Here is a 115,343-nt window from a genome sequence, read left to right on the forward strand (position 1 = left end):
AGCGTCAGGCGCCGCAACCGGGGCAGAAGCAGGCGCCTCAGACGCAGCCGAACTACCCGAATCCTGCGCAAATACCGTCACAGGTGCCGCAGTGCTCAGTAAAACCGCCAGTGACGGAATAGCCAGCGAGGAAAACGGGAGGCGGCGGAATAATCTGATCATCGTATCGGTTTCCTCATAGGGCAGGAGAAGTCGCAACAACGCCTTCCCCTCAATGGCTTCAGTTATCGCTCAGAGTAAACGTAATATGGTACGTGTGGTGAAATTCCTTGACCGGCACACCATTTGCCGTCGCGGGCGCATACCGGGCCTTGCGGACATATTGCAGCGCCGCCTCGGCGAAATCCTGACCGCCGCGAACACTCATCACTGAACAATTACTGGTCTCGCCGTTGGTCTCCACGTCACACACAACCGTCACGCTGCCTTCCCGGCCTTCATCCTGCGCTTCGTCCGGATAGTTCAGCGTTACGCGGTTGAGAGGCGTGGAACCGGCGAGATGATCGGGCACCGGCGGACCCGGCGGCGCTTCCTGTCTGAGCGTTATCTTCGGAGGCGGCAGCGGCTTTGGCGGCGGCGTGTGCGTCACATGACGGATCACCGGCTTCGGCGGTGGTGGCCGCTTGATTTTGGGCGGTGGAATGTACGGCGGTGGCGGCGACGTAATCTGCGGCGGCGGTGGTGGTGGCGGAGGTGGCGGAGGTGGTTTGACCGGGTGAATGATTTCCGCCTTGAGGGGAGGACGGACGACAGGCACGGACACCTTGTCCACCCAGGTCACATAGATCACCCCGAAAACCACGGAGACAAAGGCAACACCCCCGACCCCGATCAGCTTTTGCGTCGGGTCGCGTCGTTGTTGCGCATACTCCAGCATACAGGAAACCTCCTCAGATTCGCTTACCGGACAACAGAGCCTTGAAACGGAATCCGGATGCGGACCCGCCTGAAGAAATGATCACACCATCACCACCACACGCCATCCAGCCCCGTTCCGGGTCATGCTACCGCGCTGCGTAATTGGGCAATCGACGAGAAAAGATGTCAAGCCGCCCCACCCTGCCGTGATGAGTCGATTTTCTCGCAATCTCCTCATATTACGCGCGATTTTTCATGGCAACCGGCGCCGGCAAACCCCATTCAGTTGCAGATGACCGCTATAAACACGATTGCAACGCATTCGCTGCAAGACGGGCTGAAGCGCCTCAATTCATCCCGACAGGAGGATGACAAAGCTGCACGAAATATTACTGTGTATGCTTTTGCGTTACGTGCGTGAAGACCCGCCAGAAGCGACTTTCGGCGTGGCTGGTAGCCACTTTCCCCACCAGATCAACCGCGCACATTATATATTCATTAAAAGAATATATCTTATTCGAATCACGTTATCTCTAATCTCCGGGCCTCAAGATGACCGAAGACCAGAGAGCAGGATCACTGCGCCGAAGCGCTTGCTTCCGAACGTGTCGCGCCAACGCGCGCTGCCAGAGACGCGGCCATGAAGTCGTCCAGATCACCGTCAAGCACGGCGTCCGGATTACCTTTTTCCACGCTCGTCCGCAGATCCTTGACCATCTGATACGGCGCAAGGACGTAAGAGCGGATCTGGTGACCCCACCCGATATCGGTTTTAGCTGCTTCCGTCTGGGCAGCAGCAGCCTCACGCCTCTGCAATTCCGCCTCATACATCCGGGCCCGTAGCATCCCCATGGCCGTTGCACGGTTGCGGTGCTGCGAACGGTCCGTCTGGCACGCGACAACGATGCCGGTCGGCACATGGGTGATACGGATCGCAGACTCGGTCTTGTTGACGTGCTGGCCGCCCGCGCCGGAAGCCCGGAACGTATCGACCCGCAAATCAGCCTCGTTGATCTCGATCTCGATCGTATCGTCCACCACCGGGAAGACCCAGACGGACGCAAACGATGTCTGCCGACGCGCCGCCGCATCGAAAGGCGAAATCCGCACCAGCCGGTGAACGCCTGCTTCCGTCTTCAGCCAGCCGTAAGCGTTCGGGCCTGTAATCTGAAGCGTCGCCGATTTGATGCCGGCCTGCTCGCCTTCGGAACTTTCGATCATCGTGATTTTGTAATCGTGCGCCTCGGCCCAGCGGCTGTACATCCGCAGCAGCATCTCGGCCCAGTCCTGGGCTTCCGTGCCACCCGCACCCGCATTGACTTCAAGATAGCAGTCATTGGAATCCGCCTCGCCGGACAGGAGGCTTTCCGTCTCCCGGCGCTTGGTCTCGTCAGCCAGCCGATGCAGCGTCCGCATGGCGTCGGCGACCATAGCGGCGTCGCCTTCCTCCTCGGCCATCGCAATGAGTTCGAGCGTGTCCTCGACCTCAGTCTCGATCGTCTGCACACCCTCGATCTGGTTGGCCAGCAGCGTACGCTCGCGCATCATTTTCTGCGCGGCCGCGGCATCGTTCCAGAGGTCCGGGTCTTCGGCCCGGTTGTTCAGTTCGGCAAGTCTGCCCTGTGCGACATCCCAGTCAAAGATGCCTCCTCAGCAGTGCGACCGACTGCTTGATCTGCTCGTTGAGCGCTTCCGTCTCGGCGGACATGAAGACCGTGACTCCGTTTTGTGTGGTTGGTTCAACGGGGCTGAATACAGGCAGGCGTCAAGGATGTCATCCCTTCCCTCACCCGCGAAAAAATGATTTCCACGATAAACCCTTACTAATCTTCCTGATCGATCATCCCGTCATCCAAATGACCGGAGTGATGCAATGCTAGGCTCTTTCAGGATAGGACGAAAATTTTGCCCGGATACTCAAAGGGCGACGATTCTCGTTGGGATCAGCCGGAAACACGACGAGACCGTCTCGTATGAGCAGTTTTTCGGCACGGTGATCAAAGTCGACCGGCAGGCTGGAGTGACTGTGCTACTCAAAGGGCAACAGTCGGGCGAAACCTTCACCCTGCTGCCCGTTCTTGAGCAAATTCACCCGGCTTCTTCCCGGCATCTATCGTCTGAAAGAAACCGGGGAAACCGTCGATAACCCGGACCACCTCTCGACAGGGATGTCAGCGCACCAGCGACGTAACGAGAGCACCCATCGGCACAGTCAGTACAATCCACCCATACCGATGTCGCCAGCTGGTGGCTGACTGGGAGCGGATGCCGCCGGTGCGGCCGAACCATTGCCGGAAGGTGCCGGACTGCTACCGCCACTTCCCCCTTCCGAAGACATGTCCGTCTCGGAAGCGGGTAGATTTTCAGCCCCCGTATCCGTCGCCGTCAGCTCGCCAGTGCCGGGGCTGCCTGCTGCATAGCTGGAGCTCTGTCCGGGGATCTGGTCGGGCTTGAAGGCATCAACCGTCACGCCGCGCCCGGTATCATAGCGCACAAGGGTAACGCCGTCGGGCACGCGGAAATCCAGCTTCGGACGATCCGCGAGCACCGCTTTCATGATGCGGTTCCAGATCGGCCCGGCAATCGCCCCACCCGTCTCGTTCTTGCCGATCGACTGCGGCTGATCGAAGCCAATCCACACAATCGTCACCAGATCGGCCGAATATCCGGCAAACCACGCATCGTTGAAGTCCTGACTGGTGCCGGTCTTGCCCGCGATGGGGTGGTCGATATCCTTGCCCGCCAGCGTGCCGGTGCCGCGCTTGATGACGTCCGTCAGCATCGTGGTGATCTGGAAAGCGCTTTCGGGGCTGCTGACGCTCTGGCGTGCATCGACCAGCGCAGGCGTATCATTCTGCCCCGGAGCTGGCAGGGTCACCGCAGGAGGTGTCTGCCCGGGTGTCGCGGTCGTCGTCTGCGCCGCCGGACCTTCTGCTCCGCCAGAATCAGCACCCGGGAAAATGGCGCTGGGGCTGGCAGCGTCGGAAGCGGTCTTCGTCGGATCGGCCGCTGGCACCTCCGAAGAGAGCACGAGCCCCTCCGGACGCCACAGGATATGACCGTTGCGGTCCTGCACATCGTCGATCAGGGTCGGCGTGATCTTGCGTCCGCCGTTGGCGATGGTGGCATAAGCCCCCGCCTGACGCAGGACGGTCGTCTCGACAGCGCCAAGTGCTGCCGGAAGCACATGCGGCATGTTCTGCACGAGGCCGATGTCTTCAGCCACCTTCGCCACACTCTTGATGCCTATATGGGCCGCGAGCCGGATGGTCACGAGATTGCGGGATTCCCGCAGCGCGTCGTGCAGCGTGGTCGCGCCCCAGAAATCCTTTTCATAGTTGCTCGGATGCCAACTGCCGTAGGAGACAGCGGAATCGTCGAACTTCTGGGACGGCGAAATGCCCTGTTCCATCGCCGTGAGATAGACGAACGGCTTGAAGGAAGAACCCGGCTGACGCATCGCCTGCGTGGCGCGATTGAACTGCGAGGCTTCGAACGCCCAGCCACCCGTCATGGCGAGGACGCGGCCAGTGTGAGCATCCATCGTCACGGCGGCCCCCTCGATCCGGGGGATCTGGCGAATGGCGACATGGCCTCCTTCCGCCAGAGGCTCGACCATCACCAGATCGCCAGCGCGGGAGGCGCGATACACCTGCATCCATCCGAGGTCTTTGGAGAGCAGAGTCGCCCGATGCGCTGTGCCATTCTCAAGCCAGCCGACACTGCCATTTCCGGAATCGAGCATGACGGCCAGACGCCACCGATCCAGCATGCCCGCCGGATGCGGTGCTGCGGCCAGAGCCGGGCGCCAGACCGTTTCGTCCTGCGCCGTGCTGCGTGTGACGCTGTCGAGATGCCCGATCGCGCCACGCCAGCCACCGTGAGAGCGATCATATGTCATCAGCCCCTCACGCAGGGCTGCGGTCACCACGGACTGCATGGACGGATCGAGGCTGGTGTGCACGTCGAGGCCGCCCTGCATCGTCTGCTGGACGCCGTATTTCTCGATCAGTTCGCGCCGCACTTCCTCACTGAACCATTCCGACCCCGCGGCAGGCCCCGGACGGCGGAAGCTTTTCGCTGACAGAGTTTCCTGCCGGGCCGCCTCAGCCGCCTGCGGGTCCAGCCAGCCGAGCTCCTGCATCCGGTCCAGAATCCAGTTGCGACGCCCGCGCGCGGCCTCCGGATAACGATAGGGATTGTAGTTGGTGGGCGATTTTGGAAGGGCCGCGAGAAAAGCAGCTTCGGAATCGTCAAGCTGATCGAGCGGTTTGTTGAAATAGGCCTGTGACGCCGCGCCGATGCCGTAAGCGCCACTGCCGAGATAGATTTCGTTCAGATAGATTTCGAGAATCTGCTGTTTCGACAGCACCTGCTCCACGCGCAGGGCGAGGAGCGCCTCCTTGGCCTTACGCTCCATCGACAGGGCATTTGACCCCAGCAGCATGATACGGGCGACCTGCTGCGTGATGGTCGAGGCCCCGAGCGGACGTCGTCCCTTGCCACGCATCAGATCGGTCAGGCCCGCACGCATGATGGCGACCGGGTCGATGCCCTTGTGGGTCCAGAATTTCTGATCTTCGGCGGCGAGAAAGGCGTTCTTTACCCGATCCGGAATGGCGGAATACGGCACGAAAACCCGTCGCTCCGCCGCCAGTTCCGCCATCAGCCTGTCATCGCCCGAATAGAGGCGACTCATCACCGGCGGCTGGTAGGACTGCAATCCCTGCACTGTCGGCAGATCGGACACGAGACCGGCATATTGATACCAGACGAGAATGCCTGCCATGGCCGTGCCCAGCAGAACGATCGCCGTCGTGGTCCCCAGCAGCTTGCGCCACATGCGGAAACGCGGCCTGCGTGGCGGGCCGCCCCAGCCTCCCGAAGGGCCACCGGAACCGTCATCCCCACCGAAGCCGCCACCGCCGCCGCCCTGACCACCACCATCGAAGCGATCCGTGGAGGAGGCGCGCAGGCCGGTCCCGTCCCGATCCTCGGAAAAACCGGACATGGACAGGTGTACCGGACCACGCGCATTCGGAAAACCGATCTCCACCGGAGGCGTCATCGCGCAACCGGTCACTGCCGGTACCCATGCAACCGGAAACGGGGAAAACGGGCGGAATGTCATCATGCGGCTCTCTACCACCGTCGCGAGACGTCGTCGCCCCCGACGTCACAAGAAATCGACGGATCTATGGACGGACCTCGTGGCGGTTTTATGGTCAACGGGGAATAACGGTGCCGCCCCCTGTCCCGCCCACAGCGGAACCGGCTGTCAGTGGGTCAGGACGAGGCGTGTGGCTGCGTCTTTCACCCGGCTCGAAAGTGGTGAGGCAAGGCTGGAAAACCACGTTTCCAGCTGTCCTTCCCGGTTAATGAGATATTTGAAGAAATTCCACCGGGGGCGCGCGAAAAAACCGCCCTGTTTCGCCAGCCATGTGAACAGGGGTGTCGTCTCCGGTCCGCGAACATGGCATTTCGCAGCCATCGGGAAACTGACGCCATAATTACGTGCGCAGAAGGTCGAGATCTCGGAAGCGCTTCCGGGTTCCTGCTGGCCGAAATCGTTGGATGGCACGCCAAGCACGATGAGTTCGCGATCCATTTCGGACCACAGCGCCTGAAGCCCTTCATATTGCGGCGTGAAGCCACATTTTGATGCTGTATTGACGATCAGAAGCGGCTTGCCGCGCCATGCTCCCAGATCCAGGGTCCCGTCTGTCAGCCCCGGCAGACTGAAATCGTAGGCGCTGACCATCGCTGTCTCCTATGGCTGATCAAGTTCCCTCACCTGCCTTCGTCGAGACTGTTTGTCGAGAGGGCTTCCGTGGGATCGAGGAAGGAAGCCTCTTTCGCTTCCCCTTTGTAACGCTATGAAAAAGATTGTCGCACATGCGCAACCACCGAACTGCGCGAACATTCTTGCAGGAGAAGAAAAGAGATGAAACAAGGGGTATTCCTGAAAGTGGAAGATCATGCTCCGGAACCGTTTTTCCGGCGTCCGCATCCGCAGCGATGCGCGACAGGAGCAGTCGGACGCGGCCAGAGATATGCCGTATGAGGAGTGCGACTTTGACCCGACCATTTCTGGCAGCGACCCTTGCAGTGACCGTGACCGGACTCGTCGTAGCAGCCGAAAACAGTGCTCTCGCGGCTACGACTGCACCCGACACAAGCATCACGGACGGCGGCGACCAGATCGTGTTCAGGGTTTCGCAGGCCAATCTCGGACCGGGCTACACTTGGGGAAATGGCGTTCTGCATTTCGGTGGCATTGATTACGCCATCCGTGTGGAAGGCGGCGGCGCTCCCGCCATCGGCTATTCCAGCGCCTGCGCTCAGGGCGTGGTGACCGGCCTGAGCAATCCCGATCAGCTCGACAGCACCTTCTGGGCCGTGAACACGGAAGCCACGGCGGGCAGCGGCAGGGGAGCCATGGCTCTGCAGAACAGCAAGGGTGTGGAACTGCATCTCAGCACGAAAAGCACCGGCGCGCGCCTCTCGGCCGCCGCGGAACGGCTGCGTTTCCGCATCATCGGCCCATCCCAGAAGACTTTCGCCAGCTCGAGATGCTCCTGATATTTTCAGAATTCCCCATCTGACAGATGACTGATGCTCCCCTGATCTGGCTTCTCGCGGGAGAAGCCAGTGGTGACGTGCTGGGCGCACGCCTCATGACGGCGGTGAGAAAACAGCGCCCTGACATCCGCTTCGCCGGAATCGGTGGCCCGCGCATGGCTGACGCCGGACTGACAAGCCTGTTCCCGATGAAGGAACTGGCGGTCATGGGGCTGGTCGAAATCCTGCCCCGCCTGCGCCGGCTGTCACGTCGGCTTGATGAAGCCGTGACCCAGATCGAACAGCTCAGACCCGATCTCGTGGTGACGATCGACAGCCCCGGCTTCGCCCTCCGGCTCCTCAGACGCATCGCCCCCCTTGGCATTCCGCGCGTGCATTACGTCGCCCCGCAGGTGTGGGCATGGCGCGAGCATCGCGTGAAGAAATTTCCCGGCCTGTGGGACAAGCTGCTCGTCCTGCTGCCGTTCGAGGAAGCCTTCTTCAAACGCCACGGACTCGATGCCCGTTTCGTCGGCCATCCCGTGCTGCAATCGGAAGCGGACACCGGCGACGCGGCCCGCTTTCGGGCGCGGCATGGCCTGCCCCCTGACGCCCGCATCCTGATCCTGATGCCCGGCAGCCGCCGCTCCGAAGCGCCCCGCCTCCTTCCCGTCTTTGGCGCGATGCTGGCCCGTCTGAAAACACGCCTGCCCCATCTCGTGCCCGTCATCCCGGTTTCGCCGGTCGTGGCCGATACGGTCGCGAAAGCGACAGAAGAATGGGCCGTCCGTCCTCTCATCGTGACTGAGACGGCGGACAAGCATGACGCCTTTGCCGCAGCAGGGGCCGCCCTCACGAAGTCCGGCACATCGACGCTTGAACTCGCGCTGGCGGGCGTGCCGATGGCGGTGACCTATCGCGTCAATCCGATCACGGCGGCGATCGCGCGTCGGCTGATTCGCGTGCCGCATGTCGCGATGGTCAATCTTCTGGCGAAAAAGGCTCTGGTGCCGGAACTACTGCAAGAAGACTGCCGTCCGGACAGGCTGGCGGATATCGTGGTGCGGCTGATGACGGACCCTGCGATGGGCGCTCTCCAGAAAGCAGGATTCGCGGCGCTCCTTCAGGGGCTGCGTGCGCCGGGAGGCGAAACGCCTGCAGATGCTGCCGCCACCGAGATTCTTGCGTTGCTGAATCAGCCTTTTTCCAAATCGGCGACCTAGTTCTCGCGGTATTGCGTTACATTCGGCAATGTTATTGCCTTATTCACGATACAGATGGTCTTCACAAAGGATGGACATGACCATTTAGGGGATCGTGATGAAGCGTGCCGTATTCGCCACTGTCACCCTGCTTGCACTGGGTGTCGCTGTAAAAGATGTCCGTGCCCATACGGCTCCGCAAACGCAGGTCCATCCCTCTGTGATGCCCGCGCAGACGATAAGCGGCCCAGTGGCAGGCCAGCACTGCAACGCCACATCTTCAGTCGGTGAAAAACCGAACCATTCCCCGGCTACCTCGTCCTGCATCACCCGCAAGCATGAGGCTGTGGACTGAAGGGCAGCCGAAAGCGGCAATGTCCCGACGAGTCAACGCTTTCCAAGCTGGGTATTGTTGTAGGATTGAGTCCCGAAAGGTTTCGCCTCCCGGACCGTGAACTGGACCGCCTTGCTCGACCCGCCGAGGAAGTGGAAATGCACCTCGACCACGTCCCCCACATTCACCGTTTTCCCGTCGGCAACGGTGCAGACGAGGTGATATCCGCCTGGCGGGAACACAAGGATCTGGTTTGCGGGCACTGTCAGATGCGTGAACAGGGACCGGGTGAGATGTGAAACTTCCAGATCGGAGTGATAGCCATACATCGCCGAGCAGGAGGGCGAAGACACACCATCAATCAGATGCGGCGAATCGGCCGTATTCTCGACCGCGAAATAAGCCGCCACATGGCTGTTGCCCTGTCCTACATGCTGCATCCACGCATCCCGGATGTTCACCTCATCCGCAGCCCGCTCCTGCCCCGGCAGATTGCCACTGACAGCGCTCGAACTCGGCAGGGCCGCCTCGTTGCCGACTCTCACGGACGGCGTTTCATCCGATGGCTCGGCATGGGCGGTGGCTCCGGAAATGAGCATCGCCAGCACGAACGCGCCTCCAAGATGGCGGCAGGCTGCAAGGCGCGTCCTCGCCAACGTCTGTCTGTCGGACGCTTCGCCCCGCGTTACGCACAGCTTTTTCAAACCGAACTCCTCTCCGTATGTCCGTCTCATGCCCCGTCTTTCTGCGGACGGAAGACTCTGTGGCTCTTTGCGGCTATATCACCGCACACCAGCACCGGGTTCCAGCCCTGCCTTGCATGGCAGGGTCCGCGTTCCGGGCCATCGGCAACCTCCGGCATGAGGCTAGGAAAACAAGCAAGATGCGATGCCCCTTCTGTAGCGAGGCCGAAACACAGGTAAAAGACAGCCGTCCGGTGGAAGACGGAACCTCCATTCGGCGGCGGCGCGCCTGCTCCACTTGCGGTCAGCGTTTCACAACCGTCGAACGGGTCCAGTTGCGCGAACTGACCGTGGTGAAGGTAGACGGCCGACGCGCTCCTTTCGACCGTGAAAAGCTGCTGCGGTCGGTCCGCATCGCGCTCCGCAAGCGCCCGATTTCGGAAGAACAGATTGAACAGATGGTCAGCGGCATCGTCAGACGGCTGGAAGCGTCGGGGGAAAGCGAAATTGCCACCACCCTGATCGGAAAACTGGCAATGGAGGCACTGCATACGATCGACGCGGTCGGCTATGTCCGTTTTGCCAGCGTTTATCGTGACTTCCGGGAAACGAAGGACTTCTCCGAAATCCTCACCAGCATCGACGATCAGCGCAAGAATACTCCGAAATAATCCCATCCCGCCGGGGAAGGGCTGGACCTCGGGCGGCAAAGGCGTCATGTAGCCCCGCCTCAGGATAACGATTTGGCAGGAGGGACGACCCATGGCCCATTCAGATGAGCAGTTGAGTCCGGCCCTGCGCCCGCGCACCGCAGCCCGCGTCGCCGCCGTGCAGGCGCTGTTCCAGATCGAACAGGGGAATGACAACGTCGATAGCGTGATCGTCCAATTCGTACAGCATCGCTTCGGCACCACGCTGACGGGCGAAACCTATGAGGATGGTTACATCCCCGAGGCCGACGTCACCCTGTTCACGAGGCTGACCCGACAGGCTGCCGGGAAATGTGAGCATGTCCGTGAACTTCTGACCGAAGTGCTGCCCTCGACATGGCCGGTCAATCGGCTCGATCCGGTGTTGCGCGCCCTGTTCGCCGTCGCGATCGGCGAGATGGAAGAACCCGCCGCTCCCCCCGTAAACGTCATCATCAACGAATATCTGGATGTGGCGCACGGCTTCTTTTCGGGTGACGAACCAAAGCTCGTGAACGGCATTCTGGATACCGTGGCGAAGCGGATCAAGGCGGCTAAAGCCGGAACACCTTCAGAAGAAGCGGAGGACGCCACGGCGGACAAACCTGATGACGGACAGATCTGAGAACAGCACTTTTTCGGCGCTGCCGGATGAATTTGCCTTTATCCGCCGTCATTTCCACGCATTAGCCGGAACAGGGGCACTCGACCTGACGGATGACGCTGCCGTCTTCACCCCATCCCCCGGCCGCGAACTGGTCATCGCGGCCGACGCCATGGTCGAAGGCGTCCATTTCCTTCCCGACGATCCACCCGAGACCCTCGGGCGCAAGCTGCTCCGCACCAATCTTTCCGACATGGCCGCAATGGACGCTCGCCCCTTTGGCTGGCTGCTGACGCTGGCCTGTCCGAAGGCGGACACCCGATACAACGACACATGGTTTCATGCCTTCACAGACGGGCTGGCACAGGATCAGGCGCTGTTCGGCGTCTCTCTCCTCGGCGGTGACACCACCTCCACACGCGGCCCTCTGGTGCTCTCCCTCACCATCTTGGGGGATGTCGCCCCCGGACGTGCGCTCCGACGCAACGGTGCGAAAGACGGCGACGGGCTGTGGGTGACCGGCACGATCGGCGATGGCGCGCTCGGGCTGAAAGCCCTGCTGGGGGAGATCACCGATGACAGCGGCTGGCTCGCGGAGCGCTATCGCCTTCCCTCCCCGCGCGTGGGCCTAGGCCTCGCCGGAATTGCTCATGCGGCCATGGATGTTTCGGATGGGCTGGTGCAGGACGCCGGGCATCTGGCCCGGGAAAGCGGTCTGGGTGTGCGGATCACCGTGGAGGCCGTGCCGCTCTCCGATGCTGCGCGTGCCGTTGTGCAGGACGACGCCCTGCGCGCCCTGTGTCTGACCTGTGGCGATGATTACGAGTTGCTGCTCGCTGTACCGGAAGAAGCATCCGCCGCGTTACAGGCGCGCTGTGCGGAGCATGATATTCCGGTCACACGCATAGGGCATTTTGACCGGACTCTGTCCGGTGTGTCCGTGTGCAGACAAGATGGCTCAACGTTCCCGCTGACCCGAAGCGGCTGGAGTCACTTCTGACTTTTCTTCGCTGCTGCACCTGTTTTTCCCGTGCCCGGCATAGAAAATTCCGATCTCTCGCCCTATTCCCCGCCAACACGGAGACGTCATGCCTGCCGTGCTCGCGTCGCGTTGACAGTGCGGCTCACGGGATCACAATGCCCGCAAGCAGCCCTTCAACCGACCGTAAAAAGGACCCGCCTCAATGAGTTCGACAATCTCCCTGACTGCCGCAGATGGGCACGAATTTTCAGCATGGCAGGCGGGTGCGCCTGACGCGCCGCACGCTCTGGTGGTCGTGCAGGAAATTTTCGGTGTGAACCACAATATTCGCACAGTCGCCAACGAGTTTGCTTCCGCAGGTTTTGCCGTTCTGGCCCCTGCGGTGTTCGATCGCGCCAAACGGAATGTGGAACTCGGATATTCACCTGAAGACGTGAAGGAAGGTCTGGCGCTCCGGGCTGAGATTCCTCTCGAAAGCACGCTGGCCGATCTGCAGGCGTGCGCCGCGCATTTCCGCAAACAGGCACCGCACCGAAAAGTGGGAATCATCGGTTTCTGCTGGGGAGGCGCGCTTGCATGGGATGCCGCTACGCTCACGCATGATTTCTCATCGGCAGTAAGCTGGTATGGCGGAGGTATCGCGGCTCACAAGGACGCAACGACGCACTGTCCCGTGCAACTGCATTTCGGTGGGCAGGATAGTTCCATCCCGCATCAGGACGTGAATACGATCCGTGCTGCGCATCCCGAGATCGAAATCTACGTTTACGACGATGCGGGACATGGTTTTGGAAACCGTGATCGTTCCAGCTTCAATGCGGATGCCAATCATCTCGCATGGAAACGGAGCGTGACCTTTCTCGAAGCAGGTCTCCGCACCACGGGCATCTGACATCAGACCCCACGCAACGGAGTAACAATCATGCAGGGTATGACACCGGAATTTCAGAAGCGGCAGAGACCAGCCGCAGTCCTTCTCATCGCCGCCAGCGTGGCGGCCGCAGGCGCGCTGGTGACGCTCGTCAGGAAGGTTGCGGGTTCACGCACGAAAAGCGACGCAGGCGTGAAAACTGCTGTAACGCCCACGCCTGCGACACCAGCGCCGGCACCCGCTGCAGCACACGGATGACCGGCTTCTGACTACTTCTGAACCGTTCAGTACAGTTCAGGCACGATCATTGAATCCGGCGTCGACTGCCGGACGTAGTCTTCGTTGTACTGACGGGACGGAAGGCTGATCAGCGGCTTGTCCACCGACTGATAAGGCACCTGCGACAGAAGGTGATTGATGCAGTTCAGGCGGGCTTTTTTCTTATCCACGGCCTGCACGACCCACCATGGCGCTTCCGGAATGCTGGAGCGTTCAAGCATCACTTCCTTCGCGCGGGTGTATTCCTCCCAGCGAATACGGCTCTCCAGATCCATCGGGCTCAGTTTCCACTGCTTGAGCGGATCTTCGATCCGTGCACGGAAACGGGTCTCCTGCTCTTCATCGGTGATGGAGAACCAGTATTTCACCAGTTTGATGCCGCTACGAACCAGCATCCGCTCGAACTCGGGAACGGAACGGAAAAATTCCTCGTACTGGTCATCGGTGCAGAAGCCCATCACGCGCTCGACGCCTGCACGGTTGTACCAGCTCCGATCGAACAGAACGATCTCGCCAGCCGCAGGAAGATGGCTGACATAACGCTGGAAATACCATTGCGTGCGCTCACGCTCGTTCGGCGCGGGAAGAGCCGCCACGCGACAGGTGCGTGGGTTCAGGCGTTGGGTGATCCGCTTGATGACGCCGCCCTTGCCTGCGGCGTCACGACCCTCGAACAGCACGACAACACGCTGGCCGGTTTCCTGCACCCAGTCCTGCAATTTGACGAGTTCGCCCTGCATGCGCAGCAGCTCACGGAAATAGGTCTGGCGAAAAGACAGGCTGCCAGCATTCTCTTCCCCGAAACGACGATCATCGAGTTCCAGTTCGAACTCTTCGTCGATGTCGTCGAGGATTTCCTCCCGCACGCGCAGTCTTTCCTTAACACCCGACAGAGCCTGATCGTCTTCCTGCACGGCATTTACCTTTCGAGCGTGTCCGGTCGCTTTTGCCACCACCGGATGTTTGAACCAGTTCGGGCTTTGCCAGAAAAGCACCGCATAGTCATGAAAATGCGGACCAATTTCTAAAAAATTCATATAAATTAAACAAATAACCGAGACGCAATCAGAAACTCGTGGTCATGTTAAGACCAAACGCCGCCGCATCCGAAACACGTCGCCCCGTGGCGGTATTCACAACTCCTCCGCCAACGTGATGGATATACTGGAAATCCGGCTGCAGGGAGATGCCGTTCCAGAGCGGCGCCTGCCACGTCAGCTCGAAATGATGTTCCAGCTTCATCGACGCGACACCATCCACATCGTAACGAAGCTGATCGCTGTTGAATCCCCATGACCGGTTGCTGTCGTCGCTCACGCCCCACGCCAAACCCAGAACATCCTGATCCCTTCCCGGCACGAGACCATGCAGCGTCAGGCCAGCATTTACGCCGAAGGACATGCTGTTCTGTTTGTTGCCTGCCCCCATGAAGCGGGCAAAGACCGTCGCGGCCTTAGGAGCATCGCCATCCGGGTTCCAGAATGTCTGGTCGATGATCCCGTAAACCATCCAGTTCCCGCGATGCATCAGCGGCTGACCGTTGGAAGACGGGTCCGCCAGCAGACCGCCCTGCGTATCATATCGACGGTCGGGAAACGCGCCGCTGTCGTAAAAACCACCGAGTTTCCATGTCCCCGGCAAGGCGTTGACCGCCGTGTCACTGAGAACAGCCGCATCCACGGACACGGCGATTTCGGCCATGACAAGCACGCCCGTCGAAAGGCTGAAACGCGTGCCGGACGGGTTCATGTCCAGCGCCGACCTGTCGCTGAAAAACGGTCCTCCCGTCGGATTGTCGTCCATGACGCCAAGAAGGATCGAAACGGCATAGGTGGGGATGAGGCGCGCCCGGATGCCCGGCACGGAAAAAGGCCATGACGGACCGCCGCCATACAGATTGGCTGACGGCACTCCCGGCCAGCCGAAATCGGAATTGAGAAACAGCGAAGCGTTATCGCTGACAAGAAATTCTGTATCCGGATCAATGGCACCGAGGCGAATGTCGAGCCGATTGTTCCAGAACCCCTGCCCGTACCAGAGTTCGAACAGTCGGGTTCCGCGTCCCCCCGCGTCATAACCGCTTAATGTGTTGATGGCCCCTACACGCTCGGTCGTTACGGAACGCCCCCTCAGTTCAAGGGCGCTGACATTGAACAGCCCGTCATGCCACCCGAACAGGGGAGCCGTATCCAGATTGAGCGTGACGATGGTGGCGCCGTTGTAAGTGGCGCCCCGCGACAGACCGCCAGAGGCCACGCCCCACAATTCCTCGACATCCTGAAGATGGATGCGAATGCCATGCGCACGGAGTCGGGAGCGAACACCTGCGGGATCACCCAGCAGAGTAGTGTCCCATCCCTGCGGCGTGTTGTCGGGAGCCGTGCTGGGAAAAGGCAGCGGAACACCGGATGGCAGCACATCGGTAACGGGCGGATTGTCAGCCGCGGAAAGCTGAACCGGATTGAAAAAATTGCTTCCAATAACAGTGAGGAGGGCGGCAACACAGGACCGTCCATGCCGCTTCATGGCGTTCGGAAAAAGGACGATGAAACAGATCCCCGTGCCGCTTCTGAAATGGAGGCATAAACCACTGATGCATGTGTAACCCGGAAACCCGACGACTTCACCACGGCAGGGGCTTGAACGATTTTACGGCCTCGAAACAGATCCTGTTCCATAAACAATGTTTCGACCCACGCCTGTCAGCCCGACCGATGACCGTCTCATCGACCGATATGAGGGACATCCAGCGGACCGCATAAAAAATAAAATACGGGGCCTTTGTAAACAGCCCTCCGTGAAAAGGCTGAATGATCGTTTTATGACATCGGGTGTTGTTACGATCGTGCAATTTGTGCAACGAAATACAGAATGCTGAACGTTCAGTCCCTGCATATTTATCCAGTCAAAAGCCTGCATGGGATTTCCGTGCCGCGTCTTCGGCTGGATCCGTGGGGGGGAGAAAACGATCGCCGCTGGCTGATCGTCGATCCGCAGGGCCAGTTCATCACCCAGCGCAGCGATCCGGTCATGGCGACCATACGCGTGACTGTCACACCGGATGGTCTGTTCCTGGCCTGTGACGGAAAGAACGATCTTGTCGTGCCTTCGCCTCAAGGCTCCCACTCCCCCGTAACGGTGTGGGGTGACACAGTGATGGCAGTGGATGGGGAAGAAAGCACGGCAATCTGGCTTTCCGAGGTTATCGGACGCCCCTGCCGCCTTGTTTACATGGACCAGCCACAAACCGCCCGACGCAAATCGTGGGACGAGCATGATTTTTCAAACTCTTTCTCGGACGGCTTTCCCGTTCTTGTCTGCACGACTGCATCTCTGGACGATCTGAATGGCCGACTGCCGACGGCTATTCCGATGGCGCGTTTCCGGCCCAATCTCGTCATCGACGGTGCGGAACCGTGGGACGAAGACCACTGGCTGCGGCTGCGTATCGGCACTGTCGAACTGAGCCTTGTGAAACCGTGTTCACGCTGCGTGATGACCACTGTCGATCAGGAAACGGGCATCATTCCCGACAAAAAAGAACCCCTGCGGACGCTCGCAACGTTCCGAAAACAGGAAGGCGGCGTGATGTTCGGCCAGAACGCGCTGGTGAGCCGGACCGGCACCATCACCGAAGGAGATGCTGTGGAAGTTCTGGAGACCCGCTGACTGGCCCGGTCGCATTGACCATCTTTTCAAATCCAGCCGTGTGAAAATGTGCGTGGGTATCCCCGCACCCAGCACACCGATCAAGAGCACTCGCCGGGTTGCGGCAGCATGCGCTGGTGAACCCCCTTACAGGCACCGGCCACGAATGCTCCGTCCTCACAAGCTGATGCCCCATCGGCTGGCAACGACACATCGGCCACAGGCAAGCCCCGGAGCAAATCAGGCCCGCACCTTACTCGAATGCAGGCGGGTATTTCTCATTCCGGGGCATGGGCGGAAACGGACAAAGCCGCCTCCGTTCACACGCTGTTGTTGCGTGCGTTCAACTCAACGGCTTCCTCGGCAGCACGGAACAATGCTCGCGCCTTGTGCTTCGTTTCGGCGCATTCCAAAGACGGCACACTGTCAGCCACGACACCGCATCCTGCCTGCACATGCATCATGCCATCCTTCACGACTGCCATACGCAGGCCGATGCAGGTGTCCATGTCACCCCCTGCCCCGAAATAGCCGATGCAACCGGCATAGGTGGCGCGGCGCGTGCGCTCTACCTCGTCGATGATCTCCATGGCACGGATCTTCGGTGCCCCTGTCAGCGTGCCAGCCGGAAAGGCCGCGACGAGAGCGTCCAGTGCTTCCAGCTCAGGCTTGAGAACACCCTCGACGTTCGAGGAGATATGCATGACATGGCTGAAGCGTTCGATGACGAACTTCTCCGTCACCTTTACCGAGCCGGTGATGCTGACGCGCCCGACATCGTTGCGCCCGAGGTCGATGAGCATCAGATGCTCGGCACGTTCCTTCTCATCGGCCAGCAGTTCTTCTTCCAGCCGCTTGTCCTCTGCCGCATCAGCACCACGGGGACGGGTTCCGGCCAGAGGGCGCACGGTTATCTTGCCGTCACGCAGACGCACAAGAATTTCCGGCGATGACCCGACGAGCGAAAAACCGCCTAAATCCAGATGGAACAGGAACGGCGCCGGATTGATCCGGCGTAAGGAGCGATAGAGCGCCAGCGAAGACAGGCCGAAGGGCGTGGAGAAACGCTGGCTCGGCACGACCTGAAAGGCATCTCCCGCCGAGATGTAATCCTGAATACGCCGCACGACGGCTTCGAACTCCGCCTCCGTATAGGTGGAGCAGGGCGCTTCAAGAGGACTGACGATCGGCTCGGCAGGCACTGCAAGAGGTGCGACCAGACACGCCTGCGCTTCGCCGATCAGGTTCTGGGCACGGTCGAACGCCGCATCAGGGTGATCGTCGGGACGAGGACGGACAGGCGCAGCAAGGATCAGTTCGTCTGTCACCGTATCGAAGATGGCGAACAGGCCCGGACGCATGAGGATCGCCTCCGGCAGACCAAGATCGTCCACCGGCGCATTCGGCAGGCGCTCCATCTGGCGCACCATGTCATAGCCGAGGTATCCGAAGACACCCGCCGTCATGGGAGGCAGGCCATCGGCAAGCTGTAAACGGCTTTCGTGGATCAGCCCGCGCAGGCTCTCCAATGGCGCATCGGAAACCGGCTCGAACGCATCGGCATCGGTCGCCGCATTGCGATTGATCGATGCCTTGCCATCGTGACAGCGCCACAACAGATCCGGCTTGAGGGCGATAACGGAATAACGGCCCCGGCTCGCGCCGCCCTCGACGGATTCGAGCAGCAGCGTGTTCCGTCCGCCTGCCCCGTCCATCGCGGCAAGACGCATATAGGCTGCGACAGGCGTGAGAAGATCCGCTGCGTCCACCGCGAAGACAACACTGCTTTCACCACGCGTCCAGGCGGTCTTGCAGGTCGAGCGGGAAGGAGAATCAAGTGTTGCAAGCCGCATCACGACCCGTCTCCAAAACCAGCTTCGCCCATTGCGGCATGGACGCCCGCCGGAATGATCTTTGCCTTGTAACGTGCACCGAGGCTCTGGATGAAGGCTGACGTCATGTCATTTGAAAGCGAGTCCGTCAGGCCGTCCCGCACCCGGCCCATGCCCAGCGAGTCGGACTTCGGATCAGGATGCTGGACTGCCGTGACGGTGGCGACCAGAAATCCCTTGTCGTCTCCATCCATGACCGTCCGGCCCGCAGGCATACGCAGAAGCACCGTCATCAGGTCGCGCGGCAGATCATCGACCGGCCGCGCACGGGAGACCATCAGACCTTTACGAAGGTCTGTCCCGGCGGGTGCAACGGAAGAAACGCCTCCATTCTTGCCAGCATTCACATAAAGAGCGGTGGCCGCGACATTCGCCACATGGCGGCGCGCATCGAGCTGCCAGGCCAGCAGAACCCTGTCATGGGCGGCTTCGAAGGACTGAGGCTGGCTTGGCGTGATTTCATCCACGGACACGGCATACCAGCCGAGAGAGGGTGCCGGCTGACCCTGAGCGACGGGAGCACCCTTCGCTTCGGCAAGCTGGGGTGGCGCTCCTTTATCCTGCGCAAAGATACGGTCGATAATGGCGGTGCGCAGATCCCCTGACGCTGGCAGCGGAGCGGCTTCGCCGTCCTTCGTCATGCCTTTCCCGTCGAGGAAACCGGCAGCGGCGGCCGCGCCGAGATTGGTCGGAATGGAATCAAGTCCACCGCCCGCGATCGCATCCCGCAGCTTCGGCTCATTGGTGCTGACGATAGCCGGTCCGCGCCCTTTCGTGATTTCGTCCTGCAACGTCGGTTTGGCGTCCTCGAAACTCGTGGCGTGCGGAGGGCTTACCTTCGTCACGCGGAAGACAACCCAGCCGGTATCGGTTTTTGACGGGCCCTGAATGCTGGTCGGAGCGGCCGTGAAGACCAGTTTCTGAAGTGTCGCCGATGGCAGAAGGCTGGCGCGGGCATCATTGAATTCGACCGCGGCACTCCCTTTCGCCGAAGCCTGTATCTGGTTCCACTCCGCTCCACCTTTCCACAACGTGGCTACCGCTTCCGCCGATGCCTGATCGGAAGACGTGACCAGTTGGACGCTACGCAGTTCAGGCTGGTTGAAGCGCTCTTTCTGCGCGTCATAGAGATGGTGCAGTTCGTCCTCGGACGCCGGTGTCTGCGCAGCGACTGTTTCCGGGGACAGGACCACGATACGGGCATGCCGATATTCCGGGCTACGGAACAGCCACGGATGATTTGTGTAGAACCGCTTCAGCGTCGCCTCGTCGGGAGCTGAAGGAAATGCAACAGATGCGAAGGGCACCCGCGCCACGTCGACAACCCGCGTCGCGGTTTCGTAGCCATAGGTGCGGTTCACGAGCACGTCGGGGACATGAGCGCCGGTTGAAAGCGGCTCCATGACCGCACGCGCTGCCAGATCGTTCCTGACCAGAGTGATGAGCCGCTCTTCGCTCATCCCCGCATTGGCAAGTGCCGCATTGAAGCGCTGCCGGTCAAACGCACCGTTCTTGCCCTGAAAATAAGGCATGGCGAAAATCTCGTTCCGCACCAGGCTGTCGGGAACGGAAATGCCATATTCGTGCGCGGCCTCCAGCACCTGCGACTGACTGACCAGACGCTGGAGAATCTCGTTCCCCATCTGCTGGCGCAGCGCGGGCGGAATGTGCGCAACGTCAGGCGCGCCCATCTGCTGGGCGAGGCGGGGCATTTCCGCCTGCAGGGCCGCCGCGAAGTCACGCGTGCTGATTTTCTGCGAGCCGATCGTGGCGACGACGGCGGGGTCGTCCGCCATATTGGTGAGGACGTCGCCTACTCCCCATCCGACAAAGGCGAGGAAGATGACGCCGGCGAGGATGCGTCCAATCCAGGATTCAACGACGAAGCGGCGGAGAAACGAGATCATGCAGGTAAGGGTCCGCGAATGAGGCAGAGGAGATGCCGGCCGTTACGCCGCATCCGGGCGGGGCACCATATTCATCCGGCAGCCACTTGACCAGAAGCGGCTCCCGCCTTGCGTGACATTGTCTCAATAGGGTAGCCATGCGTCACAACGTCCGGGTCTGCCCCGCATCCGCCTGCGATGACGGAAAAGACGCGGCCTCACGCCCTGACCGACTTCGCTGGTCGGCTTCACAGGAGAGACGTTCGGATGAGCACACCTATCATTGTCGGCAACTGGAAAATGAACGGCCTGAGCGCCGACTCCGCCGACCGCGTGAAGCAGATCACCGCGGATCTGGCCGCCCAGCCGGTTTCAGGTGTCGAAATCGTCGTCTGTCCGCCTTTCACGCAGCTTGCGCTGGTCGCCACCGCCCTTAAAGGGTCTCCCGTCGCCCTTGGTGCGCAGGACTGCCACAAGGACGCAAAAGGCGCCCACACAGGCGATATCGCCGCCTGCATGCTGAAGGATGTGGGCACGACTCATGTCATTCTCGGCCATTCCGAGCGACGCCGTGATCATGGCGAAGTGGACGAGACGGTGCGGGAAAAAACCGTGTCCGCCATCGCGGCTGGCCTGACCCCGATCGTCTGCATTGGCGAGACGGAAGACCAGCGGCAGGAAGGTCAGACGGAAGACACGCTCGGCTGGCAGATCAAAGGGTCCCTGCCCGACGGCTTCGATGGCATCGTGGCCTATGAGCCAGTCTGGGCCATCGGCACGGGCCTCGCCGCCACATCGGAAGACATCCAGTCCACGGTGGCCTTCATCCGCGCCGAGCTTGTCCGGCAGTTCGGCGATGCTGGCAAATCGCTGCGGATTCTGTATGGTGGCTCTGTCGATGCGACCAACGCCGCTTCGATCCTTGCCATTCCGGATGTGGCGGGTGCTCTGGTCGGAGGCGCCAGCCTGAAGCCGGACGCCTTCCTGTCCATCGTTCGAGCCGTTCCCGCCCGCTGATTAACCTCAGCGCCGTTCCCGCCCTGTAATCAGGGCTCTTCTACCGGATAGTCCATGACCACCGTCCTGATGATCCTCCATCTTCTCGTGACCATCACCCTGATTGCCGTCGTTCTGATCCAGCGCAGCGAGGGCGGCGGTCTCGGCATCGGTTCATCGCAGGGCATGGGCTCCTTCATGACCGGACGCGGCACAGCGAACCTGCTGACGCGCACCACCGCCGGACTGGCGACGGCCTTCATGCTGCTGTCACTCACGCTGGCCGTGATGAATCGCGGCGCGGTCGCGGGCGGTGGAAGTCATGACATCCTCGCCAACCCGCCCCCAGCGGCGCCTGTACCGGGAACACCTACGGCCACCCCGGCGGCTCCGGCATCTCAGCCGTAATCTTTTTCCGGAACCAACCGGTTTTAAAAAAGCGCAGGAATTTTTCCTGCGCTTTTTTGTTTGTGAGTAAGCAGGCAGAGGCAGGCCCAGCAACACCTGCACCCCCTTTCCTACCTGCACCAGCTTCCCCACAAAATTGCATCTGATCCTCTGGAAAGTGATTCGGCTCTTCCCTCCCCCTCCCTGCTCAGTGTAGGGAGACCTTCCATGACGCGGTTCGTATTTATCACCGGTGGCGTGGTCTCCTCACTCGGCAAGGGAATCGCTTCTGCGGCTCTCGCTGCCCTCCTTCAGACACGTGGATACAAGGTCCGGCTACGCAAGCTTGATCCGTATCTTAACGTCGATCCGGGCACGATGAGCCCGTATCAGCATGGCGAAGTTTTCGTCACGGACGACGGGGCCGAAACCGACCTCGATCTAGGCCACTACGAGCGGTTCACCGGCGTGAACGCTACGCGGTCCGACAACACGACAACAGGTCGCGTGTATTCCGAAGTGATCGCCCGCGAGCGCCGCGGCGACTATCTCGGCGGGACCGTGCAGGTCATTCCGCACATCACCGACGCCATCAAAGAACGTGTGGTCGCCGACACCGAAGGGCTGGATTTCTGCCTTGTCGAAATCGGCGGCACAGTGGGCGACATCGAGAGCCTGCCGTTCCTCGAATCCATCCGTCAGCTTCGCAATGACCTCGGCGTTGAAAACACCATGGTCGTGCACCTCACGCTCCTGCCGTGGATTGCGTCAGCAGGCGAGCTCAAGACCAAGCCGACACAGCATTCCGTGAAGGAGCTCCAGAACGTCGGGCTCCAGCCGCAGATCCTGCTCTGCCGTTGCGATCGTCCCATTCCGGAGAACGAGCGCCGCAAGATCGCGAATTTCTGCAATGTGCGCCCGCAGGCGGTGATTGCAGCGCGGGATGTGGACACGATTTACGAGTGCCCCCTTTCCTATCACGCTGAGGGGCTGGACACCGAAGTCCTGCATTATTTCGGCCTTCCGCACGATCAGGAGCCTGATATTTCGGGCTGGAAGCGCATCGTCAAGACGATCCACGAGCCTGATGGTGAAGTTCGGATCGCCGTGGTCGGCAAATACACCGCCATGCTGGACAGCTATAAATCCCTCAATGAAGCGCTTCTGCACGGCGGGATCGCCAATAACGTGCGCGTCAAGCTGGACTGGATGGAATCCGAAAGCTTCGAGAAGGATCCAGCATCTCTGAGCCGTCTGGACGATGTGGATGGCATCCTCGTCCCCGGCGGATTTGGTGAGCGCGGCGCAGGCGGCAAGATCGAGGCCGTGCGCTATGCCCGCGAGAAGAACATCCCCTTCCTCGGGATCTGTTTTGGCATGCAGATGGCGGTCATCGAATGTGCCCGTAATCTGGCTGGAATGCCTGACGCCTCCTCAACCGAATTCGGCCCTGCGAAGGAACCCCTGATCGGCCTGATGACCGAGTGGGCACGTGGCAACGAAATGCTGCGTCGTCGTGAAGGTGGCGAACTTGGTGGCACTATGCGGCTGGGTGGTTATCCCGCCAAGCTTGCCGAAGGCTCACGCGCGGCGGAAACTTACGGCACGACCACCATCCGCGAGCGTCACCGTCACCGTTACGAAGTGAACGTCCATTATCGTGACAAGATCGAAGCGGCCGGGCTGAAATTCTCCGGCATGTCGCCCGATGGCATCCTGCCGGAGGTCGTGGAATATCCCAATCACCCGTGGTTCATCGCCGTGCAGTATCATCCGGAACTGATCTCACGTCCTTTCGCGCCGCATCCGCTGTTTTCCGGTTTCATCGGTGCCGCGATTAAAAAGGCACGCTCATCATGAGCATCCAACAGGTTGTCGCCCTTGGCGATCTGGCAATCGGCAATGATCTGCCACTGGTTCTGATTGCAGGACCATGCCAGATCGAGTCCGCCGCCCATGCGATGGATACGGCTGCTGCGCTTGCCGAGATCTGTGGCGAGGCCGGAATCGGCCTGATCTACAAAAGCTCCTACGACAAGGCGAACCGCAGCAGCATCGGTTCCCAGCGCGGCATCGGGATGGACAAGGGGTTGCAGATCCTGTCCGACATCCGCGAGCAACTGCGTATCCCGGTGCTGACGGATGTACATAGCCCCGAACAGTGCGCTCCCGCCGCCCAAGCCGTCGATGTGCTTCAGATTCCCGCTTTCCTGTGCCGCCAGACAGACCTGCTTCTGGCTGCGGGGGAGACGGGTGCTGCGATCAATGTGAAAAAAGGCCAGTTCCTCGCGCCGTGGGACATGACCCATGTGGCGAACAAGATCGCCTCGACCGGTAACGAGCGCATCATGCTGTGTGAGCGTGGCACCAGCTTCGGCTACAACACGCTGGTCAACGACATGCGTGGCCTGCCGATCATGGGGGCCACGGGCTATCCCGTGGTTTACGACGCCACCCATTCAGTCCAGCAACCGGGCGGTCTTGGCACGGCTTCGGGTGGTCAGCGCGAGTTCGCGCCGATCCTCGCGCGTGCGGCAGTGGCCATCGGCGTGGCGGCGGTATTTCTTGAGACACATGAAGACCCGGACAAGGCCCCCAGCGATGGGCCAAACATGATTCCGCTGCGGGACATGCCGCAGGTCATCCGCACGCTTCAGGCGTTCGATGCCCTGTCGAAAAATCCACCTGCCTCATAAAATACAGACTACGGATCTTCAGAGCCATTTAGGTGGCGGGTCAACGTAACCAGAGCATTTCCCATTCAAATGGTTCCATTTGAACGGAATATGCTCTGGCATAACTGCCATCTGGATCGCTTTAGTGGTCGTATTAATCACCATTCTTACGCCATCAAGCATATCTCCATCCTGCGCGCATTAGTATTCAGAATACGCAGAAAAGCGCGTGGTGGACTTTTGCAAGAATTATAGCTTACGTATCAATATACATATGACTTCACTATCTTGCGATGCGAGGTAATATAATTTTTTCATCTTATATTTCATTTACATAAATAATATTACTCAAGTAATGTTAATATTATAACAATAAAATAAATAGATAATCATCAAAAAAAACAGACAGTCTAAGCGAATCGCAAATAAAAAGCGTAGAATATATTTATTTATAAGACTTACAGTCAATTAATACCATGCAGACGATCGCGGGCATCCCCTATCCTTATCTCATCTGCATGGAGGACAGTTCACTCAAAAAAGAAGAGATACTTTTCCAACACCAATATTCACTTTGGCTTGCCCAGCTTTGCGCCCGCAGCCTTCAGTTGGGTATTGAATTTAGTGAAATTGCCCGCAATCCGCTTCTGCACGGTAGAACTGCCTTCCTGAATATGATCCATCTTCGCCTTGGCTTCAGTGCTGATGGCGGTCTGCTGATGCGTCGCTTCCTTCGAGACGCAGCCATTATAGGCACGGGCCGCCTTCTCATAAGAAGCGACCTTGTCCACGCTCGCATTATAGTGGTCCACAGTGGACACATCGAGCGACGGAGCAGACGGTTCCGCACCGCAGCCAGAGGCGGCCCACAGGCTCTCAGCATGGGCTGGTGCCAGAACGCCGGCAATAGTCAGTGAAGCGGCAAAACAGATCGCAAACGTCGTTCTCATGGGTGTTCCTTCCGGCCGAAGCCGGATCTGTGTGGCGATTACGGCAGCAGGGAGTAATCCATCAGAGGACCGATTCGGAACCCCTTTTGCCGAAACGCCCCTATGAGGAAAACCCGCGGCTTTTTCAGGGCAGAAACCGGCTCAACTGACCGAGAGGCTCGCCAAGAATCGTGTCCTCACGCATCACGATATGACCACGCACGATGGTCGCCACAGGCCAGCCTTTCACTTCCTTGCCATCGAACGGCGACCAGCCCGCAGGCGTTGCGATCCAGTCGTTGGTGATGCGGCGTTCGGCTTTCATGTCCACCAGCGTGAAATCGGCGTCGTAACCCACCGTCAGCCGTCCCTTCGCCATCAGGCCGTACACACGGGCCGGACCCGCCGCCATGACATCGACCAGACGGGAAAGCGACAGGCGACCGGCATTCACGTGATCGAGCATGATCGGCGCCAGTGTCTGCACGCCCGTCATGCCGGACGGACATTCGGGCCAGGGCTTCGCCTTGGCTTCCCGCGAGTGGGGTGCGTGATCGGACGACACCACATCCACCATACCGTCGCGAAGAGCCTGCCAGGCGGCCTCGAAATGACGCTCTTCGCGGATCGGCGGGTTCATCACGGCAAAATTGCCGAGTGCGTCATAACATTCCGGCGCGATCTGCGTGAGGTGATTGGCCAGCACCTCCGTCGTGACAAGATGACGATAGCTCTGGAGGAATTTGAACTCCTCCTCGGTGGACGTGTGCAGGATGTGGACCGGGCGCCCCGTTTTCACCGACAGGGCCGTGATACGGCGCGTGCCGAGAAAGGCGCATTCCGGATCACGCCAGATGCTGTGATTGCAGCACGGCATACCAGTCTGGCCGAACTGGGTTTTCCGCGCCCGCAAACGGTATTCGTCCTCGGAATGGAAGGACACGCGACGATGACCCTGGCGTAACACCGCCTCGATGCCGTCATCGTCCTCGATCATCAGATTACCCGTCGAGGAACCGGCAAACACCTTAACGCCGCACACACCGTCAAAAAGCTCGAACTCCCCGAGATCCTTCGTGTTTTCCCGTGTCGCACCAATATAGAACGCAAAGTCCGTATAGGATTCACGGGAAGCGTATTCCTGCTTCCAGCGCAGCATCTCGACATCGGTAACAGCAGGATTGGTGTTCGGCATGTCGAAAACGGTGGCGATGCCACCCAGAGCCGCCGCTTTCGTGCCGGTCGGAATGCTCTCGACAGTCGGATCGCCGGGATCACGCAGATGCACATGCGCGTCGATCAGGCCCGGCAGCACATGCAGTCCCTGCGCGTCGATGACTTCCGCCGCCTCGGCGCTGCCCGGCACATCAATGCTAGCGATCCGTCCTGAGATGACACCGACATCCGTTTTCACTTCACCCCACGGAAGGATGCAGGTGCCGTTACGGATAATCAGGTCATAGCGCATGGCCGTGCCTTTCTGTTGAGGTCTACTGGGGCTCGAGGTCACCAGATGAGTTCGTTACCGTGCTTGTAAACCATCAGCGGTGCGGCCTGAACCGCAAGAGCGGCCCGCAACGGTTTTTATTCGCAGGAATGCACTGTCTGACGGGACGCCAGCACATCGAATACATCGCCATCAGGGCATACGCCGTCGATCTGCACCCGGTACCACAGCGCGTAAAACAGCAACGCCCACACGGCGTGGCGCTCCCGGCGTCCCGATGCACGGCGGAACAACGCCTCGACTTTCACGGGATGCGCGATGGCCATAATAGCGGGTTGCGCGGCCATCAGTGCCCCCAGTCTTGCGCCCTGCTCCTCGATCCATGCCCCAACCGGCACGGTAAAACCCTGCTTGGGAGCGAACGGACGGGCTTCGGGCAGTTCCCGCTCCAGCCATTGACGCAGCAGATACTTCCCCTGCCGCCCTCGCACCTTGAGATCATCCGGCAGACACCAGACGGCAGCGGCGATGACCGGATCGAGTAACGGCGTGCGGCCTTCCAGACCCTGCGCCATCAAACAGCGATCCAGCTTGAGCAGGAGATCATTGGGCAGCCATTCGGTGATATCGACAGCCTGTGCGGCGCTCAGCCGTCCCATGCCGCATGCGGTGCGTTCGGCAGCGGCAATGCCGTCGCGCCATACCCGTGACGGATGACGCAGCACATCCAGACCATCGAACGTGCCGTGACGCCGCATCCCGCGACCGCCGCGCCACCAGGGCAGCGCCGCCCGACGATATCGGCCATAGCCCGCGAACAGTTCATCGCCTCCTTCGCCGGAAAGAATGACCGTTGCACTTTTACGGGCCTCCCGCGCCAGCAACCATGTGGGAACGATGGCGTAATCCGCCGCAGGATCGTCCATGCAGGCGACAATGGCGGGAAGATGCGTCCAGAAATCGTCTTTCGTGACCCGCAGAACGGCGTGTTCCGCTCCCACGCTTTTCGCCATGGCGGCGGCATGCTCCGTCTCGTCCGCCGCGTCCCGCACGTCGAACCCGGCGGTCCATGTCAGCAGAGGGGCTTCCTGCCCGTTTTCCCGACGCACCCGGGCCATGGCGGCCAGCACGGTCACGCTGTCGATGCCGCCGGAAAGGAACAGACCGAATGGCACATCCGCCCGCTCATGGGCGCGCACACTGTCCATGAGCGCAGCGTCCAGACGGTCGAGCGCCTCGGCCTCGTCAATCCGCTCCGTCTTTCCGGTCGGGAGCGCGGCCTTCCGGGTACGGGCTACGATGCTGCCGTGAGTCACTTCCAGCATCTCGCCGGGCAACACGCGCCGAATGCCGGGGAAGATCGTTTCGCTGCCAGTCGTGAACTGAAGTTGCAGCAGTTCATCCCTTTTGCCCGCGTCCAGACCGTTTGCGACAAGCCCCGCAGCGATCAGGGCGCGTGGCTCCGAGGCAAATGCCAGACCGTCCGGAAGCAGGGTGTAATAGAGCGGCTTGATGCCGAAAGGATCGCGGACGAGAAAGAGTTTGTCCTCAGCGCTGTCATACAGCGCAATGGCATACATGCCGCGCAGATGATCGGGGAAACCACGCCCCTCACGCTCCCACAGCCGCAGGGCGGACTCGCAGTCGCTGCCTGTAGCGAAGAGCTGATTGCCGATGCTGTCCCGGATCTGGGGATCATTGTAGATCTCGCCATTGGCCACCAGTGCGGCGTGCCCGGCATGCAGCGGCTGATCCCCACCGGCGAGATCCACGATGGACAGGCGCGTGTGGACCAGATCCGCCTGCCCCAGACGCTCGATATGCACGCCGTTCGGGCCTCGGTGACCGAGCCCGTCAGCAAGACGCTGCAACGTTTCCCCGGATCTGGGCGCGACACCGGGTCGATAGACGATGCCCCCGATGCCGCACATCTATCCGCTGACCTGCCCAAAGGAATGCTCCTGAACCGCCCCAGAAGGCGATGGGACGGGCGACACCTTGCGGAGAAATGCTTCCCATGCCGTCAGAACCGGCATGGGTGCGAAATTTTTCTCGTATGTCCTGCGTCCGGCAAGCGCGAGGCGTTGTGCCAGAACGTGGTCGCCCAGCACCATGCCGATGGATGTCGCCAGAGAACGCGCATCATCGACCGGAGCCAGCATGCCGTTGCTCCCGTGGACGATGAGTTCACGCGGCCCCTGCGAGGCGGCGGCGACCACGGGTCGTATGGCAGAGAACCCCTCGATCACCACATTGCCCAGCGGTTCGTGACGGGAGGGACAGACGAACACATCGCAGGCACGGATCAGGCTGGCAGGATTGGACGCCCAGCCGGGCATGATGACGCGGTCTCCGAGGCGCTCGGTGCGAATGAGCGTTTCCAGAGCTTCGCGCTCCGGCCCCTCACCCGCGATGAGCAGCCGCACGCCGGGAAGATGCTTCATAGCGCGGATGAGAACATCGAACGCCTTGTTGGTGTGCAGCCGTCCCAGCGCGACAATGAACGGCACGTCACTGGGAATTTCCCGTGGCCGCACGGGTTCGACCTTCGAGATGTCGGCGGCGAAATTCGGTACGTAATGAACCCGCTCGGCTGGCCATCCCTGCCGGACCATCCAGCTCGCCAGCCCGCGCGTATTGCCGATGAGATGCTCGCAGCGCTTGTAATAGCCAAGATCGTAAAAGCCGCCGAGCCGTCCGGCGAGTGTCCACGGACCGGGGGGAGCGAAACGGGCTGCCCGGTTCATCCACGCCACCACCACCGAAGGATGAAAGGCTTTCAGCACACTGTTCAGCTTGGGGCGGGTCAGAAGATCGGCCTGCCCGCCAAATCGCAGTTCGCGGGGGGTAAGACCGCCCGTGCGCAAGCGCTGTAGCCTGTCTTCATCACGACGGATGACGGGCAGCACATCGACGCCGCTTTCCGCATTTTGCGCGATGCACAGACGCTCGAAGAACAGTTCCGCTCCGCCCGCTGCCGCGCCCGCCATCACATGCGCGACACGAACGGGAGGGGAAGCAAGGTCGGGACCCTCCGGCGGGAACGCGTTCCCGGGCATCAGCATGTCCGGATCAAAACCATGCGGCATTCCATCATGCCCTGCGCTCACAGTCCTGCCTCCGTTGCGTTTTCAGCCAGCATGGCAAGCGCACGCTCCGCCACCACGACGGGGGAAAGTCCCTCAATTGGAGCGTGTCCTTCCGGCCCGGGTGCTGCAATCCACTGTGCGAACGGTCCGGCAGGGGCATATTCGCTCGCCCGGGAAGGACCGAACAGCCCCAGCGTCGGAATACGGGCCGCTGCAGCGAGATGCATCAGACCGGAATCGTTACCAACGAACAGTTCGCAGCGTTGAAGCATCGCCGCGGTCTGCGCAAGGGTGAATCGACCACCCGCGTCCACGGCACCGGGAAACGCCAGGAGTGGCGCAGCCAATGCTCTCTCCGTTTCACCGGGCCCATAAAACACCGCGAGCTTCCGGTCTGGAAAAACCCCGGAAAGCGTCCGCCACAACGCGATGAAACTGTTCGCCGGCCAGACTTTGCCCACCCAGTTCGCGGTTGGCCCGAATGCGATGAATCGCCCTTCGCCAAGCATCTCGTGCGCATCCACCCGGTCTTTTTCATCAGTCCAGACGACCGGCATGGGGGGAGAAGGCAGAGAGAGCACATTCGCAACATGCGCCACGCGGGCCCCGGCGCGCCGACCGCCTCGCATGATTCGGCATGCCCTGCTCCTGAGCAGCAGGCCTGTCGCCGACCCGCGCAGATCGATCACCAGATCCCAGCGTGTCCGAACGCATTGCTTCCAGAGCACGAGCCAGTGCAGGTCATGACGCCTCTTGGTCATGACGATAAGCCGCTCCAGTTGCGGCATGCTCTGGAACAGTCCGGCAGCCACCGGACCACAGACGACGGTGAAGCGCGCGAGGGGATGCGCGTGAATCAGATAATCCAGCAGGCCCGTGGAAATGACCGCATCGCCCAGACGTGTCGCCGTGATGAAAAGAATGCGCATCGACCCGCCTTTATGGGCGCGGCCCGGCGACCGCAATGGGAAACCGGGGCAACAGCCTTTGCCTCAGGCGGAGAGGGCTTCCGCCACCTCTTCCGGAAGATCGAAGTTTGCATAGACGTTCTGCACGTCGTCGCTGTCCTCGAGAATATCGAGCAGTTTCAGAACCGTGCGTCCCTTGTCCTCGTCGAGCAGAATGGTGTTTTCCGGACGCCAGTCGAGCTTTGCACTCTCCGGCTCACCCCACTTTGTCTCCAGTGCGTCCCGCACCGCAAAGAAGGACTCGACCTCGCAGGTGACTTCATGCGCCGTCTCGGTCGACTCCACGTTGTCAGCACCTGCCTCGATCGCCGCTTCAAGCATCTCGTCCTCGGTGGCGACGCTGACCGGATAGGTGATGACCCCCATCCGGCTGAACATGAAGGACACCGAGTTCGTCTCACCCAGCGAACCGCCGTATTTTGAAAATGCGGCCCGCACCTCACCCGCCGTGCGGTTACGGTTGTCGGTCAGGGCCTCCACGATGACGGCCACTCCCGCCGGACCGTAACCCTCGTACCGGACTTCGGCGTAATCATCGCCGCCGCCCGCACCCGTCGCCTTCTTGATGGCGCGCTCGACGGTGTCCTTCGGCATGTTGACTTCACGAGCGGCGGAAATCGCGGCGCGAAGACGCGGGTTGGAAGCCGGATCAGGCAGACCCGATCGCGCCGCGACGGTGATTTCGCGGATGACCTTCGCGAACTGCTTGGCGCGCTTAGCATCCTGTGCACCCTTGCGGTGCATGATGTTCTTGAATTGCGAATGGCCTGCCATGTCGCTGTCCTCGTATAACTGATGATCTGATTACTGCCGGGCAGGACCCGGCGAAGGCGAACGATGATTCGCAGAAAAGACCTCCCCGACGGATGATACCTGCCGCCAGGAAGAAAAGCCTGATGGCCGGACTTCAGCGCCCGGGAGGATGTCCGGAACGTGCTTCAGACATGGCGACCATGGCAGTGCTTGTATTTCAGGCCCGAACCGCATGGACACATCGCGTTGCGTGGCGTCTCACCCCATGTCGTGGGATCTTCCGGCAGGATCGCCCCGCTGCTCGGCGGCTCAGCGGCGACAGCAAGAGGTGTCGCTGCGTAGTTCGCCGGTTCGGACGCATAACCTTCGACCTGTGGATCCGGATGGAACTCACCAATGCCTTCGAGGGGATGCGGCTCAGGGGGCGGCGCGACTTCGACACGAGCCAGCAGCGTGATCACGCGCTCGCGCATCTCCGAAAGCATGACGGTGAAGAGCTGGAAAGCTTCGTGCTTGTATTCGTTCAGCGGATCTTTCTGGCCATAGGCCCGCAGGCCGATGCCCTGACGCAACTGATCGAGCGCATGAAGATGCTCTTTCCAGACGGAGTCGAACGTCGTCAGCAAGATCTGTTTTTCCAGATACCGCATGATGTCGGGACCAAAATTGGTCGTCCGGACGGCCTGCGCCTGCGCAGCGGCATCCTCAATGCGAACAGCAACCTGCTCGCGGTCCATCCCGTCTTCCTTCGCCCAGTCCGCGATCGGCAGATCAAGGTTGAAGATGCGCCTGATTTCGTCCGCCAGCGCAGTACTCTGCCACTGTTCGGCAAAAGCCTTTTCAGGAATGAAGCGGTCGACGAGGGAGAGAATCAGCTCCTCCCGCATCTCGACGATGAGCTCCGCCACATCCTCCTGCATCATGAATTCGCGACGCTGGCCGTAAACTTCCTTGCGCTGGTCGTTCATGACGTCGTCATACTTGAGCGTATTCTTGCGCATGTCGAAGTTACGTCCTTCGACCTTCTTCTGTGCGCGCTCAAGCGCCTTGTTCAGCCAGGGATGAACGATGGCCTCGCCTTCCTGCATGCCCATTTTCTGGAGCATGCCGGTCATGCGGTCGGACCCGAAGATCCGCATCAGGTCATCCTGAAGCGAGACGAAGAAGCGCGAAGCGCCCGGATCGCCCTGACGACCGGCGCGACCACGAAGCTGATTGTCGATACGGCGACTTTCGTGACGCTCGGTGCCGATCACATACAAGCCGCCCGCCGCCTTCACGATAGCCTGATTTTTCGCCACCTCGTCACGGATCGCCTGCTCGGCAATGGCGTGTTCCGCCGGATCCGTGATGTGGGTCAGTTCCTGCTGGATGCGCATCTCGACGTTACCGCCGAGTTTGATGTCCGTGCCGCGGCCCGCCATGTTCGTGGCGATGGTGATGGCGCCTGGCGCACCCGCCTGTGCCACGATCACGGCTTCCATTTCATGGAACCGGGCATTGAGCACATGATGCGGAATGTCACTGCGCTTGAGCAGCGCGGAGAGCGCCTCGCTTTTCTCGACAGAAGTGGTGCCAACGAGAATCGGCTGACCACCCTTGTGAATTTCCGCAACGAGATTGACCACGGCCGCGAATTTCTGCTGCTCGTCGAGATAGATTTCGTCGTCGGTGTCTTTGCGCGCGACCGGCAGGTTGGTCGGGATCTCGACCACATCGAGTTTGTAGATTTCCGCGAACTCGTCGGCCTCGGTCATGGCCGTGCCCGTCATGCCGGACAGCTTGGGATAAAGGCGGAAATAATTCTGGAAGGTGATCGACGCCAGTGTCTGGTTTTCCTGCTGGACCTCGACATGCTCCTTGGCTTCCAGCGCCTGATGCAGACCGTCCGAATAACGTCGGCCATCCATCATGCGGCCGGTGAACTCGTCGATAATGGTGACCTTGCCGTCACGAACAATGTAGTCCACATCACGCGAGAACAGCGTGTGGGCACGGAGCGACTGCTGGACGTGATGGACGACGGCGACGTTATGCACGTCATACAGGCCGCCTTCCTTAAGGACGTCTGCGGTGCGCAGCAATTCCTCCACCTGCTCCGAACCGGATTCCGTAAGGATCACCGAGCGGAGCTTCTCGTCCTTGTCGTAAGCGGTTGGATCGCTGACCAGTTCGGCCATCACGTTATCCACCGCGCGGTAGAGGTCGGAACTGTCCTCGGCGGGACCGGAAATGATGAGGGGAGTCCGCGCCTCATCGATGAGGATGGAGTCGACCTCGTCCACGATGGCATGGCTGAAGGGCCGCTGGACCATGTCTTCCAGACGGTATTTCATGTTGTCGCGGAGATAGTCGAAACCGAACTCGTTGTTCGTGCCGTATGTGATGTCGCAGGCATACGCTTCGCGCCGCGCTTCATCGGGAAGGTTGGGCACGATCACCCCGGTCGTCAGGCCGAGGAAGCTGTACAGCCGACTCATTTCATCAGCGTCGCGCCGGGCAAGGTAGTCATTGACCGTGACAACATGGACACCCTTGCCGTTGAGTGCGTTGAGATAAACGGCCAGCGTGGCGACAAGAGTCTTACCCTCGCCTGTGCGCATCTCGGCGATCTTGCCTGCGTGCAGGACCATACCGCCGATAAGCTGGACGTCGAAGTGACGCATGCCGAGTACGCGCTTCGATGCCTCGCGGCAGACGGCGAAAGCCTCGGGCAGCAAGGCATCGAGCGTCTCGCCGCGGGCGATGCGTTCGCGGAATTCCACTGTCCTGTGCGCGAGCGCGTCGTCGTCCAGAGCGGCGACGCTGGGCTCAAGCGCGTTGATTTCAGGCACGCGGCGCTGGAACGCTTTGAGAGAGCGGTCATTGGCGGTACCGAAGAGGGCGCGAGCGAGCGAGGCGAACATGAAGACCTTTCCGGAACAGCACGCCCGGAACCGACCCTGCCAGCCTGATCAGACGTCCGAAACAGACGCTGACCGGTCACCAGAAGCCGACGGCGTGCGGTCAATGAGATAAGGCCGCCACTGTCCATGGTCAACCGATGTGCCGCAACCGGCCTGATGAAGGTGGCAATTTCTTAACAAAACAGTCGCATTGAACGCCCTTGTCGGGGGGCGGTGGGTCGGCCATGATGCGCTCCATTCTGTTCACACAGGGTTTTTTACTGATGCGGTTTTCCAACCCGGGCTCGCTGTTCGCAGCTTCTGCCCTGTTTGCCTCCACTCTCCTTCCCTCTGTCGGCTTTCATGCCGCTCATGCGGCCGATGCCGCATCGAAGCCTGCCGTGGCGGCTGCCCAGCCTGCCGACGCGCCTCCTCCGCCTCCCGTCGATCCGAACAGCGTGGTGGCGACGGTCAACGGCGAGAAGATCACTCTCAACGACATCCGTAAGTCCGCATCGAGCATGCCGCCGCAGTTCCGTCAGCTGCCGCAGAACATGATTTTCCCGATGCTGGTGAATCAGGCTGTTGACCAGAAGGCCATCCAGATCGAGGCACGCAAGGCAAATCTGCCGAACGACCCCGAAGTGAAGGCTGCAATGGAAAATGCCGCCAACACGGCGCTGCAGAATGCCTGGCTGTCCAAGCAGGTCATGCCGCAGCTGACGGATGCCGCCATCCACGATTCCTACCTCAAGAACTACGCCAACAAGACTCCCGAGAAGGAGGTGCATGCGCGCCATATTCTCGTGAAGACCGATGCCGAGGCGCAGGACATCATCAAGAAGCTCAAGGGCGGCGCCAATTTCGGCACGCTGGCCGAGAGCCTCTCAACCGACAAGGGTAGCGCCAAGAATAATGGCGGCGACCTTGGCTGGTTCAAGAAAGGTGACATGGTTCCGGCCTTCGCCGATGCCGCTTTCGCCATGAAGCCGGGCACTTACAGCACCACGCCGGTGAAGAGCCAGTTCGGCTATCACGTCATCCAGGTACTCGCCGATCGTACGGTGCCTGTGCCGAAGGAAGACGAGGTCAAGGACAAGATCCGCCAGCAGCTGATCCAGCAGGATGTCCGCGCCGCAGTGGACAAGGCGACGTCCAATGCGAAAATCGTTCGCTTCGGTCCTGATGGTAAGCCGATTCCGGACGGTGCGCAGCCCGCACTGGCAGGAAACCCGACCTCCAAGTGATTGAAACGAGGTGGTTGTAGCCTCGCTCCATCGCTTGCGATAAAGAAAGAGAGGAAGGCCGTCGCCTGACGCGCCTTCCTCTTTTTTTGCCTGAATACATCTGTCCGGATCATCCAGTTCCGGGCCATTTCGAACTCCAGGGTCCGTTGCGCATGGCCAAATCGCTCCCCGTTTCCCCCCTCGCCTCACCTTTGCCGACGCTCGGCGTGGTTCCCGGCGTCCGTCTGGGCGCTGTTGAGGCTGGCATCCGTTACAAGGGACGGACGGATCTGGTGGTCGCTGAATTTGATGCCGGGACCACTGTGGCAGGCGTTTTCACGCGCTCGAAATGCCCGGGCGCTCCGGTGGACTGGTGCCGCACGGCCCTCAAAGGCGGCGTGGCCCGGGCGCTTGTGGTCAATGCGGGTAATGCCAACGTCTTTACCGGCAAGGCAGGCATCGAGACCTGCCGGGTGACGGCGGAAGCCGAAGCGGAGCTCGCCGGTTGCCCTTCTTCTGAAGTGTTCCTCGCCTCCACGGGTGTCATTGGTGAAGTTCTGCCCACGGGTAAGATCACGGCCGCATTGCCCGGGCTGCATGCTTCGCTGACGGAAAACGGCTGGGAAGCTGCCGCGCGTGGCATCATGACCACCGACACTTTCCCCAAGGCAGCCGTGAAAAAAACCGAGATCGGCGGCGTGCCTGTGGTCATTCAGGGAATCGCCAAGGGCAGCGGCATGATCGCCCCCGACATGGCGACGATGCTGTCTTTTGTCGCGACAGATGCAGCCCTGCCCGCTTCCGTGCTTCAGGCGCTCCTTTCCGAAGGCACCGGCTCCAGTTTCAATGCCGTCACTGTCGACTCGGATACCTCGACATCCGACATGGTGCTGCTGTTCGCCACCGGAAAAGCTGAAAATCCTGCCATAAACGGCGTAGACGATCCTGCTCTCGCGTCCTTTCGGACGGCACTGAATGAATTACTGCTCGATCTCGCACTGATGGTCGTGCGCGATGGCGAAGGCGCGACCAAGCAGATCCGCATCCGGGTGACAGGAGCGACTTCCGACAAGTCGGCCCGCGTCATCGCCCGCGCCATCGCGGACTCGCCTCTGGTGAAGACGGCCGTCGCGGGTGAGGACGCCAACTGGGGGCGCGTGGTCATGGCGGTCGGCAAATGCGGCGAACCGGCGGACCGCGACCGTTTGGCAGTGAGTATTGGCGGGGTGACCATTGCCTGCGAAGGCACCGTCGTTGATGGCTATGACGAAACACCGGTCGTCGCGCACATGAAAGGTCAGGAGATCGACATCGATGTTGATCTGGGACTGGGCGAAGGAAAGGCCACCATGTGGACCTGTGACCTGACGCACGGCTACATCGACATCAACGGCTCTTACCGGAGCTGATGATTTCATGAGCAACTCTCTTCCTCCCGGCTGGGGAACCCCGGCAGAACCATCCGCACCCACAGACGGACGCATTCCGGATGGACGCGTGCTGGCTTACGCCGGCTTTTGGATTCGTGCGGCGGCGGCCATTCTGGATTTCACTCTTCTGAGCGTCACAAGCGTTCTGGTCGGCCTCTTCACGCTGCCGACGATCCGGCTGGAACAATGGCAGGGCGACACCCCCTCCTATCAGGTGGCCTTCCGCAGCACCGACTTCATGGCAGGTGGAACCATCCCCTGGCCGCACATTGATGTGCCGGATCATGGCTCTTATCTTTTAATCTTCCAGCTGGTCTATTTCATCGTGCTGGAAGCCTCCCCGCTCCGTGCAACGCTCGGAAAGCTGGTCCTCGGGCTGCGCGTGAGCGACATGCAGGGCAATTCCATCTCCCTTGTCCGTTCACTGGTGCGCACACTGGTCAAGATATTCATCTCTTTTCCGGTCGCTGGCATCGGCGTCCTGATGGTCGCTTTCACGCCACGCAAGCAGGGGCTGCATGACATGGTGGCCCGCACACTGGTCCTGCGGCGAGAGCGTGTGGTGCAGTTCGACAACACACCCTGACCTGCAGCAAAAGCAATTCCCCCAAGGGGGAAACGTTTTACAAACTCTAACAAGCGACCCTGATGCGCCCGGCTTCTCTTGATCCGGGACCGGAAGGCTCGTACCCGATACAAAAAGCCGCACATCAAAGGGAAGAAAGAATGCAGCCGAGCAAAGCGGACCTTTGTTCAGGATTGAACAAAACCGGACAGTTTTCGCCCCGACGGCTTTCTCCTTCCCTTCTTCGCCTGACAACGCTGCTGTGGTTCGTGATGCTCGGTCTGTTCCCGACCCTGAGCGCACAGGCTGCACCTGCACCCGCCAGCAGCCCCTCAGCCACACTGTCGCCGAAAGAGGCACAGGAAGTTCTGAACGTGCTGAATGACCCGCAAAAGCGGGAAAATTTCACCCACACGCTCTCCCTCATGGCCAAGGGTGTGAATGCGACGGATGCAGCTGGCGCTCCTGCCGCGGCTGCCTCCCCGCCTACAGTCGTCTCACCTAATGCCGTGGTCCTGCACAGCGACCTGATATCGGGCGTATCGTCGCTGAAAGTAAATTTTCGCGGTTATATCAATAACTTCCTTGGCCTGTTTTCTGATCTGAAGACCGTTGGCACATGGTTCCAGAAAGAAATTTCCAGGCCTGACACCCGTGCCCTGCTTCTCGACGCCTTCTGGCGGGCGGGCCTCGTCATTGCCGTCGCGCTGATGGTGGAATGGGGCACCGTTCTGCTCCTTCGCAAGCCTTTGCACATGGTGACAGACCGTGCCCGTAATCGTGAACGCGGGATGGACTCGACGCCTGACACCTCATCCAGTAACGCGGCCTCTCTCGGCAACGATGTTGCCGCAGATGAAGCCCGCAGGCAGGCAGACATTCAGGCCACGGTTATCGCTCAGGCAGACGGCGCCGGAAAAGACGAGATCGATACGCTTAAGACGCGGGCAGATGATCAGCGTCGGCAGATCGAAACGCTTCGCTTTATTGCCCGCGTTCCCTACTCGCTCGTTCATTTCGGCCTGAAGCTGATCCCCGTCGCCCTGTTTCTTGGCATTGCCTTTGCCGGCTCCGCACTGGCGACCGACACCACACAGGCCGAAACCGTTACGGAAACGCTGGCCGAAGCCTATGCGGTGGCGCGCCTGCTGTTCGTTCTCCTAGAATCGATGCTTGCTCCGCATTCACCGACCATCCGTCTCGTGCCTGTCTCAGACAGCACCGCCCGGATGCTCACCCGGTGGTGGAACGTGCTGGTGGCTGCCCCGTCGCTCGTCGTCTGCCTGTCTGTGCTGGGTGGTGAGTTCGATCTGTCCGACCGCGGCACGGAAGCCATGATCCGCGCCATCGTTCTGATCGAACACATCATGATCGCGGTTTTCATCTGGCGACTGCGCCCGATCGTGGCCCAAACCGTCATCCCGAAGAAAGCGAAGGTCAAAAGCGGCTTCTGGTCCTTCATTCTGACGCTGGCACAGGTCTGGTGGGTGCCCGCCCTGTTCCTCGACGCTGCCCTCTGGCTGGTCTGGGCCGCTCATCTGCGCGGGGGCTATGACTGGATCCTCCGGACCACCCTGCTGACGGTTCTGATCATCGCCATCTCGCGCCTGCTGGCTGTCCTCGCCTACGGCTGGCAGGATCGCCTCTTCCGACTCGATCCGGTGCTGGTGCAGAAACACCCTGAAATGCAGCAGCGCGCCGATCGCTATTATCCGTTCGTGCGCGGCACGCTGACTGCCATCATCGCTTTCGTGAGTTTTATCGGCCTGACGGAAGCATGGGGCATCAACAGCATCCATTTCTTCTTCTCAAGCCAGCCTGGTTCCCATCTTCTCAGCGCGGCCATCACGCTGGTCGTCGCCGTTTCCATTGCCGCCACGATCTGGGAAGTCGCGAATGCTCTCCTGAACCGGCAGATGGAAAAATTCGGCAAAACCGGTCAGGCAACACGGGCGACGCGTCTGAAGACAGTTCTCCCGATCATCCGGACGGTGCTGCTGGCGATCATCATCATCATCGTGCTGGTCACTTCCCTTTCACAGATCGGCATCAATGTCGCTCCGCTGCTCACCGGCGCAGGCATCATGGGCGCCGCCATCGCCTTTGGCTCACAGAGTCTCGTGAAGGATTTCATCACCGGCTTCTTCATGCTGGTGGAAGACGCCATTCAGGTGGGAGACTGGGTAACGGCGGGCGGTGTCTCGGGCAATGTGGAGAACATCTCGATCCGCACGGTTCGTGTGCGCGCCTTCGACGGCGATCTGCACATCATCCCGTTCTCGTCCGTGACCTCCATCGCGAACACTGCCCGCGACTGGAACCAGATCATCATCTACCAAACCGTCGATCTCAGCGAGGACATCCCGCGCGTGACAAAAATCCTTGCCGATACGGTCAGCGAGATGCGGCAGGAAGACGCTTACAAGGCCATCATCTATTCGGGTTACAATGACCTTGGCGTGAACAGCACCACCGAAAACGGGTCCGTGATGATCGGCACGATCCGGACAGCCGCCATGATGAAATGGAAGGTGCAGCGCGAATTCTACAAACGCATCGCCAACCGTCTGGCCGATGCAGGCGTTAAATTCTACACGCCCACATCCTACACGGCCTCCGCGCCCGGGACACAGCTCAACATTGCTGCCTCCGGTCTGCCGAAGTCGAGCGGACCGGCCAATGAAGATACGCCGCCTCAGAACAAACCCACCACGGATGCCGGGAAAAAGCCGGGTGACACACATGACAAAACATGATTCGGAAGCGTCCTCCACTATTCTGGAGAAGATCGAACGTCAGACACGCGAAGCTCACTTCGCCCGCATTTCACACTCCGAAATGAACCCCCTCCTGACATCTTTCGGGATGTCGGACTGGGATGGATTTGCCGAAAGCTGGGAACGTCTTGGCGTTGATCTCTACATGGCGGACGGGGGCCGGTATCGCCGACGCCGTTACGCGACATTTGCGCTCTGCGCCAATGGTATCCGCCGCAAGAAGCATCAGCCGCATTACCAGAGCCGGGACTACAATGCCCTGAATGGCGGCGTCGAGCGATGGTTCGATCCGATCGAGAACAGCATCGGAGATCACCCCGTTCTGAAAGCCGTTCTCTCACTGACCCAACGGGCGGCGACAGACCTGACCTCTCCTGCGGAGCGACCCGAAACATGGCACGCGGAAGTGCATCAGTTTCGGATCGAGGCGGGAAAGGACCAGACCGGCCAGCCGACACCGGAAGGCTTGCATCGCGATGGGGTGGACTGGGTGCTGGTGCTGATGGTGCATCGGGAAAACGTGGATAGTGGTGAAACCACCATTCACGATCTTCAGGGCAAGGAACTGGGAAGTTTCACCCTGTCGTCACCGATGGACGCGGCCTTCGTCAATGATAATCTGGTTTATCATGGCGTCACCCCGATCCATCCCGTGAATCCTGACCTGCCAGCCTTCCGGGATGTTCTCGTCGTCACGCTTCGCCCCCAGTAATGGAGGCGTTCAGCGGACAGGGATGATCAGTACGGCCATGCCCCGGAATAGTGCGCGGCATGCCAGCCTGCGGCTGAGAGCAGCGCGACGAACAGCATGGCACCCACCATCTGGAACAGTTCCTTGAAACTCGCCTGATCCATGTAATCATCCGACGCTGCTTTTGCAGGCGCGGCTGGCGCGACTGAAGCCGCAGCAGGACTGGGAGTAACGGGGATTACATGTTGCGGAGTGTCCTGCTCAGGAACCGTTTCCCCTGCTGTCGCCTGCGGCTGCGCCACCGGAACGGCTTCATGCTCGGCTGGCTGATAATCGTGCGTCGGTTCGTCCATCTTTTTCTCCACGCCTGACCCTAACACAGCCCTTCCGTTTTGGCTTCCCCTTAGCCTTTTCCCGCAGGCGTCTAAAAATGTATTCTCCATCCTGCTGCAAGAACTTTAACCGGACCGTAATAATCCCGTCCCCATAGTGGCACCTGTAAATGTTGCCGGATGGGTACCCCGTTGCTTTTCCCTTTTGTTCAGAGACGACTCACTCTGGGAGCCTCCATTGCTTTTCCTCGCGGTCGTCCCGGCAGGAAGATGCGGTGGCTGACTGCCTGCGCCCTGATCTCCGGAGCCCATCAGGCTCACGCGCAGAGTCTCGACTACAATGCGTTCGAACAGCTTTTCGGCGAACCGGTCACGACATCCGCAACAGGCAAGCCTCAGCGGGCAAGCGAACTGTCCAGTGATACCCAGATCATTACAGCAGAGCAGATCGAGAGTTCAGGCGCGCAAACCCTTCCCGAAGTGCTCCGTATGGTGCCCGGTCTTGATGTGCGCCAGTATTCCATGCTCGGAGCAAATGTCTCAGTGCGGGGCAATGACGCTGCGGGTGGTTCACGAACGCTGGTGCTGCTCGATGGCCGCCAGGTCTATGCTGAGGGATACAACTATACGGAATGGGGAGTCATTCCGGTCTCCCTCCGTGACATCCGACAGATCGAAGTGGTTCGCGGCCCCAACTCCGCTCTTTATGGCTTCAATGCCTCGGGCGGCGTCATCAATATCGTCACGCGGGACCCTCTGCACGAAAACAAAAGCTATGTGCATGTGGGTGGCGGTAGTCTCGATGGATTCAATGGAGAATTCGTCGCATCCCATAAATTCGCCAATGCATTCGCAGCCAAGCTCTCCCTCAATGGTCTGCGGTCGAGTGAATATGCTCAGCGCTCCTGGCCAAACATAAAGAGTCAGACCTCTACGCTAAACGCCGCCCTAGAATTACGCGGACAATTATCCCCGCGCGTGGAGTGGAGCCTGACAGGAACGATTGATCAGGAAAGAGGCCCCTTCTGGCTGGATGTCGGAACGTATGTGAACTCCCGTCCCTTCACGAAAAGCATGGAGGGCAAGATCACAGCAGATACCAGTTGGGGGCTGATAGAATTCAAATCCTATCAGAACTCCTTCAACAACAGTATTTCGAGTGATATTTCCGCTCTCGGGGGCGTTTTCCCCATCGCTTTCAGCTATAATTTGGAAACAACTGTCTCGCAGCTTTCCGATACGATAACACTGAACAGTCAGAACGACCTGCGGCTGGGGGTCGAATACCGTTATTCCAGCCTGAGCGATCATCAGGCAGGTGTCAAACTTGCCAGTGGTTACGACATGCTGGCCGCAGGTTCCGCGACGTGGGACTACCGTATCCTTCCCAAGCTCACGCTCACAAATGCAGTGCGGGTGGACGCCCTGTACGTCCCCTCTTTTCCCAGCCTCAGCATGCCGGAACTCCCTTTATCGGCACCCAAGCATTACCTCGAACCCAGCTTCAACAGCCGCATCCGCTATGACGCTGGCAAACTGGGTGTCTTCGGCCTGAATGCTGCACGCGGCATTCAGTTGCCCGCGCTCTTTGATTTTGGCGCAACGACAGTCTTCGGACCCGCCATAGCGATCAATAATCCCTCGCTCGTTCCTTCAACCACCATTAACGTCGGCTTGAATTATTCAAGAAAAATCGAGCCTATCAATGCCAACATCTCTGTGGCTCTGTTCGCTCAGCGGACACACAACATGCTCGGAACGCCATTTGCCTCGAACTACACGTTCACCCCTCCCGCAACACTGACCATGCTACCGCAGAACTACAATCGCGTGGACGACGCCGGCGGAGAAATCCGCGTTGATGGCAAAACAAACTTCGGACTCGCCTGGGATCTTGCGTATGCAATGGCAGCCGTGAGAGACACCAATCAGGCTTCAATGGTCAATTTCCAGCGCCAGACTCCCGTCAACAGTGTGATCGGAGGATTTGCCTACAAGCTCGGACAGGTCGAATTGAGCGCTCATGCCCGCTGGCAGTCGCATTATCAGGATGTCTCGGCGGACTTTTCCACCTTTCGGCTCAATAACATTGAGATCAAGGATTTCGTCACGCTCAATGCCCGCGTGGGATGGCAGTTCGACAAACATTTCCTGCTGTCGCTGAGTGGTGACCAGCTCGGCGCCTCAGCGCTTCAGGAAACATCCGGAATACACATCCAGCGACGACTGATCGGTGGCCTTACCGCCCGCTTCTGATCGCGTTCAAACGGTTGGGGTGCACCAAAAGCCCCGCTCCACACACTGCCACAACGATATTTGAATATTGAAGCTGCCTTTGCGGCTGGTCATACGCGCCTCATATCGTTACGATTATCAATCATTTTGATCGTGGACAGTGATGCACGCCATGCACCTTCATCCTTTTCCTGCTGCATGACGCTTTCACCAGACTTTGAGCCCTGGACGCGAAACCCTCTTGCCGCATCCTGATCCCCCCTCAGGCAGAAAGTGAACGTCATGCCCAGCCTGCATACGACGGCCTCCGAAGTGCAGACGAAATCCTCTGGCCTTGCCGGGATCGAAACGCGCTCCATCGATTATGTGCCCGAGAATGAGCGGCATGGGCGCGTGGCGGATCAGGGGCCTTTCTGGTTTCTGGGGAATTTCCAGTTCTTCACGATTGCCATCGGTTTTGTCGGACCGAGCATGGGGCTTTCGCTCGGCTACACAGCCGTTGCCGCCATTATCGGCATCCTGTTCGGCACATTGTTCATGGCGTTTCACGCCTCCCAGGGTGCGGAACTGGGCCTGCCCCAAATGATCCAGTCCCGCGCGCAGTTCGGTTATCGCGGCGTGACCCTCGTGCTCATCGGGACTCTTGTCACCTTCATCGGCTTCAATGTGGTGGACACCGTCCTGCTCGCTGCCGGGTTGAATGGCATCTTTGGCTGGAACATTACGCTCATCACACTCGTCATTGCCGTCATCTCGGCGCTGTTCGCCATCTACGGACATGACTGCCTGCACACGATCTTCAAAATCTGCTTCTATATTTCCCTGCCGCTCTACATCATCCTGACCGGCGCCATCCTGACCGGTCACGCCGGTGGCAGTAGCCCGACCATCATCGGTTTCAGCTGGGTCGCCTTCGTCGGCCAGATCGCTGCGAGCGCCAGCTACAACATCACATATGCACCTTACGTGTCGGATTATTCGCGCTACCTGCCACGTAATACACGCCCCATTTCCATCATCATGGCCGTGATGGTTGGCGCCTCCTCCTCCGCGATCTGGCTGATCATTCTCGGCGCATGGCTCGCAACCCGCCTCGGTGCCTCCGACGGCCTCGTGGCACTGCATGCGGCTGGCAATGCAGTCTTTCCGGGTTTTGGTTCGGTTGTTGCCCTCGCATCCGTCATCGCGCTGGTCGCAACAATGGGCCTCAACGCCTACAGCTGCATGCTGACCATCCTCACCGGCATCGACTCTTTCCGCCCGCTCAACCCGACCCGCAAGGCGCGCATCCTCACCATCATCGGCATTGCAGCGCTATGGACAGGGGTATCCCTGCAATGCCCCTCAGATGCCATCGGGCTGCTGTTCGCCACACTGACCGTGATGCTTTACCTGCTGGTCCCATGGACCGCCGTCAATCTGGTCGATTACTTCCTTGTCCGTAAAGGACATTATGCCATCACCAATCTTTTTATGCCGGGAGGTGGTATTTACGGCATGTGGCAGCCGCGCGGGCTGCTGGCCTATGCGATTGGTTTCCTCAGCACCATCCCGTTTGCCGTGCTACCCGGCATCTACACCGGCCCCATTGCGCACATGCTGGGAGATGTCGATGTCGGGTGGCTGGTAGGGCTGGTTGTCTCGGGCGGCGTCTATGCCCTGCTCAGCCGCTCGCTCGACCTGAAAGCCGAAGAAACAGCCATTACCCTCAGTGAGGCCGATCTGAAGACCATGCACGGGACAGCACCCGGGGAAGCGACTGCCGTCCCGGCGATGGACGATGTCTGGAAATGAAAAATCCTGAAGGAGCATCGCACTGCACGATGCTCCTTTGGCCGTATCATCCATGCCCACCGGCGCCGGATAATTGCGCGGCCTGCCAGTCCGCATATGTCACGTCCTCGTCTTCTTCCAGCTTCCATGCCGACGGACCATTGGTGGAGTGACCAAACACCACGGAAGCGGCGGCACTTGGGCTGTGAAAAGCATAGTCCCGCGTAAAAACGCAGAGGGGACCTTGAGGAACCAGCACCCCTGAACGACGAAGTTCTTCATAAAGCAGCTTGTAATTGCCGCCTTTCCCATCTTCGTTCAGCCACCGGTCACTGGCCTCGGAGCCCGCCTCGACAATGAATTCTCCGTCATGAAGAACAGCGCGCGCTAACAGTGCGCGGCGAGTTTTTCTAGCCAGAAAATGTATCCCGTCCGATGCTGCCACAGCAGGTTCGGCCGGACTGTTTCCTGCCGCCGGAGCGGGAATGGACCGGGTTGAGCCTGCCGGACGGCTGCGCTGGATGAACATGTCAACACGCACGGCAGGCAGCACAACCATGAGATTGGCAAGGAAGGCTTCCATCTTGGCAATGTCCGCTTCCGTGAGGGAGGGCAGAGGCGGACTGGTGCCATTCTGCAGCAGCGTATGGCCAACCTCCCGCGCCATGCCGATCAGGCGTGCTTCCAGATAGCGCACATGCGCTTTGTTCAGCCGGTTGCCTGTAGCGGACACCATCACCGCAGTTTCCCACCACTCCTTATCCTCTGACCGGGCATGAGTGCGGAGACGGCTGCTGAGCTCCTCAGCTTCGCCGATATAAGCCGCATTCTCCCCTTCTTTTTCACCCAGCAGGAGATAGACTCCCGAACACGCCGTTTCACGACGGCTCAGAGCTTCAGCAAGCCGTATACGCGGTGCAACAAGGACATGCCCAGTCCAGTTGAACAACTCGGCGGTGATCATCCCGTCCGGACGACCGTCAATATAGAAAAGTTCGAGAGAACGCCCACTGGCTTCGGTCATATGACTGACTCCGATAAAGGATCTTGCAGACAGCTTCTCCAGAAGAAGCGGCCCTTCATCAAAAGCTGTCAGTTTTCAACATTCCTTTAAAATCCGAAACAGTTTCTCACAGGGCAGCCATGTTCCTTCCCTCATCACGGCTCCTCAGAGACATGCGTCCCACCTTTCTCATATCGGCTGCGTCAATAACCGGGTGTCCGAACGGGCTGCATGCGACTACGCTCCGCTTCTTTCCCTGAGACGTTTCCCGAACAGGAGTTGATCATGCAGCCGACAGTTCTCTTTTCTCCCGATGAAGTCTGCACGCTGGCGGTTGGAGGCGGAACTGTCCTGATCGATGTTCGCGACCCGAAGGATTTTGCGGAGGGCCATATCCCCGGCGCAGTGAACATGCCTGATATTTTCACGTATCTTGCCGAAACGACTGCGGACGGCCTCAAGACACTGCAAGAGACCTTCTCTCACCTGTTTGCCGATTACGGGCTGGACGGCAAAAAGACGGCCATCGTGTATGAAGATGCGCTGCACACTCGTTACGGCGCTTCCTGCCGTGGGTATTGGATCCTGCGTTACCTCGGTTATCCGAACGTAGGGATTCTGGACGGCGGCCTCAGCGCATGGCGCCAGAACGGCGGCGTAATGACGACCGACATTCTGTCACCGGAAACGGTCGATTTTCCGCTGGCGGTCAACAGTGCCCTGATGGCGACACGGGACGAGGTGCGAGCGGCTCTCGGCTCGACAGACGTAAAGCTTCTGGATAACCGCGACAAAGTCGAATGGCTGGGTGAAAGTTCGTCCCCGTATGGCGCGGATTTTGCTCCACGCAAGGGACGCATTCCAGGTGCGGTCTGGATCGAATGGTATGACTTCATGACGATTTCAGAGGGTCATGCCGAATTCCAGACACCGGAAGCCATTCGTGCGCTGGCAGCGACACGCGGCCTGATGCCGAATGACGACATCATCATCTACTGTTTCAAAGGTGCCCGCGCAGCCAACACATACGTCGCACTGGCGAGTGCCGGCTTCAGCCGTCTGAGACTTTATATGGGGTCATGGAATGAGTGGTCGCGCGATCTGGCGCTGCCGATCGAGGATGGTCTGCCGAAAGCAGCGGCTCCCTGGTGCGGCTAAGGTCAGCCCCTGCCGACTCAACTGCCCGTGCAAGCGTGATCTGCTTCACTGCCAGCCTGACTGCCCTATCTGACAGCGGCCCCGTTGTCAGTCATCTGCGCGCACTTTCCGATTCTTTTTGACGCCGGAACGGTGCGCCTTCCCGTCCAGCCTGCGCTGCCGGGCTGCTCTTCCCGGTCGGGTCGCAACCCGAAAAGCCGGGCGGTGGGCAGCCTCGCGCAGCAGTTCGGCGAGACGCTCGATGACATCCTCCCGATTGCGCTGCTGGCTGCGAAACCGCCGCCCCGTGATGACGATCTCTCCGTCGCGTGTGGCGCGGGTTCCGGCCAACTCCAGCACCCGCACGCGGATACGCTCCGACAACGCGGGCGAACCGGCAGCATTGAAACGAAGCTGGGCCGCCGTAGCGACCTTGTTGACGTTCTGGCCGCCCGGCCCGGAAGCAAGGATATAAGTGATTTCCAGTTCGTCCTCGTCGAGGGACAGACCGGGCAGAATGGCCAGTTTCATGCGGGAACGCTTCTCCTGCGGGAGGGGACAAGGAAGTCGGCTACACGCCCGGTCTTCCAACGGCAAATGGTTTTCGAAAAACCTGCCTCATTCCCGGTGTGTCCCTGATCCCGTTAAGGCCGTCAGCTGAACCAGTCTCTGCCGTGCCATGTCCATCGCGAGATGCAAGGCATCCAGCAGATGATCCTCTCCGATGAGGTCGATCAGCCGGTGACGGGCCATATCATTCCGTAAGTCGGAACTGACCCTCCCGAAAAACAGCTCGACCTTCCGATCCCGCAAACGTGTCACCAGATCACGCATCATGGCGGCCGCTGAATAATCAATGTCCGTAATCGCGCCGGCATCGATCACCATGCAGGACACGGGATGCGGCGCAGTCCGGACAAGCTCCATCACGTCATCGGCGAACCGTGTGCAGTTGGCGTAAAAAAGATCGGCCGCGAACCGGTAGATGATCAGCCCCGGCTCGGTTTCTTCCCCTGAATGGCAGCGCGTGGCCTCGAAAAGACCGGACCGAACAGGCTGGAGAACGCTGGTATGGGGCTCGTAACTGTGCCGCACATGGCGCAGCAGCGACAGCACGATGGCCAGAAAGATCCCCTGCTCCACCCCGACCGCCACCACGGTAGCGGTCGTGATCAGTGCCAGCCGGAACTCACCAGGACTCTCCCGCCGAATGGCGAGCAGGCCGGACACGTTGATCATATCGACGCCGATGACGAAAACGATGCTGGCGAGCACGCATTGCGGCAGATACTGCAAGGGACCGGTGGCGCAGAACAGGATCAGCCCCGTGACAAGCGCGACGACGACCTGCGCGCGCTGGCTTCTCGCCCCGAACTGCACGGCCAGCGTGGTCTGCGTCGGGCTGCCGTTAACAACGAACGCACCGCTAAGCGCGGCGGCCATGTTGGCGCCCGCAAGCCCGAGAATATCGGCGTTTTCATCCACGGCTTCACCATATTGCACGGCAAAGGCCCGCGACGTCGCAGCACTCTGGGCGATGATGACGAACATGCAGGACAGAGCCGTCGGGACGACCACGGCCACTTCATCGAACCCGAAACGTGGGATGCCAAGATGAGGAAGACCGCCGCTGACCGGCCCCAGAGTGGCAATCCCCATGTGCGAGAAACCAAACCACGCGCTGGCGGCAATGCTTCCAACGACCGCCAGCAGAGCACCGGGAATACGCGGCGTCAGATGCCGGGTCGCCACGATGCACCCCGCGACAAGCAGTGAAAGGGCTATGGTCGGCAGGCTTGCGTCATGAAAATGGCTTACATCCCGCCACAACTGAAGCAGTGAGTTTTCACTCCTTTGCGGGATACCCACCATGTCATGCAGCATGGAGATGGCGACCTGACATCCAACGCCGGTCAGAAATCCGACCAGAACCGTTCGCGAGAGAAAGTCAGCAAGAAATCCCAGCCGGAACAGCCGGGCAATCAGCAACAGTCCGGCTGTGAAAAGTGCCACGACCGGAACCAGCGCAATATAGGCGGCGCTTCCGGGCGGCGCGAAGGACTTGAGGCCACCGGACAGAATCGCCGCCGTCGCTGAATCTGCAGCCACCACCAGATGACGGGATGAGCCCAGAGCGGCAAAGACAAGCGGTGGCAGAAGCGCCGTATACAGCCCCATCACCGCCGGAACACCAGCAATCCGCGCATAACCCATGACCTGCGGAACGCTCAGAGCCGCTTCGGACAGTCCCGCGATATAGTCCCGCCACCCGGTCGTTCTTCCCTTTGCGCTGGCCATCACTCTTTATTTTCCATCCTCCCCTGATCAGGAGCATCATCGACCTGCCCTTGAAAAATGAAAACCCATACCGGCTTCCAACCACCCATGTCCGGAGCGGACCATCCGGCCTGTCCCTGTTCCACGCTGCGTTCCGGTGTTGCGTTCCGGCGCGTGAAAAGGCATCCACGCGGAACGATTTCCGGTTCCCACTCGCGTTCGGTAAACATGAGCGGGAAAAAGCCCGTCCGGAGATCGCGCATTCTTCCGGGCGTTTCGGCAGCATCAGGACGACAGAGACTCTTCGAGATGACCCAACTTCTGCTCCATGACAGCCAGCGGCGGACGACCGTACCGTTCGAGCCGCTCGATCCGGAGCATGTGAAGGTCTATTACTGCGGTCCGACGGTCTATGACCTCCCGCATCTCGGCAACCTGCGCGCCATGCTGACGGCCGACATCCTGACGCGCCTGCTCCGCGTGCTGTATCCGCGCGTGACGTTCGTGCGCAACATCACCGACGTGGACGACAAGATCACGGCGCGAGCTGCCGCGAACAACGAGGACATCGCCTCCCTGACGGCCCGGACGACGGCCGAGTTTCACGCCGATCTGACGGCGATGAACATGGTGCCGCCAGACATTGAGCCTCGCGCCACACATAATATCGAAGAGATGGTGGCGATGATCGCCCACCTGATCGAACTCGGCCATGCCTATGAGGCCGAGGGGCATGTGCTGTTCGCCGTGGCCTCTTTCCCCTCTTACGGTGCCCTGTCCGGCCGTGACCCGGACGATCTGGTGGCGGGTGCCCGCGTCGAGGTCGCGCCCTACAAGCGTGATCCGGGTGACTTCGTGCTGTGGAAGCCATCCACGCCCACGCAACCCGGCTGGGCCTCTCCGTGGGGACGAGGACGACCGGGCTGGCATATCGAATGCTCCGCCATGTCGCATCGTTATCTGGGCGAGAGTTTCGACATCCACGGCGGCGGCAGCGATCTGCTGTTCCCTCACCATGAAAACGAACGCGCCCAGAGCCTGTGCTGCTTCCCCGGCAGCAGGTTCGCCGATTACTGGGTCCATAACGCCATGCTGCTGGTCGATGGCGAGAAGATGTCCAAATCGCTGGGCAACTTCCTGACCATCCGCGATGTGCTGGGGCGTGGTCCTGTCGAGGCGCTGCGTCTGCTGCTTCTGGGCGCGCAGTATCGCTCCGTCCTGAACTTCACATGGGCTGGACTGGACGAGGCACGCCGCACACTCGACCGGTTCTATCGGGCGCTGGAAGGATTCTGGCCGCTGGATGTAGTGGATCGCAAGGTTCCCGCAGCGTTCCTTGAAGCGCTGTGCGATGACCTGAACACCCCGAAGGCCATTGCCGAGCTTCACGTAATGGCAACCGCCGCTCTGGCCGGAGACCATGAAGCAGCGGCTGATCTTCTGGTGTCTGGTCGCATGATCGGCCTTCTGGCGGAGGTTCCGTCCGACTGGTTCCGGGGCGAGGTCGGCGAGGGGCCGACGGAAGCAGAGATCGACACTTTGATTGCCGAACGTCTGACTGCCCGCAAGGCAAAGAATTTTGCCCGCGCCGATGCAATCCGCAACGAACTGGCCGAAAAGGGCATCGTGCTGGAAGACGGAGCGGGCGGCACCACATGGAGGCGCACATGACCGGTCGTGAAGGCGGAGCCGATATCGGTCCGATCGGCAACAGCCCGGTCGTGATCCTCGTCCGCCCGCAAATGGCGGAAAATATCGGCACGACAGCCCGGGCGATGGCCAATGGCGGGCTGTTTCACATGCGGATCGTTGCGCCGCGCGATGGCTGGCCGCAGGAACGGGCATGGCGCACGGCTTCCGGTGCGGATCGTATTCTTGACGCGGCACAGGTGTTCGAGACGGTGGATGACGCCGTGGCGGACCTGCACCATGTCTATGCGACCTGCCCACGCCCCCGTCACATCGTCAAACCGGTGCTGACAGCACGGGGTGGTGCGGCAGAACTGCGTGAGGCCACGACACGCGGGCTCAAGGTCGGGCTGATGTTCGGGCCTGAACGTGCCGGTCTGGACAACGAGGACATGGCGCGCGCCGATGCGCTGATCCGCTATCCGCTCAATCCGGCCTTCATGTCGCTCAATCTGGCGCAGGCCGTAATGATCATGGCCTATGAGTGGTGGATGGCCGTGGACGGCACCCCGCCGCGCGAGTTGATGACCAACGAGACGCATGTCGCCACCAAGGGCGAACTGGAAAACTTCATGGGCCATCTCTTCCGGGAACTGGATGAGTGTGGCTTTCTGCGTAACGAACAGAAGCGTGCCGGCATGGTACGCAATCTTCGTCATTTCTTCACACGGGGCGAGGTAACGGAGCAGGAACTCCGTACATTGCATGGTGTTGTGACCGAACTGGCGAACCAACGCCGAAATCGCTGAAACCGGAAACGACTGAAACATACCGTGTTCGTTCAATACACTGGACAGCACCTGTTCCGCGTCCAACATTCAAGAGACAAAAACGGTGGGAACCAGCCATTCCCTGCGTGGGAAACTTCTCTTGGACAACCTCAGAAAATTCAGCATTGTGGACGGCGGCGGTCTGATACAATGACAGGAAAAAAAGGATGCAGTTTTATGACATCGTCAAAGACTTCACTCCGGGGCATGGCTCTCCTGAACGATGGGGAAGTCAATCACGGCACCGGATTTTCTCTGGAGCAGCGCCGGGAGCTGGGGCTTGAAGGGCTGATTCCACCGCATGTGGAAACACTGGACCGGCAGGTTGAGCGCTCGCTCCATCATATCGAGATCAAGCCCGACGATCTTGAGCGCTATATCTATCTGAATTCGCTGGTCGACCGGAACGAGACCCTTTTCTACAAGGTGCTGCGTTCCGATCCCGCGCGTTTCGTGCCGATCATCTACGCGCCGACACTGGCACGCGCCTGCAAGCTGTTCAGCCATATCTACCGCCGGCCACGCGGCATGTACATCACGCTGGACATGAAGGGCCGCGTGGCGGAAGTGCTGCGGAACTGGCCGGAAGAGGATGTCCGCACCATCTGCGTGACCACTGGCGGTCGTATCCTCGGCCTCGGGGATATCGGGGTGAACGGCATGGGCATCCCCATCGGCAAGCTTCAGCTCTATACGGTTTGTGGGTCCGTTCCCCCTCATTCCCTGCTTCCCATCCAACTCGACATCGGCACCACCAACGCCGCCCTGCGCGCTGATCCTCTCTATCTGGGGCTACGCCGCGAGCCGCCTCCACTGGAAGAGCTGGACGAGTTTGTCGAGGAATTCGTACAGGCCGTGCAGGAAGTCTTCCCCGGCTGCTGTCTGCATTTCGAAGACTGGAAAGGCACGGACGCGCTTCGCTATCTGGCGAAATATCGGGACCGCGTGTTGTGCTATAACGATGACATTCAGGGGACTGGGGCGGTTACGCTCGCTGGCCTGATCACGGCGCTGCGCACCAAGAAAGAAAAGCTCTCCGACCAGACCTATCTGTTCCTCGGGGCCGGTTCCTCCGGGCTTGGCACGGCTGAAATACTGGTCTCCGCCATGAAGATCGAAGGCCTGAGCGATCAGGAAGCCTGCGATCGCATCACCTTGATGGACGTGAACGGGTTGCTCGAAACATCCCGCACCGATCTGCTGTCTGAACAGAAGCGGTTTGCGAAAACGGCCGCACCGACCAAGGATCTTCTCGCGACCATCAAGCGCGTCAAGCCTACGGTCCTGCTCGGGGTTTCCACATGCGGTGGCGCGTTCAATGAAACGGTGATCCGCGAGATGGCGGCGCTGAATGAACGACCGATCATCTTCTCACTGTCCCTGCCGCAGACGAATGCCGAGTGCACGGCGGAGCAGGCCTATAAATGGTCGGACGGACGCGCCCTGTTCGCTGGTGGCATCCAGTTCCCCAACACCGAACTCGACGGAAAGACTTTCTACCCGGGACAGGCAAACAATTTCTATATCTTCCCCGGCCTGGGTCTGGCGGTATACGCGACACGACCGCACCTGATCACGGATGAGCTGATCATTGAGTCCGCAAAGGCTCTTGCCGATCAGGTCGATGAAGTCGCTCTGGAACGTGGCCGACTGTTTCCGCCGCAAACGGACATCATCGACGTCTCCATGACATCGGCCGTGCGCCTTGCAGAGTTTATCTTCGACAAAGGCATGGGACAGGTTGATCGACCGAAGGACATTCGGGCGTGGATCGAAAGCATCGCTTACGAACCGCACTACTGAGGCGGTTACTGCTGGTATGAAAACGGCCCGATCCTGAAGCAGGACCGGGCCGTTTTCGTTTCTATACTCAGAACGTTCCGCTCTTACGCATCCACCAGAGTCGTGAACGCAAAAGCCGACGGCGTTCCGATCGGGGTGAAGTTCCAGGTGAAATCCAACGCCCCCGTGCCTGTGTCAACGCGCCATGAAGTGATCGAGTCACTGCGCTGGTTGGCCACGAAGAAGAACCGGCCCGACGGATCAAAGGCGAAAGAACGACCGTAATTGGCATGTTCCCAAGTCTCGTCAAACAGTTCGATGGAGCCGTCATCCTTTACACGGAAACACGCGATGGAATCGCCAAGACGGTTGGTGACGTAAAGGAATTTTCCGCTCGGATGTAACCCGATTTCAGCTGCCAGCGTGCTGCCGCGAAATTTTGCTGTCACGGTTGTTGCTGTCTGACGGACTGAAAACTCTCCCGTTTTCCGATCGTAATCAGCAATAACAACACGAGAATCCTGCTCGCCCAGAATATAGATGATCTTTCCGTCGAGACTGAAACAGAAATGCCGGGGCGCCGAACCCGGCTCCATTGCTATCCAGGGTTTTTCGGCCGGAATGAGGACGCCCTTTTCCAGATCGAGTTTCCAGATATAGATGCGATCCAGACCGGCATCGGCTCCGATCACGAAATGCCCGGCCATATCCGTCTGCACCATGTGCATATGGGAACTGGCGTGGTCGCTGACGGCATAATTGCCCGGCGGGTTGTCTTTTGCCCGTTCCGGCATTTTCGGACCTGTGTTGTGGACCAGGTCCGTCCGGTCACCCAGACTGCCGTCGGGCTGGATGCGGATCACCGCTACGCTGCCACCTGTGTAATTTGCAACCAGCAGATATTGCCCCGAAGGATGCACGCTCAGATAAGCAGGATCAGCGCCACCCGTTGATACCGCATTGAGCTTTGTCAGGACACCGGTGCGCGGATCGACGGAAAAAGCGGTCGCCGACCCACTTTTTTCTGCCTCGAAATCATTGATTTCATTGACTGTATAAAGAAACCGATGGTCAGGGGAAAAAGCCAGGAAAGAGGGGTTATCCACCGCCGTCACCTGCCCCAGTTGCGTTAGTATCCCGGTGTCGTTGTTCATTTCGAACAACGTAATGCCTCTGGCGTTTGTCTCGGCCGGACCGGGCCGCGTATAGCCGCCCACATAGCACAGCGTACGGGGACCGCTTTTTCTGGCGGCGGCTTCCGGTGTTGATTTCGGCAATGCCGCTTTCGGAATGGGGGCCGGTGGAGGCGCTTTTCCCGGCGGCTCTTCTGCGAATGCCTTTCCGGCAAGAGTGCTGACCCCGGCACCGATCATGGTCAAACTGAACAGACGACGCCCGAAATCTTTTTTATCACTCATTCTCGATTAACGCTTCCCCGACAAACAAAGCGCCCGGAAGGCGCCTCTCACCCCACAGCATTATGGGTCCATATGTTATTATTATGACGATCCCCATAACGAACGGAAATGCCGAATCAAGGAGGCACCTCCCCTGTCGGCCCCCAAGCGGCCACAGAGATTATTCTGCCGATAATAAAAGCGCTTATCTCAGGACGTGAGTCAGAACGTGGGAGAGCGGCGTATGGGACAGGACAATCATGATCAGACCGCAGAAAATACCTGCTCGCCCCCCTATGAACATGCCAACGTCGAGCAGATCATGCCGGGTCGCCATGTTGACGAAGGGATCAAGCGGAGCATCCTGTGCATCCGTCCGCGACAGCGCGCGGACCGCTCGCCGGTTTGCCTCTTCGACAGGCAAATGAGCTTTCAGGAACAGTTCGCTTCGGTAGACATCCAGCGCATCGGTTCGGTAACGTCCTGGTGACAGCGGCACGGGTCCGCAGCGCCCAATTTCCAGAAGTCTGAGCCGCAGCGGTGTAATCCCCAGATAACGGGCGGCTTCCTGCCGATCCAGAAGGGAACGCCCCGGAAACGTGTACACCGTTTTTCCGGAATCCTGCTGACCGGCTGTGTGGGGAACATCAACCATACCGTAAAAGGTCGACGAAACAGCCAGCACCTGTCAACGAGAGATCACAACGACTCTGATATGCCGGAGTTCATTTCCCCGAGCGAAGGGATCTTTACCCGTTTCACCATGCGACCGAAAACATCTCTAACGGCCTATGGTTTTCGAGAATACCCTCTTTCCTGCGATCACCTTTGCGCCTTTCCACCGCATAAGACGGATAGGCAGCTCGCATGAGTGAATCGGGATAGAGCGCCACTTCGGGCCGCATCTCACCCCTTCAAACAGCCAGAAACATCATCTCCGCAAACGTGCCTTCACGCGCCTGACAACCGAGATAAAGGCGTTTCTTTCCCCGTGGTTGAGGCAGGCAAACCAGATCACCCCGTAGAACACCCCTGACAGTACGAAGAGTGCCCCCCATGCGAGCGGCATCGACATGGGAAGCATTGCTACCGACAGGATGGCACCGCCGACAAGTGTCGCAGGCAGAACACGCAGGACCGCCGGTCGCAGAGGCTTATAAAGGCGCACACTGATAACGGACCGAAGACCATAATCCGCACAGATACGGATTGCCCACGCGCAGGCGGCACCGGGCACCCCGAAAAAGATCAGGGAAAGATAGAGGAGCGGCAGATAGAAAAAGATTTCACAGATGGAGAACTTGGCATTCGCATCAGCGCGTCCGATCGCGTCCACCAGTCCGGAGGCGATTGTATCAACGCCTCCCAGAAAGACGCCGACGCAGAGGAACTTCATGATCGTGCTGCTCTGGTCCGCAAATCCCGGATCAATCCAGAGCGCGAGTAACGGGTGACTGAAAAGACCAGCGACAAGACAGGGCGGAAACAGCAGCGCACAGACGACGAGAACACTTGTGCTGTAAATCTCCGCCGTCCGCTGGGGATCACGCCTCCATGAAGAGGACAGTGCCGGGAACGAAGATCCACTGACAGACGTGGTCAGCATGTTGAAGCGGTTCACCACGTCGGCTGGCGTCGAATAATAACTGGTGGCTGCCGCGGACACGACACTCGCGATCATGAAGCGGTCGAGATAGTTCAGGATCGGAAAAGCGACATTGGACACGGTCATCCAGCCGCCGACGCGGAGGAGCGGCTTGAGCAGGGCCGGGCGGAAACGGGCCTGCCACAGTTCCGGCACCAGTCGCATCAGAGGCGGGAAATAGGCGATGGTCAGGACAATCCGGCAGGCCATCACGACCAGCATCACGGCGATCAGGCTGTCCCAGACATAGAGCGCCAGCACAGGCACGATATAATAGGCAATCGAAATGGGGATATTGATGAGGTTGGCGGTCCGAAAGGCGTGATAGCTGGTATAGACGCTCCAGTACGCCGCATTCAGCATCAGAAACGGGCCTGTGGCACAGAAAATCCACAACGCCCACAGCACTTCCGAATGCAGGGCGGGCGGAATCTTGAGGCCGTGATCCACCCACAATCCGACACCGGCGGCGGCGACCACCGCTCCGACCACGCCCATCAGAGTAAGTACGACGCTTCCCGTAAAAATGAGATCAGCCGTTTCCGGCGTTGTCTTGCCATCGGGCCGGTCGGCAATGGCGCGGGTCATAGCCCGGCCCAGTCCCATGTCAAAAATACCGAGCGTTCCCACGAGGCTGAGTGCGATCGTGAAAATGCCCCATCGGGACAACCCGAGCATATGAATGAGTTTGGGAGTGACGAGGAGGGCGACGAACACCGGGGATATCCGGCCGATGATGTTCCAGGCCGTATTGGATAGAATGTGGTGCGCCTGTGGCAGACCAGGCGCGTCAGACATTTCCATGCGACGTCACGCTCCTGTTATCCGCACATCGTGGCTGAAGGCGGCAAAAAAATACCCACAACTTGTCTGGCATTGTCGAGCCGCCCCTATGTAAGGATTCGATACACTAAAATAAGGCGGCTGTCTTTTAACGTCTAAACTATTATCGTCCGATTACCATGCAGGACATGGAGCTATGCACGGAAAGGGGTTGCTCACCCCTTTCCGTAAAAACAGCGCCGAATGCCTGACTCGGAAAACAGAGATCAGGGCAGGATTTCGGTTTCGGCGAAGAAAAAGCGAATTTCGTTCGCTGCATTCTCGGCGCTGTCCGAACCATGCACGGAGTTGGCTTCGATGCTCTCGGCGAACTGCGCGCGGATGGTGCTTGCTTCGGCCTTCTTCGGGTCCGTCGCGCCCATCACTTCACGGTTCTTCGCAACAGCGTTCTCGCCTTCGAGAACCTGCAGGACAACCGGACCGGACGTCATGAAGGAAACCAGATCGCCATAAAAAGGACGCTCCATGTGCACGGCATAGAATGCACCGGCCTGAGCGGGGGTCAGCTGGGCGCGCTTCTGGGCGACGATACGCAGGCCGTTATCCTCGAACACGGCATTGATCTTGCCGGTCAGGTTACGGCGCGTCGCGTCGGGCTTGATGATGGAGAGGGTGCGTTCAACGGCCATGTGTGGCTCCTGATGGTCTTTAGGCTCCCATCAGGCGAGACGGGAGCGGTTCGCGGACGATCCCGCGCGTGGATGGCATCTAGAGCATTCTCAGCATCTCGGGTAGGGCTTTGCTGCATTGGATGCTATGGCGGAGCACGTCTTTCCGCCCTTTCTACATATTAAGAGAGTCCCGTGAGCCTCCTTGTCATCAACGACCTGACCCTTCGCATCGCCGGCCGTACCTTACTGGATCAGGCAAACCTCTCGATCGAACCGGGGCGCAAGGTGGGACTCGTCGGGCGCAACGGAGCCGGCAAGTCGACTCTGCTGGCAGCCATCGCGGGCGATATCCCCCCTGATGGCGGCACCATCCGCCTCTCCTCGCGGGCCCGTCTCGGTCGCGTAAAGCAGGAAGCCCCCTCCGGCCCGACGTCACTGGTCGAAACCGTACTGGCCGGCGATCTCGAACGCGCCTCGCTTCTCGCCGAAGCGGAGACGGCGATGGACCCGCAGCGCATTGCCGAGATCCACGAACGGCTGATGGCGATCAACGCGGACACTGCCCCGGCCCGCGCCGCCAGCATCCTCTCGGGCCTCGGGTTCAATGCGGAGGCGCAGGCTCGTCCGGTCTCCGACTTCTCCGGCGGCTGGCGGATGCGCGTCTCACTGGCGACCGCTTTGTTCCTTGAACCCGACCTGCTGCTGCTCGATGAACCGACCAACCATCTCGACCTTGAAGCCACGCTCTGGCTCGAAGGCTGGCTTACCCGTTTCGGGGGCGCGGCGCTGATCGTCAGCCATGATCGCGGCTTGCTGGACTCCTGTGTGGATGCCATCGCCCATCTGGACCGGGGCAGGCTGTCTCTCACTCCGGGCGGCTATGAAGAATTCGTCCGCATCCGCACCGAGCAGGCGCTCCAGCAGAACCGTGCCGCCGAGAAAGTCGCCGCACACCGGGCGCACATGCAATCCTTCGTGGACCGGTTCCGTGCCAAGGCGACCAAAGCGAAGCAGGCTCAGGCCCGACTGAAGGCGCTGGAAAAGCTGCCCGTCATCGACAGTGTGGTGGAGGATACCCCCACCCGCTTCGAGTTTCCGGAGCCGGCTCCCCTCCCCCCACCGATGCTGACGATGGATCACGTCACCATCGGTTATGACGGCAAACCGATCCTCTCCGATCTGTCGCTTCGGCTGGACATGGAAGACCGCATCGCCCTGCTCGGCGCGAACGGCAACGGCAAATCCACCTTTGCCAAGCTGGTTGCAGGACGGCTTGCGCCGATGTCCGGCACCATGAACCACAGTCCCCGGCTGCGGGTTGGTTACTTTGCCCAGCATCAGGCAGAAGAACTGGTGATGAGCGAGACGCCGATTGCGCACATGCAGCGCGCGCTGCCGAAAGCCCCGCCGACCGTGGTAAGGTCCCAGCTTGCCCGGTTCGGACTGGATGCAGGCAAGGCGGAGACGAAGGTTTCCGAACTGTCAGGCGGCGAGAAAGCCCGCCTCCTGCTCGCGCTGGCAACCCGCGATGCTCCGCAACTGCTGATCCTTGATGAACCGACCAACCACCTTGATCTGGATGCCAAGGATGCGCTGGTGCGGGCACTCTCCGCCTTTGAGGGAGCCGTCCTGCTGATCAGCCATGATCCGCATCTTGTGGAAATGGTCGCCGATCGGCTCTGGCTCGTGGGGGACGGCAAGGTGACGCCGTTCGAGGGCGATATGGCGGAATATCGCGTCTGGCTGCTTGAACGGTCACGGGCAGCGGCCCGCGCCGGGTCCGCCCGGGACACCGAAACTACTCCCGCAGGGAGAAAGGAAGAGCGTCGTGAACGGGCTGAGGCCCGAAAGGCTCTGGCTCCGTTGCGCAAAAAGGTGAAGGACGCCGAAACGAAGGTGCTGAAGCTGACCACAGCGCGCGCGACGATCGAGGCAAGGCTTGCGGACCCGGCGCTGTATGGGGCGTCATCAAAGGATGACGTAACAAAGCTCACCACGCAGTTGGCGACACTGAAGAAAGATGAAGCGCAGGCTGAGGAAGACTGGTTTGCAGCTCAGGGAGAACTGGAGCAGGCCGCTGCGGAGGGGTGAGAGGGTTCCGAAAGCATGCATCCCGTTCAGTCCGCAGAGTAATACGGGATGCCTCAAGCGCTGGAACGTCCTCTACCCTAACCCGTGAGCCAACCGCCCTCTCACGCCTTCACTCCGGTCAGGATCACTGAGAGATGCCGAGGCGCATCTCTCATCCGGCTACTGCCCTTTTTCAAACAGGAGTTGAGGGTTTCAGCTTGTAAGCCTTCTCCACCAGTTCAGCCCGTTTGCCGATACCTTCCACGCTTTTGCGGGTCCACTCCCTGTCCATCATATCACGCTGCTGGGGAATGATTTCCTTGGGCTCGACATTGCGATATGTGCCGATCTTTCCAGTCAGAACACCAATAGCCGTCTGGATGACAGGCTCCGGATCATATTGCTCGTGCGGGAACGCAATCCGGCTATAATCGAACACCCTCTCATCCGGCTCATCACGCCAACCCTTCCAGGTTTCGAACATCCGGTCGTTGAAGCCAGTCAGGAAGGGACCTGGATTGATGGTGGCCACTTCGATTCCAAATTCCTGCATTTCCTGACGCAGAGCCGCAGCGATCGCCTCAATCGCGTGCTTAGATGACGCATAGGCACCAGCAAAGGGATCCGTTGTCAGTCCCGCCACGGACGACATGAACACGACTTTCCCCTGCCCCCTCTGAATCATGCCGCGAATCACGATCTGTGTCAGCAGAACGGGACCGATGATGTTGACTTCGTACTGACGGCGCAAATTCTCGGCGGGAATATCCGCAACGGATCCGCCTTCCGAGATACCCGCATTGTTCAGAAGCACATTGATGTCCCACCTTGCGGCTTTCTGGCGATCTCCTTCATTTGTCACATCCAGTTTTTCGATCCTCAGCCTTATTCCCCTTTTCCCGGCTTCCGTGGCCAGTGCATGCTCCTGAGCAGGAATCTCCACTGCGGCGATGACATCCTGCCCCTCGTCGGCAAGACGCAGGGCAATTTCCGCACCAAAGCCCGATCCCGCTCCCGTCACCAGAATTGTATTCATCTCATCACCTTTTCCTGAAAATCATGCCTAAACACCACCTACCGACAAACGCAGACACGGCAGGCTGCATGTTTCCAGAACGTTCAAGAACGAAAAGGGTTTTTTGAAAGTGATCGATACTCCCATGGAAATCAGCACCTTGAGCAAAACCTTCGTGTCCTGACGGAGCATCATGGCAGATAATCTGAAAATTTTTCTCTCTGCAGAGCAACTTTCCTATCCGCAGAGTCCTTTACTCCATACCGGTCAGGAAATCATGATTTACCGAAAACATATGAAAAACAGATAATGTTTTCCAAACCGGAACAAAAAAACGGAGCTTTCAAATGTTTTATAGCTACGAAAATCGTAACGCCTTCTACGCAGCCGATCGATCAGAGGGCGGTTCGACAGGACACAATCCTGGGAACTTCGCGGAAAATCGCGAGAAAGCATCAGAAGCCGGCCGCAAAGGCGGACAGGCAAGCCACGGCGAGCATCACACCGAGGCGACTCACGACGCCGGACGTCATACGTCGGGCAGTTTCGCAGGGGACCACGAAAAAGCCGCTGACGCGGGACGCAAGGGGGGCCACGCCAGCCATGAAGAGCATGGGGCAGCCTCTTCCCACAAGGAAGGGGAGCACAAATCCGGCAATTTTGCCGATGATCCGGAAAAAGCAGCCGCAGCCGGACGCAAAGGTGGTCACACCACCCATAAATCCTGAGGATCAGCGTTCGAACGGAAGCATGCATCTGCGTGCTTCCGTTTTTCCTCAGTGGCCGACTGCTTTCCCCACACCATCGACCCACTTGCGCCCGTTCCAGGTCACAAGCATTCCCCGGTCGGAAGATCCTGCCAGCGTGGAATAACAGTCGGAGCAATATGCAATAGTCCCGGCTCCGTGATCCGCATCCAGATGCGCGAAGACGACGGGAGCAAGCTGGGCGGACTTTATGCCGTACACTCCATGTTTCCCATCCGATCTGTAATCGACGTGAGCGAAGATGCCATCAGCGTGCAGTCCGATCACAGGTGCTCCTTCAACCGTGGCTGTCAGGACACCGGGTTTTGACATTTCCAACCGTGCTGATGAAGCCCCACCAGCCTTCTGCATGGCGAACTGCACGAAGGGTGAAGCCGACGACACACCGGATCCAATATTGATCGCCAGTGTTGCGTTCAGGAAGGAAGTGAGAATGGACGGGCTTGTAAGACTGCCTTTTTCATCGACATTCAGACCCTCCGACGGGATTGCATCGCCAATGGCTTTCCCCCCGCCCACATGTAGCGTATCAAAAAAACCAAGTCCCGATGAATAGATTGCCCAGTCAGTCTGATGCTGAGCCGCGAGAGACAGGCCATCTTTCCCCGGTATGGCGGGGGTCAACTGCCCGAGCACCATGTTGGAGACAAGTCCGTGCCGGAAGACGAAGCCATTCGTCAAACCCGGTCGACCGCCTGGAGTTCTTCCCTGAAAAAAGTGGGCGTACAAACACTCGGATTTACAATCGTAGATTTCGTCGTAACCACCAATCGTATTGATGCCGTCAAAATCACCGCCGCCGGTCGTGCGATCATTGACGATCTGCGCCTCTCCGATCACCGATGAACCGTTCGATCCCTCCTTGAGATTCAATACATGATTCCAGACCCAGGAATTTCCGTTCGTATTGGTCGGAGCCTGTGACATAGCGAGATACTGCCCCACGGCATCATGAGTGTAATAGCCCAGAGACCCATCTGGGCGAGTGTAGGTCAGATATGGATCGTTATTCCACCCCACCACGGACTGAATATTGTGCTGATATGAGTTCTTCTTTCCGCTTTCGCTGAAAATGGCGCTCAGATACTGCACATTTTCAGTCTGCCCGTCAGACTGCTGCCCTCCGACAATCTGCGCCGAACGCGTCATCGCCTGAGACTGATCGGCGATACCCGGCAGACCAGCCGATTGCCAGGCAATGGAAGCCCGATCGAGTTGCACCGCGATATCCGTGCAAGGAAGAGAGAGTGAGGAAAAGTAAAACCGGCCATTCCTGAACAGCAGACGCCCATGACTCTCGCAGGCATGGTTCACCGCCGCCTGCACTGCCGATGCGTCATCGGTGCCGCCAATATCAAGCCGCAGCCCGGCTGGAACATCATGAGCGAAGGGGCTGGACAGCGTCAGGACAGTGCCGGAAATATGCGTGATCGTCGTGCCTCTGGGCAACGCCAGCGCCCCGACCGCGCTCCCGACTGTTGCATCGCCGATATCGGACACGCTGACCTGGGTGGCTCCCGCACCCACAGTAGATGCAACAACCACCTGCGAGACATCGCCTCTTGCGCCGAAATCCCTGACATTGATCTCATCTGCAAAATGCTCTTCCTGAGTTCGACCCACCGTGCCACCATCAGCTACGATGGGAGGGCCTGCGAAGGCCGAAGACACCGCAAGCAGGCCACTGCCGCAGAACAGGAAAAATCGGAGATAAAAACGCTTCATTACAGAATCATAACACGATCCCTTACGAGTGACCGTGGCGATTCTTTCTGAATATGCAAAGAAACAGAACCACCACACTCGCACCCATCCAATCTTCCCAAGCCTCGATCAGGCCGGTGAATGGTTCGGCAGGCAGAGCAAAGCCTGACGGGGGCTTCAGCTTTGCTGGATAGCCTGTCCGGGGCGCCGTGGCTTACGGCCGATCGGGGGACATGGTGCCGACTGGCTCAGCGACGCCTTGGAAGAAAAAGGCATCAAACCCTGCATCCCGAAACGCAAATCGCGGACAAAACTCATCAGATACGACAAACGGCGTTGCAAACGCCCCAACCGCATCGAGATCATGTCCGGCTGCCTCCAGAACTGGCAGCGTGTCGCAACACACGACGACAGATACCCCACACAGTCTTCTTCTCCGCCATCTACCTCGCAGCTACCTTACTATTCTGGTTATGAGGCCTGAACCTAACGCCGCGCCCTTCTATTCTTTTCCTGCTGCGCATGTATGATCCTCCTTTCGGAAGACGCCTCCCATGCTTCGCAAAGCCGCCGGAAAGCTCTCTGTGCGACAGGGACCGCAAGACAACCCAGTCCACGACCGAGAATTACCGGGCATAATTCCCTTTAATATTGCAGCATGAGCAGAGCTTTTGCCGCAACCCGCGCGCACCTGAGGGCGAACGATGCCTGCAGCCGTTCCTGTTCCGCATGCAAAGAAGAATGATCTTCTGCAGTCCCCGCTCCTGCAAAGACATGGCCGTCCGGAGCACACGGCCCCTACCTTCCCGCTGTCACACCGGCTAAAGAGCCATCCCCAAAACCGGTATCAAACGCGGAACGGGAGATCTTGCCGATGGTTGTAACATGGGGTGACTTTCAGGCGGTCGTGCAGCTTTCCGCTGGCCTCAACGTCGCCATCCTGAGCTTCGTCGATATCAGCCTTCCGGCCATCCAGGAGCGTCGGCGTGTCTTTGCCAAGGCGCGTCAGGAACTGGAGATCCACCGGAAGAACCCGCACAAGCGCACCCCTGCGGAAAAGGAACAGCACGCCGAGGCCGTGGATGAACTGGATCGTCGCCTCTTCGACCTCTGGCGTGAGACATCCGCCTTTGAAAGCATCGAGGACTCACTGATGCGCTCGACGGGTGTGTTCGGCATCTTCGGAGCGATTCTAAGCCTCGGCCTGCTCTGGTATTCCGCTCTCCATTACGACGAAGACATCAACCTGACCGGACAGGTGCTCATCATTCTGTCCTTCTGCTCACTGGTCGGTGCATTTCTGATCAATTTCTTCACGGCATCGAAAGCCTCCAGCTACGCGAAACGCTGCAACGAAATCCGTGAACATATGCGCGTGCATCTCTGAGACTCTGGAGGCCCTGTCAGGACGATTGTTTCCTGAAAACCTTGCGCAACGCCCGACCGCTCTTCCACAGAACCCGCCGTCCCTTTCTCATGAGAGGATAGAACTGCAGAAATCCGTGCAGAGTACCCGACATGCAGACGTATGTGACCACGTTGCCCGCTGCTTTGAGAGCCTCGGCATACTGCGCGGCCTCATCCCGCAGTGGATCACATTCAGCCGTCATGATCCACGCTGGTGGCAGGCCGGAGAGCTCCGTCTGCAGACCGGGTGCAAAACGCGGATCAGCCGCATCCGCTTCGGAGACGGCGTACTGATGACCGTACCAATCCATCATGGCGCGCGTCAGAAAGTAGCCGTGTGCGAATATCTTGCGTGAGGGCGTTTCTTCGAGACCGAGCGTCGCCGGGTAGAAGAGGATCTGCATCACCGGTTGCGGCACTCCGCTGTCCGCCAGAGTTCCGTCCTGCCGTGCGGTTCGCGCCAGTTGACACAAGACGGCGGCCAGCGTGCCTCCGGCGCTGTCACCCGCGACGGCGACCTCGCCGCCCCAGCGCCATGCTTCCGAAGCAATCCAACGGAATGCGGCCCATACATCGTCCACCGCAGCCGGGAACTTGTTCTCCGGGGCAAGGCGATAATCGTAGGACAATACGGCAGCGCCAGAAGCGCGCGCGAGGCGGCAGCAGATTCCATGATGCGAGTTGAGGCCGCAATGCACGAAGCCGCCGCCATGCATGTACAGCACCACCCCGCGTGGTCTGCCATAAGGTATATAGAGACGCGCCGGTCTCAGTTCGGTCGCACCCGGCACTCTCAGATCCAGAACGCGCCGGACCTGAAGAGCGGAGAGCCGCATGGGAAAGGACGGACGTCCCGTAATCCGGCGGATATAGGTGAGCGCGGCAGCAGAAGTGGTGAACGGCTGGTCTTCCGGTCGGGTGTGTTCCAGTCGCACGCGGCGTTTGCGTGCCTCACGATTCAACCATCCCAGCAGAAGCCGCGACGGCAGGTCAGGCCGCGCGACCTGTTCCTGTACGGTAGCTGTCGTGGCACGAGATTTTTGCAAGTCTGCTGAAATCGACATCATGGGACCAAGCCTGTTCTCTTGAGGATCGCATGTCGACCCCCAAGCGGTGAGTTCCGCCCTTGACGGAACAGGGTGGCTCGCGCAGGTTCCGCCCTGCCAGACGGTTGGACGACCGCTGTTGCGTCAAGCAAGGGAGGAAAGTCCGGGCTCCACGGGAGAACGGTGCCGGTTAACGACCGGCGAGGGTGACCTCAGGGACAGTGCCACAGAAAAGAAACCGCCTTCCTGGCCTGCTTGCAGGCTGGAGGTAAGGGTGAAACGGTGCGGTAAGAGCGCACCGCGCTTCCGGTAACGGCGGCGGCAGGGCAAACCCCACCGGGAGCAAGACCGAATAGGGACGGTAGGCAGCCTGACTGCCAAAGGTTCTCCCGCCTTCCGTCCGGGTTGGTCGCGTGAGGCGTGTTGCAAGACACGTCCCAGAGGAATGGTCGTCTCGATCCTTCGGGGTCGACAGAACCCGGCTTACAGACCGTCTGGCATTTCTATTTTTCGAACGAATTCCGTGTTGTGAGACATTCTCTCAGCATGGGATTCGCTTTTCGATACTCTTCGGCCTGCGTGAGTGGCTGATTTTAAGACACCCTCAAGAACTTCGTAAAAAGAACATAACGAGAACACGCGTTCTTGTTAACAGATACCTGCGTTCTGGAAACCTTTTAGGAACACAGTAAGACGAATTTGTCTTTTTTCGCGGAATTCTGCCAATTTTTATTAGAGATTCATTTGACGTCCCATAAAATCCCATGATATCCCAGAGTCATCCCAGACGGCCCCAACAGAACCCGGACCGCACCCTGCCCATGAAGGATTTTCAACCCGGTGAGCGTGTTTCTCGGCACACACCAGAACCGAATCGACGCCAAGGGGCGTGTTTCGATTCCAGCCGGGTTCCGAACCGTCCTGCGCAATCAGGCGGCAGAGGGTGAAGCACTGATGGTTCTTCGCCCCTCCCACACACAGCCCTGCATCGAAGCCTGGCCGTCCGCAGCCTTCTCGGCGCTGGCACAGCCGCTCGACAGGCTGGATATGTTTTCCGACGAACATGATGATCTGGCGGCGGCCCTGTATGCGGACGCCTACCCGCTCGATTCCGATCGTGAGGGGCGCATCATCATTCCCGACTTCCTGCGTGAACATGCGGGAATTACCGATACCGTGTCTTTCATGGGACTGGGACGCATCTTCCAGATCTGGGAGCCGCTGGCTGCCGAACAGCGCCGTTCCGAGGCGCGCCTCCGTTCGCGCCGGGTGACGTTGCCCGGAAATCGCGAGCCGGGAGGCGCCGCATGAACGCCATGAACCAGCCCCCTGTTACGTCTGTGCCCGATCACGATCCGGGCCATGTTCCGGTCATGCGTGACGAAGTGCTTGCCCTGCTTGCCGCGAAAGATGGCGAAACCTATGTGGACGCCACTTTCGGCGGCGGCGGCTACACCAATGCGGTTCTTGCTGCCGCAGACTGCAAGGTCTGGGGAATTGATCGTGATCCCGACGCCATCGCGCGTGGCACGCTGCTTGCCGATGTGTGGGGTGAAGATGCCAGCGGCGCACCCCGCCTGAAGATGATGCAGGGTGGCTTTGGTGGCATGGGCGACATGCTGCGCGCGGTCGGCGTGGAGAATGTGGACGGCGTCATGTTCGATTTTGGCGTTTCGTCCTTCCAGCTGGATGAGGCCGAGCGCGGCTTTTCGTTCCGCACCGAGGGACCGCTGGACATGCGGATGGGAAAGTCCGGTCGTTCCGCAGCCGATATCGTCAATGACGCGCCGGACACCGAACTGGCCGACATCTTTCATTATTATGGTGAGGAGCGGCACGCGCGGCGTGTGGCACGGACTATCGTCGAAGCGCGCAAGACGACCCCCATCACCACGACGCTCCAGCTTGCGGAAATCATCCGCTCCGTCGTTCCGGGCGACCGTTCCGGAATCGATCCGGCGACACGCAGCTTTCAGGGGCTGCGGATCGCGGTGAACGATGAACTGGGCGAAATTGAACGCGGTCTCGAACAGGCACTCGGCATCCTCGCTCCGGGCGGCCGTCTTGTCGTGGTGTCGTTTCATTCGCTTGAAGACCGTATCGTCAAGCGTGTCATGGCAGCCGCGGCTGGTCGGGAACCCGGTCTGTCACGCTACGATCCCCGTGCGATGGGACGAGAAGAAAAAACAGCGCCGTTCAGGCTGGCGTTCCGCAAGGCGATGAAGCCTTCGGACGCCGAGTGTCGGCGCAACCCTCGGGCTCGAAGCGCGAAACTACGTGCCCTTATCCGGGTCGGAACGTCGGAAGACGCATCCGGCACCTCCCGAATCACGACGGAACATGAGGCGAATGTCGGCGCCGGTTCCGTGAAACATTCCGACAGAGGAACAGCTTGATGTTCAGGCCCTTCACACTGTTTTGTGCGCTTCTGGCCGGTGGTTCGGGAATGTTCCTTTATTCCGAGAAGCACAAGACAACGGTTCTGGATCAGCAGATTTCAAAGATCGTCGCTGACACCGAGCACATCCGCCAGCAGACGGCGGTGTTGCAGACCGACTGGGCCCTCCTCAACCAGCCGGATCGCCTGAGCCATCTGGCCGGTCGTTTCGATGCCAGCCTGAAGCCTATGGAGCCACGGCAGTTCGTCCGCATGGCGGACCTCCGGCAGCATCTCCCCGCAGCCGTTTCGCCGCATGCGGAACCCGCCCGCCCATCTGCTGTTGCGTCACAGGGTGCCGATACGGGTGCAGTGGTCGTAGCGAGTCGTGCAGTGCCCGACGTTACGCCGCATGAACAGGCAGCCGAACCTGCTGTCGTAAAGCAGAGTGTTGCCTCCGCGACGCCAGTTGCGACAGTGCGGAAAGCACCGCTCGTGCTGGCGAAAGCGGAAACTGCGACCCCTGTGTTCCATGCGCCTGAAGCCCGCGTTCCTGAACAGCACCAGGTTGCAGCTCAGGACAGTGTGAAGACGCAGCTTGCTGATTCTGCTCCGGTGGAAACACGCAGAAGCATTCATCATACGGTTACCGCGAGCGATCCGCTGGCAGTTGCCCTGGGTGAAAAAACCGAGACGACGACCGTCCATCATGCCTCCCACACTCTTGTGGCTGACAGCAGTGCAACTCACCATACTGCCTCGCATGACGTCGCAAGCCTGACGGATACGGCCCACTCGACGCCTGCTCACCATGCCGTCGTCACGCATGTCGCCGTCGCGGACACCGTGGCGAGGCCGCGCATGACCACTGTCTCAACGCCGGTTACTGTGGCTGCATGGCACCCCAGCACCGCACCGCGCTATGTCGAGGCGCGCGCGACATATTCCGGATCGCTTCTCGGACATTCCTCGATCGGGGGCGGCCTGCCACCGCCAATGCCGGTTTCAAACTAAGGCCACAGTCTTCTGTTTGATAAGATTTCGTGCCGGGCTGCCCGGCACGAAATCATTCCAGCTTCCTTCCGGCATACGTTGCTCTTGATGTTTCCGGGCCTTCGAGGATACGTCGCCCCTCATGCCTCGCCAGTCTCCTCCGTCCGACAGCCCCGCTCCCGGCTCCGAACATCCCCCGCAGGACGTTCGGGTCACAAGCGAGGATCTGCGCGAGAGAGCGCAGCTTGAACGTATGCATGTGCGCCTGCTGGGCGTGGCGACCATCTTTTCCCTGCTGTTCGGCACTGTGGCGCTGAAAGCGACGTTCGCGACAATCATCTCACCGATGATCCCCGAAGCCCGCCAGATCCGTCCGCAGGTCCCGGAAATTCCGAAAATCGATCCGAAGAGCACGTTGACCAGCTCACTGGCGATGCCGCAGGTGCGGCGCGCCATGATCGTCGATCGCAACAATCAGGCGCTGGCGGTGTCGCTGCCTGTCGCACAGGTCTATGCCAACCCGCGGGAACTGATCGATCCCCGCGATGTCGCGAAAAAACTCAAGTCGGTTCTGCCTCAACTGGATGAGGAAGAGACCGTCAGGCGACTGTCGATGCCGAAACAGTTCGTGTATCTGGCACGCAACATCACGCTCCAGCAGGAACTGGCGATCAATAATTTCGGCATTCCGGGCCTTTATTTCGAAGCCGGTGAGCGCCGCCACTATCCGCAGGGCGTTGTGGCCTCGCAGATCATGGGCGGCGTGGACATCGACGATCACGGCATCGCCGGTGTCGAACGCTATTTCGACAAGCGCCTGATCAGCGACAAGAAACCGCTGAAACTCTCCCTCGACGTGCGTGTGCAGGGTGTCGCACGCGAGGAACTGGCGGCAGCGAAGGACACGTTCGAGGCTATCGGGGCGTGCGCCATCGTGATGGACGTGAATACGGGTGAAGTGATCGCCATGGTCAGCCTGCCGGACTACGACGCGAACAATTTCGCTCATGCCCCGGAGGATGCCCGCTTCAACCGTGCGGTGACCGGTGTTTACGAACCGGGTTCGACCTTCAAGTTGCAGACAGCGGCCATGGCCCTGCAACTTGGCGTGGCCCATATCTGGGATCGTTTCTCCTCCATTCCCATTCATATCGGTCGCTTCACCATCGCGGACATGAGAACGGACCATTTCTCACCCTGGCTGTCGCTGCCTGAAGTGATGGCGTTCTCCTCCAATCCGGCAGCTGCTCACATCGCTCTCGATGTCGGTGCACAGAGGCAGCAGGACTGGTTGCGCGGCATGGGATTTTTTGCGCCGGTGCCTATCGAACTGCCGGAAGCCGGTCATCCGATCATTCCAGCACGCCGCAACTGGGGCATCTCCACCGTCATGACCGTCGGCTTCGGTCACGGCGTCGCGGAACCCCCTCTGGCCATCGTGCGAGGCACCGCCGCAACCGTAAATGGCGGCATTCTGATCAAGCCGACCCTCGTTGCGCGGGACGACGACAGCGATGCCCGCAGCACAGAAAGCACCGATGCCGGGCCGTCCATCTCCGGTGGCCCCGATGCCGCGGCAGAGAGTGCAGAACCCGCGGACGAGCAGGACGTGGCAGTCACACCGCAGGGACAGCGTGTTTTTTCACCCGAGATATCGAGCACGCTCCGCAAGATCCTTCGACTGGACGTTGCATTGGGCACCGGGAAGACGGCTGAAGTTCCGGGCTATTTCGTAGGAGGAAAGACCGGGACCGCCGAAAAAATCGGGCCACACGGCGGCTATCTGAAACATGTGAACATCGCCGCATTCACCAGCATCTTCCCGATGAACGCGCCGCGTTATGCGGTCTATGTGATGCTTGACAGTCCGAAGGGAACAGCCGCCACGCATGGCTGGACCACTGCGGCATGGAACGCTGCGCCCACGGTCGCAAAAATCATTTCACGCATCGGCCCCATGCTTCAGGTCTTCCCGGATACCGCTCACACGGCACAGATCGACGCGGAACTGGCCATTCCCATGCGCCCCTCCCCACCCCGTGGCGTAAGACCGCTTGGTCCGGGCAATGATCCGGGCGATCCGCGCCGGGCGGCGGACGAGAAGCGCGCGGAAGATCAGGAAAAAAAGAAACATCGTCCTGACGAGAAGGAAGATGCCCGGCATGCGGCGATCGCTCCGCGTCCCGTCGAGCATCCGGCCTTAACGCAGCAGGACCATGGACGGGGCTAAGATCATGAAACTCTCATCTCTTCTTTCCCAGTCCGGCCTGAAACCCGCCTCCCTCAGTCTGGGCGACCCGGAGATCACCGCGATCACCGCCGACAGCCGCGCTGTCCAGCCCGGCTCGCTCTTCGTGGCACTCCCCGGAACACAGCAGGACGGGCGCGCTTTCATTCCCGGCGCGATTGCAGCCGGAGCGGCCGCCATTCTCGTGCCGGAAGGAACCGGTCCTCTAGAAAATGGCGTGCCGGTCGCCATCACGGCCACACCACGCCGATCACTCGCTCTTCTCGCTGCGACACTTGCCGGACCACAGCCGGAACACATCGTGGCGGTGACGGGCACGAACGGAAAAACCAGCACCGTCGATTTCCTCCGTCAGATCTGGCAGGGCATGGGGCGCACGGCGGCCAGTTTCGGCACGCTGGGGCTGGTTTCACCCGTGCCCCTTCCCGTCGAGGTGCCGTCCCTCACCACCCCCGACCCTGTCACGCTCGCACGCGGGCTCGCCGCCTTGCGGGAGCGCGGCGTGACGGATGTGGCAATGGAAGCCTCCTCTCACGGTCTGGACCAGAGGCGTCTGGACGGGGTGCGGATCAATGCGGCCGGGTTCACCAACCTGACCCGCGATCATCTGGATTATCACGGGTCGCTGGAAAGCTACCGGGCGGCGAAACTGCGCCTGTTCGATACGCTCCTGCCGGGCGGCGGTCTCGCCGTGGCGAACGCGGACATGGACGAGGTCACGCTGGCCGCGCTGCGTGACCTCCAGCGCCGCCGCGACCTTGAACTGCGACTGGTCGGACGCAAGGGAACCACAATCCGTCTCCTCGCACACAAGGCGCTTCCGGAAGGGCAACGGCTGCGGCTCGAAATCGGCAAGAAGGAAATGGACGTGACGCTTGCTCTGCCAGGCCGTTTTCAGGTGGACAATGCCCTGCTCGCCGCAGCGCTGGCCGGACCGGACAAGGCGGATATGGAAGCCGCGATTGCCCTGCTCCCGACGTTACACGGCGTACGCGGACGCATGGAGCGTGCGGCGATCCTGCCGAACGGTGCCGCTGTTTACGTTGACTATGCCCACACACCGGATGCGCTGGCCCGCGCCATCGACAGCCTGCGTCCGCATGTGAAGGGACGGCTGCTCGTCCTGTTCGGCGCGGGCGGTGACCGCGACAAGGGGAAACGGCCGCTCATGGCGCAGGAGGCCGCGCAACGGGCGGATATGGTGTTCGTGACCGACGATAATCCCCGCAGCGAGGATGCACAGGATATCCGGCAGGATGTCCTTGCCGGGGCTCCCGAAGCCATTGAAATTCCGGACCGGAGAACGGCGATTGCCGAAACCATGGGACGGCTTGCATCCGGTGACGTACTGCTTGTCGCGGGCAAGGGGCATGAACAGGGGCAGATCATCGGCGAGATCGTGCATCCGTTTGACGATGTGAGCGTCGTGAAAAGCTTCGCAGGGAAGGCATGAGCGTGCTCTGGACCGGAGAGGAACTGGCGCAGGCCACCAAAGGCCGTTTCGGCTCGGAAGACGGTGCTGACATTCGTGTCTCCGGTGTTTCCATTGACACAAGAACGCTTGCGACGGGCGATCTTTTCATCGCCCTCCTAGGTGAGAACGCGGACGGACACGCGCATGTGGCGATGGCGCTCGACAGGGGAGCCGCCGTCGTTCTTGTGCATCGGACCGACGAACTGGATGGCGTTGAGCCGACCGATCCCCGCCTGCTGATTGTCGGCGATACGATGGTGGGGCTGTGGGATCTCGCCCGGACAGCGCGCGCACGCTTCACGGGCGATGTCGTCGCCGTGACGGGCAGCGTCGGCAAGACCACGACCAAGGACATGCTGCGTGTTGCGCTCGGTGCGCTGGGAAAAACCCATGCCTCCGTGGCGTCCTACAACAACCACTGGGGCGTTCCGCTGACCCTCGCCCGCCTGCCCCGCGACGCCGTATTCTGCGTCAGCGAAATCGGCATGAACCATCCGGGCGAAATTACCCCGCTGGCCGAACTTGTGCGGCCGGATGTGGCCGTGATCTCCACCATCGGTTCCGCGCATCTCGGCCATATGGGCAGTCTTGAAGCCATCGCGCGGGAAAAAGCCTCGCTCATCGCAGCACTGCCCCAAGGGGCCACAGCCGTGGTGCCGGACGATGCCGAGGGGCAGACAATCTTCGCCGATATTGCCCGACAAGCGGGTGTGACGCTCTGGCATTCCGGGTTTGCCGCCCGAAGCGAAGCGCGGCTGACGGACCTCGACCTCTCGGGAGAAGGCTCCCGGTTCGTGGCCCACATTGCAGGCCATGCCGTACCGGTGGAAATCAGCGCTCCCGGTGAGCATCTGGCGCGCAATGCCCTGTCAGTGCTGGCCGTCGTAGCAGCTTTGCATGGTGACATGGCGAAACTTGCTGAAGCAGCGGAAGCCCTGGCCGATTTCGTGCCCGGTGCGGGGCGCGGTGCCGCCACACCCATCCTCCGCGGTGAGGCTCTCCTTCTGGATGAGAGCTACAACGCATCGGTCCTCTCCATTCAGGCGGCGCTTGGCGTGCTCAAACTTCTGCAAGCAAAACGCCGCATTGCCGTGTTGGGAGACATCCGCGAACTGGGTGATTTCTCCCGCGAGGAACACCTCTCCCTCGAACCTTCGGTCAGCGCTGTGGCCGATCTTGTTTTCTGTTGTGGACCGCACATGAAAGACCTGTTCGATGCCCTCCCTTCTTCCCGGCAGGGAAGCTGGAGGGAAGACTCCGCTGCTCTGGCGCCTCTCGTGCGGAAAGCCCTGCAGGCCGGTGATGCCGTGCTCATCAAGGGCAGCTTCGGCAGCCGCATGAAAATCATTGTGGACGCGCTGAAGGCGGAGGCGGCCTGATGCTCTACACGCTGGTCGCCCATCACGTGCAGGGTCACACAACAATCCTGAACCTGTTCCGCTACATCACTTTCCGGGCAGGCGGCGCGTGCCTGACCGCCCTCGCCATCGCGCTGCTGCTCGGCAACCCCGTGATCCGCGAACTCAAGCGCATCCAGCGTGAAGGCCAGCCGATCCGCGCTGTCGGACCGGAGCGCCACATTCTGGAAAAGGCCGGCACGCCGACGATGGGCGGCATCCTGATCCTGATCGCCCTGTTTACGTCCACGCTGCTCTGGGCCGATTTGCAGGATGGCTTCGTCTGGGCCGTCCTGTTCGTAACCGGCGCATTCGGGGCGGTGGGTTTCGCGGACGATTACCGCAAGTTGGCCAAGCGCAACACGGACGGCATCTCCAAGAAAGCACGCCTGAGCTGCGAGTTCGGTGCGTCGCTGATCGCGGGCTGGTGGATGCAGCACCTCATGCCCATCGAACTGGCCAATCACCTCGCCTTCCCGTTCGTGAAGGATTACATGCTGCCGCTGGGCTACGCCTTCCCGATCTTTGCGATGGTGACCATCGCGGGCTTCGGCAACGCCGTGAACCTGACCGACGGTCTTGACGGGCTGGCGACCGTGCCCGTGGTGATTGCGGCCCTCGTGTTCGCGCTGATTTCCTACCTCGTCGGCAACCACGTCTTTGCGGACTATCTCCAGCTTCATGCAGTCCCCGGAACGGGTGAACTGGCCGTGTTCTGTGCGGCGCTCGTGGGTGCGGGCCTTGGGTTCCTGTGGTTCAATGCACCACCGGCTTCCGTATTCATGGGCGACACCGGCTCGCTGTCGCTGGGTGGCGCTCTCGGCGCGGTGGCGGTGGCGACCAAGCACGAACTGGTGCTGTGCATCGTCGGTGGCCTGTTCGTCGTCGAGACGCTGTCGGTCATCATTCAGGTGTTCTGGTACAAGCGCACCAAAAAGCGCGTCTTCCTGATGGCTCCGCTGCATCATCATTTCGAAAAGAAGGGGTGGCAGGAGCCAAAGATCGTCATCCGTTTCTGGATCGTCTCCGTCGTGCTGGGGCTGGTCGGCCTTGCCACACTGAAGCTGCGCTGAGGAGCCCGTCCGATGTCCACCTTCCCCACCACTCTGTTCACCGGTCACCGCTTCGCCGTTCTGGGACTGGGCCGCAACGGTGCCCCTGCGGCAAAGGCACTGGCAGCGATGGGTGCGGATGTGCAGGCATGGGACGATGGCGAAGCCGGACGCTCTTCACTCGATGATGCAGGTTCTTTTTCCGGCACGCTGACGGTCGCACCCATCGAAACGCTCGCCGGGTTCGACGGACTGGTGATGTCGCCGGGCATCCCCCACATCCTGCCGAAAGTGCATCCCGTCGCGGCGATGGCGAAAGCGGCAGGCGTGCCGATCCTGTCTGATGCAGACCTTCTCTTTCAGGCCGTCCGCAAGGCCGGATCGAAAGCGCGGTTCGCTGGTATCACCGGCACAAACGGCAAATCCACCACCACGGCGCTTCTGGCACACCTGTTGCGCTGCGGCGGCCTGCAGGTCGCGGAAGGCGGCAATCTGGGACCGGCTTCCCTGTCCCTGCCGCTTCTGCCGGACAACGGCGTCTATGTGCTGGAAATGTCCTCCTACATGCTGGAACGGCTGGCCACGCTGCATTTCGATACGGCCTGCCTGCTGAACCTGACACCCGATCATCTCGACCGGCACGGCGACATGACGGGCTATGCCTCTGCCAAGGCCCATATCTTCGACCGGATGGACGGCGGCGATCTCGCCGTGATCGGCAATGGCGATACGTGGTGTCGCGAGATCACCGCGACGGTGAAGGCGCGCGGCATCGCGGTGGAAACGATTTCGGGCCAGGATGACGAGGCTGCGGATTTCCATCTCCACGATGGCGCCGTGGTGAGCCACGGCATGATTATCGCGCGTCCGGGCGCCACCCTTCCCGGCAACCACAACGCCGAGAACGCCTGCGCGGCGCTGGCCATGGCACTCCGTCTGGGGATCACGCCGGATGTGCTGGCCAGAGGGATCGGAGATTTCGCGGGACTGGCGCACCGTCAGAAGCATGTCGCGGATATCAACGGCGTTGCTTATGTGGACGACAGCAAGGCTACCAATGCCGACGCGGCCTCCCGCGCTCTCGGCTGTTATGAAAAGATCGTCTGGATCGCGGGCGGCACGGCCAAGGCCGGTGGGATCACGGATCTCGCGTGCTATTTCCCCCGGATCGTGAAGACTTTCCTGATCGGTAAGGACGCACCGATGCTAGCGGAAACGCTGGCGGAACATGGCGCGGCCCATGAAATCGTCGGTGATCTGGAGCACGCCGTTCCAGCCGCGAAGGAAGCGGCGGAGATGGGGGGAGCGGATGTCGTCCTCCTCTCCCCGGCCTGCGCCAGCTTCGACCAGTTTCCCGGTTTCGAGGCACGTGGTCTGCGGTTCGCTGAACTGGTGCATGGTCTGGAGGGCAAGATCTGATGGCCCGTTTTTCCCGCATCGACAACTCGGCCCTCGGACGCTGGTGGCGCAGCGTCGATCATGTGACGCTCGCCTGCGTCGGCATCCTGATCGGTTTCGGCTATATCCTGATGCTGGCCGCCAGCCCGGCCGTGGCGGTGCGTATCGGTGCATCCCGCAACATGTTCATCTTCAAGCAGGTGGTGTTTCTGACGCTTGCCGGGCTCGTGACCATCAGCGTGTCGATGCTGTCCCGCAAGGGCGTGATCCGTATGGGTTTCATCGGCAGCATGATCGCCATCGCGGCCACGGCGATGACCCTTGTCCACGGCATCGAGATCAAGGGCGCACGACGCTGGATCGCCCTGCCGATGATGTCGGTCCAGCCCTCCGAATTCCTCAAACCGTGCTTCGCCGTGCTGACCGCGTGGCTGCTCTCGAAGCGCCATGAACTGCGCCGCTTTCCGGGGATGCTGCTCGCGTTCGCCTGTTATGCCGTCATCCTGATCCTGCTGAAATCCCAGCCCGATATCGGCATGCTCACCGTCGTCACCACGGTTTTCCTCGCCCAGCTTTTCGTGGACGGTTTGAACCTCATCTTCATCGCGGGCGCGGTGGGCACGATGATCGCTGCGGGCATCGCGGCCTATTTCCTGTTTCCGCATGTTCATTCGCGTGTCGAACGCTTCCTGCATCCGGGCGTGGGCGATCACTACCAGATCGACACGGCAATGCGCGCTTTCGGCAACGGCGGGCTCTTGGGGCGTGGTCCCGGTGAAGGCCGCGTGAAAGACCTGCTGCCTGATGCCCACGCCGACTTCGTGTTCGCTGTCGCGGGCGAGGAATACGGCCTGCTGATCTGCCTGTTCATCATCGTGGTGTTTGCCACCATCGTCATCCGGGCGCTTCTGAAACTGCTGCGGGAGGATGATCCCTTTCTCATTCTGGCGACAGCGGGTCTGGCGACCGGCTTCGGGTTGCAGGCCTTCGTCAACATGGCCTCCACCCTGCATCTCATCCCGACCAAAGGCATGACGCTGCCCTTCATTTCCTATGGTGGCTCCTCCGCGCTCTCCATCGCGCTGACCATCGGGATGCTGCTGGCACTGACACGACAGCGGGTGGGACAGAGTCGCCTAAGCCGCGCGCTGACCGAAACCCGGGGCACATGGAAAGCCGCAGTATGATGACAACCACCCCACATGCCTCCTCTTCTGGTCCCATCGTCATCGCAGCAGGTGGAACGGGCGGTCATTTCTTTCCCGCCGAAGCGCTGGCGGACATTCTCGTCGGTCGGGGTTACCGCGTGGCACTGATGACGGATGCCCGCGCGGGGAAACGCACCAGCGGTGTCTTCGCCACGGCGGAGCAATTCATTCTGGCGGGCGCGGGCGTTGCAGGACGCGGACCGGTGCGGGCCGTAAAAGGCGGTCTTGCACTCCTGCGCGGAGCCCGCGAGGCCCGCTCCATCATGGCGAAACTACGCCCTGCTGCGGTGGTCGGTTTCGGCGGCTATCCTTCAGTGCCGCCTCTGCTGGGAGCGCGTCTGTTGCCCAAAGCAGCACGGCCGAAAATCATCCTGCATGAAGGCAACGCCGTGCTGGGCAAGGCCAACGCCTTCCTCGCTCGGTTCGCCGATGGCATCGCCACGTCCTTCACCAGCGTGAAGGGCCTTCCTTCGGGCTCGAACGTCACCCTCACCGGCATGCCTGTGCGACCAACCATCACGGCGCTGACGGGCGAAGGCTATGTCGCGCCGTCCTCGAACGACACGATCCGTCTGCTCGTCTGGGGCGGCTCGCTCGGCGCACGGGTTTTTTCCGATATCGTGCCGGGCGCGCTGGCGATGTTGCCGCTGCCACTACGTGAACGTGTGACGGTGACGCAGCAAGTCCGCGCGGAAGATATGGAGCGTGTGCGCACAGCTTACGAAGCAGCAGGCATCGCAGCCGAACTCGCGCCGTTCTTCTCCAATGTCGCGGAACTGATGCGTCAGGCGCATCTCGTTATCGGTCGCGCGGGCGGCTCCTCGGTGGCGGAACTGGAGGTTGCGGGACGCCCCTCGATCCTCGTGCCACTGCCGGTCGCCGCGAGCGATGAACAGACCGCGAATGCGATGGCGCTTCAGGGTGTGGGCGCGGCATGGATAGTCCGGCAGCCCGATTTCACCGAAGATGCGCTATCCGCCCTGCTGGCGATGATGTTCACCGATACAGGAATACTGACCGCCGCAGCGTCCGCTGCCGCGAGCCTCGCACGACCGGATGCCGCAGCCCGTCTGGCGGATATGGTCGAGGCGACCTTGCGCGGCCAGACAGGCGGGAGCTATTCCTCCCCGGTTTCCGCCACCCCTGCGTCCCCCCTGAACACTGCCCCGACCGTGGAGTCCAAATTATGAGAGCCCTGCCGCTGACAATCGGTACCATTCATTTCGTCGGTATCGGCGGTATCGGCATGTCGGGCATCGCCGAAGTGCTCCATCTGCTGGGCTATGTGGTCCAGGGTTCGGACATGAACGACAGTGCGAACGTCCAGCGTCTTCGGGCCGCAGGAATTTCGGTGGCCATCGGCCATGACGCCGCCAATCTGGGACAGGCGCAGGTGGTGGTGATCTCCACGGCGGTCAAGCGCGACAACCCGGAAGTGGTCGCCGCCCGCAGCCGCCTGATCCCGGTCGTGCGCCGCGCCGAAATGCTGGCCGAACTGATGCGACTGCGCTGGTCCGTGGCCATCGGCGGCACGCACGGCAAGACCACCACGACCAGTCTGGTCGCCGCCGTGCTGGAAGCGGCCAAGCTGGACCCCACCGTCATCAATGGCGGTATTATCGAGGCGTATGGCACCAACACCCGCATGGGTAAGGGCGAGTGGATGGTGGTCGAAGCCGACGAAAGCGACGGCTCCTTCCTGCGCCTGCCTTCCGTGATCTCGGTCGTCACCAACATGGACCCCGAGCATCTCGACCACTGGGGAACGGCGGAAGCGATGGAGGCGGGTTATGACCAGTTCGTTTCCAACGTGCCTTTTTACGGTTTTGCCGTGCTGTGCATCGACCACCCCGCCGTGCAGCAGATGATCCCCCGGCTGTCCGACCATCGCATCGTGACCTATGGCTTCTCGCCGCAGGCCGACGTCCGGGCCGAAAAAGTCATCACCGACAAGCTGGGCGCTACGTTCGAGGTCCAGATCACCGACCGTACGCGCCGCCGTTCGCGCAAGGCCGGACCGTTCCGCCTGCCCATGCTGGGCAATCACAACGTACAGAACGCGCTCGCCGCCATCGCTGTCGCCACCGAGATGGACATTGACGACGCCACCATCCGTTCGGGCCTCGCGTCCTTCCGGGGCGTGAAGCGTCGTTTCACGCGCTGCGGAGAAGCGAACGGCATCACGGTGATCGACGATTACGGCCATCACCCGGTGGAGATCGCCGCCGTGCTGAAGGCAGCGCGACAGGCTGGTGCACGTCAGGTGATCGCGGTCATGCAGCCGCACCGTTATTCCCGCATGCAGATGCTGTTTAACGAGTTCTGCACCTGCATGAACGATGCTGACACGGTGATCGTATCGGATGTTTACGCAGCGGGTGAGGAGCCTATCGAAGGGTTCGACCGCGACAAGCTGGTGGAAGGGCTGCGCGAGCGTGGCCACCGCTCCGTCGTGCCGCTGACCGATCCGGCTCATCTGGCTGAAATGATCAACGCAATGGCCAAGCCGGGCGACTATGTTGTCTGCCTCGGTGCGGGAACCATCACCAACTGGGCGCACGCGCTGCCGGGTGAGCTTCTGGCTCTTCAGTCGAAGCAGAAAGGGGCGGCATGACCAGCGCCGCGCCCCCGTCCGAAGCGGTCACGACAGCCGGCAACGCAATTGCCGCTTCACTCGGCGATGTGCGCGGGCGTGTCTCGGTCAGTCAGCCGCTCGGACCGCGCAGCTGGTTCCGCGTCGGTGGCCCGGCAGAATGCCTGTTCCAGCCTGCGGACGCTGAGAATCTGGCCAGTGCATTGCAGAGACTGTCTCCGGAAATCCCGGTCACCACGCTGGGTGCGTGTTCCAATATCATCATCCGTGACGGCGGTATTCCGGGACTTGTAATCCGGCTGGGCGGTGCATTCGCGGCCATCGAGAGCGACGGGAACGGCCTGATCGCTGGCGGCGCGGCTCTGGATGCGACGGTCGCCGAAACCTCCGCGAGCAAGGGGCTGGGCGATCTTGAGTTCCTCGCAGGCATCCCCGGCTCCATCGGTGGCGCGGTGCGGATGAACGCGGGCGCTTATGGCTCCGACATGGCGGCGGTGCTGGACTGGGCGGAAATCGTCTCGCGCGACGGCACCCTGATGCGTCTTGATGCCTCCAGTCTGCGATTTGGCTACCGGCGTTCTGCTCTGCCTGACGGAGCCGTGGTGGTCCGCGCCCGCCTGCGAGCACAACCGGCCGATCCGGCTGCCGTTTCAGCACGCATCGCGGAAATTCGCACGGCACGCGAAGAATCGCAGCCGGTACGCGCTCGTACGGGTGGTTCGACTTTCCGCAACCCGCCCCCGGAGCAAAGCCACATGAAAGCGTGGCAGCTCGTGGATGCTGCGGGATGCCGTGGCCTGACCATCGGCGGGGCGCAGATCAGCGAAAAGCACTGTAACTTCATGCTCAATACCGGCAACGCCACGGCGGCGGATCTGGAAGCTCTGGGCGAGGAAGTCCGTCGGCGTGTGCGGGAGAAATCCGGTGTGACGCTCGAATGGGAAATCAAGCGTATCGGTCTGAAAACGGACGGTGGGCAGGGAGAAACAGCATGAGCGCGGTGCGTCGGGTAACGGTTCTGATGGGTGGCGCCTCCGCCGAGCGTGAGGTCAGCCTCTCCTCCGGTAAAGGCGTTGTCGCGGCGCTGAGGGAAGCCGGTTATGAGACCCACGGCCTCGATGTCACCCGCGATCTGGCGGCACTTGTCGCCGGCCTGGCCGAGCAGAAGCCGGATGTAGTGTTCAACGCTCTGCATGGGCGTTTCGGCGAGGACGGTGCCGTTCAGGGTGTGCTGGAATGGCTTGGGCTGCCTTACACCCATTCCGGAATCCGTGCCTCCGCAAACGCGATGGACAAGGAAGCGTCCCGGCAGGTGTTTCTGACCGCCGGGCTGCCGGTGGCGGAAGGGCGTGTCGTCTCCATTGAGGAACTGGCGGAAGCAGACCCTCTCCCCCTGCCCTATGTGGTGAAACCGCTGGATGAGGGATCGTCAGTCGGCGTGTCCATCATCCGCGAAGGCACGAACCAGCGGGGGCGGGTGCTGGAGGAGTGGCGTTATGGCCCGGTCGCGCTGGTGGAACAGTATATTCCCGGCCGCGAGATCACCGTCGGAGTGCTGGATGGCGATGCGGAAGGACCGAGGGCGCTGACGGTGACGGACATCACGCCGAACGCCGCCTCGGGCCACGATTTCTACGATTATGCCGCGAAATACGGTGCGGGAGGCAGCCGTCACATACTGCCTGCCGACATACACCCCGACGATTTTGCCAGAGCCTGCGAACTGGCCGTTGCCGCTCACAGGGCGCTGGGCTGCACCGGCGCGTCACGGTCGGATTTCCGGTACGACGACACTGCCGGCGATGGTCACGGACGAATCGTCCTGCTGGAAGTCAATACGCAGCCGGGCATGACCCCGACCTCGCTGCTGCCGGAACAGGCGGCCTATTGCGGCATTTCCTATCCGGAACTGTGCAGCCTTCTGGTGAAGGACGCGCTTCGTCGGGCGGATACTGCCCGTCGATGACGCGATCTCCGCTCCCTCCTGAAAACCGCAAGCCAGAGGAAGGCAACCGTTTCCGGCATACGAGCCGGGCGGATCGCCCTTCGGCGATCGGGCTGTTCTGGCGACGCCACAAGGGTAAGCTGAAACCGCTGTTCGTGCTTGGTTTTCTGGGAGCTTGCGGCTGGTTCTTCCTGTCCCGCCACGAAGCGCAGTCGGTTCTGAAGCCGCTCCTGACGACAATGCAGGAGAAACTTCCTCTCAAGATCACCACCATCCGGATCGAAGGTGAGAATCTCACCAGTCTGGATGCCATTCACGAAGCCCTTGGTATTTCCGTCGGCGATCCGATGCTCGGTTTCGATGTAAAAGCAGCTCGCGACCGTCTGAACGCCCTGCCTTTCGTTGAAGATGCCAGTGTCGAGCGGCGTTTTTCCGGCGTGATTATCGTGCGTCTGACCGAACGGCCGCCTTTCGCGGTCTGGCAGCACAAAGGACAGTTCATTCTCATCGACCGTGAGGGTAATCCGGTGCCGGACAAAGGGATAACCAGCAAGGATGCGAAAGCATTCATGCAGCTTCCACTTGTTGTGGGCGAAGGAGCCGAGCACGGCGCGGCAGAACTTCTGGATGCCATGGCCAAAACGCCGGATGTGGAGGCCCACATGACGGCCGCGACACTGGTAGGGGGCCGTCGCTGGACCCTGACCCTGAAGGACGGCGCTTCCGTGTATCTGCCAGAAGCCGCCGAACCACAGGCCCTGACGCGCCTCGAAGAGCTCCAGAAGCGTTTCGGCCTGCTGGACCGCCCCGTTGAAATCATCGACCTGCGATTGCCCGACCGGCTGACCATAAGGGAAAAGCCCGCGCCTGCCGCTCCCCCGACAACCGATGCCCCGGCCCCCTCCGAAGCGACGCCCTCACCTGCTTCTCACGAAACAAAGGGTGCCCAGAAGGCCGAGCCGATGAAGAAGTCGGGAGGCACGGCGGAAGGACATGACCATGCAGCGATGCCTCATGGCGACGCACCTGTGAGCAGCCCGCGCGCTCCGTCCCAGAAGCATGAGAACGAACACGCCGACAACAACGAGGGAGTCCTTCCATCATGAACGATCTGATCGTTTCCGGGCAGTCCTCCCCGTCTTCAGGCACAGCGAAAACGGGACGGCTCCGGGGCAGTGAGCGGCAGAAGCCCCATGAACCGGGAGGCAGCCTGCTGAACGCTTCCGATGGACGACCGGAACCGCGCGCCTGGCGGAGCGGACTGGTGGGCGTGCTCGACATCGGCTCGACGAAGATCACCTGCCTGATCGGTAAGGGCGAACCGAACGGCACGCTCCGTGTGCTGGGTCATGGGTGGCTCCGCTCCAGTGGCGTGAAAAGCGGCGCGATTGTCGATCTGAAAGCAGCCGAAGCCATCATCCGGCATGTTGTCGGGAATGCGGAACGCGAAGCGGAACGGTCACTCGACAAGGTGGTGGTGAACCTGTCCTGCGGACAGCCCGAGAGTCGCCTGTTCAATGTCCACTGGCCTATCGGTGGCCGGGAAATCACGGATGCGGACATCCGTCGCATCGTCACGGAAGGACGCATGAAGGCGCAGTCCGAAGGACGGGCGGTCATTCACACACTCCCGCTCGATTTCGCCGTGGACGAGACCGACGGTGTGACCGATCCACGGGGACATCTCTGCGAACAGTTGCGCGCCCGTCTGCATGTCATCGATTCTTCGTCGACGGCCCTCCGGACTCTCGACGCGCTGCTGGGGCGGGCTGAACTGAAGCTCGACGCACTCGTTTCCGCCCCGCTGGCGTCCGGTCTGGCCGTCACCAATGCCGACCAGCGACAGGTCGGCACGACGGTGATCGAAATGGGTGGCGGCACCACGTCACTGGCCGTTTTCGCAGACGGACAGTTGCTTCACACGGCCCAGATCGGCATCGGCGGTGAACATGTTACGCGGGATATTGCGCGGGGTCTGGGGACGTCTACAGACAATGCTGAACGCCTGAAGACGATGCACGGCCACGCGGACCTGTCGGCTGACGATGACGGCGTCACCATACGGATTGAACGACAGGGCAGCGACATGCCGAGCTTCGAAGCCATTCCCCGCGCCGTTCTGGGTGACATCATCCGTCCCCGGATCGAGGAAACGTTTGAACTCGTCAGGGATCGTCTGGACAGTGCCGGACTGGGTCATCTCGCGGACGGACGGGTCATCCTCTCCGGTGGTGGCTCATTGCTGGATGGCGTCGGCTCCGTCGCAGCCCGTATCCTGAACCGTCATGTTCGCCTTGGGCGCCCGCATAATGTCAGCGGACTGCCCGAAGAATGTGCCGCAGCCAGTTTTGCAACGACCGTTGGTCTGCTGACATGGGCGGCTTCGGCTGAACGCCCTTTTGGGGACATAGAATTCACCGAGGAACGTCCGACCGGCTTTTTAAGCCGTCTTGTCTCTTTCATTCGGGATCGCGTCTGACACGGCATTATCAATATGTTTATAGTGTTGGATAAATTTTCATTCACAGCCCGAGTCGCGCGATATACCATGGCGGCTCTTCCGCGCCTGTCTCGTCCAAGGAAGCGTAAATGACTCTTAACCTCACCGTCCCGCCGCAAAACCATTCAGATTTCACACCGAAGATTACAGTGATCGGCGTCGGGGGTGGCGGCACGAACGCTGTCGACAACATGATTCTTGCCGATCTGAAGGGTGTTGAGTTCGTTGTCGCAAACACCGATGCGCAGCAGCTTTCCAGCAGCCGCGCGGATCGCCGCATCCAGCTTGGCCCGCACCTGACGCAGGGTCTGGGTGCTGGTGCAAAGCCGGAAATCGGGCGCGCGGCGGCGGAAGAGGCGGCGGACGAACTGTCACGCCAACTCGAAGGCTCGCACATGGTCTTCGTGACGGCGGGAATGGGTGGTGGAACAGGCACGGGCGCGGCTCCGATCGTTGCGCGTATGGCCCGCGAGCGCGGCATCCTGACGGTCGGCGTGGTCACGAAGCCCTTCAGCTTCGAAGGCCCCCGTCGCGCCAAGGCCGCAGAAGAGGGAATCACCGAGCTTCAGCAGTATGTCGACACGCTGATCGTCATTCCGAATCAAAATCTTTTCCGCATGGCCAATGAACGCACGACCTACAAGGACGCGTTCAAAATGGCCGACAACGTCCTTTACATGGGCGTTCGTGGTGTCACCGACCTCATGGTGGCGCCGGGCCTCGTCAACCTCGATTTCGCCGATATCCGCACGGTCATGGCCGAGATGGGCAAGGCGATGATGGGCACGGGCGAAGCCGAAGGCGAAGATCGTGCACGTCTGGCCGCAGAAGCCGCGATTTCGAACCCGCTGCTGGAAGACACGTCCATGGCTGGCGCACGCGGGCTGCTGATCAACATCACGGGCGGCGATGACCTCACCCTGTTCGAGGTCGATCAGGCCGCCAACCGCATTCGCGAGGAAGTGGCCGAGGATGCGAACATCATCTTCGGTTCGGCCATCGATCCGGACCTGAACGGCAAGATCCGCGTTTCCGTCGTGGCGACCGGCATCGACATGCCGTCCTCGAAAAACGAGGTCGTCGAGGAACCGCAAGCGCAGCCCGAAATGGCTCCCCAGCAGGCGAATGCGACGGGCGCCCAGCAACCTCCCATGTTTGGGAACGCTCAGCAGGCGCACGCTTCGGCAGCAAACCCGGCCTCTCATCCCGTTGGCCAGCCGCAGCGGCCTGCACCAAACTTCAGCCCGAACGTCACACCTGCGCAGTCTCACAACGCAACAGGCGAGGCCGCCGGTCGTGGAGCATCGCCACGGGACGGGCTGTTCACGGCCACGCATCGCCCTGCTGCGCCCCGCGCTCCCGAGCCGCCGCCGTCCCGCAGTCTTTTCGGCCTGATGACCGGCGTTCTCCGTCGTCCGAGCGAGCCGCGCCAGCAAGAGCCCGCGCCTCAGGTGACGCCTGCACCGCGTCCCGAACAGGAAGGCCCCACCGTCCGTCCGACCCAGGCCGATGACGGTGGACTGGATATTCCGGCATTCATGCGCCGCCAGTCCTGAAACAACCGCGTTACCCGGCGTTACAGAAAACCGGAGCTCTAGGGCTCCGGTTTTTCTTCGTCTGAAGAAATCCGTTCTCCGGCCAGCTGTGGCTTAAATGTCACTGGTAATAGGACGCAATAAACATTGACTGGAACCCTGAAGGTCATCGGGTATTTTAACTGACAAAATCAGGTTCAAAGAACCATCAGTCAGGTCGAGAGAATATCAATGGAAAGCTTCAGTCCTGATCCCGTCGCTCTACTCGAAAGGGAAGACGAAGGATTTTCGTCAATGCTTCAGGATATTGCTTCCTTCCCGAGATCATCAAAATCGACACCGACGGTGACAGCTCTTCAGACCACTCTGCGGTTTCCCATTACATGCGCAGGCGTTGGGCTGCACACCGGTCGCAATATCACCTTGCGGATAGAACCCGCCCCAGCCAGCACCGGCGTCGTCTTTCACCGAATCGATATTGCGGGAACACCCATTCCGGCCCGTTACGATCACGTCGTGGAAACACGCCTCAGCACGGTCATTGGCAGTAAAGACGACCACCGCAACCGTGTAGCAACCATTGAGCATCTGATGGCGGCCCTCTCAGGCAAGGGCATCGACAATGCCCGTATTTTTCTGGATGGGCCGGAAGTGCCTGTTCTGGACGGCTCATCTGCGGATTTCCTTTTCCTTCTGGATTGTGCGGGCCGGGTCAAACTGGAGCAGCCCCGCCGGGAAATCGAGATTCTGAAGCCTGTGCGCGTGCAGGAAGGCAGCGTCTTCGCTGAACTTCTGCCTAATGCCAGAAACGAGCTGTCTCTTTCGATGACCATCGACTTCCCTGCCCGTGCCATCGGGCGGCAGAGTCTGGGAATCACGCTTGATGAAGCCGCCTTCCGCAAGGAAGTCTCATTCTGCCGCACCTTCACCAACCGACAGGAAATCGACGCCCTGAGAGCGGCCGGACTGGCGCTTGGCGGTTCGCTGGAGAATGCGATCGTCGTCGACGAAGAAAAAGTGCTGAACCCGACAGGCCTTCGCGCACGCGATGAGTTCGTCCGCCACAAGCTTCTGGACGCGGTTGGCGATCTCTTTCTGGTCGGCGCGCATCTCCGCGGCCGGTTTGTCGGGCACAAGTCAGGTCATCATCTTAACAATATGTTGCTGCGGACTCTGATGGCTGACATCTCGGCCTGGCGGGAACTTCCCCCCGCAAGTGGCATCGCCTCATCCCGTCAGGCGGCATGATCGCGCTTTCAGTGTTCGGGCGTGAATGATGTCCGAAGGGTCATGGAACGGACAGAACATCTTTCCGTCGATTTATTCCGTGCTATAACGCGGCCAGTAAAACGAACACGACAGACAGTGAGTTGATACGTGCCGCAGCAGCCAATCTCGCGCATCCGCCCCAGAGTGTCGTCGAGGCTGGTGTCCCTTACCGCGTACAGTTCCGTTCTGCTTCTGTCGGGATGCTCGCTCTTCAAGACCACTCCGCAGGAAAAACCCTCGCAGACGATCGCATCCGCCGACACGCTGTATAACAACGGTATCGATGCGCTCCGCACCCAGCGTTACAGTGTTTCCGCGATGCAGTTCGAAACGCTGCAGCAGAACTATCCCTATTCCGGATATACGGCGAACTCCCAGCTGATGGCGGGTTACGCCTACTATCTTCAGAATAAATATCCTGAAGCCGCGCAACAGCTCGATCGCTTCATCGAACTCCATCCGACAAGCCCGGACGCGGCTTACGCCTTCTACCTGATGGCGCTCTGCTATTATGAGCAGATCGGCGACGTCTCGCGCGACCAGCAGATGACCGCCGAAGCGATGTCACGGCTTGAAGACGTCATCGCCCGCTTTCCGCAGACAAAATACGCACGTGACGCCCAGCTGAAGATCGACCTCTGCCGCGACCATCTCGCAGGCAAGGAGATGCTGGTCGGACGCTATTATCAGCAGCAGCGAGCGTATCAGGCCGCAGTTGGCCGCTATCAGCGCGTGGTGCAGGACTTCCAGACCACGAACCATGTGGCTGAAGCACTGGACCGTCTGGTCGAAGTCTATCTCAACCTTGGCCTGACGGATGAAGCACGCCGCACCAGTGGTGTGCTGGCGTATAACTATCCGGACAGCAAATGGTATCGTTACGCCTATAGCAACCTGAAAGAATATCACCTTCTTTCGAACAGGACGCCCGTGCCGGGCAAACTGATTGCCTCCCCGGCTGTCTCGACAGCAAGCCCGGCCCAGTCGGCAGCTCACGGCATCGGGCGTGCTGACGCGCCACCGTCCCTGTCCGCCGCGCCTGTTGCGCCGGTTTCGGCCAGCCAGCTTTCCAACGGCACGAACGATGATGGCTCGACGCTGACCAGCAATCTTGCTCACCCCGGAGTTCCTGCTTCGGAGAGAGGCGCACGCAACTCTTCTCACTGATGCATCCATGCAGAAGAACGGCAGGCTTTCGATCGTAGCAATTCACAGGCACGGTCAGCGCCTGCCGTTTTTCACAATTGCCAGTCCCCCTATCAGGCTGAGCAGGACCGGAGACTGCCGGAAGACAGAACGGAGCGAATGTCCGTCATGCTGAGTTTTCTTTCCATACGCGACGTTGTCCTGATCGAAACTCTGGAGCTTTCCTTTCATCCCGGCCTGACGGCCCTCACCGGTGAAACCGGTGCAGGTAAATCCATTCTTCTCGACAGCCTGGGGCTGGCTCTGGGGGAGCGCGCCAATGCACGTCTCATCCGGGCAGGCGCGAGCGAAGCCCGGGTTACGGCCAGTTTTGAGGTTCCGGGAAAACATCCGGTCAGGGAACTCCTTTCCGAACAGGATATTTCCGCCGACACCGACGAGGCGCTGATCCTGCGTCGCACGATCGGAGCCGATGGCCGGTCCCGGGCATGGGTGAACGACCAGCCGATCGGCGTCGGCCTCCTGCGCCGCATCGCCGCAATGCTGGTCGAGATTCAAGGGCAGCACGAGCAGATGGGTCTCGCCGACCCGACCACGCACCGTGATCTGCTTGATGCTTTCGGCGTCCCCGTCACACTCAGGAGCAAAACGACCTCTCTTTATAAAGCATGGCGGGAAGCCTGCCAGACGCTGGAAATCGCCCGCAAGGACATTGCCTCCGCCGCCCGCGAGGAAGAATGGCTGCGTCACACCATTGAGGAACTGTCTTCACTGGCACCGCAGTCCGATGAGGAAACGGCTCTCGCCACACAGCGTCAGGCGCTCCAGCGCAACGAACGCCGTAGCGAAGCCGTCGCCGCGGCCCTGTCGGAACTGACCCCACGGGACCGTCGTAATTCCGGACCCGCCGCCGCGCTTCGCGCCGCCAGTCGCGCCCTCCACAGGCTGCTCCCCCCACCCGGTCGCGACACCGACGATGCCGATACGGAGTTTGGTCAGCAGCAGGCTGGCGCGCAGGAAGCCCTTCAGGCGCTGGACAATGCGGAAGCAGCTCTCGCGGACGCCGAGTCCCTGCTGACACGACTGGTGGCGGATCAGGAAGCCGACCCGCGCCTGCTGGAGCAGGTGGAGGAACGCCTGTTCGCACTGAGGGCCGCAGCCCGCAAATTCGAAACATCTGTTTCCGATCTGCCCGATCTTCTGCAACGCCTGTCAGCGCGTCTGGATGCCCTCGAAACCGGCACAGCCCGGCTTGAAGCGCTCGAAATCGCGGCTGTCGAAGCGAAACAGGCGTACGTCGCGGCGGGTGAAGATCTGTCCGCACAGCGCGCCAAAGCAGCCCGCAAACTGGAAACGGCCATCATGGCCGAACTGAAGCCTCTCAAGCTCGAACGCGCCCGGTTTGTCGCCGAATTCTCACCGCTTTCCGAAGAACAGTGGAGCCCGGCTGGACTGGAACAGGTCACCTTCCTGCTGGCCGCCAATCCCGGCCAGCCACCCGGCCCACTGGGCAAGGTCGCATCGGGCGGCGAACTGTCGCGGCTCATGCTGGCCATCCGGCTTGTGCTGGCAGGCCGGTCACCAATCGGCACGCTGGTGTTCGATGAAATCGATTCCGGCGTGGGTGGCGCCACGGCGGCGGCGATTGGCGAGCGCCTCCACAGGCTGGCTCAGGACATGCAGATTCTGGCAGTGACCCATTCCCCGCAGGTGGCGGCGGCGGCAGATCATCATCTCCGCATCGGTAAGCTGGTGAAGAACGGACAGACACAGACCAGCGCGGCTCCCCTTCCCGCTCCCGCCAGGAGGGAGGAAATCGCCCGGATGCTGGCCGGTGACGTGGTAACGGATGCGGCGCGCGCCGCTGCCGAGAGCCTGCTGGAGAAAAAATAATGGAAACGGAGCATATTCCGGTCGAGCAACTGGATGGCCCGCAGGCTCAGGCGGAACTCGCACGTCTGTCCGCCCTCATCGCTCGGCTGAACCATGCTTACCACACAGAAGACGCACCCGAAGTTTCGGATGCCGCGTTCGATGCCCTGCGGCGGCGCAATGAAGAGATCGAGAACCGTTTTCCCCAGATGATCCGCATGGACAGCCCCCGCTTTCAGGTTGGTGCTGCTCCCGAGGGAAATTTCAAAAAGCACAGACATCTCGCTCCGATGCTGTCGCTCGACAACGTGTTCGATCAGACCGAATTCGAGGAGTTTGTGCGGCGTGCCGTGCGCTTCCTTGGCCTTGATGACGAGCAGACTGCCGCACTCACTTTTGTCGCCGAACCGAAGATCGACGGTCTCTCGATCAGCCTGACCTACGAGAACGGACGCTTCGTACGCGGCACCACGCGCGGGGACGGGACAGAGGGTGAGGATGTCACCGCCAACCTGAAAACCCTGAAAAATCTGCCACTCCGTCTGAAAACGGGCGCGCCGGACCTGATCGAAATCCGGGGAGAAGTCTTCCTCGGCAAGCAGGAATTTCTCGCTATCAATGCCACGCAAGAGGCCGCAGGAGGCAAAATATTTGCCAATCCGCGCAATGCCGCCGCCGGTTCGCTCAGGCAACTCGATCCGAAGGTCACGGCGCGGCGTCCTCTGGCGCTGTTCGCTTATGCGATGGGCTTCTCGTCACAGCCTGCCGCCCCGACACACTGGGCCTATCTGGAGCAACTCCGCGAATGGGGCTTTACGGTCAATCCGCTCTCCACGCGCCTGTCCGGAACAGCGGAGGCTGAGCCATTCTTCGAAAAAATGGCCCGGGAACGTGCCGAACTGCCTTATGACATCGATGGTGTAGTCTACAAGATTGATGATCTGACCCTACAGGAACGTCTGGGTTTCGCCGGACGCGCTCCGCGCTGGGCTACTGCCTGGAAGTTCCCAGCGGAACAGGCCGTGACGCGCCTTGTGTCGATCGAAGTGCAGGTCGGACGGACGGGGGCCCTGACGCCAGTGGCAAATCTGGAGCCGGTGAATGTCGGCGGGGTGATCGTCTCCCGCGCAACGCTGCACAATCAGGATGAGATTGAGCGCAAGGACATTCGCGTCGGGGATCTGGTGCAGATCCAGCGGGCTGGCGATGTCATCCCGCAGGTCGTGGCCGTCATACCGGAAGACGGTCGTGAACGGCACGCCCCCTTCGCCATGCCGAGCCACTGCCCTGCCTGCGGGGCCTCCGTGGAGCGGATTCCCGGTGAAGCCGTCACCCGCTGCACAGGCGGCCTCACCTGCCCGGCACAGGTCGTCGAGCGGCTGATACACTTTGTCTCACGCACCGCTTTCGACATTGATGGGCTGGGTGAGAAGAGCATCACCGAATTCCATGAAATCGGACTGGTGCAGGCACCCTGCGACATATTCCGCCTCCCCGAGCATGAGGCAGAGATCGCAAAGCGCGAAGGCTGGGGTGCGACCTCGGCGCGAAAGCTGACAAAGGCCATTGAGGCAAAGCGCACAATCAGCCTTCCCCGTTTCATCTATGCGCTCGGCATCAGACGGGTGGGCGAAAACAACGCGAAACTTCTGGCCCGGCATTACGGATCTTTCACTGTCTTGCGGGAACGCATGGAGGCAGCCCGGATCGTAGGGTCCGAAGCACGGCAGGAACTGGGCGAAATCACCGGTATCGGCATGGCCATCGCCGATGAAATTGTCGGCTTTTTCGCGGAACCCCACAATCAGGCGACACTCGACGATCTTCTGTCCTATTTGACGATCGAGGACGAAATCGTTGAGGCGGGGGGGCGGCTCTCGGGAAAGGTCATCGTGTTCACGGGTTCGCTGACCACTATGACACGCCCGGAAGCGAAAGCTACGGCGGAGCGGTTGGGGGCGAAAGTCACTGACAGTGTTTCGAAGAAGACGGATCTGGTGGTTCTGGGTGCTGAAGCGGGGTCCAAGGCGCGCAAGGCGCAGGAACTGGGCATCGACACGGTGGATGAGGCGGGCTGGCGGGAACTGGCGGAATTGCCTCCGGCGTGAGGCCGCCGGAACATGCGGTAAGGCATCTCCAAATTCCGGAATATTAACTTAAAGCGAATTGCCGAAACATCCATTCCCTGCCATGATGCTGATCCCGGGAATGGATCAACAACTATAATAACATAATTCCCCGCGGACCGAATTCAGGCCTGCTTTTCCCGGGAAGAAATGTGGGCTGGGATCGCCGCGCTCGGAGAGCGTTGGTCATGACGAAATGGGTATACAACTTCGGTGGCGGCCTGAACGAAGGCGGTGCCGGATTGCGCAATCTGCTGGGTGGCAAAGGTGCCAATCTGGCGGAAATGGCTTCGATCGGACTGCCAGTGCCTCCGGGGTTCACCATCACCACCGAAGTGTGCTCGGCTTATTACGAGAACAGTAATAACTATCCGGCCGATCTTGCTCAGCAGGTGGCTGGAGCGCTGCATCGTATCGAAAAATCCGTTGGTCTCGTCTTTGGCGATTCCAATGCGCCCCTGCTTGTGTCCGTCCGCTCGGGCGCACGGGTCTCCATGCCGGGCATGATGGACACCGTCCTCAATCTCGGCCTCAACGACGAAACGGTGGAAGGTCTTGCCGCCTCGTCCAAGGACGAGCGTTTCGCGTGGGACAGCTATCGCCGTTTCATCCAGATGTATGGCTCCGTGGTGATGGGCGTTCCGCACCATCGCTTCGAAGACCTTCTGGAACAGGCCAAGCACGGGCTTGGCGTCACCGACGACACAGCCATCACGGCCTCCGACTGGCGCGAGATCGTCAGAGACTACAAGGAAGTCGTTCAGAAAGAGACCGGCAAGCCGTTTCCGAATGATCCGCAGGAGCAACTGTGGGGGGCGATCAGCGCCGTATTCGGTTCGTGGATGAATCCACGCGCCAATACCTATCGTAAACTGCACGAGATTCCGGCCAGTTGGGGCACCGCCGTCAATGTACAGGCGATGGTCTTCGGCAACATGGGCGATGACTGTGCAACCGGTGTCTGTTTCACACGCGATCCGTCCACTGGCGAAAACATTTTCTACGGCGAATATCTGGTCAACGCGCAGGGCGAAGACGTGGTGGCGGGTATCCGCACGCCACAGCCAATGGCCGCCGGTCGCGCGTCTCCTGACCAGTCTCCCATGGAGAAGGTTCTGCCGGCAGCTTATGAGGAACTCATGCGTGTGCGTGATATCCTCGAAAAGCATTACCGCGACATGCAGGACATCGAGTTCACTGTGCAGAGCAACACGCTCTACATGTTGCAAACCCGTTCCGGTAAGCGCACGGCAGCGGCGGCCCTCAAGATCGCCATCGATATGGCGCGTGAGGGTCTGATCACGCAGGACGAAGCCATCCAGCGCGTTCCGCCTGCTTCCCTCGACCAGCTCCTGCATCCGACGCTTGATCCGAAAGCGGAAAAGAATCTCTTCACGCGTGGCCTGCCCGCCTCTCCGGGTGCTGCCACAGGCGTGATCGTGTTCTCCGCCGAAGAAGTCGAGGACCGTGCCGCAAAGGGAGAGGATGTAATCCTCGTCCGGATCGAAACGTCACCTGAAGACGTGCACGGCATGCATGCGGCCCGGGGTGTTCTGACAACCCGCGGTGGCATGACCTCGCACGCGGCGGTCGTGGCGCGTGGCATGGGACGTGTCTGTGTGGCGGGTGCCGGTGGCATCACGGTCGACTACAAAGCCCAGACGATGACGGCAGGCAATGTGACGCTGAAGGGTGGTGACTGGATCACGCTCGATGGCGGCAACGGTGCTGTCTATGTCGGCAAGGTTTCGACCATCCCCCCCACTCTCTCGGGCGATTTCGGTACCCTGATGGGCTGGGCCGACGATGTCCGTCGTCTTCGCGTCCGCGCCAATGCCGAAACACCTGAAGATGCCGAGACGGCCCGCCGCTTCGGTGCCGAGGGAGTCGGTCTGAGCCGGACGGAGCATATGTTCTTCGGCCCGGATCGTATCGGTTTCGTGCGTCAGATGATCATGGCGGACGATACCGAGACCCGGAAGACGGCCATCGCGGCGCTCCTGCCCTTCCAGCGGGACGATTTCACCAAAATCTTCCGTATCATGAGCGGCCTGCCCGTCACGATCCGTCTGCTTGACCCACCGCTGCACGAGTTCCTGCCGCATGGTGAGGCCGAGCTTGAGGAAGTCGCCAAGGCAATGGGTCAGCCTGTCGAAGCCCTCCGCGCACGTCGTTCGGCTCTCTCTGAAGCCAATCCCATGCTCGGTCATCGTGGGTGCCGCCTCGGAATCTCCTACCCGGAGATCTATGCGATGCAGGTTCGGGCCATCATCGAAGCGGCGATCGCCGTCTCGAAGGAGACCGGAAAAGCCATCGTGCCGGAAATCATGATTCCACTTGTGGGCATGAAGACGGAGCTGGAGGTCACGCGCAAGACGGCTGAAGCCGAAGTCGTGACCGTCTTCAAAGAACAGGGCACCACCCTCGAATATCTGATCGGCACCATGATCGAACTGCCGCGTGCGGCAATCACGGCGGGTCAGATTGCTGAGGTTGCGGACTTCTTCTCGTTTGGCACCAACGACCTGACGCAGACGACGCTCGGCCTCTCCCGTGACGATGCCGGTTCGTTCCTCCCTTACTATGTGGATCACGGGCTCCTGCCGAAAGACCCGTTCGTGTCCATCGACCGCGAAGGCGTCGGCGCACTGGTCCGCATGGGTGTGGAAGGTGGTCGCAAGACAAAGCCGAACCTGAAGCTCGGCGTCTGTGGCGAACATGGCGGCGATCCGGACTCCATCGCCTTCTTTGAAAGCGTCGGTCTGGATTACGTGTCCTGCTCGCCGTTCCGTGTGCCTGTGGCCCGTCTGGCCGCAGCGCAGGCTACACTTGCCGCCCGGAAGGAAAAGGCTACTTCATAAAACTGTTCCGACAGTTGGACGTAGCAAATGGGGTGTTCCTTCGGGACACCCCATTTTTATTATTCTCCCTGTTCTCCGGATATTGAAATACTCCCGGAAACCGGATGGTCAGTTCCGATGTTTTACAAAAGACTGATGGAACATGCCTCTTTCACACAGGTCCAGACATGACAAAACGCAGCATCTATCTTCATCTGGTCTCGGGCGGGATCGGGCAGACTCTGGACTCCCTTGCAAAAGCCTGCGGACCCCATTTTCCCGACGTCGAATTTCAGATCCGTCACTGGAATCTCGTACGCAGCCACACGCAGTTGCGGCGGGTGATGATGGGCATTGCTCAGGAACCCGGCCCGGTCCTCTCCTCCCTGGCAGATTCCGGCCTTCAAAAAGATCTTGAAGATGGTTGCACTCGGGTCGGCGCCCAGTTGCTGGATGTCATGGACAACACCTTGGTCTTTCTGGAGAGCGTGACGGGGACACAGGCGGCGGACGGGAAAGCTGGTGCCCAGTACATCATGGATGCCAATTATTTCCGTCGCATCGACGCCATGCATTATGTCATCGAGCATGACGATGGGCAGCAGACCCGGGAACTGAAGGATGCAGATGTCGTGCTCGTGGGTGTTTCCCGCGCCTCGAAAACCCCGACTTGCTTCTATCTTGCCAACAAGGGCATCAAGGCCGCCAACGTGCCGCTCGTGCCGGACACACCGTTGCCGCCGGAATTGTTCGAGTTGAAAGTCCCCGTCATCGGCCTGACGATCGCCCCGGAAGCCCTTATTGAAATCCGCCGGACACGTCTGAACACCATGGTCCCGACCAAGCACCACACAGGGGGCGTATCCCTGCGTCAGACAAGCTACATTGATCCGGACGAGGTGCGGAGCGAGCTGCTCTGGGCCAAACGGCTCTGCGGGCGCCACGGATGGCCGATCATCGACATCACCCGCCGCTCAATCGAGGAAACCAGCGCGGCCGTTCTGGATATTCTTGAACATCCCAACCCGATTTCGGCTCCCGGCTGAGAGAACCACGGTCGCTCACACTGACATGAAGGAGGCGGAGGGCGTCTTGTCCCTCGCCTTACTCTTCTTCCATGGAAGAGGCGTTGTGTCTTGGATCAAGACTGCGCCAGTCGCGTTCTTCAGGTGTTGCGGGATATTCAATAAAATCGTTGAGCTCGGTTGAGGCTTTCCAGCCATCTGGCGCATCGAGAATCTCGGCGTTTTCACCGAAGGCAAACCATGTATCGAGCGTCTCGCGTGAGGATGCGCCCGCTGCCCGACAGATCTCGATATTGTCGCGCACATAAGCCCGCGCGAAAGCGCTGGCATGTTCCAGATCCGGGAAACCCTTGATATCTTCGATGATGTTATCTTCAGCACCACCGGACAGGTCGAGCAGACGTACGACCCACCCGGTCGGCTGCGTGGCCTCCTGTGCTTCGGCAGCATTGTCCTCATCATCGATCATGCAAGAAACTCCTGTCTGTAACGGCTGTTTGTGGACATGACCTCAGCCGCGTGGCCGGTCGTCCCGATGCATCAGATTGCGGCGGTTTTCTTCCGCCCGGCGAAAGGAAGGAAGCAGGAACTCGCGTCCCACCTTGACGCTTTCCGATCCGTCATACGTCACGATGTCAGCCGTGGCGTAGGTTTCATTCCAGAGCTTGGGAATGAACGAACCCGTACCCACCACATCGATCGGCGCGCTGGCGTCCGCCATGCTGGCGCATTTGGTGACACCAAAGCCGGACGATACAACAATCTTCACCTTCTCGAACCCAGCCTGATCCAGCACTTCCCGCATCCGCCAGATCGCTGCGGCGGAAACGCCGGTTCCGATCAGATTGCGCAGTTCGCTTTCCGACCGATAGCGCCGGAGCGCATCCGGGACATAACGATCCAGCACCGCGTAGGATTCCTGAGGATCAAGCCCCTCGAGAAAACGTCCGCCATGCGTATCGAGACGCAGGCCCACACGGCCCGCCTCTGCGAGATCCTTGAACCGCCTGCAAACGGCCAGTCCGTCCGTAATCTCACGCCCGTAATAATCCACAAGCACTGTCAGATCCTTGTCGGGATAGACCTCATGGAACATTTCGGCCGCACGCAGCGTGGAACCGGCATAGCCGATCAGGGCATGCGGCATCGTTCCGAAACCATGAGTCTGGCCGAAAAAAGCGGCTGTCGCATCGTTCGCGCAGCCGACAAACCCGACAGCCCCTTCCTTCCGGGCCGTCCGGCTGCCGACGGATGCGCCGTACACCATCAGTTCCTGCATTTCATAACCGGCGCAATGGCGCGCCTCCATGGCGAGAAACTGCGCCTTGGGCAATGAAATGGCCATCTGGTAGGCGCGGTGAGCCGCCACGCAGCACGAGCCGATTTTCTGCAGCACGAGCGTTTCAAGATCGACGAGATGGGAGAAGAACCCGGTGATATAGAGCAGGGGCTCACCCGCTCCCACCCATTCGCCTTCCGGGAACACCGGCTCGACGAGGATCTCGATCCCGCGTTCGTGGGCGATGTTTTTCAGCCATTGCTCGACCATGGCCGTCGCCGACAGCACCGGTCTGCGGACGAAAACGGCATAGGTGACCACACAATCCCCAAAGCGGGTGACTATGGCCTTGGTGCGGTTGAAATAACTGTCTGTGCGCGCCCTGATCGCCGCGTCATCGACGGGGGCAGCGCAAAACGACGATTCCACCCCTGCTGCCGATGCGGTTTCCGAATACGACGAGGGGTTACTCTGAGAGGGAGTAGATACCACGACCAGCCCTTTCGCTAGGCACCGCGAGAAAATGCAATGTCGCATGTGACCGGAGTGAGGGGCATGCGACAACCCCATTCCCCCACATGAAAGGCCTCATCGGAGTGGAACGCACCGTTTTGTGACGAAGGTAGGGACCTTCGCCACAAAAGGCTCCGATGAAGTTCAGAGAGCCTTTTTCAGACTGCGGGCGCGCGAATTGAGTTCCTCGGCAATGAGAAACGCCAGTTCGAGCGACTGCTCGGCATTGAGACGCGGATCACAGAACGTCTCATACCGCGCCCCGAGATCGTGCTCGGTGAGCTGATGTGCGCCACCGACACACTCGGTCACGTCCTGCCCCGTCATTTCCATGTGAACGCCACCCGGCACCACACCCTCGGCCGTCAGGATATCGAAGAACCCCTGCACTTCCGTCAGGATCGCCTCGAACGACCGGGTCTTCACGTTGGTCGCCGTGGAAATCGTGTTGCCGTGCATGGGATCGGACATCCACGTCACGGTGCGACCCGTTCCCTTCACGGCCCGGACCAGCGACGGCAGGTGATCCTGAACCTTTGTCGCGCCCATGCGGGAGATCAGGGTGATACGACCCGCTTCATCCGCGGGGTTGAGGATTTCGAGCAGGTTTTCCAGCGCATCGATCTGCGTCGTCGGTCCGACCTTGATGCCGATCGGGTTGCGCACGCCTCGAAGGAATTCGACATGAGCACCCTCCGGCTGACGGGTGCGATCACCGATCCACAGGAAGTGAGCCGAACAGTCGTACCATTCGCCGGACGTGGAATCGACACGGGTGAACGCCTGCTCATACTGAAGCAGAAGTGCCTCGTGGGAGGTGTAGAACTCCGTCTCGTCGATCTGCGGCGCAGTCACGGAGTTGATCCCGCAGGCACCCATGAACGCCAGCGTCTCGTCGATACGCTCGGCAAGGGCCCGGTAGCGTTCGGCAAGCGGAGAGCGCTCGACAAAGCCGAGATTCCAGCGATTGACGCGATGCAGATTGGCGTAACCGCCCCGCGAGAACGCACGCAACAGGTTCAGCACGCTGGCGGACTGGAAGTAGGCCGTTTCCATCCGCACGGGATCAGGAATGCGATCCGCTGCGGTGAAAGCGGGTCCGTTGATGATGTCGCCCCGGTAGGACGGCAGCGAAACACCATCGATCGTTTCCGTGTCCGACGAACGCGGCTTGGCATACTGTCCGGCGATGCGGCCGATCTTCACCACAGGCACTTTCGCGCCGAAGGTCAGGACCACCGCCATCTGAAGCAGAACGCGGAATGTGTCGCGGACGAAGTCGGCGGAGAACTCCGAGAAGCTCTCGGCACAGTTGCCGCCCTGCAGCACGAACGCCTTTCCCGAGGCGGCCAGAGCCAGATGCTCGCGCAGACGCCGGGCTTCTCCGGCGAAAACCAGCGGAGGATAGCGGTGCAGACGCGCTTCGACGGCCTTCAGGGCCGCGTCATCCGGATAAGTCGGCACCTGCTTGATGGGAAATGACCGCCAGCTCTCCGGCGACCAGTTCGCAGCCGCTGAACTGGCTGTCCGAAGGGATGCAGAAGGGCTGAGCGTGACACTCATGGTCGATTCCTGTCGATGCTTGTGCCGGGGCGCAGGCCGTCCGGCATGTTTCTGTAAAGCTGAGGTGGAAGGGACCGCTGTGAAGCGGGGTGCAGATTATGGCGGAGATTGGCCTGAAGTGCAAAATGAGAGGCCCCACTCCTTCCCGCAAGCCCCTGACACGCCGATCAGAACAAGACTGACCTTAATATTTTGTCTCGCTCCTCACCCGGCATCGTCGATATAGCGCCGCCGGACATGCGCGAGATAGGCTTCCGCACCCAGATTGCTGCCGGTCGCTTCCCTGACGATGGTTTCCGTCGAGACGCTGCTGGCCCGTTCGTGAACCGCCTTGCGAAGCCAGCCCAGCAACGACGTGAAATCGCCCTTCGCGATCCCGTTATCCAGATCAGGCACAGCCGCGCGCGCTGCCGCGAACAGTTGCGCCGCCGTCAGCGCACCCAGCGCGTAGCACGGGAAATAGCCCCACAGACCAAGCGGCCAGTGAATATCCTGAAGACAACCGCGCCGGTCATCCGGAACCTCCAGACCCAGCAGATCGCGAATACGTCCATTGAAAGCATCAGGCAGATCTTTCAGCGCCAGCTTTCCATCGATCATCGCCACTTCCAGTTCGTAACGGGTGAGGATGTGGGCCGGATACGTTACCTCATCCGCATCCACGCGAATGAAACCCGGCTCGACACGGGTCATGTGCCGATAGAGATTTTCCGCCCCCCATGAGTCGTTCGATCCAAACGCCTCCGCCATGACGGGCGCTGCGAATTCGGCAAAAGCACGGGACCGCGTGACCTGCATCTCCAGCAGCAGCGACTGGCTTTCATGCATGGTCATGCCGCGTGCGCGTCCGACGGGTTGCCCCATCCAGTCTTGCGGGAGGCCCTGCTCATACAGCGCATGACCTGTTTCATGCATGACGCCGAGGAAGGCCGGGAGAAAGTCATTCTCCTCATAACGGGTGGTGATGCGGACATCGCTGGTCGCGCCGCCACAGAACGGGTGGGCGCTCACGTCCAGCCGCCCGCGCGTCATGTCGAACCCCACACGCCGCATCATTCGCAGACCGAGTTGTTCCTGCGCCGGGATGGGGAACGGGGACTGGCCGACCTGCCCCACAGGCGGGCGGGCGGCCTGCGCGGCCAGAACATCCCTGATGAGGGACGGAAGCTCACGCGCCAGCGTGTCGAAAATCGGCGTGATCGTCGCCTGCGTCATGCCCGGGTCGAACCCGTCGAGCAGCGCGTCATAGGGTGACAGATTCAGCGCCTCGCCCACGGCGGCGGCGCTTTCGCGTGTCAGATCGAGCACCGTCTGGAGAGCTGGCAGCAGAGCCTTGAAGTCGCTGTCCTTTCTCGCCTGCCGCCAGACCATTTCCGCTTCCGACCCGGCTCTGGAAAGCGCCTCCACCAGATCCCCCGGCACCGCGACGGCTCGCGCATGGAGGCGGATCATCTCGTCCAGGTTCGCCTGCCGCCACGGGTCGCCCTCCGCGTCCGCCCGGTTCAGCTGATCGGCCACTTCGGGTTTGGTCAGCATTTCATGCTGGAGGCCGCTGAGTGTCGCCATGACGGTGGCGCGACGACCGGCAGCGCCGACAGGCATCATGGTGTCACGGTCCCATGAAAGAATGCCGCCGGCATCTTCCAGCGAGGAAATGCGGCCGAAGAGACGATGCACGCTGTCATAGGCACTCATGAAGAGGCTCCCGTTAGATCAAGGAGGAGGAAGTATGCCGGGTGATGGTGTATTTGGCGACAACAGCGACATCAGACAATGAGAAGGCTGCCTGCGACGGGAATCTTCTGTGACAACAGGACGATAGCGAACCGGAACCGCTGATTTCCAGTGCACACTCTATTCACCTCCTCCTTCACCGCTGATATCTCTGCGCCGGACTTTCCCCTTCTTCGCGAGGTCAGACCGCCCGCAGACCACAGCATAAGGAAGATGAGTGGATGAACATTATGGGCTGCCCGCCGGAATGATGCGTCTATCGATGATTCCGCTCCCTGAGACCGTCACCCACTTCCCTTCCGTATGGCGCCCCGCACCTGATGTTTGAATTTGGAAAACCTGAAAACGCGTGGCCTGCACCCCGCTATGCGAGAAGAGACATGCGCGGCATATCCCCGCTCTGGAGTCTGATTATCGCCTGCGTGGCGGGTGCTTTTGCCGGATGCGTGGCTGCTGGCATTTTATATGGTCTCGACCGGTCAGCCCTTTTCAGGACGCTTCAAATCCAGAGCGAACAGATTGCCGTGCTGACGGCACAAAGGGAGGCAGCGCAAGCCGAAGCGCGCGCCACACAGATTCAGGCGAATGCCGTCTGGAGAGACATCGACGACCGGACGCGTATCTGCCTCCAGAACGGCCTGACCGGAGCAGGCCGCGACTTCGAGATTCTGACCATCGCCGGAGATGCGGAGGCGGGTTACTTCGGAGACCAGATGCAGGCGACACTTGAAGCCATAAACAAGCAGGTTCGGCGCTCACAGGTTTTCTCCGCCGGCGGCGTCGCGGAATATTATATCTACAGCAGAGACCGTCTTGTCGGCCTTGCTGTTGCGCGCGCCCTGTCGGACTGCGGACTGTCATCCCGCGTCTCCCCCACCCGCATCGACGGAGCGGGCATCAGAGGCCCTGCGCCTTCGGGGTTTGACGACGCCGGAGCCATTCAGCTGTTCATCAACATGAAGAAAAAACCACACTACAACCGGCCCTGAAACTCAACGCTCCCTGAGAGCGGCGTTCGCCTCACTCATGACATTCCGGAAGGTGAGGTTGACGCGACACTCACCGGTCGCCGGATGCGTCATACGCGGCAATGGCGCAATGCCGTGAAAGACGAAACGCGAGGGGCCGCCCCACACCACGACATCGCCGTGAGACAGCCGGAAGCGCCGGACGGGGGCCTCCCGTGTCAGGCCGCCCCACAGAAACGTGGCGGCCACACCCAGAGACACGGACACGATGGGACTGTCGGGCGCATCCTCGTCCCGATCCTGATGCAGGGAAAGACGTGTGCCGTGGCGATAAAGATTGATCAGTCCCGACTGGAGCGGGGGGCGATCGAACCCGGCTCGTTCGGTGGCTGCCAGCACAAGCGCCCTGAAGACATCGGGCATCGGTGGCCAGGGTTGTGCGCTGTCCGGCTGCGTGCGGGTATAACGGTATCCCGAGCGATCCGAAGTCCAGCCATAGTCCCCGCAAGCCGTCATGCCGACCGACATACGGTGGCCTCCGGGGGTCACGAGATGCCGGAACGGGGCCTGTCGGACGATTGAACGAGTCGCATCCAGCAGGGCCGGAGCCTGCGGCAACGCCATACCGGGGAAAATAACCGCCCCTTCATCAAGGTGGATCGGTTCGGCGGCCTCGGGTGAATGCGCTTCCGGAAGATCGAACAGATCGGCTGTCATCACGCCTCTCGCTCAGGGGATTCCGCCCAAGGGATTGCGGCCTGCCCTGTGACATGCTGAGACGAAGAAACCGCCCGGCAGTCGTTGCGGTTGTAACATGGAACCCGCTGACTATAGAATGGGTGCTTGACCCTGACGATGGGTATCCGCCCAACAGCGCATGCTCCCGCCCTGAGAGATGATTTCGATGTTTGCTTCTACCCGCTTCACCGCTGTTTTTCCGGCTACAGCGCTGCTTGCCCTGATGATAACGGCAGGAATGACGGCCCCGACGCATGCCCACGCCCAGGAAAGCGGTGCGCTGGCCGGAGCGGAAATGATGTCGGGCGATCCGACGCGTGAGGATTCCAGCACTGCCGGACAGGCGTCGGGACGGCACGAAAATCTTCACGTCAAGGGACATCGCAAACTGCCGCCGGGCTATCAGGATGCGCCTTCGATGGATCTCACCCACGGTCCCGACCCGGAGCATGCCCAGCATGTGACCCGTGATGCCGTGACAGGGGCGGATCTTTCAAAGTTCGGTTCAGCCTATCAGGACACCGGCCCGACTGGCGGTGGCTCGCTGGGCGATTCCACGGGTAACGGATGGGTTTCCCCCCGCTGAAGTTTCCTGTGAGCCGTCTGAGAAAATTCTCAATGTCGCCAACGTTCAGTAAATCGGTCGCTCCCCTTCAAAGGGAGGCGTCATAAAACCGTAACCCTTGATTCGTCGCTTTTGGCCATCCCATACCGTAAACCGCTGGCAGGTTAACTAAGTATGTATGGATAGATGATGTCCCAGGCGACCCTGAACTCCGTGGCAGAGACACCGCCGCTTTCCCGCCCGGAGCTTGAAGGCGGCAATAAACCGCTTCATGTCTTCCTTTTCTTCGCCGTGCTTATCGGCGCCCTCGTCTTTGCTGCGTCCAGCATTCTGAGTGACATGCACGCGGCGAATGCGGGGCCTCTCGCCACCGGAACTTTCGTTCTTCTAGGCGTTGCTCTCATCATCGCCCTCGCCTTTGAATTCGTGAACGGCTTTCACGATACGGCGAATGCTGTCGCTACGGTCATCTACACACACAGCCTGCCGCCGCTGTTCGCAGTCGTGTGGTCAGGCTTCTGGAACTTCCTCGGCGTCGCCACATCCGCTGGCGCGGTCGCCTACGGCATCGTCACGCTGCTGCCGGTTGAGCTGATTCTTCAGGCAGGCAGTTCCGCTGGTTACGCCATGATCTTCGCCCTGCTGATCGCCGCCATCGTGTGGAACCTCGTGACATGGGCATTCGGTATTCCGAACAGCTCCTCACACGCCCTTGTCGGCTCGATCATGGGCGTCGGCCTCGCCAACCAGTTCATGGCACCTGCCGGAGCCGCGACCCAGGGCGTCAACTGGGAGCAGGTCCGCAAGGTCTTCTCAGCCCTTCTCTTCAGCCCGGTCTGTGGGTTCGTCATGGCAGCTCTAATGCTCTTGACGCTGAAGCTGCTGGTCAAGAACCGGGCGCTCTATGACGCACCTAAGGGCCACCAGCCGCCACCGTGGTGGATCCGCGGCCTGCTGATCTTCACCTGCACAGGCGTCTCCTTCTCGCACGGCGGCAATGACGGCCAGAAAGGCATGGGTCTCATCATGCTGATCCTGATCGGTGCCGCGCCGACCGCCTATGCGCTGAACCGCGCCATGCCGGAAAGCGCCATGCCGGCCTTCATCCAGACGGCCGATCAGGCACATCAGATCTTCCAGGCTCATGCGGCCGATATTCCGGCGCCTGCCGATGACCTGAAAGCCCGCAATGTGGTCGGGGAAGCTCTCCGCACCCGCTCCGTTTCCACGCCTGAGGTCTACAGCGCACTGGCGACTCTCAGCAGCGATATCTCTACGTCGGTCCGCACCTATGGCTCGATGAAATCGGTTCCGGCTGCCGCAGTGCCGAACGTTCGAACCGACATGTATCTCGTCGCCGACGCCATCCGCGTGATGGGTGAAGGCGCCAGCTTCAATGCGGACGAGAAAAAGTCCCTGAAGTCCTTCCAGTCGAGCCTGTATGCCGGCACACGCTTCATCCCGATCTGGGTGAAGGTCTCAGTCGCCATTGCCCTCGGCTTGGGCACGATGGTTGGCTGGAAGCGCATTGTCGTCACGGTTGGCGAAAAGATCGGCAAGACGCACCTGACCTACGCTGAAGGTGCCTCCGCCGAAGTGGTGGCCATGACCACCATTACGCTCGCCGAGCAGTATGGTCTTCCGGTTTCCACGACGCACATTCTGTCCAGCGGCGTCGCAGGGGCCATGAAAGCCAACGGCTCCGGCCTGCAGTGGTCCACGCTTCGCTCCATGGCGCTGGCCTGGGTGACAACCCTTCCTGCCGCTATGGCAATCTCGGGCTGCCTCTACGTGCTGTTCCGCCAGATTTTCTGAACGGCAAGCCTCATCCGAAAGGATTAAAGGGGACGGGAGCCATTGGCTTCCGTCCCTTTTTTATGACCGTCATCCAATGTTCAGATACGGTCGCCACGACATTCTTCCATAAGGGTATGCATGTGGTAGAGCGTCTCCCTTCGGAGCGGAACACGAGCGCTTGCTCTTGGAAAAAACAGACAGGCGTCCTACGACCTGAATCGGGTGCGGTTGCACGGCGCTCCCCCACCGTTTTTTCAGGTGACCGATTTTCATGACCACCGATCTGCCCGCTCACGAACACCACGCCCCTCCTCCGCAAGATCCCCCGCTAGACAGTATCGCCCGGATACTGCGTCTCACCCTGCTGATTGCCGCGGTGATGCTCGCCGTCTGGCTGGTCGGGGATGTGATCATGGTGGTGTTCGCCGCCACCCTGTTCGCCGTGGTGCTGCATGGTCTTGCCCGGATGCTGCGGCGCTGGACCCACCTGCCCTATGGCGCGACGCTGGCGATTGTCTGCATGGCTATGGTGGCACTTTTCGTCGGGGTCTTCTGGACCAGCGGGTCGGATATCGTCGCACAGGCCGCCCAGTTGCGGGACGCCCTGACGACGCAGGTGCTGGCGCTGCGCAATCAGATCGCAACCTGGCCCCAGGGACGTGTTCTTCTTGACTACCTCCCGGCCTCTCTCGGTGGCCATGCCCGCAGCGGGACCGAAAGCGGTGGCCTGATGTCGCTCGGGTCCCGCATCGCTGGATCGATGACAGGCTTTCTGGGCTCGGCATTCGGCGTGCTCGGCACGATGGCCGTGGTCATCATCGCCGGGCTCTATTTCGCGGCCTCGCCTGCCCTCTATGCCAACGGCATGCTCCGTCTGGTGCCCCGTCACTGGAGGGGAGAAGGACGTGCGGTCATGCTGGTCGCGGCGGACACCCTGTGGGCATGGGTCGCCGGACAGGCGCTCGACATGGCCGTGGTGGGCATCCTCTCCGGCGTCGGGCTCTGGATGATCGGCGTCCCGCTGGCGCTCAGCCTCGGCTTCCTCGCCGCGCTCTGTAACTTCATTCCCTATATCGGCGCGATCCTCGGCGCTGTCCCCGCCATGCTGCTCGCCCTGTCTCTCGGCCTGCGCGAAACCGCCATGGTCGCGGCGCTCTACACCATCGTGCAGTTCTTCGAAGGCAACGTGATGGCGCCCCTGATCCAGCGCCGGGCCGTGCAGATGCCACCCGGCATCACGGTCCTTTCGCAGACATTCTTCGGTGGAATCTTCGGTGCCCCGGGCCTTATTCTCGCATCCCCTCTGACGGCGATGCTGCTCGCTGTCGGCGACAAGCTCTCGCCTCCGCTTGAGGATGATGAGCGTGTCTGAACGCCGCACCATGAGCCGCCTGACCACTGTTGTCAGTCTCGCCACTGTTCTGCTGGTGGCCGGATGCGCCCATGATGAGCAGGCGAAACAGAAACTCTGCGCGCAGGAAGAACCGGACCAGACCTTGCTGCGCGAGCCGACGCTGGCAAAATTCATCAGCGAATGCGGCCTGGAATATTATCCGGACGCGACGGGCCTCATAACGCTGCATTACCACCCTCAGCGACGCGACGGCACGCTGCCGGTTTCCGCTCCGCGCGCCTTTTCCGTCAGCGAAGCAGGTGGTTTGCATGGCAGGCTGTGGTACCTCTGCCTGCCCATCCCGACGATCGCGGACGCCTCCGGCAAAGTATCGAGCATTCAGGTGGTCTGCCGGTATGGCGGCTCGGGTGCTGACCGCCTGTCTCTGGTCTACGATCCGGCAGACGCAGCCATGCACGATCCCAAAAGCTGGTAAGTCTCCTGATCTGTGGACTGGTGGGGGGAAGAAACATCCCCTTTTGTCTCCAGAACACATGAAACCTTGGTCGGCCTGTATGGCGTTGTCCGCCAAACTGCGTTTCAGGCGTTCTTCCCTGCATGTGGGGCTGGAAAAAACAGCATTGCGCGGCTACATCGTCCTGCATGAACGACGTCGATTATTCCCTCGCCGGGGCGAATGCCGCGCCCACCCAGATCCTTATCGCGCCGCATGCCGTGCTGCGTCAGCAGGCGCGGGCCGTGCGTCCTGAGGACATGGCCGCGCTGAAAGCCTCACTGCCGGGAATGTTTTCCGCCATGTATGCCGCCCCCGGCATCGGGCTCGCAGCCCCGCAGGTGGGCATCAGCCAGCGTTATGTCCTCGTCGATCTGGGCGAGGACGAGGATCGTCAGCCCATCATTCTGATCAATCCCGAGATCCTGACTGAAAGCGAAGTCATGACTCCGCGCGAGGAAGGCTGCCTTTCCCTTCCCAATCAATATGCGGAAGTGGTGCGCCCCGAAGCCGTGCGCGTCCGCTGGACGAATGTCGAGGGCAAGACCTGCGAGCGTGAGGTCGACGGGCTTCTGGCAACCTGCATCCAGCACGAGATCGACCATCTCGACGGCGTGCTGTTCGTGGACCACCTGTCCACACTGCGCCGCAACATGATCATGCGCCGCCTGTCGAAAGAGCAGAAACTGAAACGGCACTGAAGACCACCTTCGGTTCCGGTTGTTGGTGAGCGAAATTCTCCACCGGAACATTTATCAGACACTCGTTCTATTCCTGCCGTATTCTGATCACTGGAGAACTGGCCGATGCGTCTGGCCTTCATGGGCACGCCCGATTTCGCCGTCCCGGCCCTCTGTGCGCTCCGTGATGCTGGGCACGAGATCGTCGTGGTCTACACCCAGCCTCCCCGCCCGGCGGGACGCGGCAAAGCCCTCCGGCCCTCCCCTGTGCAGCATATGGCAGAGACGCTGGGGATTCCTGTCAAGCACCCCGAAAAACTGCGCAATGCTCAGGACGAACTGGAGTGGTTCGCCGCCCAGAGACTCGATGTCGCCATTGTCGCCGCCTATGGACTGATCCTGCCGAAAGCGATGCTGGACGCCCCCACACGGGGTTGCCTGAACATTCACGCCAGCCTGCTTCCCCGGTGGCGTGGCGCATCGCCTATTCAGAGTGCCATCCTCGCCGGAGACACGAAAAGCGGCGTCACCATCATGCAGATGGATGTCGGTCTCGACACGGGGGCCATGCTTGCCTCCGTTCCCGTTCCCATTACAGCCGTCACGACCGCCACGACGCTGCATGACGAACTCGCAGCACTCGGGGCCAGAATGGTTGTGGAGGTTCTGGCCGAGAATCCTCCTCCCATGTCGCAACCGGAAGACGGCGTCACCTATGCCAGCCGCCTGACCAAGGAAGATGGCCGGATCGACTGGACCCAGCCTGCCGAAATGATCGACCGACAGGTTCGGGCCTTAACCCCTTGGCCGGGAGCCTTCACGACGCTGGACGGTGTAACGCTCAAAATCGGTGCCGTAGAGATTGAGGCAAAACGTCCAGGCGCGGCCGGCACGGTCTTGAACGACACCCTTGTTGTTGCCTGCGGCGATGACACAGTCCTGAGCATCCGCCAGATCCAGCGCCCGGGGCGTGGAATGATGAACGCAGAGTCGTTCCTGCGCGGTCAGCCCATCAGTGCAGGCACCCGTCTCGGTTCATGAGCACTCCTCTATCTCCATTACCCCGCGACCACGCTCCAGCCGACCGGCAGCGATGGGCGGTGAAAATTGAATATGACGGCACCGGGCTCGTCGGCTGGCAGAAGCAGGAAAATGGCCTGTCAGTACAGGCGTTGCTGGAATCCGCCGCCGCCCGTCTGGCTGGCGGACGCCCTGTTCCCAGCATAACGGCAGGCCGAACGGATGCGCGTGTCCACGCGACAGGTCAGGTGGCGCATCTCGATTTTCCAGCCGATCTGCCTCTGAACACGCGTGCGGTCCGGGATGGGTTATCCTACCATCTGAAGAGCCACCCTGTTGTCGTGCTGGATGCAGCATCGGTTGATCCCTCATGGAACGCCCGGTTTTCCGCAATCCGTCGCCGGTATCGATATCGACTCCTGAATCGCCCCTCCCGCCCGGGGATTGAAGCGAACCGTGTCTGGCATGTGAGATTCCCGCTGGATGTTCAGGCCATGCGCGTAGCGGCGGAATTGCTACTTGGGCACCATGATTTCTCCACCTTCAGGGCCTCGGCCTGTCAGGCCAGAAGCCCGATGAGGACTTTGGACCGGCTGGATATTAAGCGGGATGGTGAACTGATTGTGTTCGACGTGGAAGCACGTTCTTTCCTGCATCATCAGGTGCGAAACCTAGTGGGGACCTTGCAGCTTGTCGGCTGCGGCCGGTGGCAACCTGAACAGATTCGCGTAGCACTGGAAGCAAAGGACCGGCGCGCTGGCGGACCGACGGCGCCGTCCGAAGGGCTGTATCTGGTGGGCGTCGATTACGAGCCGGATCCGTTCAGGTAAATTCCTGCCGATCGCCTCGATGTTTTGGGGGATGAAAAACCCCTCTCCTTCCGACACCGTTATTCCGTGCTCCGTGCTCCGTGCTCCGTGCTCCGTGCTCCGTGCTCCGTGCTCCGTGCTCCGTGCTCCGTGCTCCGTGCTCCGTGCTCCGTGCTCCGTGCTCCGTGCTCCGTGAGGAGCGTGGAAAAATTACTCTTCGATCTGTCAACTCTACTGAATGACAGCAACCGTCCGAATTTTGACTCTCGGAGCAATTTCTCCCTGAGCCAGCACAATAGTCGAGGGTCGCAAACGCTCCATAATAGCGTGCACACCTTCACGAATACCTCCACCCACCACCAGGACAGGCGTTTCATTGAGATTGGCCACCTGATCAAAGATTATTTTCAGCTTGGCTATGAATTCATTCAATTTGGTCGGTGCCATTGCCAGTTGCCGATCTTCCGGCGGCCCGACCATGCTATCCAGAAATACGCTTTCCCATGCAGGGCTCAATGAAACAATGGGGATGTACCCATTCGGCCCCACGACAGAAGCACTAATCTGTCTGCACAGCCTTATTCTGACATGAGCCACAATCTGCGGTACAGCTCTAAGCCCCTGCCCGCACGCTTCCTGAATACTCTCAAGAATAGTTGTCAGATCACGAATGGAAATGCGTTCGGAAATCAGGGCCTGAAGCACCCTTTGTATGGCACCGAGACTGATCTGGGATGGAACCATATCAGACACAAGCTTCTGCTGGTCTCTGGGCAAATCATCCAGAAGTTTCTGCGTTTCGGAATATGTAAGGAGTTCCGAAAGATTTTCTCGCACCAGCTCGCTTAAATGCGTCACCATAACGCTTGCAGGATCAACGACGGTATAATTCGCAAACGTCGCTTCTTCCCGCAATGAGGGATCGACCCACATCGCTTGCAGGCCAAATGCAGGCTCCTGGGTAACCTCCCCCTGCAAAGCAGGCAATCCCCCATTCGGATTCATAACCAGCAGTCGGTTAGGCCGCACTTCGCCTGACCCCACCTCTATTTCTTTAATTCTCACAACATACTTCTCAGCAGGAAGCTGCAGGTTGTCCTGAATACGTACAGGCGGAAGTATAAAGCCCATTTCACTGGCGATGGTACGCCTCAGTATTTTGATCTGTTCCGTTAACTGAGGCGTTTCTCCGCTGGCCAGCCCCAACAAGGCAAAACCAAGCTCCAGCCGGATCATGTCAATCCGGAGTGAATCTGTGATGGGAGGTTCAGCATTAGGCGCAGGAACCTGCGCAACGGCAGTCTCGCCCTCATCTTCCGCTGGTAATGGCTTGATATGTCGGGCCCACGCCAGACCACCACAGACACCTGCCAATCCAAGAAATGGCAGCATCGGCAGTCCTGGCATAAGCGCCATGACCGCTGCGATACCAGATGCCAGCGCCAAAGGCTTGGGGCCACCAGCCAACTGTCGAACAAGCGTTGCGTCAGCTGCTCCCTCGGTTCCCCCTTTGGTTACAACGATGCCCGCTGCGGTGGACACCAGTAAGGCAGGAATCTGTGAAACGAGACCGTCACCGATCGTCAATGTAGTGAATGAAGATGCAGCTTCACTCAAAGGCATACCGTGGCGCACAACGCCGATAGCCAAGCCACCAACAATATTAATCGCAGTAATGATAAGGCCGGCTATCGCATCTCCGCGCACGAATTTCGCCGCGCCGTCCATCGACCCGTAAAAACCGCTTTCTTCTTCCAGTTCTCTTCGTTTTTTTCTTGCCGCTTTATCGGAAATGGCACCTGACGCAAGTTCAGCATCAATAGCCATCTGCTTGCCGGGCATGGCATCAAGAGAGAACCTGGCCGCAACTTCCGCGATGCGTCCTGATCCTTTTGTGATCACCATGAAGTTAACAACAAGAAGAATGGAAAATAGAATTCCCCCGATGACAACGTCGCCACCCATCAGGAAGCCGCCAAATGCTGCCACCACATGTCCAGCGGCATAAACACCTTCATTGCCGTGGCCAAGAATCAAACGTGTAGTGGCAACTTCCAAGGCAAGACGAAGCAGTGTCGTCAGAAGCAGCAAAGTTGGGAAAGACGTAAAATCCAAAGGTCTCTTCAAAAATAGAGAAACCATAAGAATCAAAACAGATATGGTAATCGATAGAGCGAGTCCCACATCCAGAAACATCGTGGGCAGCGGAACGACAAGTATCGATAATAATACTGCGACGCCCACAGCCAGACCAACATCACTGCCGGGCAGAAGCCGCCGCCACCCAAACGTTTTCAAATCATCTAATTTAAAAGAACGCATTGAATTCAAAAAGGAATTCACGTTTATGTTTAAACCTGCAATAGGATTTTTATATTTACTCATGATAATCCTGCCATTCCGCTATTAGGAGGCGGCACGGATACTCCGTGCTCAGCATATTCCTTCAATTTATTACGTAATGCACGAATGGAAATACCAAGCATGGAAGCCGCGTGTGTACGGTTTCCATCCGTATGAACCAATGTATCTATAATAAAAGCCTGTTCCATTTCGTCCATTCTATGCCCAACCCAGGAACATGTTGGACTATCTGGCTCGACTGAAGGAATATTAGAATCCGCAAAAATAAAACAGTTTTCGTCTATTTCCTCATGGGAAGAAATGATTACAGCGCGATGAATTGCATTTTCAAGCTCACGAACATTCCCTGGCCAATTATATTTTTGTAGCTTTTCGACAGCCTCAGAGGATAAACGGCGCGGCTTCAGGCCATTCACTTTACTGTAATGATCAGAAAAATATTTAGCAAGTAATGGGATGTCATTTTGCCTCTGACGTAACGGAGGAATACTCAGAGAAATAACATTCAGTCTAAAATAAAGATCTTGCCTGAACCCACCAGTTTCCACCTCACTTGGCAAATTTCTATTAGATGTCGCTATGATTCTGACATCCACAGGCACAGGAGAATTTCCACCCAAACGATCTATTTCACGCTCCTGGATCGCTCTCAGTAACTTTGCCTGTAAACGGATATCCATTTCACTGATTTCGTCTAGCAAAAGTGTACCATGATTAGCAGCCTCAAATCGACCCACTCTCCGGGTTGCGGCTCCGCTGAAAGCTCCGCGTTCGTGGCCAAACAACTCTGATTCAACCAGAGTTTCTGGCAACGCCGCACAATTAAGAGCAACAAATGGCGCAGAAGCTCTTTTAGATTTAACGTGAATGTACTTTGAAAGGACTTCTTTTCCTGTTCCAGATTCTCCTGTAATCAACACTGAAGCATCAGAGGCAGCAATTTTTTCGACATCCGCCATGAATGTCTTCATGACGGGATCAATAGTCAGAAAGGTGGACTTCTCTTGACTGGCATTTTCGAGAAACCCAGCAATAATATCAGGATCAGGAGGAAGTGGGATATAATCCTCAGCGCCACAGGAAATTGCATGAGCAGCCATTTCCGGATCTTCGGGCCCACAGGCAACAACAGGAACCGCGATACGCTCGCTTTCCATTCTTTTGATCAGGCTTGATATATCTTCAATTACAGAGCAAAAAATAAATCTGTAATCGCCATTCAAACATATTTTGCTTACAGCTTCCTTGCCTGTTTCAGCATGATCGATCGAGACGCCACGCGCAAGTACAATTTTTGCTGCTTTTCCGAGTTCGCCCGAAAGAGAACCAACAATCAAAATGCGCACAGAATTTACCTCAGTTGGCTTTTTCTGATTTTATTATTTCCGTCATGGTAACACCAAGACGACTCTCATCGACCATTACCACTTCGCCCCGAGCAATCAGTCTGTTATTCACATAAATATCGATTGCTTCACCCACTTTCTTATCGAGTTCGACAACGGCCCCTCGCCCCAGTTTCAACAACTGACTGACTTGCATTGTTGCGTGACCAAGAACAGCACTGACCGTAACCGGAATATCGTAAACCGCCTCCAATGCATGCGGAGGGTCGTTGTCAGCAACTGGCGCCGCATTCTCGAGATTCAGAAAATCGC

Annotated in this window: 93 protein-coding genes, 1 other RNA gene and 1 pseudogene (1 of these 95 running past the window's edge); 59 read left to right on the plus strand and 36 right to left on the minus strand. The window is 60.1% G+C overall.

Going from position 1 to position 115,343, the window contains the following annotated elements; translation table 11 throughout:
* Nucleotides 1-220 precede the first annotated feature (220 nt).
* The 4 genes from GOB81_RS11845 to GOB81_RS11860 all read right to left on the minus strand — a co-directional run bounded on the left by GOB81_RS11845 (nucleotide 221) and on the right by GOB81_RS11860 (nucleotide 6,619).
* Nucleotides 221-877, minus strand: a complete 657-nt coding sequence (locus GOB81_RS11845; protein WP_173570645.1) for an energy transducer TonB — start codon at nucleotides 875-877, stop codon at nucleotides 221-223.
* 557 nt (nucleotides 878-1,434) lie between these two features.
* Nucleotides 1,435-2,566 (minus strand): peptide chain release factor 2 gene (gene prfB / locus GOB81_RS11850; RefSeq protein WP_173570646.1). Its coding sequence is split into 2 segments (ribosomal slippage): nucleotides 1,435-2,496 and nucleotides 2,498-2,566, totalling 1,131 coding nucleotides; the frame shifts between segments, so codons are not numbered across the junction.
* Nucleotides 2,567-3,070: 504 nt separating this feature from the next.
* On the minus strand, nucleotides 3,071-5,992 hold the full coding sequence (locus tag GOB81_RS11855; protein WP_277876920.1) for a penicillin-binding protein 1A: 2,922 nt from the start codon (nucleotides 5,990-5,992) through the stop codon (nucleotides 3,071-3,073).
* Between the two features lie 144 nt (nucleotides 5,993-6,136).
* The gene (locus tag GOB81_RS11860; RefSeq protein WP_173570647.1) at nucleotides 6,137-6,619 is read right to left on the minus strand and encodes a glutathione peroxidase; all 483 of its coding nucleotides are present in this window, start codon (nucleotides 6,617-6,619) and stop codon (nucleotides 6,137-6,139) included.
* Nucleotides 6,620-6,933: 314 nt separating this feature from the next.
* Here GOB81_RS11860 and GOB81_RS11865 point away from each other — a divergent pair, with 314 nt between their 5' ends.
* From GOB81_RS11865 to GOB81_RS11875, 3 genes are all read left to right on the plus strand, one after another.
* Nucleotides 6,934-7,440 carry a hypothetical protein gene (locus GOB81_RS11865; protein ID WP_173570648.1) on the plus strand — a complete coding sequence of 169 codons (507 nt, stop codon included), beginning with the start codon at nucleotides 6,934-6,936 and terminating at the stop codon, nucleotides 7,438-7,440.
* A gap of 26 nt (nucleotides 7,441-7,466) precedes the next feature.
* Entirely contained in the window at nucleotides 7,467-8,642 is a 1,176-nt protein-coding gene (lpxB, locus tag GOB81_RS11870; RefSeq protein ID WP_173570649.1) for a lipid-A-disaccharide synthase, read from the plus strand.
* Nucleotides 8,643-8,739: 97 nt separating this feature from the next.
* Nucleotides 8,740-8,976, plus strand: coding sequence for a hypothetical protein (locus GOB81_RS11875; RefSeq protein WP_173570650.1), 237 nt, complete (start codon nucleotides 8,740-8,742; stop codon nucleotides 8,974-8,976).
* A gap of 32 nt (nucleotides 8,977-9,008) precedes the next feature.
* Here GOB81_RS11875 and GOB81_RS11880 read toward each other — a convergent pair whose 3' ends face one another.
* The gene (locus GOB81_RS11880) at nucleotides 9,009-9,689 is read right to left on the minus strand and encodes a copper chaperone PCu(A)C (RefSeq protein WP_173570651.1); all 681 of its coding nucleotides are present in this window, start codon (nucleotides 9,687-9,689) and stop codon (nucleotides 9,009-9,011) included.
* Nucleotides 9,690-9,838: 149 nt separating this feature from the next.
* Here GOB81_RS11880 and nrdR point away from each other — a divergent pair, with 149 nt between their 5' ends.
* The 5 genes from nrdR to GOB81_RS11905 all read left to right on the plus strand — a co-directional run bounded on the left by nrdR (nucleotide 9,839) and on the right by GOB81_RS11905 (nucleotide 13,042).
* Nucleotides 9,839-10,309, plus strand: coding sequence for a transcriptional regulator NrdR (gene nrdR / locus GOB81_RS11885; RefSeq protein ID WP_173570652.1), 471 nt, complete (start codon nucleotides 9,839-9,841; stop codon nucleotides 10,307-10,309).
* A gap of 91 nt (nucleotides 10,310-10,400) precedes the next feature.
* Nucleotides 10,401-10,952, plus strand: a complete 552-nt coding sequence (nusB, locus tag GOB81_RS11890) for a transcription antitermination factor NusB (RefSeq protein WP_173570653.1) — start codon at nucleotides 10,401-10,403, stop codon at nucleotides 10,950-10,952.
* Nucleotides 10,936-11,931, plus strand: a complete 996-nt coding sequence (gene thiL, locus GOB81_RS11895) for a thiamine-phosphate kinase (RefSeq protein ID WP_173570654.1) — start codon at nucleotides 10,936-10,938, stop codon at nucleotides 11,929-11,931. Before nusB ends, thiL begins: the two co-directional genes overlap by 17 nt.
* Before the next feature lie 184 nt (nucleotides 11,932-12,115).
* The gene (locus tag GOB81_RS11900) at nucleotides 12,116-12,805 is read left to right on the plus strand and encodes a dienelactone hydrolase family protein (protein WP_173570655.1); all 690 of its coding nucleotides are present in this window, start codon (nucleotides 12,116-12,118) and stop codon (nucleotides 12,803-12,805) included.
* A gap of 30 nt (nucleotides 12,806-12,835) precedes the next feature.
* On the plus strand, nucleotides 12,836-13,042 hold the full coding sequence (locus tag GOB81_RS11905; protein WP_173570656.1) for a hypothetical protein: 207 nt from the start codon (nucleotides 12,836-12,838) through the stop codon (nucleotides 13,040-13,042).
* A 26-nt stretch (nucleotides 13,043-13,068) separates the two neighbouring features.
* Here the strand turns inward: GOB81_RS11905 and ppk2 are convergent, their stop codons facing one another.
* A complete protein-coding gene (gene ppk2 / locus GOB81_RS11910) occupies nucleotides 13,069-14,100 on the minus strand; it encodes a polyphosphate kinase 2 (protein WP_173570657.1) in 1,032 nt (343 codons plus the stop codon).
* A 28-nt stretch (nucleotides 14,101-14,128) separates the two neighbouring features.
* Entirely contained in the window at nucleotides 14,129-15,589 is a 1,461-nt protein-coding gene (locus tag GOB81_RS11915; protein WP_173570658.1) for a carbohydrate porin, read from the minus strand.
* 345 nt (nucleotides 15,590-15,934) lie between these two features.
* Between GOB81_RS11915 and GOB81_RS11920 the strand changes: the two genes are divergently transcribed.
* Nucleotides 15,935-16,732 carry an MOSC domain-containing protein gene (locus GOB81_RS11920; RefSeq protein ID WP_173570659.1) on the plus strand — a complete coding sequence of 266 codons (798 nt, stop codon included), beginning with the start codon at nucleotides 15,935-15,937 and terminating at the stop codon, nucleotides 16,730-16,732.
* Between the two features lie 299 nt (nucleotides 16,733-17,031).
* On the opposite strand, the gene trpE is transcribed toward GOB81_RS11920, so the two are convergent.
* The gene (gene trpE, locus GOB81_RS11925; RefSeq protein WP_173570734.1) at nucleotides 17,032-18,564 is read right to left on the minus strand and encodes an anthranilate synthase component I; all 1,533 of its coding nucleotides are present in this window, start codon (nucleotides 18,562-18,564) and stop codon (nucleotides 17,032-17,034) included.
* Nucleotides 18,564-20,510 (minus strand): peptidylprolyl isomerase, encoded by a 1,947-nt coding sequence (locus GOB81_RS11930; RefSeq protein ID WP_173570660.1) that lies wholly within the window; start codon nucleotides 20,508-20,510, stop codon nucleotides 18,564-18,566. Before GOB81_RS11930 ends, trpE begins: the two co-directional genes overlap by 1 nt.
* Nucleotides 20,511-20,756: 246 nt before the next feature.
* Here GOB81_RS11930 and tpiA point away from each other — a divergent pair, with 246 nt between their 5' ends.
* From tpiA to kdsA, 4 genes are all read left to right on the plus strand, one after another.
* Nucleotides 20,757-21,506 (plus strand): triose-phosphate isomerase, encoded by a 750-nt coding sequence (tpiA, locus tag GOB81_RS11935; RefSeq protein ID WP_173570661.1) that lies wholly within the window; start codon nucleotides 20,757-20,759, stop codon nucleotides 21,504-21,506.
* A 54-nt stretch (nucleotides 21,507-21,560) separates the two neighbouring features.
* Entirely contained in the window at nucleotides 21,561-21,893 is a 333-nt protein-coding gene (gene secG, locus GOB81_RS11940; RefSeq protein WP_173570662.1) for a preprotein translocase subunit SecG, read from the plus strand.
* 207 nt (nucleotides 21,894-22,100) lie between these two features.
* Nucleotides 22,101-23,732, plus strand: coding sequence for a CTP synthase (locus GOB81_RS11945; RefSeq protein ID WP_173570663.1), 1,632 nt, complete (start codon nucleotides 22,101-22,103; stop codon nucleotides 23,730-23,732).
* Nucleotides 23,729-24,568 (plus strand): 3-deoxy-8-phosphooctulonate synthase, encoded by an 840-nt coding sequence (gene kdsA, locus GOB81_RS11950; RefSeq protein WP_173570664.1) that lies wholly within the window; start codon nucleotides 23,729-23,731, stop codon nucleotides 24,566-24,568. Before GOB81_RS11945 ends, kdsA begins: the two co-directional genes overlap by 4 nt.
* A 548-nt stretch (nucleotides 24,569-25,116) precedes the next feature.
* Here the strand turns inward: kdsA and GOB81_RS11955 are convergent.
* From GOB81_RS11955 to secA, 7 genes are all read right to left on the minus strand, one after another.
* Complete coding sequence (locus tag GOB81_RS11955; RefSeq protein WP_173570665.1) at nucleotides 25,117-25,497, minus strand: hypothetical protein; 381 nt, start codon at nucleotides 25,495-25,497, stop codon at nucleotides 25,117-25,119.
* A gap of 124 nt (nucleotides 25,498-25,621) precedes the next feature.
* The gene (locus GOB81_RS11960) at nucleotides 25,622-26,944 is read right to left on the minus strand and encodes a dihydroorotase (protein ID WP_173570666.1); all 1,323 of its coding nucleotides are present in this window, start codon (nucleotides 26,942-26,944) and stop codon (nucleotides 25,622-25,624) included.
* A 116-nt stretch (nucleotides 26,945-27,060) separates the two neighbouring features.
* Nucleotides 27,061-28,854, minus strand: coding sequence for an asparagine synthase (glutamine-hydrolyzing) (asnB, locus tag GOB81_RS11965; RefSeq protein WP_173570667.1), 1,794 nt, complete (start codon nucleotides 28,852-28,854; stop codon nucleotides 27,061-27,063).
* Nucleotides 28,855-29,988 (minus strand): glycosyltransferase, encoded by a 1,134-nt coding sequence (locus GOB81_RS11970; RefSeq protein WP_408736930.1) that lies wholly within the window; start codon nucleotides 29,986-29,988, stop codon nucleotides 28,855-28,857.
* 41 nt (nucleotides 29,989-30,029) lie between these two features.
* Nucleotides 30,030-30,941, minus strand: coding sequence for a glycosyltransferase family 9 protein (locus GOB81_RS11975; RefSeq protein ID WP_173570668.1), 912 nt, complete (start codon nucleotides 30,939-30,941; stop codon nucleotides 30,030-30,032).
* 63 nt (nucleotides 30,942-31,004) lie between these two features.
* Nucleotides 31,005-31,754 (minus strand): YebC/PmpR family DNA-binding transcriptional regulator, encoded by a 750-nt coding sequence (locus GOB81_RS11980; RefSeq protein WP_173570669.1) that lies wholly within the window; start codon nucleotides 31,752-31,754, stop codon nucleotides 31,005-31,007.
* 164 nt (nucleotides 31,755-31,918) lie between these two features.
* Entirely contained in the window at nucleotides 31,919-34,639 is a 2,721-nt protein-coding gene (gene secA / locus GOB81_RS11985) for a preprotein translocase subunit SecA (protein WP_173570670.1), read from the minus strand.
* A gap of 263 nt (nucleotides 34,640-34,902) precedes the next feature.
* On the opposite strand from secA, the gene GOB81_RS11990 reads away from it, so the two are divergent.
* The 5 genes from GOB81_RS11990 to GOB81_RS12010 all read left to right on the plus strand — a co-directional run bounded on the left by GOB81_RS11990 (nucleotide 34,903) and on the right by GOB81_RS12010 (nucleotide 41,328).
* Entirely contained in the window at nucleotides 34,903-35,865 is a 963-nt protein-coding gene (locus GOB81_RS11990) for a peptidylprolyl isomerase (RefSeq protein ID WP_173570736.1), read from the plus strand.
* A 152-nt stretch (nucleotides 35,866-36,017) separates the two neighbouring features.
* Nucleotides 36,018-37,253 carry a bifunctional glutamate N-acetyltransferase/amino-acid acetyltransferase ArgJ gene (gene argJ, locus GOB81_RS11995; protein ID WP_173570671.1) on the plus strand — a complete coding sequence of 412 codons (1,236 nt, stop codon included), beginning with the start codon at nucleotides 36,018-36,020 and terminating at the stop codon, nucleotides 37,251-37,253.
* Between the two features lie 7 nt (nucleotides 37,254-37,260).
* Nucleotides 37,261-37,860, plus strand: a complete 600-nt coding sequence (locus GOB81_RS12000) for an RDD family protein (protein ID WP_173570672.1) — start codon at nucleotides 37,261-37,263, stop codon at nucleotides 37,858-37,860.
* Nucleotides 37,861-38,000: 140 nt separating this feature from the next.
* Nucleotides 38,001-40,595: a mechanosensitive ion channel family protein gene (locus GOB81_RS12005; RefSeq protein ID WP_173570673.1), complete on the plus strand. Its 2,595-nt coding sequence runs from the start codon at nucleotides 38,001-38,003 to the stop codon at nucleotides 40,593-40,595.
* The gene (locus GOB81_RS12010) at nucleotides 40,582-41,328 is read left to right on the plus strand and encodes a 2OG-Fe dioxygenase family protein (protein WP_173570674.1); all 747 of its coding nucleotides are present in this window, start codon (nucleotides 40,582-40,584) and stop codon (nucleotides 41,326-41,328) included. Before GOB81_RS12005 ends, GOB81_RS12010 begins: the two co-directional genes overlap by 14 nt.
* 26 nt (nucleotides 41,329-41,354) lie before the next feature.
* Here GOB81_RS12010 and GOB81_RS17480 read toward each other — a convergent pair whose 3' ends face one another.
* The gene (locus GOB81_RS17480) at nucleotides 41,355-41,660 is read right to left on the minus strand and encodes a hypothetical protein (RefSeq protein ID WP_194299904.1); all 306 of its coding nucleotides are present in this window, start codon (nucleotides 41,658-41,660) and stop codon (nucleotides 41,355-41,357) included.
* 249 nt (nucleotides 41,661-41,909) lie between these two features.
* Between GOB81_RS17480 and GOB81_RS12020 the strand changes: the two genes are divergently transcribed.
* Nucleotides 41,910-43,895 (plus strand): TonB-dependent receptor plug domain-containing protein, encoded by a 1,986-nt coding sequence (locus tag GOB81_RS12020; RefSeq protein WP_173570675.1) that lies wholly within the window; start codon nucleotides 41,910-41,912, stop codon nucleotides 43,893-43,895.
* Nucleotides 43,896-44,156: 261 nt separating this feature from the next.
* A complete protein-coding gene (locus GOB81_RS12025; RefSeq protein ID WP_173570676.1) occupies nucleotides 44,157-45,668 on the plus strand; it encodes a purine-cytosine permease family protein in 1,512 nt (503 codons plus the stop codon).
* Nucleotides 45,669-45,714: 46 nt separating this feature from the next.
* On the opposite strand, the gene GOB81_RS12030 is transcribed toward GOB81_RS12025, so the two are convergent.
* Entirely contained in the window at nucleotides 45,715-46,671 is a 957-nt protein-coding gene (locus GOB81_RS12030; RefSeq protein ID WP_173570677.1) for a GIY-YIG nuclease family protein, read from the minus strand.
* A gap of 264 nt (nucleotides 46,672-46,935) precedes the next feature.
* Here GOB81_RS12030 and GOB81_RS12035 point away from each other — a divergent pair, with 264 nt between their 5' ends.
* Nucleotides 46,936-47,808 carry a sulfurtransferase gene (locus tag GOB81_RS12035; RefSeq protein WP_173570678.1) on the plus strand — a complete coding sequence of 291 codons (873 nt, stop codon included), beginning with the start codon at nucleotides 46,936-46,938 and terminating at the stop codon, nucleotides 47,806-47,808.
* A gap of 87 nt (nucleotides 47,809-47,895) precedes the next feature.
* On the opposite strand, the gene arfB is transcribed toward GOB81_RS12035, so the two are convergent.
* The 3 genes from arfB to GOB81_RS12050 all read right to left on the minus strand — a co-directional run bounded on the left by arfB (nucleotide 47,896) and on the right by GOB81_RS12050 (nucleotide 50,327).
* On the minus strand, nucleotides 47,896-48,318 hold the full coding sequence (arfB, locus tag GOB81_RS12040) for an alternative ribosome rescue aminoacyl-tRNA hydrolase ArfB (RefSeq protein WP_173570679.1): 423 nt from the start codon (nucleotides 48,316-48,318) through the stop codon (nucleotides 47,896-47,898).
* 87 nt (nucleotides 48,319-48,405) lie between these two features.
* Entirely contained in the window at nucleotides 48,406-50,085 is a 1,680-nt protein-coding gene (locus tag GOB81_RS12045) for a SulP family inorganic anion transporter (protein ID WP_173570738.1), read from the minus strand.
* Entirely contained in the window at nucleotides 50,085-50,327 is a 243-nt protein-coding gene (locus tag GOB81_RS12050; protein ID WP_173570680.1) for a hypothetical protein, read from the minus strand. Before GOB81_RS12050 ends, GOB81_RS12045 begins: the two co-directional genes overlap by 1 nt.
* A 46-nt stretch (nucleotides 50,328-50,373) precedes the next feature.
* Between GOB81_RS12050 and cysS the strand changes: the two genes are divergently transcribed.
* From cysS to GOB81_RS12065, 3 genes are all read left to right on the plus strand, one after another.
* Entirely contained in the window at nucleotides 50,374-51,735 is a 1,362-nt protein-coding gene (gene cysS / locus GOB81_RS12055; protein WP_173570681.1) for a cysteine--tRNA ligase, read from the plus strand.
* Complete coding sequence (locus GOB81_RS12060; RefSeq protein WP_173570682.1) at nucleotides 51,732-52,502, plus strand: RNA methyltransferase; 771 nt, start codon at nucleotides 51,732-51,734, stop codon at nucleotides 52,500-52,502. The genes cysS and GOB81_RS12060 overlap by 4 nt, the downstream gene beginning before the upstream one ends.
* Nucleotides 52,503-52,700: 198 nt before the next feature.
* A complete protein-coding gene (locus GOB81_RS12065) occupies nucleotides 52,701-54,326 on the plus strand; it encodes an NAD-dependent malic enzyme (RefSeq protein ID WP_173570683.1) in 1,626 nt (541 codons plus the stop codon).
* 83 nt (nucleotides 54,327-54,409) lie between these two features.
* Here the strand turns inward: GOB81_RS12065 and GOB81_RS12070 are convergent, their stop codons facing one another.
* From GOB81_RS12070 to ndk, 4 genes are all read right to left on the minus strand, one after another.
* Nucleotides 54,410-55,723, minus strand: coding sequence for a lactonase family protein (locus GOB81_RS12070; RefSeq protein ID WP_173570684.1), 1,314 nt, complete (start codon nucleotides 55,721-55,723; stop codon nucleotides 54,410-54,412).
* A 184-nt stretch (nucleotides 55,724-55,907) separates the two neighbouring features.
* A complete protein-coding gene (locus GOB81_RS12075) occupies nucleotides 55,908-56,309 on the minus strand; it encodes a hypothetical protein (RefSeq protein WP_338421359.1) in 402 nt (133 codons plus the stop codon).
* A 324-nt stretch (nucleotides 56,310-56,633) separates the two neighbouring features.
* Nucleotides 56,634-58,151, minus strand: a complete 1,518-nt coding sequence (locus GOB81_RS12080; RefSeq protein WP_173570686.1) for an oligosaccharide flippase family protein — start codon at nucleotides 58,149-58,151, stop codon at nucleotides 56,634-56,636.
* 245 nt (nucleotides 58,152-58,396) lie between these two features.
* Nucleotides 58,397-58,819: a nucleoside-diphosphate kinase gene (ndk, locus tag GOB81_RS12085; RefSeq protein WP_173570687.1), complete on the minus strand. Its 423-nt coding sequence runs from the start codon at nucleotides 58,817-58,819 to the stop codon at nucleotides 58,397-58,399.
* 174 nt (nucleotides 58,820-58,993) lie between these two features.
* Between ndk and GOB81_RS12090 the strand changes: the two genes are divergently transcribed.
* Nucleotides 58,994-60,892 (plus strand): ATP-binding cassette domain-containing protein, encoded by a 1,899-nt coding sequence (locus tag GOB81_RS12090; RefSeq protein WP_173570688.1) that lies wholly within the window; start codon nucleotides 58,994-58,996, stop codon nucleotides 60,890-60,892.
* 172 nt (nucleotides 60,893-61,064) lie between these two features.
* On the opposite strand, the gene GOB81_RS12095 is transcribed toward GOB81_RS12090, so the two are convergent.
* Nucleotides 61,065-61,907: an SDR family oxidoreductase gene (locus tag GOB81_RS12095; RefSeq protein WP_173570689.1), complete on the minus strand. Its 843-nt coding sequence runs from the start codon at nucleotides 61,905-61,907 to the stop codon at nucleotides 61,065-61,067.
* A gap of 326 nt (nucleotides 61,908-62,233) precedes the next feature.
* Here GOB81_RS12095 and GOB81_RS12100 point away from each other — a divergent pair, with 326 nt between their 5' ends.
* Nucleotides 62,234-62,614: a con-10 family general stress protein gene (locus tag GOB81_RS12100; protein ID WP_173570690.1), complete on the plus strand. Its 381-nt coding sequence runs from the start codon at nucleotides 62,234-62,236 to the stop codon at nucleotides 62,612-62,614.
* Between the two features lie 48 nt (nucleotides 62,615-62,662).
* Here GOB81_RS12100 and GOB81_RS12105 read toward each other — a convergent pair whose 3' ends face one another.
* The gene (locus GOB81_RS12105) at nucleotides 62,663-64,378 is read right to left on the minus strand and encodes a hypothetical protein (RefSeq protein WP_173570691.1); all 1,716 of its coding nucleotides are present in this window, start codon (nucleotides 64,376-64,378) and stop codon (nucleotides 62,663-62,665) included.
* Between the two features lie 147 nt (nucleotides 64,379-64,525).
* Here GOB81_RS12105 and GOB81_RS17720 point away from each other — a divergent pair.
* Nucleotides 64,526-64,834 (plus strand): annotated as a pseudogene (locus GOB81_RS17720) (IS5/IS1182 family transposase); the annotation flags it as partial.
* Between the two features lie 397 nt (nucleotides 64,835-65,231).
* Nucleotides 65,232-65,744, plus strand: coding sequence for a hypothetical protein (locus GOB81_RS12110; RefSeq protein WP_173570692.1), 513 nt, complete (start codon nucleotides 65,232-65,234; stop codon nucleotides 65,742-65,744).
* A 16-nt stretch (nucleotides 65,745-65,760) separates the two neighbouring features.
* On the opposite strand, the gene GOB81_RS12115 is transcribed toward GOB81_RS12110, so the two are convergent.
* Nucleotides 65,761-66,831 carry an alpha/beta hydrolase gene (locus GOB81_RS12115; protein ID WP_173570693.1) on the minus strand — a complete coding sequence of 357 codons (1,071 nt, stop codon included), beginning with the start codon at nucleotides 66,829-66,831 and terminating at the stop codon, nucleotides 65,761-65,763.
* Nucleotides 66,832-66,927: 96 nt separating this feature from the next.
* Between GOB81_RS12115 and rnpB the strand changes: the two genes are divergently transcribed.
* The 23 genes from rnpB to GOB81_RS12230 all read left to right on the plus strand — a co-directional run bounded on the left by rnpB (nucleotide 66,928) and on the right by GOB81_RS12230 (nucleotide 97,829).
* An RNA gene (gene rnpB / locus GOB81_RS12120) (RNase P RNA component class A) lies at nucleotides 66,928-67,312 on the plus strand.
* A 338-nt stretch (nucleotides 67,313-67,650) separates the two neighbouring features.
* Nucleotides 67,651-68,121: a division/cell wall cluster transcriptional repressor MraZ gene (gene mraZ / locus GOB81_RS12125; protein ID WP_173570694.1), complete on the plus strand. Its 471-nt coding sequence runs from the start codon at nucleotides 67,651-67,653 to the stop codon at nucleotides 68,119-68,121.
* 5 nt (nucleotides 68,122-68,126) lie between these two features.
* Nucleotides 68,127-69,206, plus strand: coding sequence for a 16S rRNA (cytosine(1402)-N(4))-methyltransferase RsmH (gene rsmH, locus GOB81_RS12130; protein WP_242010244.1), 1,080 nt, complete (start codon nucleotides 68,127-68,129; stop codon nucleotides 69,204-69,206).
* The gene (gene ftsL, locus GOB81_RS12135; RefSeq protein WP_173570696.1) at nucleotides 69,206-70,201 is read left to right on the plus strand and encodes a cell division protein FtsL; all 996 of its coding nucleotides are present in this window, start codon (nucleotides 69,206-69,208) and stop codon (nucleotides 70,199-70,201) included. Before rsmH ends, ftsL begins: the two co-directional genes overlap by 1 nt.
* 121 nt (nucleotides 70,202-70,322) lie before the next feature.
* A complete protein-coding gene (locus GOB81_RS12140; RefSeq protein ID WP_408736929.1) occupies nucleotides 70,323-72,410 on the plus strand; it encodes a peptidoglycan D,D-transpeptidase FtsI family protein in 2,088 nt (695 codons plus the stop codon).
* Between the two features lie 4 nt (nucleotides 72,411-72,414).
* A complete protein-coding gene (locus GOB81_RS12145; RefSeq protein WP_173570697.1) occupies nucleotides 72,415-73,881 on the plus strand; it encodes a UDP-N-acetylmuramoyl-L-alanyl-D-glutamate--2,6-diaminopimelate ligase in 1,467 nt (488 codons plus the stop codon).
* Entirely contained in the window at nucleotides 73,878-75,281 is a 1,404-nt protein-coding gene (locus tag GOB81_RS12150) for a UDP-N-acetylmuramoyl-tripeptide--D-alanyl-D-alanine ligase (protein ID WP_173570698.1), read from the plus strand. Before GOB81_RS12145 ends, GOB81_RS12150 begins: the two co-directional genes overlap by 4 nt.
* Nucleotides 75,281-76,372: a phospho-N-acetylmuramoyl-pentapeptide-transferase gene (mraY, locus tag GOB81_RS12155; protein ID WP_173570699.1), complete on the plus strand. Its 1,092-nt coding sequence runs from the start codon at nucleotides 75,281-75,283 to the stop codon at nucleotides 76,370-76,372. Before GOB81_RS12150 ends, mraY begins: the two co-directional genes overlap by 1 nt.
* 12 nt (nucleotides 76,373-76,384) lie before the next feature.
* Nucleotides 76,385-77,770 carry a UDP-N-acetylmuramoyl-L-alanine--D-glutamate ligase gene (murD, locus tag GOB81_RS12160; protein ID WP_173570700.1) on the plus strand — a complete coding sequence of 462 codons (1,386 nt, stop codon included), beginning with the start codon at nucleotides 76,385-76,387 and terminating at the stop codon, nucleotides 77,768-77,770.
* Nucleotides 77,770-78,936, plus strand: a complete 1,167-nt coding sequence (locus GOB81_RS12165) for an FtsW/RodA/SpoVE family cell cycle protein (protein ID WP_173570701.1) — start codon at nucleotides 77,770-77,772, stop codon at nucleotides 78,934-78,936. The genes murD and GOB81_RS12165 overlap by 1 nt, the downstream gene beginning before the upstream one ends.
* A complete protein-coding gene (murG, locus tag GOB81_RS12170; RefSeq protein ID WP_242010236.1) occupies nucleotides 78,933-80,147 on the plus strand; it encodes an undecaprenyldiphospho-muramoylpentapeptide beta-N-acetylglucosaminyltransferase in 1,215 nt (404 codons plus the stop codon). Before GOB81_RS12165 ends, murG begins: the two co-directional genes overlap by 4 nt.
* Nucleotides 80,144-81,571 carry a UDP-N-acetylmuramate--L-alanine ligase gene (gene murC, locus GOB81_RS12175; RefSeq protein ID WP_173570702.1) on the plus strand — a complete coding sequence of 476 codons (1,428 nt, stop codon included), beginning with the start codon at nucleotides 80,144-80,146 and terminating at the stop codon, nucleotides 81,569-81,571. The genes murG and murC overlap by 4 nt, the downstream gene beginning before the upstream one ends.
* The gene (murB, locus tag GOB81_RS12180) at nucleotides 81,568-82,545 is read left to right on the plus strand and encodes a UDP-N-acetylmuramate dehydrogenase (protein ID WP_173570703.1); all 978 of its coding nucleotides are present in this window, start codon (nucleotides 81,568-81,570) and stop codon (nucleotides 82,543-82,545) included. Before murC ends, murB begins: the two co-directional genes overlap by 4 nt.
* Nucleotides 82,542-83,516, plus strand: coding sequence for a D-alanine--D-alanine ligase (locus tag GOB81_RS12185; RefSeq protein WP_173570704.1), 975 nt, complete (start codon nucleotides 82,542-82,544; stop codon nucleotides 83,514-83,516). The genes murB and GOB81_RS12185 overlap by 4 nt, the downstream gene beginning before the upstream one ends.
* Nucleotides 83,513-84,601, plus strand: coding sequence for a cell division protein FtsQ/DivIB (locus GOB81_RS12190; protein ID WP_173570705.1), 1,089 nt, complete (start codon nucleotides 83,513-83,515; stop codon nucleotides 84,599-84,601). Before GOB81_RS12185 ends, GOB81_RS12190 begins: the two co-directional genes overlap by 4 nt.
* A complete protein-coding gene (gene ftsA / locus GOB81_RS12195; protein ID WP_173570706.1) occupies nucleotides 84,598-85,974 on the plus strand; it encodes a cell division protein FtsA in 1,377 nt (458 codons plus the stop codon). Before GOB81_RS12190 ends, ftsA begins: the two co-directional genes overlap by 4 nt.
* Nucleotides 85,975-86,084: 110 nt before the next feature.
* Nucleotides 86,085-87,551, plus strand: a complete 1,467-nt coding sequence (ftsZ, locus tag GOB81_RS12200; protein ID WP_173570707.1) for a cell division protein FtsZ — start codon at nucleotides 86,085-86,087, stop codon at nucleotides 87,549-87,551.
* Between the two features lie 210 nt (nucleotides 87,552-87,761).
* Nucleotides 87,762-88,778 carry a UDP-3-O-acyl-N-acetylglucosamine deacetylase gene (gene lpxC / locus GOB81_RS12205; RefSeq protein ID WP_173570708.1) on the plus strand — a complete coding sequence of 339 codons (1,017 nt, stop codon included), beginning with the start codon at nucleotides 87,762-87,764 and terminating at the stop codon, nucleotides 88,776-88,778.
* 165 nt (nucleotides 88,779-88,943) lie between these two features.
* Nucleotides 88,944-89,966 (plus strand): outer membrane protein assembly factor BamD, encoded by a 1,023-nt coding sequence (locus GOB81_RS12210; protein WP_173570741.1) that lies wholly within the window; start codon nucleotides 88,944-88,946, stop codon nucleotides 89,964-89,966.
* Nucleotides 89,967-90,113: 147 nt separating this feature from the next.
* Complete coding sequence (recN, locus tag GOB81_RS12215; RefSeq protein ID WP_173570709.1) at nucleotides 90,114-91,838, plus strand: DNA repair protein RecN; 1,725 nt, start codon at nucleotides 90,114-90,116, stop codon at nucleotides 91,836-91,838.
* Nucleotides 91,838-93,925 carry an NAD-dependent DNA ligase LigA gene (gene ligA, locus GOB81_RS12220; protein ID WP_173570710.1) on the plus strand — a complete coding sequence of 696 codons (2,088 nt, stop codon included), beginning with the start codon at nucleotides 91,838-91,840 and terminating at the stop codon, nucleotides 93,923-93,925. The genes recN and ligA overlap by 1 nt, the downstream gene beginning before the upstream one ends.
* A 206-nt stretch (nucleotides 93,926-94,131) precedes the next feature.
* On the plus strand, nucleotides 94,132-96,804 hold the full coding sequence (gene ppdK / locus GOB81_RS12225) for a pyruvate, phosphate dikinase (protein WP_173570711.1): 2,673 nt from the start codon (nucleotides 94,132-94,134) through the stop codon (nucleotides 96,802-96,804).
* Nucleotides 96,805-96,971: 167 nt separating this feature from the next.
* Nucleotides 96,972-97,829 (plus strand): pyruvate, water dikinase regulatory protein, encoded by an 858-nt coding sequence (locus GOB81_RS12230; protein WP_173570712.1) that lies wholly within the window; start codon nucleotides 96,972-96,974, stop codon nucleotides 97,827-97,829.
* A 58-nt stretch (nucleotides 97,830-97,887) separates the two neighbouring features.
* Here the strand turns inward: GOB81_RS12230 and GOB81_RS12235 are convergent, their stop codons facing one another.
* From GOB81_RS12235 to GOB81_RS12250, 4 genes are all read right to left on the minus strand, one after another.
* The gene (locus GOB81_RS12235; protein ID WP_173570713.1) at nucleotides 97,888-98,277 is read right to left on the minus strand and encodes a hypothetical protein; all 390 of its coding nucleotides are present in this window, start codon (nucleotides 98,275-98,277) and stop codon (nucleotides 97,888-97,890) included.
* Nucleotides 98,278-98,319: 42 nt separating this feature from the next.
* Nucleotides 98,320-99,624: a nicotinate phosphoribosyltransferase gene (locus tag GOB81_RS12240; protein WP_408736931.1), complete on the minus strand. Its 1,305-nt coding sequence runs from the start codon at nucleotides 99,622-99,624 to the stop codon at nucleotides 98,320-98,322.
* Nucleotides 99,625-99,744: 120 nt separating this feature from the next.
* Nucleotides 99,745-101,163 (minus strand): class II 3-deoxy-7-phosphoheptulonate synthase, encoded by a 1,419-nt coding sequence (locus GOB81_RS12245; RefSeq protein ID WP_173570715.1) that lies wholly within the window; start codon nucleotides 101,161-101,163, stop codon nucleotides 99,745-99,747.
* A 204-nt stretch (nucleotides 101,164-101,367) separates the two neighbouring features.
* The gene (locus GOB81_RS12250; protein WP_173570716.1) at nucleotides 101,368-102,858 is read right to left on the minus strand and encodes a carboxypeptidase M32; all 1,491 of its coding nucleotides are present in this window, start codon (nucleotides 102,856-102,858) and stop codon (nucleotides 101,368-101,370) included.
* Between the two features lie 419 nt (nucleotides 102,859-103,277).
* On the opposite strand from GOB81_RS12250, the gene GOB81_RS12255 reads away from it, so the two are divergent.
* Nucleotides 103,278-103,886 (plus strand): hypothetical protein, encoded by a 609-nt coding sequence (locus GOB81_RS12255; protein ID WP_194299898.1) that lies wholly within the window; start codon nucleotides 103,278-103,280, stop codon nucleotides 103,884-103,886.
* Nucleotides 103,887-103,889: 3 nt separating this feature from the next.
* Here GOB81_RS12255 and alkB read toward each other — a convergent pair whose 3' ends face one another.
* The gene (gene alkB, locus GOB81_RS12260; protein ID WP_173570743.1) at nucleotides 103,890-104,582 is read right to left on the minus strand and encodes a DNA oxidative demethylase AlkB; all 693 of its coding nucleotides are present in this window, start codon (nucleotides 104,580-104,582) and stop codon (nucleotides 103,890-103,892) included.
* A 187-nt stretch (nucleotides 104,583-104,769) separates the two neighbouring features.
* Between alkB and GOB81_RS12265 the strand changes: the two genes are divergently transcribed.
* From GOB81_RS12265 to truA, 7 genes are all read left to right on the plus strand, one after another.
* Entirely contained in the window at nucleotides 104,770-105,189 is a 420-nt protein-coding gene (locus tag GOB81_RS12265) for a hypothetical protein (RefSeq protein WP_173570717.1), read from the plus strand.
* A 168-nt stretch (nucleotides 105,190-105,357) separates the two neighbouring features.
* The gene (locus GOB81_RS12270; protein WP_173570744.1) at nucleotides 105,358-106,983 is read left to right on the plus strand and encodes an inorganic phosphate transporter; all 1,626 of its coding nucleotides are present in this window, start codon (nucleotides 105,358-105,360) and stop codon (nucleotides 106,981-106,983) included.
* A 253-nt stretch (nucleotides 106,984-107,236) separates the two neighbouring features.
* Nucleotides 107,237-108,337: an AI-2E family transporter gene (locus GOB81_RS12275; protein WP_173570718.1), complete on the plus strand. Its 1,101-nt coding sequence runs from the start codon at nucleotides 107,237-107,239 to the stop codon at nucleotides 108,335-108,337.
* Nucleotides 108,330-108,794 (plus strand): hypothetical protein, encoded by a 465-nt coding sequence (locus GOB81_RS12280; protein ID WP_173570719.1) that lies wholly within the window; start codon nucleotides 108,330-108,332, stop codon nucleotides 108,792-108,794. Before GOB81_RS12275 ends, GOB81_RS12280 begins: the two co-directional genes overlap by 8 nt.
* Nucleotides 108,795-108,961: 167 nt before the next feature.
* Nucleotides 108,962-109,513: a peptide deformylase gene (gene def / locus GOB81_RS12285; protein ID WP_173570720.1), complete on the plus strand. Its 552-nt coding sequence runs from the start codon at nucleotides 108,962-108,964 to the stop codon at nucleotides 109,511-109,513.
* A gap of 105 nt (nucleotides 109,514-109,618) precedes the next feature.
* Nucleotides 109,619-110,533: a methionyl-tRNA formyltransferase gene (fmt, locus tag GOB81_RS12290; protein ID WP_173570721.1), complete on the plus strand. Its 915-nt coding sequence runs from the start codon at nucleotides 109,619-109,621 to the stop codon at nucleotides 110,531-110,533.
* Nucleotides 110,530-111,342, plus strand: a complete 813-nt coding sequence (gene truA, locus GOB81_RS12295; protein WP_173570722.1) for a tRNA pseudouridine(38-40) synthase TruA — start codon at nucleotides 110,530-110,532, stop codon at nucleotides 111,340-111,342. The genes fmt and truA overlap by 4 nt, the downstream gene beginning before the upstream one ends.
* 210 nt (nucleotides 111,343-111,552) lie before the next feature.
* Here the strand turns inward: truA and flhA are convergent, their stop codons facing one another.
* The 3 genes in view from flhA to fliN are tightly spaced (at most 59 nt apart) and all read right to left on the minus strand, a layout consistent with a single transcriptional unit that may run on beyond the window.
* Nucleotides 111,553-113,643, minus strand: a complete 2,091-nt coding sequence (gene flhA, locus GOB81_RS12300) for a flagellar biosynthesis protein FlhA (RefSeq protein WP_408736932.1) — start codon at nucleotides 113,641-113,643, stop codon at nucleotides 111,553-111,555.
* Between the two features lie 59 nt (nucleotides 113,644-113,702).
* Entirely contained in the window at nucleotides 113,703-115,031 is a 1,329-nt protein-coding gene (locus GOB81_RS12305; RefSeq protein WP_173570724.1) for a sigma 54-interacting transcriptional regulator, read from the minus strand.
* Between the two features lie 10 nt (nucleotides 115,032-115,041).
* Nucleotides 115,042-115,343: the 3' portion of a flagellar motor switch protein FliN gene (fliN, locus tag GOB81_RS12310; RefSeq protein WP_173570725.1), read on the minus strand. 22 nt of this gene lie beyond the right edge of the window; 302 of the gene's 324 nt are visible here — the last part of the coding sequence; its start codon lies off the right edge, out of view — the gene reads right to left on this strand; the stop codon is at nucleotides 115,042-115,044.

This window comes from Acetobacter conturbans, from assembly GCF_011516755.1.
Lineage (GTDB): Bacteria > Pseudomonadota > Alphaproteobacteria > Acetobacterales > Acetobacteraceae > Acetobacter > Acetobacter conturbans.

What these genes read in the sequence shown, in the direction of transcription:
- GOB81_RS11920 (WP_173570659.1), top strand. Translation starts at nt 15,935, where the DNA reads ATGCTGAACGTTCAGTCCCTGCATATTTATCCAGTCAAAAGCCTGCAT.
- murG (WP_242010236.1), top strand. Translation starts at nt 78,933, where the DNA reads ATGATGACAACCACCCCACATGCCTCCTCTTCTGGTCCCATCGTCATC.
- GOB81_RS12080 (WP_173570686.1), bottom strand. Translation starts at nt 58,151, where the DNA reads ATGGAAATGTCTGACGCGCCTGGTCTGCCACAGGCGCACCACATTCTA.
- GOB81_RS12250 (WP_173570716.1), bottom strand. Translation starts at nt 102,858, where the DNA reads ATGAGTGCCTATGACAGCGTGCATCGTCTCTTCGGCCGCATTTCCTCG.
- GOB81_RS12025 (WP_173570676.1), top strand. Translation starts at nt 44,157, where the DNA reads ATGCCCAGCCTGCATACGACGGCCTCCGAAGTGCAGACGAAATCCTCT.
- GOB81_RS12150 (WP_173570698.1), top strand. Translation starts at nt 73,878, where the DNA reads ATGAGCGTGCTCTGGACCGGAGAGGAACTGGCGCAGGCCACCAAAGGC.
- GOB81_RS12010 (WP_173570674.1), top strand. Translation starts at nt 40,582, where the DNA reads ATGACAAAACATGATTCGGAAGCGTCCTCCACTATTCTGGAGAAGATC.
- GOB81_RS11975 (WP_173570668.1), bottom strand. Translation starts at nt 30,941, where the DNA reads ATGCGCATTCTTTTCATCACGGCGACACGTCTGGGCGATGCGGTCATT.
- GOB81_RS11990 (WP_173570736.1), top strand. Translation starts at nt 34,903, where the DNA reads ATGCGGTTTTCCAACCCGGGCTCGCTGTTCGCAGCTTCTGCCCTGTTT.
- kdsA (WP_173570664.1), top strand. Translation starts at nt 23,729, where the DNA reads ATGAGCATCCAACAGGTTGTCGCCCTTGGCGATCTGGCAATCGGCAAT.
- GOB81_RS12000 (WP_173570672.1), top strand. Translation starts at nt 37,261, where the DNA reads ATGAGCAACTCTCTTCCTCCCGGCTGGGGAACCCCGGCAGAACCATCC.
- mraY (WP_173570699.1), top strand. Translation starts at nt 75,281, where the DNA reads ATGCTCTACACGCTGGTCGCCCATCACGTGCAGGGTCACACAACAATC.
- GOB81_RS12145 (WP_173570697.1), top strand. Translation starts at nt 72,415, where the DNA reads ATGAAACTCTCATCTCTTCTTTCCCAGTCCGGCCTGAAACCCGCCTCC.
- GOB81_RS11900 (WP_173570655.1), top strand. Translation starts at nt 12,116, where the DNA reads ATGAGTTCGACAATCTCCCTGACTGCCGCAGATGGGCACGAATTTTCA.
- ppdK (WP_173570711.1), top strand. Translation starts at nt 94,132, where the DNA reads ATGACGAAATGGGTATACAACTTCGGTGGCGGCCTGAACGAAGGCGGT.
- GOB81_RS12050 (WP_173570680.1), bottom strand. Translation starts at nt 50,327, where the DNA reads ATGCGCGATCTCCGGACGGGCTTTTTCCCGCTCATGTTTACCGAACGC.
- argJ (WP_173570671.1), top strand. Translation starts at nt 36,018, where the DNA reads ATGGCCAAATCGCTCCCCGTTTCCCCCCTCGCCTCACCTTTGCCGACG.
- GOB81_RS11980 (WP_173570669.1), bottom strand. Translation starts at nt 31,754, where the DNA reads ATGGCAGGCCATTCGCAATTCAAGAACATCATGCACCGCAAGGGTGCA.
- ndk (WP_173570687.1), bottom strand. Translation starts at nt 58,819, where the DNA reads ATGGCCGTTGAACGCACCCTCTCCATCATCAAGCCCGACGCGACGCGC.
- GOB81_RS12245 (WP_173570715.1), bottom strand. Translation starts at nt 101,163, where the DNA reads ATGAGTGTCACGCTCAGCCCTTCTGCATCCCTTCGGACAGCCAGTTCA.
- asnB (WP_173570667.1), bottom strand. Translation starts at nt 28,854, where the DNA reads ATGTGCGGCATCGGGGGCATCGTCTATCGACCCGGTGTCGCGCCCAGA.
- secG (WP_173570662.1), top strand. Translation starts at nt 21,561, where the DNA reads ATGACCACCGTCCTGATGATCCTCCATCTTCTCGTGACCATCACCCTG.
- GOB81_RS12095 (WP_173570689.1), bottom strand. Translation starts at nt 61,907, where the DNA reads ATGAATACAATTCTGGTGACGGGAGCGGGATCGGGCTTTGGTGCGGAA.
- GOB81_RS17480 (WP_194299904.1), bottom strand. Translation starts at nt 41,660, where the DNA reads ATGGACGAACCGACGCACGATTATCAGCCAGCCGAGCATGAAGCCGTT.
- GOB81_RS12140 (WP_408736929.1), top strand. Translation starts at nt 70,323, where the DNA reads ATGCCTCGCCAGTCTCCTCCGTCCGACAGCCCCGCTCCCGGCTCCGAA.
- GOB81_RS12190 (WP_173570705.1), top strand. Translation starts at nt 83,513, where the DNA reads ATGACGCGATCTCCGCTCCCTCCTGAAAACCGCAAGCCAGAGGAAGGC.
- flhA (WP_408736932.1), bottom strand. Translation starts at nt 113,643, where the DNA reads ATGCGTTCTTTTAAATTAGATGATTTGAAAACGTTTGGGTGGCGGCGG.
- trpE (WP_173570734.1), bottom strand. Translation starts at nt 18,564, where the DNA reads ATGCGGCTTGCAACACTTGATTCTCCTTCCCGCTCGACCTGCAAGACC.
- cysS (WP_173570681.1), top strand. Translation starts at nt 50,374, where the DNA reads ATGACCCAACTTCTGCTCCATGACAGCCAGCGGCGGACGACCGTACCG.
- ftsL (WP_173570696.1), top strand. Translation starts at nt 69,206, where the DNA reads ATGTTCAGGCCCTTCACACTGTTTTGTGCGCTTCTGGCCGGTGGTTCG.
- GOB81_RS11860 (WP_173570647.1), bottom strand. Translation starts at nt 6,619, where the DNA reads ATGGTCAGCGCCTACGATTTCAGTCTGCCGGGGCTGACAGACGGGACC.
- fmt (WP_173570721.1), top strand. Translation starts at nt 109,619, where the DNA reads ATGCGTCTGGCCTTCATGGGCACGCCCGATTTCGCCGTCCCGGCCCTC.
- GOB81_RS11930 (WP_173570660.1), bottom strand. Translation starts at nt 20,510, where the DNA reads ATGATCTCGTTTCTCCGCCGCTTCGTCGTTGAATCCTGGATTGGACGC.
- murD (WP_173570700.1), top strand. Translation starts at nt 76,385, where the DNA reads ATGTCCACCTTCCCCACCACTCTGTTCACCGGTCACCGCTTCGCCGTT.
- GOB81_RS12230 (WP_173570712.1), top strand. Translation starts at nt 96,972, where the DNA reads ATGACAAAACGCAGCATCTATCTTCATCTGGTCTCGGGCGGGATCGGG.
- tpiA (WP_173570661.1), top strand. Translation starts at nt 20,757, where the DNA reads ATGAGCACACCTATCATTGTCGGCAACTGGAAAATGAACGGCCTGAGC.
- ppk2 (WP_173570657.1), bottom strand. Translation starts at nt 14,100, where the DNA reads ATGAATTTTTTAGAAATTGGTCCGCATTTTCATGACTATGCGGTGCTT.
- GOB81_RS12030 (WP_173570677.1), bottom strand. Translation starts at nt 46,671, where the DNA reads ATGACCGAAGCCAGTGGGCGTTCTCTCGAACTTTTCTATATTGACGGT.
- GOB81_RS12255 (WP_194299898.1), top strand. Translation starts at nt 103,278, where the DNA reads ATGCGCGGCATATCCCCGCTCTGGAGTCTGATTATCGCCTGCGTGGCG.
- GOB81_RS12105 (WP_173570691.1), bottom strand. Translation starts at nt 64,378, where the DNA reads ATGAAGCGTTTTTATCTCCGATTTTTCCTGTTCTGCGGCAGTGGCCTG.
- GOB81_RS11960 (WP_173570666.1), bottom strand. Translation starts at nt 26,944, where the DNA reads ATGCGCTATGACCTGATTATCCGTAACGGCACCTGCATCCTTCCGTGG.
- alkB (WP_173570743.1), bottom strand. Translation starts at nt 104,582, where the DNA reads ATGACAGCCGATCTGTTCGATCTTCCGGAAGCGCATTCACCCGAGGCC.
- GOB81_RS12235 (WP_173570713.1), bottom strand. Translation starts at nt 98,277, where the DNA reads ATGATCGATGATGAGGACAATGCTGCCGAAGCACAGGAGGCCACGCAG.
- secA (WP_173570670.1), bottom strand. Translation starts at nt 34,639, where the DNA reads ATGTTCGCCTCGCTCGCTCGCGCCCTCTTCGGTACCGCCAATGACCGC.
- GOB81_RS12100 (WP_173570690.1), top strand. Translation starts at nt 62,234, where the DNA reads ATGTTTTATAGCTACGAAAATCGTAACGCCTTCTACGCAGCCGATCGA.
- nusB (WP_173570653.1), top strand. Translation starts at nt 10,401, where the DNA reads ATGGCCCATTCAGATGAGCAGTTGAGTCCGGCCCTGCGCCCGCGCACC.
- GOB81_RS12045 (WP_173570738.1), bottom strand. Translation starts at nt 50,085, where the DNA reads ATGGCCAGCGCAAAGGGAAGAACGACCGGGTGGCGGGACTATATCGCG.
- ftsZ (WP_173570707.1), top strand. Translation starts at nt 86,085, where the DNA reads ATGACTCTTAACCTCACCGTCCCGCCGCAAAACCATTCAGATTTCACA.
- GOB81_RS11970 (WP_408736930.1), bottom strand. Translation starts at nt 29,988, where the DNA reads ATGCTGATGCCCGGGAACGCGTTCCCGCCGGAGGGTCCCGACCTTGCT.
- GOB81_RS12005 (WP_173570673.1), top strand. Translation starts at nt 38,001, where the DNA reads ATGCAGCCGAGCAAAGCGGACCTTTGTTCAGGATTGAACAAAACCGGA.
- GOB81_RS12035 (WP_173570678.1), top strand. Translation starts at nt 46,936, where the DNA reads ATGCAGCCGACAGTTCTCTTTTCTCCCGATGAAGTCTGCACGCTGGCG.
- GOB81_RS11845 (WP_173570645.1), bottom strand. Translation starts at nt 877, where the DNA reads ATGCTGGAGTATGCGCAACAACGACGCGACCCGACGCAAAAGCTGATC.
- arfB (WP_173570679.1), bottom strand. Translation starts at nt 48,318, where the DNA reads ATGAAACTGGCCATTCTGCCCGGTCTGTCCCTCGACGAGGACGAACTG.
- GOB81_RS12185 (WP_173570704.1), top strand. Translation starts at nt 82,542, where the DNA reads ATGAGCGCGGTGCGTCGGGTAACGGTTCTGATGGGTGGCGCCTCCGCC.
- GOB81_RS11945 (WP_173570663.1), top strand. Translation starts at nt 22,101, where the DNA reads ATGACGCGGTTCGTATTTATCACCGGTGGCGTGGTCTCCTCACTCGGC.
- GOB81_RS12070 (WP_173570684.1), bottom strand. Translation starts at nt 55,723, where the DNA reads ATGAGTGATAAAAAAGATTTCGGGCGTCGTCTGTTCAGTTTGACCATG.
- recN (WP_173570709.1), top strand. Translation starts at nt 90,114, where the DNA reads ATGCTGAGTTTTCTTTCCATACGCGACGTTGTCCTGATCGAAACTCTG.
- GOB81_RS11855 (WP_277876920.1), bottom strand. Translation starts at nt 5,992, where the DNA reads ATGATGACATTCCGCCCGTTTTCCCCGTTTCCGGTTGCATGGGTACCG.
- nrdR (WP_173570652.1), top strand. Translation starts at nt 9,839, where the DNA reads ATGCGATGCCCCTTCTGTAGCGAGGCCGAAACACAGGTAAAAGACAGC.
- GOB81_RS12110 (WP_173570692.1), top strand. Translation starts at nt 65,232, where the DNA reads ATGGTTGTAACATGGGGTGACTTTCAGGCGGTCGTGCAGCTTTCCGCT.
- GOB81_RS12240 (WP_408736931.1), bottom strand. Translation starts at nt 99,624, where the DNA reads ATGCGACATTGCATTTTCTCGCGGTGCCTAGCGAAAGGGCTGGTCGTG.
- lpxB (WP_173570649.1), top strand. Translation starts at nt 7,467, where the DNA reads ATGACTGATGCTCCCCTGATCTGGCTTCTCGCGGGAGAAGCCAGTGGT.
- GOB81_RS12165 (WP_173570701.1), top strand. Translation starts at nt 77,770, where the DNA reads ATGGCCCGTTTTTCCCGCATCGACAACTCGGCCCTCGGACGCTGGTGG.
- GOB81_RS11875 (WP_173570650.1), top strand. Translation starts at nt 8,740, where the DNA reads ATGAAGCGTGCCGTATTCGCCACTGTCACCCTGCTTGCACTGGGTGTC.
- def (WP_173570720.1), top strand. Translation starts at nt 108,962, where the DNA reads ATGAACGACGTCGATTATTCCCTCGCCGGGGCGAATGCCGCGCCCACC.
- ftsA (WP_173570706.1), top strand. Translation starts at nt 84,598, where the DNA reads ATGAACGATCTGATCGTTTCCGGGCAGTCCTCCCCGTCTTCAGGCACA.
- GOB81_RS11880 (WP_173570651.1), bottom strand. Translation starts at nt 9,689, where the DNA reads ATGAGACGGACATACGGAGAGGAGTTCGGTTTGAAAAAGCTGTGCGTA.
- GOB81_RS12265 (WP_173570717.1), top strand. Translation starts at nt 104,770, where the DNA reads ATGTTTGCTTCTACCCGCTTCACCGCTGTTTTTCCGGCTACAGCGCTG.
- GOB81_RS11955 (WP_173570665.1), bottom strand. Translation starts at nt 25,497, where the DNA reads ATGAGAACGACGTTTGCGATCTGTTTTGCCGCTTCACTGACTATTGCC.
- GOB81_RS12270 (WP_173570744.1), top strand. Translation starts at nt 105,358, where the DNA reads ATGTCCCAGGCGACCCTGAACTCCGTGGCAGAGACACCGCCGCTTTCC.
- ligA (WP_173570710.1), top strand. Translation starts at nt 91,838, where the DNA reads ATGGAAACGGAGCATATTCCGGTCGAGCAACTGGATGGCCCGCAGGCT.
- GOB81_RS12115 (WP_173570693.1), bottom strand. Translation starts at nt 66,831, where the DNA reads ATGATGTCGATTTCAGCAGACTTGCAAAAATCTCGTGCCACGACAGCT.
- truA (WP_173570722.1), top strand. Translation starts at nt 110,530, where the DNA reads ATGAGCACTCCTCTATCTCCATTACCCCGCGACCACGCTCCAGCCGAC.
- GOB81_RS12275 (WP_173570718.1), top strand. Translation starts at nt 107,237, where the DNA reads ATGACCACCGATCTGCCCGCTCACGAACACCACGCCCCTCCTCCGCAA.
- murB (WP_173570703.1), top strand. Translation starts at nt 81,568, where the DNA reads ATGACCAGCGCCGCGCCCCCGTCCGAAGCGGTCACGACAGCCGGCAAC.
- rsmH (WP_242010244.1), top strand. Translation starts at nt 68,127, where the DNA reads ATGAACCAGCCCCCTGTTACGTCTGTGCCCGATCACGATCCGGGCCAT.
- GOB81_RS11905 (WP_173570656.1), top strand. Translation starts at nt 12,836, where the DNA reads ATGCAGGGTATGACACCGGAATTTCAGAAGCGGCAGAGACCAGCCGCA.
- lpxC (WP_173570708.1), top strand. Translation starts at nt 87,762, where the DNA reads ATGGAAAGCTTCAGTCCTGATCCCGTCGCTCTACTCGAAAGGGAAGAC.
- GOB81_RS12065 (WP_173570683.1), top strand. Translation starts at nt 52,701, where the DNA reads ATGACATCGTCAAAGACTTCACTCCGGGGCATGGCTCTCCTGAACGAT.
- GOB81_RS12060 (WP_173570682.1), top strand. Translation starts at nt 51,732, where the DNA reads ATGACCGGTCGTGAAGGCGGAGCCGATATCGGTCCGATCGGCAACAGC.
- GOB81_RS12020 (WP_173570675.1), top strand. Translation starts at nt 41,910, where the DNA reads ATGCGGTGGCTGACTGCCTGCGCCCTGATCTCCGGAGCCCATCAGGCT.
- murC (WP_173570702.1), top strand. Translation starts at nt 80,144, where the DNA reads ATGAGAGCCCTGCCGCTGACAATCGGTACCATTCATTTCGTCGGTATC.
- thiL (WP_173570654.1), top strand. Translation starts at nt 10,936, where the DNA reads ATGACGGACAGATCTGAGAACAGCACTTTTTCGGCGCTGCCGGATGAA.
- GOB81_RS11915 (WP_173570658.1), bottom strand. Translation starts at nt 15,589, where the DNA reads ATGAAGCGGCATGGACGGTCCTGTGTTGCCGCCCTCCTCACTGTTATT.